This window comes from Roseovarius sp. MBR-154 (assembly GCF_053628595.1).
Window position 1 is genome coordinate 163,712 of the sequence record NZ_JBRJGR010000005.1, and the last position, 110,897, is coordinate 274,608.

Genomic DNA, 110,897 nt, shown 5'->3' on the forward strand with positions numbered 1-110,897 from the left:
GTGATCGCGGGCAATCGCGACCGGCTGGGCAAGGAGCTATGGACCGAGGCCGAGGCGGGCGAAAAAGTCCGCCTGATCGGCCATTGGGACGGCGAGGAAGAGGCGCGATGGATCGGCGAAGAGGTCGAATCGATGCAGCGCGGCACACGCGGCATGCGCGCCTTCGGCCTCGATGACATGGCGATCCTCGTGCGCGCCTCGCACCAGATGCGCGCCTTTGAGGACCGGTTTCTCACCATCGGCCTGCCCTACCGCGTGATCGGCGGCCCGCGCTTTTACGAGCGGATGGAGATCCGCGACGCGATGGCCTATTTCCGTCTCGTCACCTCGCCTTCTGATGATCTGGCGTTCGAGCGGATCGTCAACACCCCCAAGCGCGGCCTCGGCGACAAGGCGCAGCAGAAAATTCAGGTTATCGCACGGCAGAACGGCGTGCCGTTGGTCGAGGGTGCGCGTCTTCTGCTCGACCAGAAGGGGCTGACCGGCAAGGGGGCGGCAGAACTGGAGAAACTGCTAAAAAGCCTCCGGCGCTGGCAAGCACTAATGCAAGGTTCCGCACGAGCCGTTGAAGTTGAAAACGACGACGTGATCGAAGACGGTATTTCGTTGGTAAGCTACAGGATTGAATACGAAAAGCCAGAAATCACCCATATGGAACTCGCCGAGATCATCCTCGATGAGAGCGGCTACACCGCCATGTGGCAGAACGACAAGACGCCCGAGGCCCCGGGCCGCCTCGAAAACCTCAAGGAACTTGTGAAGGCGCTGGAAGGCTTCGAGAACCTGCAAGGTTTTCTCGAACATGTCAGCCTGATCATGGATAACGAGACCGAAGAGGCGGGCGAAAAGATCACCCTGATGACGCTGCACGCCGCCAAGGGGCTGGAATTTCCCGTCATCTTCCTGCCAGGATGGGAGGACGGGCTCTTCCCCTCGCAACGCTCGATGGACGAGTCGGGCACGCGGGGGCTGGAGGAGGAACGCCGCCTCGCCTATGTCGGCATCACCCGCGCCGAGGAAGTCTGCACCATTTCCTTTGCGGGCAACCGCCGCGTTTATGGCCAGTGGCAATCGCAGATGCCGTCGCGCTTCATTGATGAATTGCCCGAGGCGCATGTCGAGGTGCTCACGCCGCCGGGCCTCTACGGCGGCAATTACGGCGCGGCGGCGAGCGGGATCGAGACCCGCGCCGCCGAGGCCAATGTCTATAACTCCCCCGGCTGGCGCCGCCTGCAATCCCGCGGTGCCTCGCGCCCCATGAGCCAGCCGACCGAGGCGCGTTCACCGGTGATCGACGCGCAGGCGCTGAGCGCGCACACCGTGGGCGAGCGTGTCTTTCACCAGAAATTCGGCTACGGGGCCATCCTGGGCATCGAGGGCGACAAGCTGGAAATCGAATTCGAGAAGGCCGGCATCAAGAAGGTCGTCGCCCGCTTCATCACCGGGGCCGATGACGTGCCGTTCTGAGTGGGCCTGACCGGCGGCATTCGAGTATTTACGGCAAGATGAAGCCGGATAACCCCTTCATCTTGCCTAAAATATCTCCGCCGGAGGCGTCCTGTCAGCCCAACTCGGCGAGCCGGTCGAGGGCGGCGCGCAGCTTGGCCTCTTCCTCCTCGCGCAGGACAAGGTTCTCGCGGGTCTCCGCCACAACCGCCTCGGGCGCGCTTTCGACGAATTTCGGGTTCTTAAGCCGCCCGCGCAGCCCGCCGAGTTCCTTTTCCAGCTTTGCCAACGTCTTCTCCAGACGCGCCTTTTCCTCTTTGATATCAATGATATCGGCGAGGGGCAGGCCAAAGCTGCCACCCTCTACGGTGACGGTCACGCAGCCCTTGGGGAAGGTGTCTGCATCGGTCAGGCTCTCGATCCGCGCCAGTCTCTGGATCATCATTGCGTTGCGCGCCCAGGCCGCGCGGCCTGCCTCGCTCAACTCGGTCACCAGAAGCGGCACATGCAGCCCGGCGGGCACATGCATCTGCGCCCGGGCCGAACGAATCTGCTCGATCAGCGCAATCACCCAGTTCATCTCGCGGTCGGCATCTTTGTCAATGAGTTCAAAGCCATAGTCTGGCCAGTCGGCGTGCACGAGCATCTTCTGCCGTTGCCCGAGCGTGCCCCACAACTCCTCGGTGACAAAGGGCATGATCGGGTGCAGCAGGATCAGGCACTGGTCGATCACCCAGGCCATGACCGCCTGCGTCTCGGCCTTGGTCGCGGCGTCACCGTCCATCAGCAGCGGCTTGGAAAATTCCACATACCAGTCGCAGACCGTGCCCCAGACAAAGGCATAGAGCGTGTTGGCGGCATCGTTGAAGCGGAAGTTTTCCAGCGCCTCGTCCACTGCGACCCGGGTCTTGGCGGTCTCGCCGATGATCCATTTGTTGACGGTCTGTTTCGCGTCGGTCACACGTCGGTATTGCGTCGGTGCCAGGGCCCCGGCGGTGGCCTCGTTCATCTCGGCAAAGCGGGCGGCATTCCACAGCTTGGTGGTGAAGTTGCGATAGCCCGCGATACGCTCTTTAGACAGTTTCAGATCGCGCCCCATGGCGGCCATCGCCGTGAGGGTAAAGCGCACTGCATCCGCGCCATACTCGTCGATCAGGTCGAGCGGGTCGAGCACGTTGCCAAGCGACTTGGACATCTTCTTGCCGGTCTCGTCGCGCACGAGGGCGTGGACATAGACATGGGAAAATGGCTTCTGCCCCACCACCGCATATTGCATCATCATCATCCGGGCGACCCAGAAAAAGATGATGTCGAACCCGGTGATGAGGACGGAGGTGGGGAAGTATTTGCGGAGTTCCTCGGTATCCTCGGGCCAGCCCAGCGTGCCGATGGGCCAGAGACCGGAGGAGAACCAAGTGTCGAGCACGTCGGGGTCGCGCCAGACCGGGTAGACAAGGTGGGTGGGGTCCTGCGATCCGGTGTAATCGGCCAGCGATGAGGCCAGCCGATGCAAGCCTTCCTCGCGATTCGCGACCTCGACCACCTGCATCGCCGCGAGGGGTACGGGCAGCGCCGCCAGTGTGTCGTGCCAGGCGTCGGACACCGTCGCGAAATCCGCGCCGCATTCCATCAGATGCCCGGTATGGCCCTCGTTCAGCCCGCGCAGCATCTCAACAAGGTCAAGCGCTCCATCGCCCTCATCATCGCGGAAATCAGGCGAGCTGAGATCGAACCCGTACCACACCGGGATCTGATGACCCCACCACAACTGCCGCGAGATGCACCACGGCTCGATATTTTCCAGCCAGTGGAAATAGACCTTGCGATCCGCTTCGGGCAGGATCGTCACCTCGCCCGAGCGGACGGCGTCGAGCGCGGGCTGCACGATCCGGGCGGTATCGACGAACCACTGATCGGTCAGCATCGGCTCGATCACCACCTTGGAGCGGTCGCCGAAGGGCTGCATGATGGGTTTCGCCTCGACATAAGGCACCAAACCCCCGTCATCCTCGGGCTCGACCCGAGGATCTTCTGCCTCATGAGATCCTCGGGTCGAGCCCGAGGATGACGGTGAGGGAACCATCACCGCCAGCCCCTCAGCCGTGATCTCCTCGACCACCTTCTCCCGCGCCGCAAACCGGTCCAGCCCGCGCAGGTGGTCGGGGATAAGGTTGAGCGTGTCGATTTCCTCGGGCGTGAAGGCTGCCCCTTCCGCAATCTCCTGCGCGCGGGCGGCACATTCGGCATAAGGGGCTCCGTCGTCGCGCATCTGCGCGCGCGTATCCATCAGGCGATACATCGGGATGCCGCCGCGCTGCGCCACGCCGTAATCGTTGAAATCATGCGCGCCGGTGATCTTGACGGCACCGCTGCCGAAATTCGGGTCGGGATAGTCGTCGGTGATGATCGGAATGAGGCGTCGATGCTCTTTCGGCCCCACCGGGATCTCGCACAGCTTGCCGACGATGGGGGCATAGCGCGTGTCCGACGGATGCACCGCCACCGCGCCGTCACCGAGCATCGTCTCGGGCCGGGTCGTGGCGATCGAGATGTAATCACGCTCTTCCTCGAAAAGCACGGTCCCATCCTCGTCACGCTCCACATAGGTATAGGTCTCGCCGCCCGCCAGCGGGTATTTGAAGTGCCACATATGACCCGGCACCTCGGTATTCTCGACCTCGAGATCGGAAATCGCGGTCTCGAAATGCGGGTCCCAGTTCACCAGCCGCTTGCCGCGATAGATCAGGCCCTTGTCGTACATGTCGACAAAGACCTTGATCACCGCGTCATGGAAATTGCCGTCCTCGCCCTCGGGCGCGGCCGGCGCGCCGGACATGGTGAACGCGTTGCGCGACCAGTCGCAGGAGGCGCCAAGACGCTTCAACTGGTTGATGATCGTGCCGCCCGATTGCGTCTTCCAGTCCCAGACCTTGGCCAGAAACTCCTCGCGGGTGAAATCGGTGCGCCGCTTGCCCTCTTCGCCAAGCTGACGTTCGACCACCATCTGCGTCGCGATGCCCGCATGATCCTGCCCCGGCTGCCAGAGCGTGTCATGCCCGCGCATCCGGTGCCAGCGAATGAGGATATCCTGCAAGGTGTTGTTGAACGCGTGCCCCATATGCAGGCTGCCCGTCACGTTGGGCGGCGGGATCATGATCGAGAAGGTCTCGGCCCCTGCCCGCGCGTTGGCCCCGGCGGCAAAGGCCCCGGCCTTGTCCCAGGCCTCGTAAAGCCGCGCTTCGGCTTGGCTCGCGTTGAATGTCTTGTCCATCGCCATGACGTGTCGGTCCTGCCAGTTATGGGTTTTGCGATGCTCTAACGAATGCGCGCCACAAGGGAAAGGCGGGCGGCGCATTTTCTTCGGTCTGCGGCGGCGTGACAGGGGCCGCGATATGGCCCATGGTCGGGCTGGCGCAGCTGGCAGGAGACGGGCAGATGGACGGTGTGACGGTATGGCGGATCGCCCCGGACGGGGTCGGCACGGCCGTGCAGCCCGAAGGCGCGGCCCCTGCGGCCTGGTCGGAGGAGGGCGCGCTGACATGGGTGCATGTGGATTGCGCCCGGCCCGGCGCCCGCGACTGGCTCGAGGCATCGGCGCTCGATCCGTTGGTGCTGCGCGCGCTTCTGGCCCCCGAGACGCGCCCGCGCTGCACCACGCATGGCGACGGCGTTCTGATCAACCTGCGCGGCGTCAATCTCAACCCCGGCGATGAGGTCGAGGACATGGTCTCGCTGCGCATGTGGGTCACGGCGGGGCTGGTCGTCACCGTGCAACTGCGTCGCCTGATGGCGGTGCGCGACGTGATGGACGGTGTGGCGCGCGGGCAGGGGCCGGACGGGGCGGCGGAACTGGTGGCGCGGCTTGCCCTGCGGCTGGCGGATCGGGCTGAGCCGGTGATCGCGGGCCTCAACGAAAAGCTCGATACGCTTGAGGATCAGGTGATCGAGGGGCTGAGCGCGCTCGACCGGCGCGGGCTGGCCGATATCCGGCGGGTGGCGATCCTGCTCCGGCGGCACATGGCACCGCAGCGCGATGCGCTCAGCACCTTCGAGATCGAGGACATGGTGTGGATTCGCGGCCACGACCGGTCGCGCCTGCGCGAGGCGACCGAGCGGATGACCCGGCTGGCCGAGGAGTTGGACGCGATCCGCGACCGCGCGCAGGTGGTGCATGACCAGATCATGGATGCGCGTGCCGAACTGATGAACCGGCAGATGCTGATCCTGTCGGTGGTGGCGGCGATCTTCCTGCCGCTCGGGCTTCTGACCGGGCTTCTGGGGATCAACGTGGGCGGCATGCCGGGGGCGGAGGATCCGCGCGCCTTCTGGGTGGTGACCGGTGGTCTGGTGCTGATCGGGGCCGCGCTCGTACTGTGGTTCCGCCATGCCGGATTGCTCGGTCGTCGCTGACGTCCCCCGGTTTCTTCTTGGCGAAAATACCCGAATCGCATCAGCGTCCTCAGGACCCCCGGTCGAGCTTTGTCGAGAGGTGAATCAGGCTTTCCGAGCCCTTCACCCCCTTGGCCTCGCCGATCCTGTCGAGCGTGTCGTCAAGCGCCTCTGTGGTCTCGGCCTCGATCGTCACGATCAGGTCGAACCGGCCCGAGGTGGTATGCACGCCGCGCACCTGCGGCAGGGACTTGAGCCGCGCCAGCACCGTCGGGCCGGTGCGCGGCTCGATGCTCAGGAGCGCCGTGGCGCGCAGGGCAGGGCGCGCGGCCTGCCCGAGGCGCAGCGCGTAACCCGCGATCACGCCTGAATTTTCCAGCCGGTCCAGCCTTGCCTGTACGGTTGTGCGCGCCAGCCCGAGACGGCGCGCGAGCGTGGCCACCGGCAGGCGGGCATTGTCCTGCAGGAGGGTGATCAGTTTTCGGTCGATTTCGTCGATCTGTGGTGTCATGTGGTCTTTTCGTCTGATTTCTTCCGAAGATTAGACGGAATAACGCGATGAATCGATGCAGATTCGGGCGACACTGGAAAAAACTCGAGCCGGCCAGAGGTAAACGACCATGGAAAACACCCCCCCGATCTCCGATCCGCGCGCGCATCTGCTACGCCACGCCCCCGATGCGCCGGTGCTTTATTTCAACCCCGAACGGCTTCAGGCCACGGCGCGGGTCTTTCTTGAGGGGTTCCCCGGTCTTGTGACCTATGCGGTCAAGGCCAATCCGGGCGAGGAGGTGCTGGCCAATCTTGTCCGCGCAGGGATCACCGCTTTCGACGTGGCAAGCCCCGCCGAGATGCGCGCGGTGCGCGCCGTCGCCCCCGACGCGGCGCTGCATTACAACAACCCGGTGCGCTCTACGTCAGAGGTGGCGGTCGCGGCCGAGATGGGCGTGCGCTCTTTCTCGGTCGATTGCCTTCATGAGCTCGACAAGCTGACCGGCCATGTCGCGGCGGATGCCGAGATCAGCGTGCGCCTCGCCCTGCCCGTGGTGGGTGCGGCCTATGATTTCGGCGAAAAATTCGGCGTCGGCCCCGACCGCGCGGCGGAATTGCTGCGTGCGGTGGTGGCGCGCGGTTTCACCCCTTCGATGACCTTTCACCCTGGCACGCAATGCGCCGACCCGAACGCCTGGGGCAGCTATATCGCCGCCGCCGCCGATGTGGCGCGGGCCGCGGGCGTGCGGCTCTATCGGCTCAATGTCGGCGGCGGTTTCGCCTCGCACCGCACCGGGCCCGCGCCGGACCTCGCGGCGATCTTTGCCCATATCGGCAGCCGGGTGGCGCAGCACTTCGGCGCGGACGCCCCGACGCTTGTCTGTGAACCGGGCCGCGCCATGGTGGCCGAGGCGTTCAGCATGGCGGTGCGCGTAAAGGCGCTGCGCGACAGCGGCGCGATCTTCGTCAATGACGGGGTCTATGGCGGCCTCACCGAGATCCGCGACATCGGCGCGCCCGACCGGATCGAGGTGATCGCACCCGATGGCACGGCCCGGCGCGGTGCCCCGCAGCCGCGCGTGGTCTTCGGGCCCACCTGCGACAGCATCGACCGGCTGCCCGCGCCCTTGCCCTTGCCCGGCAATCTGGCCGAGGGCGATTACCTGCTGATCCACGGCATGGGGGCCTATACACGCAGCCTCAGTACCGAGTTCAACGGCTACGGGTTGCGCGATGTGGTCACGGTGGCGCGGCTTTGACGCATCGCTCACGCGAATTTTCATGAAATGTCAGGATTTTCGCGGCAGACTGGCCCTATATTGACCATGTAGGGGCCGCCGCCTGCGGCCTGTCAACACAGGTGTCGCATGTCATGGCGTGACTGGACCAAGAGCGTATACGACTGGCTGCGCCCCGGATCGCGGGCCGAACACACGGCCTTTGCCCACCGGCGCGGACCGGTCACGCATGTCCTCATTCTCGACGGCACGATGTCGAGTCTGGCCGAAGGGTATGAGACCAATGCCGGGCTCACCTTCAAGCTGTTGCGCGAGGTGGCCGGGCAGAACCTGTCGCTTTATTACGAGGCGGGGATTCAATGGCGCGACTGGCGCGCGACCGGTGACATCATCCTCGGGCGCGGCATCAACCGGCAGATCCGCCGCGCCTATGGCTATCTTGCCAGCCGCTACCGCCCCGGCGACCGGATTTTCCTGTTGGGCTATTCGCGCGGCGCCTATGCAGTGCGGTCACTGGCCGGGGTGATCGACCGGGTGGGCCTTTTGCGCGCGGAAGAGGCGACCGAGCGCAACGTGCATCTGGCCTACCGGCATTACCGGTGCGCGCCGCAGTCCGAGGCCGCAGGGGCCTTTGCCCGCGCCCATTGCCACGCCACCTGCCATGTCGAGATGATCGGCGTCTGGGATACGGTCAAGGCGCTGGGCCTGCGCATTCCGATCCTGTCGCGCTTTCGCGTCGATCAGCATGGGTTTCACAGTCATCACCTCGGGCGCACCACGCGGCACGGTTTTCACGCGCTTGCGCTCGACGAGACGCGCAATGCCTATTGGCCGGTGCTGTGGGAGACGATGCCGGAGTTCGACGGCCACCTGGAGCAGGTCTGGTTCCGGGGTTGTCATTCGGATGTGGGCGGGCAGCTTTGCGGTGTGCAGGCGGCGCGTCCGCTGGCAAATATCCCGCTGGTGTGGATGCTGGAGCGGGCCGAGGGCTGCGCGCTGCCCCTGCCCGAGGGCTGGCGCGCCCGGTTTCCGCAGGACGTGACCGCGCCGTCGGTCGGTACCTGGATCGGCTGGGGAAAGATTTTGCTGATGCGCCGCCCGCGCGTCGTGGGCCGTGATCCGTCCGAGCGGTTGCACCCGAGCGCCAACGGGTTCCTGCGCCGGGGGTGGGGTGGGCCGCGTCTGGCCGGGGCGCTCAAGGAAGAGGGCGGCAGCGGCGCGCCGCGTGCCGCCGGGGCTAGCGAATGATCAGCCGGGTCTCGTAGCGAATCGCGGCGGCGATTCGTGACAGATGCTCGGGGCGCAGCGCGACACAGCCGGCGGTGGGATAGCCCTGCCTGCGCCAGCGGTGGATGAAGATGCACGACCCGCGCCCGCGCGCGGCGCGCGGCCAGTTCCAGTCGGTCACGATCACCAGATCATAGAGCGGATCGGCGCGGCGCAGCACCTCGTGCCCATGCGGGTAGGGCGCGCGCACCATGAGATTGTAATCCTCATGGCCCGGATCGTCCGACCACAGATCGCCCGGGCGGATGGGCCGCGCCCAATCGGCGGGGCGGGCCATGCGGTCGGGGCAGAAGAGCATGCCGACGATGCGATGCGTGCCGCGCGGCGTGGCCCCGTCGCCCTCGCGCTTGTCGCTAGAAAGACCGCCACGACCGATCGTGCAGGGATAGCGCCGCCCCTGAAAGCGCAGGCCGGTGGGGGTGAGGACCATGTCATCGGGTGTCATGCCGTTCCTTTCGTCGGCCGGGTGATTCGCAACAGGCTCGGCCTGCCGGGTATCTGCATCCGGCCGCTTCAGGGCGTGCGGATTTTCGTATTGACGCAATCTGCCCAATCCCGCATCGCCCGTGCACCCTAAGGTGGCACGCCTGTCCCCTCTGCCCCGAAGCTTTGCGCAAACTGCCTAAAAAATCCAATATTCGCCTAACCTTACGTCACCTTTTTTATATGCATTTGCTGCATAGCAGCATTGCTTGCCTGAGGTATTGTGCAGGCGCAGAAACGCGTTATTTTAAACTCAACAAAGGCAAAACGAAGTGTGATGCCTGCTGAAACGAACATATCCGCAAGGATGCGAACGATGCCACACACGATCCTGATGCCCCGCTCGGCGGTTCAGACCCTCGGCGAAGACCTGAGCGCGGCGGTTTATGCCGCAGTGCAGCGGATGGCGGCCTACCGCACATATCGCCGCACGATCCGCGAACTGCAAGAGCTGAGCGCGCGTGAACTGACGGATCTGGGCCTGCATCGCAGCGAAATCAAGCGCGTCGCACAGGACGCGGTCTACGGCCATCGGTCGTAACAACGGAATCGGGTGCATCTCTCCTCCTCCCTGATGCATCCGCTACGGTCACGGGTTTCTCTCCTCCTCCCTGAAACCCGGGGCCGGAATATCGGGGTCGCTCTGATCCCGAGAGTTTGCGAAAGGCCCCCCTCCTCCTCCCTGGGGCTGGACGTACAGGAAACGGCGGCACCTCTCCTCCTCTCTGGTGTCGCCGTTTTTTGTTGTCTGACGCAGTCTCAAGAGGGCTCAGTGCACCAGGCGCGCGCGGCCACGTCGGGCGGGTGACCGCAGACCCGAGAGACACGCCACTTCGAGATATTCCACGAAAGCCCGCGCGGCGGCGCTTTGCGCCTCTTGCGCGGCCGGGTCTGCCAAGGCCTCGCGGACCATTTGCGCCGTCACCGGGCCCGGTGCGGCAAAGACCCATTCGAGAAAGCCCATCCGCGCCGCGGCCTGCGCCTGCGTGCCTGCGGTCGGGCTGTCTTCGAGGGCATCGAGAATTTGTATCAGCGACATGATTCATTCTCCGCGGCCACACCCCGGGCCGGATGGGGCGGGGGTACGGGCCGGGTCATGGCGCCGGGCGCACACGCCCGCATCGCCCCCCGCGATTCGACGTCTGTCCTGGCTGGTTTCCGGACTTGGGGGGTGGGCTTGCGGCCCGTGCGTCCCGGCACCTTCCCAGACCGAACCCGGCCCAGTGGCATATCGCCGTGACGCCCTCCCTTACCGTTGCGGGGGCAGTGCCGGTCTCTCACCGGCTTCCCAATTCTCCGCCCCGCGGGGCGGCACCATGACAGGCTGAGCGTAGCAGCGCCGGTGCGTGTCGCAAGGGAAAAAACGAAACGGGCGGGTCAAATGCGGCGTGATCCCGGTCGGTCAGGTCACGTCTGGGCGCAGGATGATGCAGGTGGTGGAGCCGGTGGCGTAAAGCTTGCCATCCTCGACGCCGCGCAATTCGCCGGTGGCCACACCGGTGGAGCGGCCGCGATGCTGCACCGTGCCGATGGCACGCACCGCGCGGCCCACGGGCAGGGCACGGGTGATGTTGGTCTTGAATTCAAGGGTGGTGTAGATCTCGCCGCGCGCCAGTTCGGTCATCACCGCGCAGCCCATGCAGCTGTCGAGGATGGCCCCGTACCAGCCGCCATGCACGCCGCCCATCGGGTTGAGCGCGGCAAAACTCGGCGTGCCCTCGAACACCACGCAGCCCGGCTCGGCCACCACCGGGTGAAAGCCCAGGGTCGCACCGATCGGCGGGCCGGGCAGGGTGCCCGCGATCATGTCGCGCATGAAGTCGAGCCCGGAGCGCGACAGGAGCGCTGTCATGTCGGGCAAGTCGTCGAGTGTTGTGGCGTGATCCGGCATGGTTTCCCCCGTGGCGCGTTGCGCGGCCACGCTAGGCCGCGCCGCGCCGGGGGGCAAGCCGTCAGGCCACGTCGCGCAGCGTGACGCGGGGTGTGACGCCAAGGGCGTGGCACACGTCGCGGGTCAGTTCGGGGCGGTTGAGCGTGTAGAAATGCAGGTCTTCCACCCCGCCCTCGATCAGGTCGCTGCACAGTTCCGTGGCGAGCGCCGTGGCGAGCAGATCATGGCGGTCGTCGCGGATCGCCTTGTCGAAGCAATCGTCGAGCCATGCGGGGATTTGCGTGCCGCAGGAGGTGGCGAATTTGCGCGCGCCGGTCCAGTTCTCGATCGGCAGGATGCCGGGGATGATCGGCGCGTCGATGCCCGCCGCGACGCAGGCATCGCGGAACCGAAAGAACGTGTCGGCCTCGAAGAAGAACTGCGTGATCGCCTCTGTGGCGCCCGCGTCGATCTTGCGCTTGAGCCAGTCGATATCGGCGCGGCTGTCGGCGGCCTCGGGGTGTTTCTCGGGGTAGGCGCCGACGCGGATGGTGAACTTGCCGGTGTCGGCGAGGGCCGAGATCAGCTCGCAGCTGTCTCCGAAGCCTTGCGGGTGCGGGGTGAAGCCGTTCGAGCCCTTGGGCGGATCGCCGCGCAGGGCGACGAGTTCCGTGACGCCAGCGGCGGCAAACTGATCGGCAATCTCGAGCGTTTCCTCGCGGCTGGCATCGACGCAGGTCAGGTGGGCGGCGACATTGAGACCGGTGGCCTTGTGCAACGTGCCTACAGCCTCGCGCGTCAACTCACGGGTGGTGCCGCCCGCGCCATAGGTGACCGAGACGAAGCGCGGATCGAGCGGCGAAAGGGTGTGAACGGTGTCCCAGAGGCGGAACGACGCCTCGAGCGTCTTGGGCGGGAAGAATTCGAAGGAAATGCGCGGTGGTGTCATCGGGGTCATCCTGTGAGGAAGCTGCAACTGTCCCCCTCTTGTTGCAGGCGCAGCATTGTGAGACAACTTCATTAAATTCATGGTTTGAATGAGGCGCGCTAATATATGCATATCGAGTTCCGGCATCTCAGGACAATCCGTGCCATTCATCAGGCGGGCGGATTGGCGCGGGCGGCGGACCTGCTGCACATCACGCAATCGGCGCTGAGCCACCAGATCAAGGGTCTGGAGGATCAGGCCGGGGTGGAGCTTTTCGTGAGGCGGTCCAAGCCCTTGCGCCTGTCGGCGGCGGGGCAGCGCCTGTTGCGGCTGGCCGAGAAGATCCTGCCCGAGATCGAGGCGCTGGAGCAGGAGTTCGAGGGGTTGCGCGAGGGCAGCGCGGGGCGGATGCATATCGCCATCGAGTGTCACGCCTGCTTTGAATGGCTGTTCCCGGTGCTGGAGCGGTTTCGCAAGACATGGGGCGAGGTGGATGTGGATATCCGGCCTGGCCTCGCCTTTGACGCGCTGCCTGCGTTGCAAAAGGAAGAGGTCGATCTGGTGGTGTCGTCCGATCCCGAGGATTTGCCGGGGATCAGCTTCAAGCCGCTTTTCGATTACGAGCCGGTCTTCGTGGCCTCAAGCCAGCATCCATTGGCGCAAAAACCCTATGTCGAGGCCGCGGATTTTCGCGACGAGGTGCTGATCACCTACCCGGTGGACCGCTCGCGGCTGGATGTGTTCACCGAATTGCTGACCCCGGCCAAGGTCGAGCCCAAGAGCATCCGGCAGGTGGAGTTGACGGCGGTGATCCTGCTGCTGGTCGCCTCCAATCGCGGGGTCGCCGTGCTGCCCGACTGGGTGGTGCGCGAGGTCAAGACGAGCACGGATTACGTGACGCGGCCGCTGACCGCAGAGGGCAAGACCAAGCGGCTATACGCGGCGATCCGCGACGAGGATGCGGACAAGCCCTATATGGCGCATCTGATTCGTCTGGCGCGGGAAATTCCGGTGCGGTTGCAGCGGGGGTAGCGGTCACTGCGACCGGTGGTGATCGCGGCGTTCGCGGTACTCATTGATTCGGGTTTCGAGCCGGTCGGCATAGGCCGCGCGGTCGGCGTCGCTCATTGCGGCGAGATGCCCGAGCAGCACCTCCTGTCCCATCGCGAACCGCGCGGCGAAGCCCTCGCGCTGTTGACGCATGCGCGCCGCCACGCGGTCCGGATCGAAGGGCACGGCGCGCAGATCGGCGACCAGCGCGTCGAAACTCGCCCCTATGTCCGTCCGGTCGGACCGCGTCTCGCGCCAGACCTGCCGCATGCGCTGCGCGATCTCGCGGCGGTCCGCGTCGCTGAGCGCACGGGTCAGCGGCCCGCCCGCCATGTCGAGCCGCGAGGGGTGATGCCCGTGATGGCCGCCATGGCGCAGCGCCCATCCGGCGACCACCCCCACGACCGCGAGATTGGCGGCGAGCGAGACCACCAGAAGGAGGCGCATCCAGCGGCCCGTACCGGGCTTGCCCTGTAGTTGCCTGTCGTCCATCAAAACTCTCCCCCGGCCAGATCGAATGCCATCTCCGGCGTGATATCCACGAGATAACCCGCCTCAGCCTGACCGATCAGACCCTCGGGCAGGGCCGTGCCGATCCAGAGACCGGTCAGCGCCGCCGTGGCCAGCCCGGCCATCGCGGGCCAGCCGCCAAGCAGGCGATAGAGACGTGCGGCGAGGCCCGCGTGCGGGGCCGGGGCAGGGGCCGGGCGGGCCGTGGCCGCTTGCAGCGCCTCGGCCTCGGCCAGAACCCGGGCCAGCAGATCCGGCGACGGCGCGGGGGGGTGGCGGCGCGCGGCTTCGAAAAAGACGTCGAGGCCCTGGCCCGCGCGATCCTTGTCAGTCATCGACATATCCCAACTCCTCTTGCCGTCCGGCGAGGGCCGCGCTCAGCGCGCGTTTGCCCCGCGATGTGAGGCTTTCCACCGCCTCGACCGATATTTCCATGATCCGTGCGATCTCGGGGTTTGCCAGCCCCTCGATATGGCGCAGCACCACCGCCTGACGCTGCCGCTCGGGCAGATCGTTCAGGGCGGTCTGCAACGCCTCGGCGCGGGCCCGTTCCTGCAATTCCTCGGCGGCGCTGGCGCGGCTATCCGCAGGCTCGGGGATGGCGTCGAGCGCGACTGACCCGCCGCGCGCGCGGCGTTGCCGGTCGATGCAGAGATTGGCCACGACACGGTAAAGCCAGGTGGTCACCTTGGCCTCGCCCTGCCGCCAGTCATGCGCCTGTTTCCACAGCCGCAGCATTGCTTCCTGTGCCACGTCCTCGGCCTCGGCCCGGTTGCCCAGAAGGCGCCAGGCATGCGCCATGACTCGCGGGGTGAGCCGCAGCGTGAGCATGCGGGCCGCCGCCCCGTCGCCATTGGCGAAGAGCACGAGCAGCGCCTCGTCGGGCACGTCCGCGAGATCATCGAGCGGCATCACCATTCACCGAAGCGTATGTCCATCGGCCCGGCCCGACAAGCGCGGAGCCCATGTGCCCCGCGCCGCCGACATCAATTGTTGTAATAGTGATAGTGGTAGTGGATTTCCTTGACCTGCCCGTGATGGCCATGCGCGTCAGACTTGCCGTCGCCCTTGCCGTGATGCATGCCCTTGTCGGCGTCCTGACCCTTCATGCCGTGCTGCCCCTGCATCATGCCGTGCATCTTCCTGTCGCCGCGACGCTCTTGCATGGCCGAGAATTCCTCCTCCGACACGCTGCCATCGCCATCCGTGTCGAGACGTTCAAGCATCTTTCCCTGCCGGTTCGCGCGCATCTCGTCCATGCTCAGCGCACCGTCGCCATCGGCATCGTTCTGCTCGATCATGTGATCGGCATAGCGGCCCATGCGTTCGACCCGACGCTCCATCATCCGCGCGAGCAATTCGTCCCGCGTGAGCGCGCCGTCGCCGTCTTTGTCGGCCCCCTCGAACCGCGCCTGCATGTGGCCTGTCATTTCCTCGGGCGTGATCTTGCCATCGCCATCTGCATCGAGATCCTCGAAGCTGTGCTGCATCTGCATGCCGCCGTGTTTCATGCCGCCCTTGTGGCTGCTTGCCTCGACGGCGCTCAGCCCGCCCAGTGACATCGTGGTGGCCAGACCAGCGATCAGAACCATATTTTTCATGATGACATATCCTATCTCGTGTGAGGTGTCAGAACTCCTGAAACGCACCGGCATCCGGTCCGTTTCTGCAAGGTGATACGGGGTCCGAGCGGTCTTCCGTCGCAGGGGCGCGATTTTTTTGCATCGCTCGGCGCGAGATTTGCGACATCGCGCCGCAAGGACAGGCTGTCACCTTCCATCCCGCCCGCACTTTCTCCATGTTTGCGCCAACGCTATGAAAGGCCGCCCGATGCGCGATACCACCGCCGAACAGACCGACCGCCAACTCTGGCCCGCGCTGCGCCGGGGCTTTTCCCGCAAATGCCCGAATTGCGGCAGCGGCCCGATCCTCAAGAGCTATCTCAAGCTGCGCGACACCTGCCCGGTGTGCCGCGAGGATCTGAGCCATGCGCGCGCCGATGACGGCCCTGCCTATCTGACGATCCTGATCGTCGGGCATCTGATGGCCCCGCTGCTGCATGTCGCCTTTGTGCAGTTCCGGCCCGAGCCGCTGGTGCTGTTCACGATATTCGCTATTGGCACGATCACGCTCTCGCTTTACCTTCTGCCACGTCTGAAAGGGGCCATCGTGGCCTTTCAATGGGCGCGGCTGATGCATGGATTCAGTGACGGTCGCTAGGCCCTGCACGCGAAAGGGCGACCATGAGTGACATCGACAAGAGTGCCGTGCGCGACGCGGCGACCGTGATCGTCCTGCGCGATGAAGAGCGTCCGCATGTCCTGATGGGGCAGCGCGGTGCGCAGGCGGCCTTCATGCCCAACAAGTTCGTCTTTCCCGGCGGGGCTGTGGATGCGGGCGATGCCGATATCCCGCTGGTGCGCCCCCTGCCCGCGCTCTGCGCCGAGCGTCTGTGCGAGGATTGCGATCGCGATCTCGCCCACGCCCTCGCCGCCGCGGCGGTGCGCGAGTTGTGGGAGGAAACCGGGCTTGCCCTCGGACAGCCCGGGGACTGGCCGGGCGCGGTGCCCGATGACTGGCAGGGTTTTGCCGGGCGTGGCCTCGTGCCGCGTGCCGACCCGCTGCAATTCGTGTTTCGCGCGATCACCCCGCCGGGTCGCCCGCGCCGGTTTGACGCGCGATTCTTCCTGGTCCATGCCGAGGCTCTGGCCGGCGATCCCGATGATTTCTCCGCCGCCTGCGAGGAGTTGAGCCATCTGCAATGGGTGCCGCTTGCGGATGCGCGGCGTTTTGATCTGCCCTTCATCACCGAGGTGGTGCTGGCCGAGGTCACCGCACGGGCGCATGACCGCACCCCGCCCGCTTCGGTGCCGTTCTTCCGCAATGACGATGAAGAGAGCCTGTTCCTGAGGTTGAACGGGATGGGGGCTAGCTGAGAGCGGTGGTGAATTTGGCCTGGAGGTGACCTTGGCCGTTTTCAAATGCTTGACACGTTGCAAAAGCGCCCGCCCGGGGGGCGGTCGGGCGCTGCGCGGCGGCGCGTGCCGCGCCTTGATTCCGCGCGTTGGTGCTAGAGGCGAAGGTCCACTTCAGGCCAACCATGCACCCCCACCTCACGATCCATCCAACACCCCGGTTGACACCCGCACGCACCGCTGTATAAGCGCGGCTTCATTGGTGTTGGTGGCCCCCGCAAGGGGATGCCTGTCGGGAGCAATCCAGAGGACAACGCCCTTCGACACATAAAGAAGGAGATCAGCCGTGACCAAACGCACGTCTGCCAAGTACAAGATCGACCGCCGCATGGGCGAAAACATCTGGGGTCGTCCGAAATCCCCGGTGAACCGCCGCGAATACGGCCCCGGCCAGCATGGCCAGCGCCGCAAGGCCAAGATTTCCGATTTCGGCCTGCAGCTGCGCGCCAAGCAGAAGCTCAAGGGCTATTACGGCGACCTGACCGAAAAGCAGTTCCGCCGCATCTTCGCCGAGGCCGAGCGGGTCCGCGGTGACACCGGCGAGCTTCTGATCGGCCTGCTCGAGCGTCGCCTCGACGCCGTGGTCTACCGTGCCAAGTTTGTCCCCACCGTATTTGCCGCGCGCCAGTTCGTGAATCACGGCCATGTCACGGTGAACGGCAAGCGCGTCAACATCCCCTCCTACCGCGTGAAAGAGGGCGACGTGATCGAGGTCCGCGACAAGTCCAAGCAGATGGCGGCGGTGCTCGAGGCCGTGCAACTTGCCGAGCGTGATGTGCCCGATTACATCGACGCCGATCATTCCAAGATGAAGGCCACCTTCGTGCGCCAGCCGGGCCTGTCGGATGTGCCCTATCCGGTGATGATGGAACCCAACCTCGTGATCGAATTCTACGCCCAGAACTAAGCGTTCTGACCAGATGCGAAGAGGCCGCGACGGGTAACCGCCGCGGCCTTTTTGTTTTGATGCTGGTCAAGGCGGGATGTCAAAGCTAGAACCACCTGCGAGACACGAGGGACGACATGACCAAGATCACGCCACAGCCGGGCATCATGGATATCGCGCTCTACCAGGGTGGCATTGGCCACTTGGCGGGCGTGGCCAATGTGGTCAAGCTCAGCTCCAACGAGAACCCCTTTGGCCCCTCCGAGGCCGCCAAGGAGGCGTTTCGCAAGGCCGCCTATGAGTTGCACCGCTATCCCTCGACCGATCACGGGCCGTTGCGCGCGGCCATCGGCGAGATCCACGGGCTCGATCCCGCGCGCATCGTCTGCGGAGTGGGCAGCGACGAGATCATTGCCTTTCTGTGTCAGGGCTATGCCGGGCCGGGCGATGAGGTGATCCATACCGAGCATGGCTTTGCCATGTACCGGATCAGTACTCTGGCCAACGGGGCCACGCCCGTCGAGGTGCCCGAGCGCGAGCGCGTGACCGATGTCGATGCGATCCTCGCGGCCTGCACCGAGGCCACACGGCTGGTCTTTGTCGCCAATCCCAACAACCCTACCGGCACGATGATTGGCGGGGCCGAGTTGCGCCGCCTCGCCGAGGGCCTGCCCGAGCGTGCGCTCTTGGTGATCGACGGGGCCTATGCGGAATATGTCGGCGGGTATGATGGCGGGGCGGCCCTGGTCGAGAGCCGCGACAACGTGGTGATGACCCGGACATTCTCCAAGCTTTACGGCCTGGGCGGGTTGCGCGTCGGCTGGGGCTATGGCCCGGCCCATGTCGTTGATGTTCTCAACCGCCTGCGCGGGCCGTTCAACCTGAGCCATGCCGCGCTGGTCACCGCCGAGGCCGCGATCCGCGACACCGCCTGGGCCGAAAAATGCCGCGAGGACAACACCCGCCTGCGCGCCTGGCTGGCCGAGGCGCTGGCCGAACACGGCGTGCCGTCGGACACCTCGACCGCGAATTTCATTCTCGCCCGCTTTGGCAGCCGCGACGAGGCCGAGGCCTGTGACGCCTATCTGCAATCGCAGGGCCTGATCGTGCGCCGTGTGGCGGGCTACAACCTGCCCAACTGCCTGCGCATCACCGTGGGCGATGAGGCTGCCTGCCGCCGGGTGGCGCATGCCGTGGGGCAGTTCAAGGGCGGCGCACGATGAGTGTGATCTATGACCGCGTGGCCCTGATCGGGCTGGGGCTCATTGCCTCGTCGATGTGGCATGCGATCAAGCGCGCCGGTGTGGCGCGCGAGGTGACGGGATATGCCCGCAGCCCCGAGACCCGCGCCATCGCGCGCGAGATCGGCCTGTGCGACAGGGTCTGCGACAGCGCCGCCGAGGCCGCGGAGGGGGCCGATCTGGTGGTGCTCTGCGTGCCGGTGGGGGCGATGGGCGACGTCGCGGCCGAAATCGGCCCGGTGCTGAAACCCGGTGCCACGGTCAGCGATGTGGGATCGGTCAAGAAGGCGGTGATCGAGGCGGTCGCGCCGCATCTGCCCGAGGGCGTGCATTTCGTGCCCGCTCATCCCTTGGCCGGGACCGAACATTCCGGGCCGCGCTCTGGCTTTGCCGAGCTTTTTGACAACCGCTGGTGCCTGATCGTGCCGCAGCCGGGCAGTGATCGCGCGGCGGTCGAGCGGCTGGAGGCGTTCTGGCAGGCGCTTGGCAGCCATACAGACGAGATGGATGCCGAGCATCACGATCTGGTGCTGGCCGTGACAAGCCATGCGCCGCATCTGATCGCCTACACGATGGTCGGCGTGGCCGACGATCTGCGCCGCGTCACCGACAGCGAAGTGATCAAGTATTCCGCCGCAGGCTTTCGCGATTTCACCCGCATCGCGGCGTCGGACCCGACCATGTGGCGCGACGTGTTCCTCAACAACAAGGAGGCGACCTTGGAAATTCTGGGCCGCTTTACCGAAGAGCTTTTCGCGCTGCAGCGCGCCATCCGCACCGGCGACGGCGATCATCTGCACGCCTATTTCACCCGCACGCGCGCGATCCGGCGCGGCATCATCGAGGCCGGGCAGGATACCGATGCGCCCGATTTCGGTCGGGTGAAGAAGGCATGAGGCGCGCCGCGATCCTTGCCGCATTGGGCCTCAGCCTGTTGGCGACCGGCTGCGGGCGCGGCGATGACGCGGTGACGCGCGGTGGCGGGCTCTGTGGCGATCCGGGGCTGGTGGGCACGGTCTCAGGCTATCTGCCCGACCCGGTCGAGGGCTGCGGGGTGGAGCGTGCGGTGCGGCTCGAATCGGTGCATCGCGTGCGCCTCAGCCAGCCCGCGACGCTGACCTGCCCGACGGCGCGCACACTCGGGCAATGGGTGGACCGCAGCGCCAAGCCAGAGGTGGGGCGCATGGGGGGCGGCCTGAGTGGGTTGCGCGTGGCCGCGCATTACACCTGCCGGACCCGGAACAGCCAGGCCGGGGCGCTGATTTCCGAGCATGGCAAGGGCAAGGCGATCGACATCGCCGCGCTGCAACTGCGCGACGGATCCGAGATTTCGGTGCTCGAGGATTGGGGGCGCGGGGCAAAGGGCCGTGTTCTGCGCCGCGTGCATGGTCAGGCCTGTGGACCGTTCGGCACGGTACTTGGTCCCGAATCGGATCGCCACCACCGCGATCACTTCCATTTCGACACGGCCGAACATCGCGGCGGGCCCTATTGCCGCTGAGCCGAGCGGCGGCGGCGGGATGTCGCGGGGCCATCACGATTATGACCGGACGCTTGTAATTCTTTGTTAAGGCATTACGCTCATAATCAAACAAACGGAGGTTCGCCATGCCCAAGCTCATCCGCCTCTACGTCACCCATGTCGCCATCGGCTTTGCCATCGCGGCGGCGTTCGTGGGAATGCTGCTGTGGTTCAATATCGCCAATCTCTGGCATCTGGTGACGCATTCCGATCAGGGGCTTCTGGCTGTGGTGATCCTGTGGTTCGCCAACGGCATCGTCTTTGCGGGGGTGCAATTCGCCATCGCGGTGATGCGGCTCAAGGATGACGATGACGACGGGCCGCGTGGTGGCCATCGGCAGCACGTGATGCACCGCGACTACGCGACCATCCCGGCGCGCGCAGATGAGGGGGACGCCCGCGCCTTCTGGCAGAACAAGCGGTAGACCGCGCGCCCGAACAGTCATCCAGCAAAGGCCCCTGCGGGGGCCTTCTTCATGTGTCACATTCGGGGCGTGAGTTCCATATCGCGAACGAGAGGCGGGGAAGGTGTGACGGGCCCGCACGCAACCGTTTGGTTCTCTCATTCCCGAGGACCTGTGTGTACAGGTGGGCGCCGGGTAACCGGACCAGGGCCCGGACAGAGCCAGCTCCCTCGGAATTGCTTAAGGCCACCGGAATGCAACCGTTCACGAGAAGGGCAGCACCCGTCACCCCCCTCAAGTAATGCTTTGTCAGGGGCGCGACAAGGGGTTGCGTAGGTTCGTGTTTTGTTCAAAATATTTGCATGGACCCGCTGAGCCCCCGCCCCCTGCTGCCCGGCCAGATTCTGGCGCGGGGAGTCTGTCGTCACCTGCTAAGCTATGACTTTGTTCCGGTCGAGGAATTTTCGCCAGAGCGGGGCAAGCGGGTGGATGTCATGGCACTCGGCCCAAAGGGCGAGATCTGGGTGATCGAGTGCAAGTCGAGCCGTGCCGATTTTCAGACGGATGCGAAATGGCAGGGCTATCTCGACTGGTGCGACCGGTATTTCTGGGCGGTGGACGCCGAATTCCCGACCGACCTTTTGCCGCTTGAGACCGGCCTCATCATCGCCGATGGCTACGGCGCCGAGATCCTCCGCATGGGCGATGAGGACAAACTGCCCGCCGCGCGCCGCGCCGCGCTTGTCCGCAAATTCGCCCGTGATGCCGCGCGCCGTCTGCACGGGTTGCGCGACCCGTTGTCATGATTTGCGCGCGGCGGCGGCCCGGGCGGCGGCCTGTATTTCCTGGGCGATCTCCTCGGCCTCTTCGGGGGTGAAATCCATGGGAATTTCAAGGCCCTGCGCCTCGACATAGAGGCGCACCATGCCCTGATCGGTCGGCCCGATCTGGAGATTGGCGGTGATGTCGCTTTCCGAGTTGATGCCCATTCCGGCCTCCTTGCGTTGCGCGATCTGCTACGCGTTTCCCTCTTGATTGGCAAGCCTCGTGGCGCTTTGCTGTGCGTCATGAAGGATGCCGTCATTCGCCCGTTCCGCCCCGAGGACACCGCCTGGCTGGTGGAGCGTCACGGCACGCTCTATGCCCGCGACGGCTGGCGGCTGGTCACGTCGCGGCCGGTGCGGTCCTATGGCTGCGATCTGGTCGAACAAAGCTGGGAAATCGCCTTTCATTAGGCTTGCATTCGGCAGGCGGTAAAGTTAAATCGCCACCCAGTGCCGCCTTAGCTCAGTTGGTTAGAGCGCTGGATTGTGGATCCAGAGGTCCCCTGTTCAAGCCAGGGAGGCGGTACCATCCCCTTCACATCATCATCGCCTGCACCAGTCATGCAGCCCACATCACATACTGAATATCCGCGTGGGACGGTGGGAACGCGAAAAGGGCCGCGTGTGCGGCCCTCTGCGTGTCCCGTTTTTCCTGAGGAAAATGGAGCGGGCGAAGAGATTCGAACTCTCGACCCTTACCTTGGCAAGGTAATGCTCTACCCCTGAGCTACGCCCGCATCCTTGGGTGAGGCGTGAGATATAAAGGATGGCCCGCGGCTGCAAGAGGAAAATGGAGGGAGAGCGGGAAATTTTTTGCCACGCCTTGCATGGGGGCTGGTGACGCAAACGTGTTTCCGGATTACAGCCCCGGCGGCTAGGCTGCGGCCCTGTCGGGGCAGGGGTCAATCCTGCCCCTCGAACCGGAGGAGACCCATAATGCCAGCCTATCTGATTGCTCAGGTCAAGATCACCGATGACGCCTGGGTGCCCGATTATGCGGCGCGGACCCATGACATCGCGGCCAAGCATGGCGGGCGGTATCTGTCGCGTAGCGCCAATATCGAGACGCTCGAGGGCGAGGCACCGGATACCACCCTGATCGCGCTGATCGAGTTTCCGTCGGCGGAGGCCGCGCGCGCCTTTGCCGGTGATCCCGACTATGCGCCGCTCGCGCAGGCGCGGCAGGCGGGCAGCGAGGGGCATTTCTGGGTGATCGACGACACCGACGTGGCCGGGTCGATCCCCTATCTGCCCAAGGGGTGATCCCGGGTTCGAAAGGCGTGGCCTCAGCCGGGGAGCAATCCGCGATAGAGATCCACGATCGGGTCGGGGCCAAGGGTGACGTCATCGAAGCTGAGCATCGTCCCGCGTGCCACATCGCGGGTCATGGCCACGCCATGCGCAAGCCCGATGGGCAGGGCGTGGCCTGCGCGGGCGATGGGCTGCGCCTTGCCCCAGACGGTATAACCGCCCTCGCCGTCGAGCACTTCTCCGGCCTTGAGGTCGCGCTTGGCCACGGCGGCCACGGTGCCGCGCATCTCGCGCGATTGGCCGGTGGGCTCGCCGCGCAGGGCGGCGCTCAGGACCGAGACTGACAGTTCCAGCCCGATCAGGTGAAAGGGCTTGTACATCGCCGCAAAGCGCCCGGTCGAATCGGTGGGCAACCCGTATTGTTTGAAGCAGGCGGCGGCGTAGTCGTTGGGCGCCTCGAGCACCACATAGACGCCCCATCGCAGATCGCGAAACACCGGGCGGCCGTCGCGTTCGAGCGAGGAAACGGTTTCGGCCATGCCGCGCCGGTCAAGCTGGCCGCCCACCTCGCGCGGGCGCAGCACATGCGCGAGGTCATCGACGCCGCAGGGCGGGAAGGCGAGGCCCGCCTCGGGCACGTCGAGGCCGCAGGCATTGGCGATGGCGACCATTTCGATGGCGCTCTTGGTGCCGTCGAGGAAGGAGTTGAACATCTGCGGGTTCATGCCCGCCGCCGCGGCCTCCTGCGCCGTCAGCCCGTAATGCGACCAGACGTCATCGGGGGTGACTTCGTGATAGGCGGGCAGGTATTTGGTGCCCTTGCCGGCCGCGGTGACGTGAAAGCCGGTGGCGCGCGCCCAGTCGACCATTTCCGACACGAGCGCCGGTTGATCACCATAGGCCATGGAGTAGACCACGCCCGCCGTGCGCGCCTCGGAGGCCAGCGCGGGCCCGGCGAGCACGTCGGCCTCGACATTGACCATGACCACGTGCTTTCCGGCCGCGATGGCGGCGCGGGCATGGGTGATGCCCGCACGCGGATTGCCGGTCGCCTCGATCACCACATCGACATCGTCGCGCGCGGCGAGCGCCGCGCCGTCCTCGAGATAGGCGGTTGCGGCGATGCGGTCCTCGTCCCAGCCCACGGCGGCGCAGGCGCTGCGGGCACGGTCGGGCGAGAGGTCGGCAATGGCGCTCACCTCCAGCCCGGCGATGGTCGGCACCTGGGCGAGGAACATCGAGCCGAATTTGCCCGCGCCGATCAGGCCTGCGCGCACCGGTGTGCCGCGCGTCTCTGCCTCTGCTGCCAGTCTTGCAAGATTCATCGTCGTCTCCTCCCGTTTCCGGGGGGATCACATCGCCTCACAGGGCAAAGTGCAAGCGGGATTTCAGGCGGTCACCGCCGTTGAAACGCGATCATCACCAGCGCCAGAAGGCTTGAGCCGACCATGAGCAGCAGCGACACCGCGTTGAGCAGCGGGGTGGAGCCCTCCTTGAGCCGGTCGAACATGGCGATGGTCAGCGGCGCGTCGGAGCCCACCAGCATCAGCGTGGTGTTGAAATTCTCGAAGCTCATCAGGAAGGCCACGACAAAGGCCCCGATCAGGGCGGGCATCAGGTAGGGGATGGTGATCGTGCGCACCGCCGTCAGATGGCCCGCGCCGAGGTTGAGCGCGGCCTCTTCCAGCGTCCGGTCGAATTTCCGCAACCGCGCGGCGATGACCAGCGTGGCGATGGTGGTGATGAAGGAAAACTGCCCCAGGATCACCAGCATGAGGCCGGGGCGCAGCGCCATGAGATCCCATTCCATCGCGTCCCATGCCGCATTGGCCACGGTCGAGGAAAAGACCAGGATCGAGATGCCGAGCACGATCCCCGGAATGACCAGCGGCGTCAGCATCAGCACGTAGAGCAATCCGCGGCCGCGGAACTCGTAGCGGTTGAAGAGAAAGGCGTTGGTGGTGCCCACGGCGACCGAGAGCAGCGAGACGCAGAAACCGACGAAGGCCGAGGTGCCGATGGCGCGCAGGATCGGGCGTTCGTGAAAGACGCCGATCTTGGGTTGTTCCTCGCCGAAGAACCAGTCCCAGGTGAAGCCCTCCCAGGGCAGCGAGGGGAACTGGCTGTCGTTGAAGGCAAAGACCGCGACGACGGTCAGCGGCAGTGCGAGATAGGTGAAGAAGAGGACCACATAGGCGGTGTAGGTCACCTTGATCAGACGGCTCTGGGGGATGGTGGGGATCATGGCGTGCCTCTCATCCCATGGTCTTTTCAAGGGTCTGGCCGGTCAGGCGCAGCGTGCCCCAGACGATCACCGAGGACAGGATCAGCAGCATGAAGCCGAAGGCCGCGCCCAGCTCCCAGTTGAAGCGGACGATGAATTGCGAATAGATCAGCTCGGTGAACCACAGGCTGTCCTTGCCGCCCAGCATGATCGGCGTGAGGTAATTGCCGAGCGACAGCATGAAGACGACGATGGAGCCCGAAACGATGCCCGGCATGGCATGTGGGATCACGATTTCACGCAGGATCGACGGGCCCGAGCCGCCCAGATCATAGCCCGCCTCGATCACCGCGTCGTCGAGGCTGTCGAGCGTGGTGATCAGCGGGACCACCATGAACAGCATCGAGGTATAGACCAGCCCGACCATGATCGCGGCGTCGTTATAGAGCATCTCGACCGGGCCTTCGACCAGCCCCGCCCATTGCAGAAAGCTGGAGAACACGCCGGTTTCGCGCAGCAGGATCATCCAGCCGAAGGTGCGCACCAGTTCCGACACCCAGAACGGCACGAGGCATAGCAGGAACAGCGCCGAGCGCACGCGCCCGCGCGCCATCTTGGCGATGTAATAGGCCACCGGAAAGCCGATCAGCAGGGTGAGCGCGGTGGCCATCACAGACATAACGGCGGTGCGCGCGAAGGTCATGAGGTACAGCGGCTGTTCGATGAAACTGCGGTAATTGGCGAAGCTGGTGGCATATTCGCCAACGCCCACCCGCTCGCGCAGCGAGACGAGGAACATGTCGATATGCGGGATGATGATCAGCAGGCCCAGCCACAGCAGGAGCGGTGTCACCAGCAGGAGAAAGCCGAGCCTTTGTGCCGCCTGCATCAGACCGCCCCCGCCGCGAAACAATTGCCCTGATCGCTGGACCAGCCGACATGCACTGCCGAGCCGCGCTCGAGATGGGCGAATTCGCCGGATTGGGGCAGGGCCACCTCGATCTCCTCGCCGCCCTCGTCAGGGCGTATCAGGATGCGGCTGGCCGCGCCGTTGAAGAGCAGGCTGGTCACGGTGCCCGAGAGGCGGTTGTCGAAATGCGCTACATCCTCGGGGCTGTGGCCAAGGCGGATCGCCTCGGGGCGGACATAGATATCTGCCGCTGCACCCTCGGACAGGGCGCGCCCGTGGCGGCTGCCCAAGAGCGCCAGCCCGCTGTCGCTGCGCAGGCGCAGGGCGTCGCCCTGCACGCTCTCGACCCGGCCACGCCAGCGGTTGCTGTCTCCGACAAAGCCCGCGACAAAGGCGGTTTCGGGCCGGTAATAGAGATCGCGCGCGGCGCCCATCTGCTCGAACCGTCCGGCATTCATCACCGCGACGGTGTCGGACATCACCAGCGCCTCGCTCTGGTCATGGGTGATATAGACAAAGGTGGTGTCAAAGGCCGCCTGCAATGCCTTCAACTCGATCTTCATGTGTTCGCGCAGCTTGAGGTCAAGCGCGCCGAGCGGCTCATCCAAAAGCAGCACATCGGGTTCCAGAACCATGCAGCGGGCGATGGCCACGCGCTGTTTCTGCCCGCCCGAGAGTTCATCCACCTTGCGCGTGCCGATATATGGCAGGCCGATGCGTTCCAGCACCTCGCCCACCTTGCGGGTGATCTCGGGCCTGGGCAGGCCCTTGCGGCGCAGCCCGTAGCCGATGTTGTCGGCGATATTCATCATCGGGAACAGCGCCAGATGCTGGAACACCATGTTCACCGGGCGCTTGTTGGGGGCCACGTCGAGCACCGAGCGACCCTTGATCCGGATATCGCCGCTGGTGGGGGCGAGGAACCCCGCGATCATCCGCATGATCGTCGTCTTGCCGCAGCCCGAGGGCCCGAGGATGGAAAAGAACGAGCCCGGCGGCACCTCGAAGCTGACATCGTCGACGGCGGTCGTGTCGCCGAACCGTTTGGTGAGATGGGTGCAGGCAAGATCAGGCTGCGTCATGTCGGGGTCCTTCAATGCAAGAAGCCCCCGCCAGTGCGGCGGGAGCCTCGGGGATATCGCGCAGCTTCAGTTCGCGGCCTTGACCCGGTCGAGCACGCCGCCCTCGATCACCTCGAGCCCGGCGGGCACCGGCGGATACCACTTGATATTGTCCACCGCTTCTGGCGGGAAGCTGGCCTGATACTTGGCCTTGAGCGCGTCGGAGACATGCGCATCGGCCCCCTTGGAGGCGGTGAAGTTGCCTGCAACTTCGGTGATCATCGCTGCGATTTCGGGCTGCATCACGAAGTTGATCCAGTCATAAGCGGCCTGATCGGCACGGCCCTTGGCGGGCAGAACGAAGGTGTCGATCCAGCCAAGCGCACCCGAGGCGGGGGCGACGAAGGTGATGTCGGCATTGTCCTCGTTCAGCTTCCAGCCGCCGGTATCCCAGGCCATCGCCGCGACGATCTCGCCTGAGCGCATCAGGTTCATCAGCTCGTCGCCGCCGCTCCAATAGGCTTTGACATTGGGCTTGCATTCGACAAGCTTGGCCTCGACCTTTTCCATGATCTCGGTATAGGCGGCCTCGTCGCCATAGGCGGCGAACGGGTCCATCCCCATGGCGAAGGCAAAACCGATCAGCGTCGGGCGCTTGAGGCGGTAGGAGACGTCACCGGCCACCTCGGGCGCACAGAGATCGGTGTAATCCTTCACCATGTCTGCCTTGGAGGTGTCGACCACGAGGCCCGAGGTGCCCCAGACATGCGGCACGCCGTAGACCTCGCCACCCACGGTGGTGTTGGCCTTGGTCGCCTTGAGCATCGACGGGATAAAGAGCGACTCGTCGATCTTGGAGATGTCCATCGGCTTGTAGATGCCGAACTCGGCCTGCGGTCCGGCGATGCGGTCCTGGCTGGGCTGGGCGAGGTCGAAGCCGCCGCCGCCGGTGGCGCGCAGCTTGGCGATCATTTCCTCGTTGTTGGAGAGCGTGACCTCGACGGTGTGGCCGGTCTCTTCCTCGAATTTGGCGATGACGTCCTCGGGGGCGTAGCCGCCCCATGTCAGCAGCCGCAGCGTATCCGCAGCGGCGGGATGTGCGAAGGCCAGCGTTCCGGTCAGAACGGCGGCCAGGGTCATATGCGTGGATGTGAGTTTCATGTGTTTTCCCTGTCTTGAACAACGTGATCGGAATTGTTCGTTTCTGAGTGTTAGCGCAGGTTCGGTGACGTTTCCATGAAAACCGTTCGTGCCTGCACCGGCTGTGATCCGCGCCCGTGATCTCCTTTCCCGGGGCCGCGCGGTGGCCCCGTTCAGGGTTTGCGAAAGAGCCGTGTCATCTCGAACAGGCTGTCGAGCCGCTCGAAACGGTCGCGCGCCTCGGGCCAGCGTTCCTCTTGCGTGGCGGCGATGAGGGCCTCGGTGAGCGAGAGCGTGGCGATGTTGGAATCCCAAGCCGATGGAATTTCCCCCCAGCAGTGAAACGTCGCCTCGGCCAGTCCTGCGACCGGGCTGGCCCATTGGTCGGTGATCAGGATCACCCGCGCCCCGCGCGCCGAGGCAATCTCGGCCAGGCGCAGCAGGTTTTCCTCGTAGCGGCGGATGTCGAAGATCAGCAGCGTGTCGCCCTCGACCATGTCGAGTACGTAATGCGGCCATGTGGCGGGCGAGGAGGTGAGATGCGTCACCCGCTCGCGGATCGCCTGAAAATGGGTGAAGGCATATTCGGCCAGCGACCGCGTGATGCGCCCGCCGACGATATAGAGCCCCGCATCGCTGGCCAGCAGGCGCGCGGCGGCGTCGAATTGCGCGGTGTCGATATTGGCGAAGGTCTGCGCAAGGTTTTGCGTCACCGCCCCGGCAAAGCGGTTGAGCATGTGCGATTCGGGGGCTTCGGCGGTCCAGACCGCGCGGCGTTCGGTCGGGCCCGAGACCTTGGCCTGCAATTCCTGCAACAGCGCCTGATGGAACTGCGGATAGCCCTTGAACCCCAGTTTCTGCACCATCCGTGCCACAACCGGGGCCGAGACGCCCGCCCCCTCGGCGGCGGTGGTGATCGAGGCGAGGCCCGCATTGGGGTAGTTTTCGACAAGTGCATTGGCGAACTTGCGCTCGGATTGCGTCAGATCCTGATATTGGCTGCGGATCAGTTGCCGCACCGTCGGCGTGGCCGATGTCATCGGCCGCGCGGAACTGGGGTGCGGATCGTCGATCACGGGCGCGCCTCTTGCGGCACGATTCTGAGCAGAAGGGCAGGTGCGCGGCAGGCCAACGGAAATCTTCTCCGAATGTTTCTGGAAAAATATTGACGAAAAACTTCTCTCATGGAAAGCTTTTTCCAGCGACAGGGGGAAACATGGCCGCAAAACGCGCCGAGGCTTATGAAATCATCAACGCGGACGGGGTCGGCCCGGCCGTGATCGTCTGTGAACATGCCTCGAATCACATCCCCGTCGACTATGACGGCCTCGGTCTGGACCCGTCGGCGCGCGACAGCCATGCGGCCTGGGACCCGGGGGCGGAGGATGTGGCGCGGCGTCTGTCTGAGGCGCTGGAGGCGCCGATGATCGCCGGGCGCATCTCGCGGCTGGTCTATGATTGCAACCGCCCGCCCGAAGCCCCGAGTGCGATGCCCGAGCGGACCGAGACGATCGCGGTGCCGGGCAATGTCGGGCTGGATGAGGCGGCGCGCGCGGCGCGGGTGGCGCGGGTCTATGCGCCCTTCACGCGCGCCACATCCGATCTGATCGCGCGGCGGGGCAGGGCGGGTACGCCCTTTGCGCTGATTACCATGCACAGTTTCACGCCCCGATGGATGGGACAGCCGCGCGCGGTGGAGATCGGCATCCTGCATGACAGCGATGCGCGGTTGGCCGATGCGATGCTGGCGCAGGAGGTGCCGGGCAGGCGGGTGGAGCGCAACGCACCCTACGGCCCCGCCGATGGCGTGACGCACAGTTTACGCCTGCACGGGATCGCCAACGATCTGCCGAACGTGATGCTGGAAATCCGCAACGACCTGATCGCGACGCCCGCGCAACAGGATCGCATCGCCGCCGAGGTGCTGGGCCTGCTGCATCCCGCGCTTGCGCGGCTCAGGCTGGGGGAGGCCCATGATGCGTAGCATGATGCGGGCCTATATCCGAGGCATCGACCGAATGAACCGCTTTATCGGGCGTATCGCCATGTATCTGGTCTTTGTGCTGATGGGCGTGCTGCTCTGGTCGTCACTCTCCAAGGCAACGTCGACCCCGTCGCTCTGGACGTTGGAGACCGCGCAATTCGTGATGGTCGCCTATTATGTCCTGGGCGGGCCCTATTCGATTCAGCTCGGCTCGAACGTGCGGATGGATCTGTTCTACGGCGACTGGTCGCCGCGCACCAAGGCGATGGTCGACGGGTTCACCGTGTTCTTTCTGCTGTTCTACCTCGTCGTTCTGTTCATGGGGGCGGTCAGTTCCACCGCCTATGCGCTTGGCTATTTCGGGATGGAGCCGTTTCACTTTTTCGGGGATTTGTTCCTGACCCTGATCACCGAGGGGCCGAGCGCCGCGCAGGAGAAACTCGGGTTTCTGGAACGCAGTTCGACCGCCTGGCGTCCGCCGCTCTGGCCGATCAAGATCGTGCTCTGCATCGGTATCTTCCTGATGATCCTCCAGGCGCTGGCGGACTTCTTCCGCGATATCGAATACCTGCGCGAGGGAGACACCGATGCCGCATGAGATGATTGCCCTCGTCATGTTCGCGGGCATGATGCTGATGCTGATGACCGGGCAGCGGGTGTTCGGGGCCATCGGCTTTGTCGGCGCATTGGCGGGCGTGCTGCTCTGGGGGACGGGTGGCGTTGAAATCCCGTTCTCGGCGGCGATGAAGCTGATGAAATGGTATCCGCTGCTGACCCTGCCGATGTTCATATTCATGGGTTACGTTCTCAGCGAGAGCCGCATCGCCGACGACCTTTACAAGATGTTCCATGTCTGGATGGGGCCGGTGCGGGGCGGGCTGGCGATCGGCACGATCGGGCTCATGGTGCTGATTTCGGCGATGAACGGGCTGAGCGTCGCGGGCATGGCGATCGGGGCCACCATCGCGCTGCCCGAGTTGCTGCGCCGGGGGTATGACAAGATCATGGTGACGGGGGTGATACAGGCGGGCTCGTCGCTTGGCATCCTCGTGCCGCCGTCGGTGGTGCTGGTGCTTTATGCGATGATCGCGCGGCAGCCGGTGGGGCAATTGTGGCTGGCGGGGGTGATCCCGGGGCTGTTGATGGCGACGCTGTTCATCCTCTACATCTACATCCGCTGCCGCATTCAGCCGCATCTTGGCCCGGTGCTGCCGCCCGAGGAGCGCAATGTGTCGCTGTCCGAAAAGCTGCGTCTGCTGCGCGCAGGGCTGTTGCCGCTGGTGATCTTCGCGGTGATGATGGTGCCCTTCGTCAAGGGCTGGACGAGCCTCGTGGAAAGCTCTGCCATCGGCGCGATTGCCGCGTTCCTCGCCGCCGTGCTCAAGGGGCGGATGACGCGGGCGGTGTTCGAGACGAGCGTGCGCAACACGCTGGCGATTTCGTGCATGTTCATGTGGATCATCCTCGCCGCCCTTGGTTTCGGCGCGATCTTTGACGGGTTGGGGGCGGTGAACGCCATCGAGGGGCTGTTTACCGAGACGCTGAACCTCAGCCCGTGGATGATCCTCATCCTGATGCAGCTCAGTTTCATCCTCATGGGCACGTTTCTGGATGATACCGCGATGCTGGTGATCGTCGCGCCGCTTTACGTGCCGCTGGTGGGCGCGCTCGGCTTCGATCTGATCTGGTATGGTGTGCTTTACACGATCACCACTCAGATTGCCTATATGACACCACCGTTTGGCTATAACCTCTTTCTCATGCGCGCTATGGCCCCGCCCGAGATCGGGCTGCGCGACATCTACCGCTCTATCGTGCCGTTCGTGGGGGTGATGGTGGTGGCGCTGGCGCTGGTGATGATCTTTCCGCAGATAGCCCTGTGGTTGCCGGAATACGTGTACGGAAAATAACCCCGACAAGAGCCCTGACGAAGGGGCCGTCATTGCAACAAGGAGAAGAACGATGACGACGACAAGACGCAAGTTCCTGAAAACCGCGGGTGCGGGTGCGGTCGCGGCCCCGCTCGCGGCCCCCGCGCTCGCGCAATCGACGATCACCTGGCGGATGCAGACCTATGCCGGCGCGGCTCTGGCCGAGCATGTGGTGAAACCGGCCATCGACACCTTCAACAAGATCGCAGGCGACCGCATGCAGATCGAGCTGTTCTATGCCGATCAGCTGGTGCCCACCGGCGAGCTTTTCCGCTCCATGCAGCAGGGCACCATCGACGCCGTGCAGTCCGACGATGACAGCATGGCAAGCCCGACCGAAGTGACGGTCTTTGGCGGCTATTTCCCGTTCGGATCGCGCTACAGCCTCGATGTGCCGGTGCTCTTCAACCAGTATGGTCTCAAGGAGATCTGGGAGGAGGAATATGCCAAGGTCGGCGTCAAGCATATCAGCGCGGGGGCGTGGGACCCCTGCCATTTCGCCACCAAGGACCCGATCCACAGTCTTGAGGATCTCAAGGGCAAGCGGGTCTTCACCTTCCCGACGGCGGGCCGGTTCCTGACGCAGTTCGGCGTCGTGCCGGTGACCCTGCCCTGGGAGGATATCGAGGTCGCGGTGCAGACCGGCGAGCTTGACGGTATCGCCTGGTCGGGCATCACCGAGGATTATACGGTGGGCTGGGCGGATGTGACCAACTACTTCCTGACCAACAACATTTCGGGTGCCTGGGTCGGCCATTTCTTTGCCAATATGGGCCGATGGGAGGAATTGCCGGAGGATCTGAAACTTCTGCTCGCCACCTGCATGGAGCAGTCGCATTACTATCGCCAGTGGTGGTATTGGGGCGGAGAGGCGCGCCTGCGGGTGAACGGTGACAAGATGAAGCTGACCACGATCCCGGATGCGGAATGGGCGACGGTGGAGACCGCCGCACGCGAGTTCTGGAACGAGATCGCGGCGCAATCCGAGACCAAGGCCAAGGTCGTGGAGATCTTCAAGCAATACAACGCCGATATGGAAAAGGCCGGACGCCCGTACCGCTATACCTGAGCGGGGTGTCAGTCGAACCCGGAAGGGGGCCTGTCCCGGGCCCCCTTTGCCAAATCTGAATGGAGCGAACGACCATGACTGCCCTGACACTGGATGCGCTGAAAACCAAGGCCGCGAGCGGCGAGATCGACACGGTGCTGCTCTGCGCCGTGGACATGCAGGGCCGCCTTGTGGGCAAGCGGTTCCACGTGTCGAACTTTCTCGAAGCGGGGTATGAGGAGACGCATTGCTGCAACTACCTGCTGGCCACCGATCTGGAGATGGAAACGCCCGACGGCTATGCCGCGACAAGCTGGGCCATGGGCTATGGCGATTACACGATGAAGCCGGATCTTTCCACGCTCTGCCCGGTGCCGTGGCTCGAGGGCACCGCGCTGGTGCTGTGCGATTTCCTCGATCATCACGGCCATGCGCCGGTGCCGCATTCCCCGCGCCAGATCCTGAAGGCACAGATCGAGCGCGCGACGGCCATGGGGCTCACCCCGATGATGGCGACGGAGTTGGAGTTTTTCCTCTTCCAGCGCTCCTATGACGAGATCCGCGCCAGCGGTTACCGTGACCTCGCGACACTGGTGAAATACAACCAGGATTACTCGATCCAGTTCACCACCCGCGATGAGCATGTCATGCGCCCGGTCCGCAACGCGCTATACGCCATGGGTATCCCGGTGGAAAACACCAAGGGCGAGGCCGAGATCGGGCAGGAAGAGCTCAACATCCGCTACGGTGATGCGCTCGAGGCGTGTGACCGGCACACGCTGGCCAAGCACGCGGTCAAGGAGATCGCCGCCCAGCATGGCCATGCCGCGACCTTCCTGCCGAAATGGCGCGCCGACAAGGTGGGCAGTGCCGCGCATATCCACCAGTCGCTGTTCAACGCCGAGGGCAACGTGTTCCATGATGCGGACGCGCCGCATTCGATGTCGAGGGTGATGCGCCATTACGTGGCCGGGCTGTTGAAATATGCGCCCGACTGCATGCTGCTGATGGCCCCCTATATCAACAGCTACAAGCGCTTTGTGCCGGGCACCTTTGCGCCCACCAAGACCGCCTGGTCGATCGACAACCGCACCGCCGGGTTCCGGCTGGTGGGCGAGGGCACCAAGGGCGTGCGCATCGAATGCCGCATTCCGGGGTCTGACATGAACCCCTATCTCGCCTGTGCCGGGCAACTGGCAGCAGGGCTTGCGGGGATCGAGGAGGAACTGGCCCTGCCCGATCCTGCGCAGGGCGATCTCTACAGCATGGCGGATGTGGCCGAGGTGCCGCACAAGCTGAGCATGGCGACCGAGACCTTCCGCAATTCGGCCATGCTGCGGCATGCCTTCGGCGATAAGGTGGTCGATCACTACACCCGCGCGGCGGAGGTCGAGCAGGAGGATTTCGACCGCGTGGTCACCGACTATGAGGTGCAGCGCGGATTCGAGCGGGCGTGAGGGCGGCACCGCCGGATTTGAGTATTTTCGGAACGATGAAAGGGCGGGACATGCGCCTGCCGGAAAGGGTGTGAACATGCCGGAACTGAGATGTATATCCCCGATCGACGGATCGGTCTTTGCCACGCGCGAGACGCTGAGCGCCGAGGCCGCGCACGCGGCCATTGCCGAGACCCGCGCGGCGCAGGCGGACTGGGCCGCGCGTCCCTTGCAGGAGCGGGTAGACCTGGTGATGGCGGGCGTCGCCGCCGTGGGCGCAATGAACGATGAGATCGTGCCGGAACTGGCCCGCATGATGGGCCGCCCGGTGCGCTATGGCGGCGAATTCGGCGGTTTCAAAGAGCGTGCCTCCTACATGGCCGAGATCGCCGCGCAGGGGCTGGCGGATATCGAGGTGTCGGATGATGGCGCGTTCCACCGCTATATTCGCCGCGTGCCGCATGGCGTGGTGTTCGTCGTGGCGCCGTGGAATTACCCCTACATGACGGCGATCAATACCGTGGCCCCGGCGCTGATCGCCGGGAACGCGGTGGTGCTGAAACACGCGACGCAGACCCTGCTGGTGGGCGAGCGCATGGCGCGGGCCTTTCACGCGGCGGGCGTGCCCGAGGCCGTGTTCCGCAACGTATTTCTGGATCACGACACCGCCTCGACGCTGATTTCCGAAGGGCAGTTCGATTTCGTCAACTTCACCGGATCGGTCGGCGGCGGGCAGGCGATGGAGCGTGCCGCCGCGGGCACATTTACCGGGCTGGGGCTGGAACTGGGCGGCAAGGATCCGGGCTATGTGATGGATGATGCCGACCCGGTCGCGGCAGCCGAGGGGCTGATTGACGCCGCAATGTTCAACTCGGGCCAGTGCTGTTGCGGGATCGAGCGGATTTATGTGCATGAAAGTCTGTTTGATGCGTTTGTCGCGAAGGCGGTCGAGATCGTGAACGGCTACCGGCTGGGCGATCCGCTGGACCCCGAGACCACGCTTGGCCCGATGGCGAACAAACGCTTCGCCGACGAGGTGCGAGCCCAGATCGACGAGGCGGTCGCGGCGGGTGCCGTGGCGCATATCGAGACCTTTGCCGAGGATGATGGCGGCTGTTACCTGACCCCGCAGATCCTGACCGATGTCACCCATGACATGCGCGTGATGCGCGACGAGAGCTTTGGGCCCGTGGTGGGGATCATGCCGGTGCGCGACGATGCCGAGGCGATCCGGCTGATGAATGACAGCCCCTTCGGTCTCACCGCCTCGCTCTGGACGCATGATGCCGTGCGCGCCGCAAAGCTGGGCGACGCCATCGAGACCGGCACCGTCTTCATGAACCGCGCCGATTACCTTGATCCGGCGCTGTGCTGGACCGGCTGCAAGAGCACCGGGCGCGGCGGCGCGCTGTCGGTCATCGGCTATCACAACCTGACCCGTCCGAAATCCTATCATCTCAAGAAGGCAACGACATGACACTTACCGCAAACTGGTCCTATCCCACCGCCATCCGTTTCGGGGCGGGCCGCATCGCGGAACTGGCCGAGGCTTGCGCACGGGCCGGGATCACCCGCCCGCTGCTCGTGACCGACAAGGGGCTGGCCCCGCTGCCGATCACCGCGCAGGCGATGGAGGTCCTGCGCAAGGCGGGGCTGGAGGCCGCCGTGTTCTCGGAGGTCGACCCGAACCCCAACGAGATCAACCTTGCCGCCGGGGTCGAGGCCTACAAGGCCGGGGGCCATGACGGGGTGATCGCCTTTGGTGGCGGCTCGGGGCTGGACCTTGGCAAATGCGTGGCTTTCATGGCAGGACAGACGCGCCCGATCTGGGATTTCGAGGATATCGGTGATTGGTGGACGCGCGCAGACGCCGATGCCATCGCCCCGATCATCGCCGTGCCCACCACCGCCGGGACCGGCTCGGAGGTTGGGCGCGCAGGTGTGCTGACCAATTCGGTAAGCCACGAGAAAAAGATCATCTTCCACCCCAGGATGCTGCCCGCCGTGGTGATCTGTGATCCCGAACTGACCGTCGGAATGCCGAAGGCGATCACCGCAGGCACCGGGCTTGATGCCTTCGCGCATTGCGTCGAGGCGTTCTCTTCGCCGCATTATCACCCGATGAGCCAGGGCATCGCGCTCGAAGGCATGCGGCTGGTGATCGAGAACCTGCCGCGCGCCTACGCCACCCCTGACGATATCGAGGCGCGCGCCCATATGATGAGTGCTGCGGCCATGGGTGCCACGGCGTTCCAGAAGGGGCTGGGCGCGATCCACGCCATGAGCCATCCGGTGGGCGCGCATTTCAACACCCATCATGGCACCACCAATGCGGTTTGCATGCCTGCCGTGCTGGACCTGAACGCGCCCGTGATTGCCGACCGCTTCGACCGTGCGGCGGGTTATCTGGGCATTGAGGGCGGCTATGACGGCTTTCGCGCCTTCGTGGACCGGTTCAACGACAGCTTCAGCGTGCCCAAGGGGCTGGCCGCGCTCGGCGTGACCGAGGACGCGATACCGGCGCTGGTCGAGGGTGCGATCAAGGACCCGTCCTGTGGCGGCAACCCGGTGGAGCTGACCGAGGACAATCTCACGGCGCTGTTCCGGGCGGCGATGTAAGTGGCGGGGCGCGGGTTATCCCGCGCCTGCGTTTTGCGGCAGGATATAGGGGCGGTCGTCGGGCGGCGGCACGCTGACCGTCAGGTCACAGCCATAGACCGCAGAGAGCGTTTCCGAGGTGATCACCGTCTCGGGCGTGCCCTCGGCCACCACGCGGCCCGATTGCATCATCACCACGTGGTCGGCGAACATCGAGGTGAGGTTGAGATCGTGCATCACCGCCACCACCCCGCCGCCGCGCGCGGCGAAATCGCGGGCGAGGCGCATGACGCTCAGTTGATGGCCGATATCGAGGCTGGAGACCGGCTCGTCGAGAAACAGCCAGTTTGGGCCGTCGGGACCGAAAGGCTCCCATATCTGGGCGAGCACGCGGGCGAGTTGCACGCGCTGCTGTTCGCCGCCCGAGAGGTCCTGGTAGGTGCGGCTGGCCAGGTGGCGCAGCCCGACATGATCCAATGCGCGCAGTGGCAGGTCGGGCCGGTGGGCGAAACGGCCCGCGCCATGGCCGATGCGCACCACCTCGATCACGGTGAAGGGAAAGGCCAGCCGGGCAGCCTGCGGCAGCACGCCCCGGCGCGGGGCGAGGGCCATGGCGTGGCGCGGGTGCACGGGCAGGCCGCCCATGGCGATCGTGCCCTGGGCGGCAACCTCGCCGGTCAGGGCGCGCAGGAGCGTGGTCTTACCCGAGCCGTTGGGGCCTGCGATGGCGGTCAGGTGCCCTGCGCGCGCCGAGAGGCTGACATCGTGCAGGATGGCGGTGCCGCCGAGGCGCAGCGAGACATGATCGGCGCACAGCATCACAGGTCCACCAGCCCGCGCCGCCGCAGCAATATCCACAGGAACACCGGCGCGCCGAGCACGGCAGTGACGATGCCGATGGGCAATTCGGCGGGTGCGATGAGCAGGCGGCTGAGGATATCGGCACCCAGAAGCAGGCTTGCGCCCAGAAGCGCGCTGTTGATCAGCAGGGGGCCGTGATCGGGCCCGGTGGCAAGCCGCAGGAGATGCGGCACCACGATGCCGACAAAGCCGATGCCGCCCGACACCGCGACGGCGGCACCGGTGGCCCCGGCGACGGTGAGGATGGCGAGGGTCTTGGTGCGCTGCACCGGGATACCCAGATGCAGCGCCGTCGCCTCGCCCAGGGCCAGCCCGTTGAGGCCGCGCCCGAGGGTGGTGGCGGCGAGGAGCGCCAGCGCGATGATCGGCGCGGCGGTGGCAAGCTTGGCCCATGTCGCCCCGGCGAGCGAGCCGAGGCCCCAGAAGGTGAGATCGCGCAATTGCTGATCGTCGGCGGCATAGACCAGCAGCCCCGAGACCGCGCCGGAGAGTGCCCCGAGCGCGATGCCGGCCAGCAGCATCGTCGCGACCGAAGTGCGCCCGCCGCGCGTGGCGACCCCGTAGAGCAACAGCACCGAGCCCCAGCCGCCGAGAAAGGCGGCGAGCGGCACGGTATAGAGGCCGATCAGGGACCGGAGCACCGGGGGCAGCAGCCCGCCCAGAACGATCGCGGTGATCGCGCCCAAGCCTGCGCCCGCGCTGACGCCGACGATGCCGGGATCGGCGAGCGGGTTGCGAAAGAGCCCCTGCATCACCGCGCCCGACACGGCGAGTGCGGCCCCGACGAGCGCGCCCATGGCGATGCGGGGCAGGCGCACCTCCCACAGGATGATGCGGCTGAGGGTGTCGTCCTCTGCGCTGCCGGTGACGAGGCCGAGGAGCGAGACGCCCGAGGCGCCGCTTTCAAGGCTGATCGCGCAGATGGCAATGAGCAGCAGCCCGAGCCAGAGATGCGCCTGCCGCGCGGTGCTGCGGCGGTCGCGGGGGACGGCGTGCATCGGGTCAGCTTGGGTCAGAGTCATCGTCGGCCTGCGTCGTTGCATAGATGGCGCTGTGCAGGTCGCGGGCGGCCTGCGCGGTGCGCGGACCAAAGCCCAGAAGATAGAGCCCCTGCATGCGGATCACCGCGCCGGACTCGGCGGCGGGGGTGGTGCGGATCGCGGGCATGGACAGGAGCACCTCGTCCTCAATGGCGTGATCGCCGCCGCGATCCATCATCAGGATCACGTCGGGGGCGGCACGGCTCACGGCCTCGTCGGTCAGTTGCTTGTAGCCCTCGAATGCGTCCACGGCGTTGACCGCGCCCGCCATCTCGATGATGCCTGCCGCCTGTGTGCCGGTGCCCCCGGCGAGGATGCGCCCGCCTTGCAGGCTGAGGATGAAGAGCACGCGCCGCGCCTCAGCGGGGGCGATTTGCGCGGTCATGCGGGCGGTCGCGTCGAGCGCGGCGCGGGTTTCGGCGATGAGCGTCGCGGCGCGGTCGGGCAGGCCGAGCGCCTGGCCCACCACGGCGATCTTTTCAAGGATGCCGGGGCCGTCACTGGCCTCGGGCACGGTGGTGAACGGCAGGCCGGAGGCCTTGAGCACGTTGATCGTCTCGGGCGGGCCCGCGCCCTCGATGGCGAGAATCCGGTCGGGGGCGACCGAGAGCACGCCTTCGGGGCTGAGGGCGCGGGCATAACCCACATCGGGCAGGTCGGTCACCTCGGGCGGGTAGGTCGAGGTGGTGTCACGCGCGACGAGCCGGTCGCCCGCGCCGAGCGCGTGGACGATCTCGGTCACCGAGCCACCGATGGAGAGCAGGCGCTGCCGGGGCTGGGCAGAGGCGGGCAGGGCGCAAAGCGCGGTGGCCTGCGCAATCAGGGTGCGGCGGGTGAGACGGGTCATGCGGGCACCTCTGCATCGGCGCGGTCGGGCAGGGCCGCGACATGCGCGCCGAAGGCCGGGCGGTGATCGAGATCCTCCTTGCGCAGACCGAAGATTTGCAGGATCAGGCCGCCCTCGGCATCGAACGCCTCGACCGAGATGGCGGGGCCGCGCTGGGTGGGTTTGTCGACCGCCCAGACCTCGGCGATATGGTCGCGGCGCAGGTGCAGGTTGAAGCCGGGATCGAGCACGTTCTGCCACGGACCCATCGCTTTGAGCGTTTGGACCGGGCCGGAATGGATCTGGATGCAGCCGCGATTGCCGACGAAGATCATCGCCTCGGTGGCGTCCTCGGCGAGGCGGGTGAGGAGTGTGTCCACGGCCCCGGCGTCTAGCGCACGCACGAAGGGGGCGCCCGCGATGCGGTAGGCACCGAGGCGGTTCATCCGGAGTTTCGACGTCAGGCGCAGGAACTGGTGGGTGTCGGTCAGGCGCTGCCATTCCTCGCGCAATATCTCGACCTTGTCGGTGTTGGACTTGGCGGGTTCGGTGAGTTGACGCGGGGCCAGGTCGAGGGTCTGGCCCTGATCGAGAAGGGCCTGCGACAGGCGCAGCGCGTCCCAAGCGGCGAGGGAGGAGCCGTCGCGCAGGAAGATCTTGTGCACCGCGTCGCCTGCGGCATCGAAGACCTGAAGGCTGCGGCGGGGGCCGGTCTCGGCCTCGGTCTCGACCATGAAGGCGTGGCACCAATGGCTGGGAAAGAGGCGCAGGTCGATCTCGGGCGTGAGGATCATCGCGGCGTGTTTGCCGCTGTGGTAGTTGTCGTAACGCCCGACCTTTTCATGCACGCAGGACGGGTTGCGGGTGAGCGCCATCACCTCGCCGAGTTTCTGGGCCGCCGCCATCACCTGATCGGGATGCGCCGCGATGCGCGTGGCACCCGCGCCAGTGGAGGCGGCGACAAGCTGGGCCTCGGGAATCCCGAGGCTGTCGGCCTGATCGCGGCTGCGCATCTTCGGGTTCTCGGCCTGAAAGGCGCGGATTGCGTCGGGGGTTATGGGGGCGGTCTGAGCCATGCCTACCTCTCGTGTGGTTCGATTGGATGGCTGCATCGCGTGCTGCGGATGTGGCTGCGGAGCGCGGGGCTGATCCCGCGCCGTGAATGTTGAGTCTTTTACTCGATAACTCCCCGTCGGCGCAAGAGAGCGGGCAAGATAAACTTGACTATAACACTCCACTATTCTAACAGACCCCATCGCCACCTAATCGCGCCGCATACCCGGCCAGGCAGCTACCGATCAAACGGTCATCTGCGGGAAGGGAAAGATATGGCGTTTTTCAATCATTGGCGAAACGGGTCCGGGTTGGGCCTTGGATGCGTGCTGGCGGTGCAGGCCGGATTTGCGGCGGCACAGGAGGGTGAGGCAGCGACGCAGGACACGTTCCGCCTGCCCGATATCGTGATCTTCGGGGCCGCGCGGGACGAGCGCGCGCTGCTCGACACGCCCAATGCCGCGAGCGTGGTGGGCGAAGAGGAGATCCGCCGCCGCCAGCCCTCGACCTATGCCGAGATGCTCGACGATGTGCCGGGGCTGAGCATCGAGGGCGGGCCCCGCGGGGTGAGCCAGGAGATCAACATTCGCGGCTTTCAGGACGAGCAGGTGGTGCTGCGTCTGGATGGCGGGCGGCAGAATTTCAACCTCGCGCATCGCGGGCGGTTCTTTACCGATCCGATGATCCTCAAGCAGGTTGAGGTGTTGCGCGGTGGGGCTTCGACGCTGTTTGGCTCGGGCGCGCTCGGCGGGGTGGTCTTTACCGACACCAAGGATGCGCGCGACGTGATCGATCCGGATAAATCCGTCGGCGGCGAGGTCAGCCTTGGCTACAACTCCAATGGCAATGAATGGAAATACGGCGCCACCGGCGCGGTACAGCACGGCGCGTTCGATGCGCTGATCTTTCTGTCGGGGCGCGACCGGGGCAGCGATATCGAGGATGGCAGTGGTGCCGATATCGTCGACAGCCAGATCGACAGCGAGAATTACCTGCTGAAATTCGGGGTCGAGCCCGCCGAGGGCCTGCGGTTTGAAACGAGCTATCAGCGCTACGAGGATGAGGGCGTCACCCCGCCCAACACCAACGCGCAGGGCACGGCCACGACCAGTGTGAACCGTGACCTGACCCATGAGGCGGTGCGCGCCGGGATCGAATGGAATCCCTCGGGCAATCCGCTGGTCAATCTCAATGCGCTGTTCTTCCACAACAATACCGAGGTGCGCGAGGACCGGATCTTTGACGGGCGGTTCGATACGACGGATTTCGAGACGGTGGGCTTCGAGATCACCAATGTGTCAGAGTTCGACATCGGCGTGCCGGTGTCGCTATCCTATGGGTTCGAGGTTTTCGAGGACCGGCAGACGGGCACCCGCAACGGCGCGGCGCGCGCACAGACGCCGGATGCGAAACAGGAATTCTACGCCGCATTCGCGCAGGCCGATTTCAAGGTCGCGCCGACCCTCACACTGACAGCGGGCTTGCGCTATGACGTGATCGACACCAAGCCCGAGGGCGGCTTTGCCAGCCGGTCGGACGAGGAGTTTTCGCCCAAGCTGGCGCTGTCCTGGCGGCCGAGCGAGCGCACGCAGGTCTTTGCGTCGGCGTCGCGGTCGTTCCGCGCCGCCTCATTGACCGAGTTGTTCCCGCAGGGGGTGCATTTCATCGCCGGGCCGGGCTTTCCGCTTGGCGGGCCGGGGTCGCCGTTCTTTACCGGGGTGAACGAATTCCTGCCGACGCCCAATCTCAGGCCCGAGACCGCCGATCAGATCGAGATCGGCATGCGGCACCGGATCGACGGGCTGTTCCGGCAAGGTGACCGGCTCGATCTGTCGGGTAACATCTACTATGCCGAGGTGGATGATTTCATCGACACGGTGGTGACCTTCATCGACCCCGCGACCACCGGGTTCAACCCCGTAACCGGGCGGCTGGAGGTCAATGGCTCCACCACCTCGCGCAATATCGACGCGCGGCTCTACGGGCTGGAACTGAGCGCCGATTACGACGCGCAGACCTGGTTTGGGCGTGCCTCGCTGAGTGTGCCGCGCGGCGACGGGCGGGGTGGCGCGGGCGAGTTGGGCTCGATCCCGCAGGACCGGCTGGTGCTGACGGGCGGGCTGCGGCCCGTGCCGGGCTGGGAGTTGGGCGCGCGCGCCACCTTCCTGCGCGAGCTTGATGCCGGTGATCTGCCCGCCGGAACGCAGCCGGTGGATGGGGCCGAGATCTTCGATGTCTTTGCCAATTGGCAACCACAGCGCGGCGTGCTGGAGGGCACCGTGATCAGCGCGGGCGTGGACAACGTGTTTGACGAGAATTACCGCGTGCATCCCAACGGGCTGAACAATCCCGGCGTGACGGCGAAATTGGCGATTTCCCGACGTTTCTGACAACGGACAGGGGCGCGCGATGCGGCGCGCGCCCTTTTCAGGCGAAGCCGGTGATAAGCTGGCGCAAGCCGATGGCCGCGCCCGCAAAGATCGCCGCGAAGGTCACCGGCGCGCTGAGCGACAGGACGGAAAAGGCCGAAATGCCCTGACCCACCGTGCAGCCAAAGGCCAGCACCGCGCCGAAGCCCATGCAGACCGCGCCGAGGATCTGGCGCTTGAGTTCGCGCGGGTCCTCGCAGGCTTCCCACCGGAAATGCCCCTTGATCAGGCTGCCGCAGAACGCGCCTGCCAGCACGCCGAAGACCGAGGCCACGCCAAAGCTGAGCCCGCCGCCGCTTGCGGTCATCAGAAACAGGATGGATTCGCCGAGTGGCGCCGAAAACGTGTGGCTCTGGACCGATTGCAGCATGAAGCCATGCGTCGCCACCCACGATGTGCCGACCCAGCCCGAGGTGATGGCAAGGCCCACCAGCGCGCCCCAGAGCACCGACCGGCGATCACGCAGAAACCCGCGCGAGCCGAGCGCCAGAACCGCGATCCCGGCTGATATGAGCAGCCCCGCCCCGATCATCGGCACCCCGGTCAGGCGCTCGACGATCTGGGCATAGTTTTGGGTGTCGAGGGCAGGGGTGGTGGCCTCGGTCGCCATGATCCGCAGCCGCGCCAACGGCCCCGACATCATCGCATAGGCGGCAATGCCCATCACCAGCACGATCACGAAAGACCGCAGGTCACCGCCGCCGAACCGCGCCAGCGCGCCAAAGCCGCAATTGCCCGCAAGTGACATGCCATAGCCGAACATCAGCCCGCCGAGGATCGAGGCAAAGGGCGACCAAGGCGTGATCCAGTAGGCGTTCATCGCGATATCGAACCCGCCGAGCGCCACGGCGGCAAAGGCCGACAACCCCGCCACGCCGATCGCCAGCCCCCACATGCGCAGGCGGGTGTCGCTGTGCTGATAGAGATAATCCTCGATCGCACCAAGGGTGCAGAACCGCCCCAAACGCGCGGCGAGGCCAAGGATCAGCCCGCCGCCGAACCCGATGAGCGCAATCAGCATAGGTTCCGGAATGCCGCCGGGCATGTGTCTCCTCCATTTGTCGGTGGCAAGGCCCCGGCTCCTCCGTCAAGGCTGCTTGCAAAAGAGATCGTAGACCACTGCGAGCATCGTGATCGCGCGTGTGTCTGTCAAACGGTAATAGATCGCCTTGCCTTCACGTCGTGGTGTCACGAGCCGCTCTGTCCGCAGCCGCGAGAGCTGTTGCGAGACCGCCGCCTGACGCGCCGAGAGCAGTTCTTCGAGCTCGGTAACGGTCTTTTCGCCGGTCGCGAGGTGGCACAGGATCATCAGCCGCCCCTCATGGCTGATCGCTTTCAGAAACTCGGCGGCGTCATGGGCGTGGCCCAGCATCGTGTCGAGGCTCTCGGGGGTGATGTCCATGTCTGTCGGAGGGGCCTTGCGCAGCATGGCGGGTTACCGCAGGGCCGTCGCGTCGGGATGCGCGTCGAGCAACTGGCCCAGCAGGAACCAGAAGAATTCGTCGCCGGCATAGCCCTCCATCCGGCCCAGTTCCTGCCCCTTGTGAACCAGCACGAAAGTGGGGGTAAAGACCGGGCGCGAGGTGAATGCCACATCCTCGGGCAGGTCGTTGATCAGCACCCGGCGCAGCGGTGCGCGCGCGCCTTCTTCGGTGTTGGGGTAGGCCGGGGCGATCTCGGCGTTCCACTGTTCGCACCAGTGACAGCCGTGTTGTTCGACCATGATCAACTCTGCCGCCCGAAGCGGGCCAGTGAGACCAAGCGTCAGCCCGAAGCTGACCAGAACGGCGGCGAGTATACGCATTTCTTGGTTCCGATTGACGGAGGCAATAAAACATATAATAGTTTGAATATGTTTCCGGATCAACCCATGTGAGGCCACTTGATGTTTGATGTCTCCCTGCTCAGCGCGTTTGTCGGCGGTCTGATCGTGTTTTTCTCGCCCTGCGTGCTGCCGATCGTTCCGTTTTACCTAAGCTACATGGCCGGGGCCTCGATGTCGGAAATCAGCGCCGAGGGGCGGTTGGCCCCCGGCGTGCGGCGCCGGGCCTTTGCCGCATCGGTGATGTTCTCGGCGGGAATCATCACGGTCTTCGTGTTGTTGGGCGCGGCGGCCTTTGGGCTCAGCCAGGCGTTTCGCGGTTTTCAGACCGAGTTTCGCCTTTTCGCGGCGCTGGTGGTGTTGATCCTCGGGCTGCATTTTCTGGGCGTGCTGCGGATCGGGTTTCTCAATCGCGTTTTCCAGATGGAGGCGGGGGACACCAAGAACATGTCCGTTCTGGGCGCTTACGTGGTGGGCTTTGCCTTTGCCGCCGGGTGGACGCCGTGTGTGGGCGGCGTGCTGACCGCTGTCGTCTTTACCGCGAGCACCGAGGCCACGGCAATGGAGGGGCTGGGGCTGCTGCTGGTCTTCGGCTTTGCGATGACCACACCGTTCATGGTGGCGTCGCTCTTTATCGGGCCGTTCCTGCGGTTCGCGTCGAAGTTCCGCCGCCACCTGCCCAAGGTGGAAAAGGCGATGGGGTTGCTGCTGATCGTGTTTGCCGCGCTGATCGCCACCGACAGTGTCAACCATATCGCGCAATGGATGCTGGAGACGTTCCCGGCGTTCCAGAACATATAGAGAGGAGGAGATCATGACACGTTTTCTGAGCCTGCTGGCGGCCTGTCTGCTGGCGCTGCCGGTTGCCGCCGCCGAGTTGGGCGATGACGGGCTGCACAAGACCGACTGGATGCGCGACACGTTCAAGGACCTGCGCGAGGATCTGGAGGAGGCGGGTGCCGAGGGCAAGCGGCTGATGATCATGGTCGAGCAGCGCGGCTGCATCTACTGCACGCGGATGCATGAACATGTGTTTCCACGCCCCGAGATCGCCGAGTACATCCGCGAGAATTTCTTTGTCGTGCAGCTCAACCTGCATGGCGATATCGAGGTGACCGATTTCGACGGGGAATCACTGAGCGAGAAACAGGCCACCCGCAAATGGGGGTTGCTGTTCACGCCGTCGATTCTGTTCCTGCCCGAAGAGGTGCCCGAGGGGCAGACGGCGGCGCAGGCGGCGGTGGCGCTGATGCCCGGCGCGTTCGAGGCGGGGACCACGCTCGATCTGCTGACATGGGTGAACGAGAAGCGATATGCGCTTGATACGGATGAAGATTTTCAGCGTTATCATGCGCGGCGCATTCAGGAACGCACAGCAGAATGATTCGGGATAAGGCGAGCGTCGGATTACGTTAAATTCAAAAATCAGAATTTATTGTTGTGTGATCTCGTCATTGTGCCCTATGATATACAAAATTGTGAATGTGTTAGGGAGGACGCATGAAACGAACACTTCTCACGATCGCGCTGGTCGGTGCCGCGACAGGCGCCGCCGCCGCGGACATCGCCCCCGGCGAGGTGCCCTTCGAGGATGGCGCGGTGACCGTGTCGCTGACCGGCGTGCCCGGTGATGCGGCCCGAGGCCGCGAGGTGGTAGGCAACAAGTCGCTCGGCAATTGCGTGGCCTGCCATGCCAATTCCGACATGAGCGACATTCCGTTTCACGGCGAGATCGGCCCGATGCTCGACGGTGTCGGCGAGCGCTGGAGCGAGGCGGAGTTGCGCGGAATCGTGGCCAATGCCAAGATGATGTTCCCGGGCTCGATGATGCCGTCATTTTACAGGGTGGATGGGTTCACCCGACCCGGCAACGCCTATACCGGCGAGGCGGCTGATGACAGCTTTGGCCCGCTTCTCACCGCACAGCAGATCGAGGACGTGGTGGCCTATCTCGCCACCCTCAAATACTGACCACCGCCCCTGCACAGGGCGGCTTTGACCAGGAGTTCAGCACAATGACAATGACGAGACGTAGCGTGATGGTGATGGGCGCGGGCGCGTTGGTGGCCTTTGGCCTGCCGATGCGGGCAAGTGCCGCCGCCGAGGACCGGATCGCCGAATTCAACGGCGGGGCCGAGATGGGCGGCGAGGGGCTGACCCTGACCGCACCCGAGATCGCCGAGAACGGCAATACCGTGCCGATCGAGGTCGACGCACCCGGCGCCGAGGCGATCCTCGTGCTGGCCATGGGCAACCCGACGCCCGGCGTGGCCGAGTTCAAGTTTGGTGCGCTGGCCGGTTCGCAGAGCGCCTCGACCCGTATCCGCCTTGCAGGCACGCAGGACGTGGTGGCGATCGCCAGGATGAAGGACGGCTCTTTCGTCAAGGCGTCGAGCAACGTCAAGGTCACCATCGGCGGCTGCGGCGGCTAAGGCATTTCAAGGAGATTACGACAATGGCAGACAATGTAAGACCCCGCGTCAAGGCCCCGCGCAAGGCAAGCGCCGGCGAGACGGTCACGATCAAGACCCTGATCAGCCACCCGATGGAATCCGGTCAGCGCAAGGACGCCGATGGCAACATCATCCCGCGGTCGATCATCAACCGCTTCACCTGTGAATTCAACGGCGAGATGGTTGTGGACGTGACCATGGAGCCCGCGATCTCGACCAACCCCTATTTCGAGTTCGAAGCCGTGGTGCCCGAGGCCGGTGACTTCAAGTTCACCTGGTACGACGACGATGGCTCTGTCTACGAAGACACCAATAGCGTCGCGCTGGCCTGATAGGGGCATCATCGTCAGGGAGGGACGAAAATGAAAAGAACAGCACTGATCACGGTGCTTTTCGGGGCGAGTGCGATCACGGCGGGGGCGGCCCTTGCCGAGCCCGTCGAGGATAATCTGACCGTCAATGGCGACATCGAGATGACCACCTGGACCGAGGCCCCGGCGTCGGTCGAGGGGGCGTTGCCCGAGGTGATCTCTGGCTGGCATTTCCGCGGCATCGAAACCCGCGCCATGCAGGCCGACGATTTCGACAATCCCGGCATGATCTTTGTCGAGGATGCGATGGCGTCCTGGGACACGGCCGAGGGCGAGGCGGGCAAGTCCTGCGCAAGCTGCCACGGCGATGTCGAGGAGAGCATGAAGGGCGTGCGCGCGGTCTATCCGAAATGGAACGAGGACGCGGGCGAGGTGCGCACCTTGGAAATGCAGGTCAACGCCTGCCGCACCGAGAACATGAAGGCCGAGCCGCTGAAATATACCGGCACCGAGATGACCAGCATGCTGGCTCTGATCTCGTCCGTGTCGCGTGGCATGCCGGTGAACGTGGCGACCGTTGGCCCGGTGGCCGAGACCTGGGAGGCGGGCAAGGAACTCTACTACACCCGCACCGGTCAGTTGGAGCTGAGCTGCGCCAATTGTCACGAGGACAATTACGGCCGCATGATCCGCGCCGACCACCTGAGCCAGGGCCAGATCAACGGCTTTCCGGTCTACCGGCTGAAGAACACCAAGCTGAACGCGGTGCATGCCCGCTTCGAGGGCTGCGTGCGCGACACCCGCGCCGAGACATTCAGCCCCGGCAGCCCCGAATTCGTGGCGCTTGAGCTTTATGTCGCAAGCCGCGGCAACGGCCTGTCGGTCGAAGGGCCGTCGGTCCGCAACTGAGTGAAAACCCCCGCTTGGCCATGGCCGGGCGGGGTTTTTCTTGACTAAAAACATTCAAAATTCCGCATGTGATCCCTGCGGTAGTGGAAAGGTCAGACATGATCTCGCGTCGCGATTTTCTTCAAACGAGCATGGCCGCCTCGGCTATCCTTGGGGCCTCGTCCTTCGGCAACTGGGCGAAACTCGCCGCGCAACAGGCGCTGACGCAGGATCAGCTCTTGCAGTTCGACACGTTCGGCAATGTGAGCCTGATCCACATCACCGACATTCACGCGCAGCTCAAACCGATCTATTTCCGAGAGCCGTCGATCAATATCGGCGTGGGTGACAACAAGGGGGCTGTCCCGCATGTCACCGGCGCGGATTTCCGCAAGCTTTACGGCATCGACGATGGCAGCCCGTCGCATTACGCGCTGTCCTCGGGCGATTTCAGCGCGCTGGCGCAGGCCTATGGCAAGGTCGGCGGGCTGGACCGGATGGCGACCGTGATCAATGCGATCCGCGCCGACCGCCCCGATGCGATCCTGCTCGATGGTGGCGACACCTGGCATGGCTCTTACACCTGCTACAAGACCGAAGGTCAGGACATGGTGAATGTTCTGAACGCGATGAAGCCCGACGCGATGACCTTTCACTGGGAGTTCACGCTCGGCTCTGAACGGGTGCGGGAAATCGTCGAGGGCCTGCCCTTTGCCGCCCTCGGCCAGAACATTTTCGACGCCGAATGGGACGAGCCCGCAGAGCTGTTCCCCCCCTACGCCTTCTTCGAGCGCGGCGGGGCCAAGATCGCCGTGATCGGTCAGGCCTTCCCCTATATGCCGATTGCCAATCCCGGCTGGATGTTCCCCGAATACTCCTTTGGTATCCGTGACGAGAACATGCAGGCGATGGTCGACGAGGTGCGGGGCCAAGGGGCCGACCTTGTGGTCGTGCTGAGCCATAACGGCTTTGACGTGGACAAGAAGATGGCGGGCATCGTCAGCGGCATCGACGTGATCCTGTCGGGCCATACCCATGACGCGCTGCCCGAGCCGGTGTTGGTGGGCGAGACCATAATTGTCGCCTCCGGCTCCAACGGCAAATTCGTCAGCCGCGTCGATCTGGATGTGCGCGATGGCCGTTTGATGGGCTTCCGTCACAAGCTGATCCCGATTTTCTCGGACGTGATCGAGCCGGACAGGCAAGTGGCCGCGCTCATTGATGAGCAACGTGCGCCGTTCAAATCCGAGTTGGAGGAGGTGATCGGCCAGACCGAAAGCCTGCTCTACCGGCGCGGCAATTTCAACGGCTCGTGGGATGACCTGATCTGTGACGCGCTGATCGAGGAGCGCGAGGCCGATATCGCCATGTCGCCCGGCGTGCGGTGGGGTCCGTCCCTCATCCCCGGGCAGGACATCACCCGCGAGGATATCTTCAACGTGACCTCGATGACCTATGGCAAGGCGTATCGGTCCGAGATGACCGGCGAGTTCATCAAGGTGATCCTCGAGGACGTGGCCGACAACATCTTCAACCCCGACCCCTATTACCAGCAGGGCGGCGACATGGTGCGGATCGGTGGCATGGGCTACCGGATCGACATCAACCAGCCGCAGGGCAGCCGGATCAGCGACATGACGCTGCTCAGGACCGGCGAGGCGCTTGATCCGTCAAAGAATTACGTGGTCGCCGGTTGGGCCAGTGTCAACGAGGACACCGAGGGCCCGCAGATCTGGGACGTGGTCGAGAGCCATATCGCCAAGCAGGGCACCGTGCGTGTCGCACCCAATGACAGCGTCAAGGTGATTGGCGCATGAGATCCAGTCGAAAGGAGGCATTCGAGATGTCTGAGCTTTTCAAGGGCAACCCCACCTCGCGCCGCGCCTTCCTGCGCGGCAGCGTGGCCGCTGCAGCCGGGGCCGTCACGGCGGGCGCGGCACAGGCGGGCACGCCCGACCCGCTGATCACGGATGTGCAGCCCTGGGCCACGGGCCTTGGCGACGGGGTCGATGCCTCACCCTACGGCCTGCCCATCGAATACGAGGCGGACGTGGTTCGGCGCAATGTCGAATGGCTGACCGCCGATACGATTTCCTCGATCAACTTCACCCCCATTCACGCGCTTGACGGCACGATCACGCCGCAGGGCTGCGCCTTCGAGCGGCACCATTCCGGCGCGATTGACCTCAAGAAGGAAGATTACCGCCTGATGATCAACGGGCTGGTGGACCGGCCGCTGATGTTTACCTATGCCGATCTCGAACGCTTTCCGCGTGAGAACCACGTGTATTTCTGCGAATGCGCCGCCAACACCGGCATGGAATGGGCGGGGGCGCAGCTCAACGGTGCGCAGTTCACCCATGGCATGATCCACAACATGGAATATACCGGCGTGCCGCTGCGCACCCTGCTGGAAGAGGCCGGGCTCGACGTGGCGGGTGATCTCAAGGACAAGTGGGTCTATGTCGAGGGGGCGGACGCGTCCTCGAACGGCCGCTCGATCCCGATGGGCAAGGCGCTGGGTGATTGTCTGGTGGCATTCAAGGCCAATGGCGAAGCGCTGCGCAAGGAACACGGATACCCAGTGCGTCTTGTCGTGCCGGGCTGGGAAGGCAACATGTGGGTCAAGTGGCTGCGCCGTATCGAGGTGACCGACGGCCCGGTCGAAAGCCGCGAGGAGACCAGCAAATACACCGATACGCTGGCCGATGGCACCAGTCGTAAATGGACCTGGGTGATGGATGCCAAATCGGTCATCACCTCGCCCAGCCCGCAAGCGCCCATCACTCACGGAAAAGGGCCGCTTGTGATCACCGGCCTCGCCTGGTCGGGTCACGGCGCGATCACCCGCGTCGATGTCTCCAAGGATGGCGGCAAGACCTGGGAAACCGCGCGTCTGGCCAAGCCAGGCGAGGCCAAGACGCTCACCCGGTTCTATCTCGACACGGACTGGGACGGCGAAGAGATGCTGCTGCAAAGCCGTGCGATGGATGACACCGGCTATATCCAGCCCACCAAGGCGCAGCTGCGCGAGGTGCGCGGCGAGAACTCGATCTATCACAACAACTGTATTCAGACATGGTGGGTGCGGCCCAACGGGGAGGCAGAGAATGTCGAAGTTTCTTAAATTCACGCTGGTCGCGGGCATCACTGTCAGCGCCACCGCCACCGCCGTCTGGCCGGGCGAATACGGGCTGGGGCGCGAGGCGCTACCCGAAGAGATCGCCGCCTGGGATGTCAAGATCATGCCCGACGGGCGCGGCCTGCCGGAGGGGTCGGGCGATGTCTGGACCGGCGAGGAGGTCTTTATCGCGAACTGTGCGTCCTGCCACGGCGATTTCGCCGAAGGGGTCGGCAACTGGCCCAAGCTGGCGGGCGGCGAGGGCACGCTGGCCAACAAGGACCCGCTCAAGACCGTGGGCTCCTACTGGCCCTATCTGTCGACAGTGTGGGATTACGTGAACCGCTCGATGCCGTTCGGCAATGCGCAATCGCTCAGCCCCGACGAGGTTTACGCGATCACCGCCTATATCCTCTATTCCAACTTCCTGGTGGAGGACGATTTCACCCTCTCGAACGAGAATTTCGCAGAGGTAGAGATGCCCAACGCGGGCGGCTTCATCGTCGATAACCGGGCCGAGACGGAATACGCGATCTGGCATGGCGAGCCTTGCATGGAGAACTGCAAGGAGAGTGTCGAGATCACCATGCGCGCCGCCGTGCTCGACGTGACCCCCGATGAGGTAGGTGGCGCGAACGAAGAGGCTGCCGCCCCTGCCGCCGAGGCAGAGCCGGTCGATGTGGCCGCGACCGAGACCGCATCGGAACCCGCCGCCGGTCCTGACCCGGACCTTGTCGCCGCCGGGGAAAAGGTGTTCCGTCAATGCAAGGCTTGCCATCAGGTGGGCGAGGGTGCCAAGAATCGCGTGGGGCCGCAACTCAACGGTGTGATGGGCCGCCCCGCCGGTGCCGTGGACGGGTTCAAGTATTCCCCGGCGCTTGACGGCATGGCCGCTGACGGGCTGGTCTGGGATGAGGACAACCTTGCCGCGTTTCTGGCAGATCCGCGCGGCTTCATGAAGGGAACGCGCATGGCCTTTGCCGGGCTCAGATCAGACGAGGATATCGCGGCGATCACCGCCTATCTCTCGACCTTCGGAAACTAGCCTGATGCGCCCGCTCCTGCCCGCGCTGACGTTTGCCGCGCTTTTGGCGGCGGGCGGCGCGCGGGCAGAGCTTATCGGCGATGCCGAGGCGGGCGCGCAGGCCTTCAACGCCTGCAAGGGCTGTCATCAGGTGGGTCCGGGGGCCGAGGACAGGATCGGCCCCCATCTCAACGGTATCTTCGGACGGCGCGCGGCGGCTCATGAGGGCTTTGCCTATTCCGCCTCGATGGAGGGGGCGGGCGTCGACGGGCTGACCTGGACGCTGGAGACGCTCGATGCCTATGTCGAGAACCCGCGCGCGCTCGTCTCCAAGACCCGAATGAGTTACCCTGGCATGAAGAACGAACAGGCGCGGGCTGACCTTTTGGCCTATCTGCGCACCTTCTCCGACAATCCCGCCAACATCCCCGGGGCCGAGCCCACGGCCATCGGCACCGATCATTCGGTCGCCCCGGAGATCCTCGCCATTCAGGGCGACCCGGAATATGGCGAATACCTCAGCAGCGAATGTGTAAGCTGTCATCAGGCCGATGGCTCGGCCCTCGGCATCCCCTCGATCACCCGCTGGCCGGAGGAGGATTTCGTCGTGGCCATGCATGCCTACAAGGACAAACTGCGTCCCCATCCGGTGATGCAGATGATGGCCGGGCGTCTGTCGAACGAGGAGATCGCAGCGCTGGCGGCCTATTTCAAGGACCTCGACTAAACGCGGTCCGATTAAGGGAGGAGACACCATGACTTTCGACCGGCGCAAATTCATTGCCGCGGGAACGACTGCGGCGGCCACGCTCTCGGCGCCTGTGGTCCTGGCGCAAGGTTCGGGCAAGCCGCGCGTTGTCGTGATCGGCGGCGGCTCGGGCGGGGCGACCGCGGCGCGATATCTCGCCAAGGACAGCACGGGTGCCATCGACGTCACGCTGGTCGAGCCGTCGCGCAGCTATTTCACCTGCTATTTCTCCAATCTCTATATCGGCGGGTTCACCGATCTGGAGGATATCAGCCACACCTACGGCACGCTGGCCGCGAAATACGGAATCAACGTGGTGCATGACTGGGCCGTGGACGTGGACCGCTCGGCCAAGACCGTCAGCCTCGCCGGCGGCGCGGTGCTGCCCTATGACAGGTTGATCCTCAGCCCCGGCATCGATTTCGTCGAGGATGCCGTGCCGGGCTGGTCCGTGGCCGCGCAGAACCGCATGCCGCACGCCTACAAGGCCGGATCGCAGAGCGAGCTTCTCAAGGCGCAGATCATGGCCATGCCGGAGGGCGGGCGCTTTGCCCTGGTGGCGCCGCCCGACCCCTATCGCTGTCCGCCGGGCCCCTATGAGCGGGTCTCGATGGTGGCGCATGTGCTCAAGCAGGTGAACCCGACCGCCAAGATCCTCATCGTCGATCCCAAGGAGAAATTCTCCAAGCAGGCCCTCTTCGAGGAGGGCTGGCAACGCCATTACACCGGCATGATCGAGCGCATCGGCCCCGATTTCGGCGGCAAGAACGTGAGCGTGGACCCCGAGGCGATGACCATCGACATCGACGGCATGGTGGAAAAGGTCGATGTCTGCAACGTCATCCCGGCACAGAAGGCGGGCCGCATCGCCGACATGGCGGGGGTGACGGAGGGCAATTGGGCCCCGGTCAATGCCGCCGACATGTCGTCGAAGACGGACCCGGACGTGCATGTCCTGGGCGATGCCGCCGCGCAGGGCGACATGCCCAAATCCGGCTTTGCCGCCAATTCCCAGGCCAAGGTCTGCGCCATGGCGGTGCGCGGCGCGCTGACCGGGTCGACGGTGTTCCCGGCGAAGTTCACCAATACCTGCTGGTCGCTCATCGCCGCTGATGATGGCGTCAAGGTCGGCGCGACCTATGAGGCCACCGAGGAAAAGATTGCCAAGGTCGACGGCTTCATCTCGCAGACCGGCGAGGATGCGGCGACCCGCAAGGCCACCTACGAGGAATCGGTCGGTTGGTATGCGGGCATCACCACGGACATGTTCGATTGATCGGCGCGCGAACGCCTGTCTGATTAAGGAGTATATGGAATGAACAAGACAAATCTGGCCGGGATTCTCGGCCTCATGGCGCTGCCGGTGGCGGCGCAGGAGGCGGTGACCTACCCGTTCGACGGCACCTTCGGTGATGCGACATTCGCGGTCGAAAGCGCCATCCTCGACCGCGGGCTGGTGATCGACCTCACCAGCCATGTGGGCGAGATGCTCAACCGCACCGGCGCGGATGTGGGCAGCGACGTCAAGATATTCGAGGCGGCGGATATCTTCCTCTTTTGCTCCGCCACGCTGTCGCGCGAGGTGATGGAGGCCGATCCGATGAATATCGCGCATTGTCCCTATGGCGTCTTTGTCGCCGAGCGCGAGGGCGAGGTGATGGTGGGCTATCGCACCTACCCGGAGGGCGAGATGCAGAAGGTGCAGGCGCTGCTCGACGAGATCGTAAAGGACGCGCTGGAGTAACGCGCGGCGACCGGGCCGCACGGACGGCCCGGTTGACCAACCTCAAGGCAGGCGGGCCGCCCGTCGGGTAGGCCCCCGAGAAACCATGTGAAAGTCCCGCGATGCTGGAAGCACTCATTGATACCTATGGGGATGGGGCCGTTCTCGCGATGGCCGGGGCGCTTGTTGGCGTGATCTTCGGGACGGCGGCGCAGCATTCGCGGTTCTGCCTGCGGGCGGCGACCATCGAGGTGGCCGAGCGTGGGCTGGGGCCGCGCCTGTCGATCTGGCTCATCGCGTTTTCCGCCGGGGTTCTGTCGGTGCAGGGGGCCATTGCGGCCGGGTTGCTCGATGTGAGCGAGGCGCGTCCGCTGGCGGCGACCGGCAGCCTGTCAGGTGCGATCATCGGCGGGCTGATGTTTGGTGCGGGCATGATCCTTGCGCGCGGCTGTGCGAGCCGCCTTCTGGTGCTGTCGGCCACTGGCAACCTGCGCGCGCTCATCACCGGGCTGGTGCTGACCGTGGTGGCGCAATCGGCGCTGCGCGGCGTGCTCTCGCCCGCGCGCGAGGGGCTGGCAACGCTCTGGCTGGTGCCTGGTGGCGAGGCGCGCAGCATCCTGTCGCAGCTTGGCATGAGCCCTTTGGTCGCAGCGGGCTGCGCCGCGCTGGTGCTGATCGCCGGGTTCATGCTGGCGATGGCGCGTCATGTGCGGCTGAGCCATGCGATTGCCGGAATGGGGGTCGGGCTTGCCGTGGGGCTTGGCTGGCTGGTGACGTTCATGATCGCGCAGGCCTCCTTCGGGGTGATCCCGATTTCCTCGGTCACCTTTACCGGCCCGTCGACCGACACGCTGATGGGGCTGGTCAACAGCACCTCGCTGCCGCTGAGTTTTGGCGTGGGTCTGGTTCCGGGGGTGTTCGTGGGGGCGGCGGCGATGGCGCTGGTCAACCGCGAGTGGAAGATCGAACGCTTCGGCCCCGACACGCCGATGGAGCGTTACCTCCTGGGCGCGGCGCTGATGGGCTTCGGCTCGATGCTGGCCGGGGGCTGCGCCGTGGGCGCGGGCATGTCGGGCGGTGCGATCTTTGCACTGACCGCATGGGTCGCCGTCACCGCGATGTGGATCGGCGCGATGGCGACGCATCTGTTGCTGAACCCGACGGTGATGCGGCCCGCGCTCGGCTAGGCGGTGGAGGGCTCGTCTCCCGGCGCGCTCAGCCGCCAGATCAGATCGAGATCCATATGCGTCTCCAGATGCCCGGCGAGCGCGTCGAGCGTCTGCTCGACCGTGGCGTCATAGGCCAGATCCGAGACCGCGCCCAACCCGGCCAGATACGCGGCGCGGAAGGTGTCATTGCCGAACAGCCCGTGCAGATAGGTGCCCCGGATGCGCCGGTTTTCTGACGTGGCCCCCTCCGGCCGCCCGTCCACCCGGAGCCAGGCGCGCGCGCAATCCGGCCCGGTGGTGGCGCCAAGGTGGATTTCATAGCCCGAGAGCGGCGCGCCGCTTGCGATATCCTGCGCATTGCGGAGCGCGAGGCGCTTTTGCGGCTGCATGACGGTGTGAACATTGAGCAGGCCAAGACCCTCGACCGTGCCGGGCGCGCCCTCGATCCCGTTCGGGTCGGCGATGCTGCGACCCAGCATCTGGTAGCCGCCGCAGATCCCCAGCACGTGCCCCCTGCGTCGGACATGGCCGGCCAGGTCGATATCCCAGCCATTCGCACGGAACGCCGCCAGATCGGCGATGGTCGATTTGCTGCCCGCGATCAGGATCAGGTCGGCATCGCCGGGCAGGGCGGTGCCCGCCTCGACAATCTGCACCGTGACGCCCGGCTCATTGGCCAGTGGGGTGAGGTCGTCGAAGTTGGCGATCCGCCCCAGATGCGGCACCGCGATCTTGCAGGCCCCACCCTTGGAGGAGGTCAGTTCCAGAACATCCTCGGGGGGCAGGCGCCAGGCGTCGTGGAACCACGGCACCACCCCGAGCGAGGGCCAGCCGGTGCGGCTGACGATCTCTTGCAGTCCGTCATCGAAGAGGCTGACATCGCCGCGAAATTTGTTGATGGCAAAGCCCTTGATGCGCGCCGCGTCCTGCGGCGCAAGCACCGCCTGCGTGCCGACGATCTGCGCAATGACGCCGCCCCGGTCGATATCGCCCAGCAGGATCACCGGTACGCCTGCGGCCTCGGCAAAGCCCATATTGGCGATATCGCCCTTGCGCAGGTTGATCTCTGCCGGGCTTCCTGCGCCCTCGACCAGCACCAGATCGGCGGTGGCGCTCAGGCGGGTGAAGCTTTCCATCACCGGGGCCAGAAGGCGCGGCTTTTCGCCGGTATAGTCGCGCGCCGCGAGGGTGCCCACGCGCCGCCCCTGCACGATCACTTGCGCGCCGGTCTCGCTCTCGGGTTTCAGGAGCACGGGGTTCATGTCGCGATGCGGCGCGCGGCCGGCCGCCATCGCCTGCAAGGCCTGCGCGCGACCGATTTCGCCGCCATCCTCGGTGACGGCGGCGTTGTTGGACATGTTCTGCGCCTTGAACGGGGCCACGTTCAGCCCGCGCCGGGTAAAGGCGCGCGCCAGCCCCGCCACCAGCATGGACTTGCCGACATTGGACCCGGCGCCCTGTATCATGATCGCGCGTGTCATGGCCTGCCCTTGCTGCGGTCTGCCCGGGTCGTGATATCGACGCCGCGCGCCAAAGCAAAGGCCCCGCCGCATGCGGCAGGGCCCTTGATCCTTGCGGGTCCGTGAGGTGTCAGGCGGCTTCGGCCTGTGCGGCGGCGTTGCGCCGCTCGCTCTCCTCGCGCGACAGCGCGACGGAGGTGCGAACGCCCTTGGACACGAAGTCCATCAGGCCGGAGACCACGCGCTCGTTCGGGTCGATGCCCGCGCAGCTGAGAACCTCGCGGCCATCGCGGGAGCGCGCCCAACGAGCGATCTGCTCGGGGCCGTTGCCATACTTCTTGTCGTCGGAGATGGCATCATCCAACGCAGCCAGTACAACGGCTGCGAAAAGTTTGCGTGCACGGTTGCCCTGTTCGGCATTGAAAGCCGTGCCGTCAACGAAATCCTTCATCATTCGTCCTGTTCTTATTGCTCTTGCGTTTTGGGCGTGCTGGTGGGTATGACGAAGTTTGAGCGATTCGGATAGAGCGGAAACGCATAACAAGCTTGCAAAATTTGCATAGCTTCCGTCGCCATCGCACGAGATCTGGTTGTCTTGTCACCCGTCATCACCCGATATATAGGTGCTGCCGAGCTCTCATCAACCTTTTGTCATGGTTTGAACACATGCCCAAGATCAACGGAAACGAGATACGCCCCGGTAACGTGCTGGAGCATAATGGCGGCCTGTGGGCCGCAGTCAAGGTCGATCACGTCAAGCCCGGCAAGGGTGGGGCCTTTGCCCAGGTCGAGATGCGCAACCTGCGCAACGGATCGAAACTCAATGAACGGTTCCGCAGCGCCGACAAGGTCGAGCGCGTGCGACTGGAGCAGAAAGACCAGCAGTTCCTCTATCAGGAGGGCGAAAACCTCGTGTTCATGGATACCGAGACCTATGAGCAGATCGAACTGCCCGCCGATATTCTTGGTGACCGCCGCCCGTTCCTGCAGGATGGCATGACGATCACCGTGGAATTCCACGACAGCGAGGCGCTGAACGCGACCCTGCCGCAGAAGGTGGTCTGCAAGATTGTCGAGACCGAGCCGGTGGTGAAGGGGCAGACCGCCGCCAACAGCTTCAAGCCGGCGATTCTCGACAATGGCGTCAAGGTCATGGTGCCGCCCTTTGTGGGGCAGGACGAGGATATCGTCGTGAACACCGAAACCATGGAATATTCCGAACGCGCCTGACGGTCGCGTGCGCTCCCGTGATCCCGTGGCCTGCGTGACCCTGCGGGGTGGCAAGCGATCGGCTTTGCGTTACCTTGCCCGGGAACGCGAACGGCATCGGGAGATATGTCATGACTCTGTCGAGACGGGATCTGCTGGGCGGTATGTCGGCGGCCATGGCGGGCCTTGTCATGGGGCCTGCCGCCGGGGCCGAGACTGCGTCGCCCGGGGAGTGGCGAACGATCCCCTCGACTGGCGCGCGGCTGCCTGTGATCGGCTTGGGCAGTTGGATCACCTTCAATGTCGGAGAGGATCCGGCCCTGCGCGCGCAATGTGCCGATGTGATCAAAGCCTTCGCCGACGAGGGCGGCGGCATGATCGACTGTTCGCCGATGTATGGCTCATCGCAGGATACCATCGGCCACGGTCTGGCACGGCTCCCCGACCGTTCGTCCATATTCTCGGCGGAAAAGGTCTGGACATCGGCCCCCGAAGAGGGACCGACGCAGATCGCGCAGGCGGCGGGCAACTGGGGCCTGTCGGAGTTCGATCTCATGCAGGTGCATAACCTGCGGGCCTGGCAGGCGCATCTCGAGCATCTCTTCGCGATGAAGGACGAAGGGCGGCTTGGTCATGTCGGCATCACCACCTCGCATGGTCGTCGGCATGATCTCATGGAGCGGATCATGCGCGAGCAGCCGCTCGACTTCGTGCAACTGACCTACAATGTGCTCGACCGCGAGGCCGAGGCGCGGTTGCTGCCTCTGGCGGCAGAGCGCGGGATTGCCGTGATCGTGAACCGGCCCTATCGACGCGGGGCGTTGGTGGATCGGTTCAAGGGCCAGCCGCTGCCCGGGTGGGCCGCCGAGATCGGCGCGCAAAGCTGGGCTCAGGTGCTGTTGAAATTCGTGATCTCGCACCCGGCGGTGACCGTTGCCATTCCCGCCACCCGGCAGGTCGCGCATCTGCGCGAGAACAAGGCGGTGGCGCGGGGCCCGGTGCCCGATGCGGCCCTGCGGCGGCGCATGGCGGCTGACCTCTCGAACCTCTGATGGAGACATGGCTGAGCTACGCGCCGGGCGATTTCCTGATGTTCGGGCCGGAGGTCTACTGGCGGCTGTTCGAATTGCAGAACCGCGCGCTCTGGCCCGCTCCAGTGATCGCGGCGCTGCTCGGTCTTCTGGCTCTGCCAGTTCTGATCAGCGGGCGGCCACTGCACATCCGGGCCGTTCTGATCCTATCTGCGTTGGCCTGTGTAGGAGCGGCGCAATTCCTAGCCGCTCGCTATGCGCCAATCAACTGGCCGGTTGTCCATGCTGCCTGGGGGTTCGGTGTGCAGGCTGTCCTGCTGGCCGCGATCGCCGTCTTTGGTCGCTGGACGTGGTCGGTGCGGCGTGGCGCGGGGGCCGTCCTTGGCTGGGGTCTGCTTGTTCATGCCACGATCCTGCACCCTCTGATAGGTCTCGTTTTCGGGCGCCCCCTGGTGCAGGCCGAGATCGTCGGGATTTCTCCCGATCCGACAGCGATTGCCTGTCTCGGCCTTCTGACGCTGGTTTGGCCGGGGCGTGCGAGCCTTGTCGTCGGGCTCGTCCCGGTCTTGTGGTGTGCGTTCAGCGCGGCGACGCTTCTTGCTTTGGGCGAGCCACAGGGCTGGGTCATCATCGGGGCCCTTTCTCTCTGGGCGCTCGGCCAATGCCCTCTGCCGCCCGCGCGCGGCTGATGCCGTGACCGGCCCGGTTGTTCCGATTGCAAATCCGGCTCAGGCCAGCCATATAACGCCACGGCAATCACGGAGACGGCGCAGCGATGACCCATTACCTCGACTTTGAAAAGCCTCTGGCGGAAATCGAAGGCAAGGCCGAAGAGTTGCGCGCGCTGGCGCGCACAAGCGAGGAAATGGATGTCGAGGACGAGGCGGGCGCGCTCGACCGCAAGGCCGCCGAAATGCTGCGCGATCTCTACAAGACCCTCACTCCATGGCGCAAATGCCAGGTGGCGCGCCATCCCGACCGACCGCATTGCCGCGATTATATCGACGCGCTGTTCAGCGAATACACGCCATTGGCGGGCGACCGCGCCTTTGGCGAGGACGAGGCGGTGATGGGCGGGCTTGCGCGGCTCGATGATCGCCCGGTGATGGTGATTGGCCACGAAAAAGGCAACGACACCAAGAGCCGCCTGACCCGCAATTTCGGCATGGCGCGCCCCGAGGGCTATCGCAAGGCGGTGCGCCTGATGGAGATGGCCGACCGCTTCGGCCTGCCGGTGATCACGCTGGTGGATACGCCCGGTGCCTATCCCGGCAAGGGCGCCGAGGAGCGCGGGCAAAGCGAGGCCATAGCACGCGCGACCGAGACTTGCCTCGGCATCGGCGTGCCGCTGGTGTCGGTGATCATCGGCGAGGGCGGATCGGGGGGGGCGGTGGCCTTTGCCAGCGCCAACCGCGTGGCGATGCTGGAACATTCGGTCTACTCGGTGATCTCGCCTGAGGGCTGCGCCTCGATCCTGTGGAAGGATGCCGAGAAGATGCGCGAGGCCGCCGAGGCGCTGCGCCTGACCGCGCAGGACCTGATCAAGCTGGGCGTCGCGGACCGGGTCATCGACGAGCCGTTGGGCGGCGCGCATCGCGACCCTGCGGCGACGATCAAGGCCGTGGGCAAGACGATCACGGCAATGCTGAGCGAATTGTCCAAAAAGGACCGCAAGGCGTTGATCAAGGACCGCCGCCAGAAGTTTCTCGATCTCGGCAAGAAGGGCCTCGCGGCCTGAGCGCGTTCAGCGCCGCGCCCCCTGCACCCGGCGAATGGCGATCAGGGTCATCACCGGGCCGATCAGTTCGAACACCACCGTGGAGCCGATGGTGAGGGTGAGGATCATTTCGCCATGCTGCGGAAACTCACGCGCCGCGATCAGCGCCATGCCCACGGCGACGCCCGCCTGCGGCAGCAATGCGGCCCCGCACCAGTTGCACTCCTGCGCCGGGAGCCCCGCAAGCCGCCCGCCGATCCATCCGCCCGCAACGCGCGCCACGCTGCGCAACAGGATGAAGAGCCCGCCAATGAGGCCGATCCTGGCCAGCAGCGACAGATCGAGCCGCGCGCCCGCCAGCAGGAAGAAGAGCACCATGAACGGCCATTGCAGGTGCTCGATCTCGTGAAAGGCGCGCTCGTGATGGCGGGCGAGATTGGCGATCAGCATGCCCGCAACCATGCCCGCGATGAGGAACGAGACATCGAGCCAGATCGCGAGCCCCGCGGTCAGGCAGACCAGGCCGATGGCCTCGGTCTCCAGCGGTTCGCCCCGGCTGATGCGACCAGTGAGATAGGCGGCGGGCCAGCCGATGAGGCCGCCAAGCGCCACCGCACCACCGATTTCCCAGAGTGCGCCGGTGAGCAGCCCCGCGCCCGCGCCCCCCGAGAGCATATGCGCGCCGACGGCGGCCAGTGAAAAGGCCAGCAGCCCCCAAGCGTCGTCGATGGCCACGATCCCGAGGATAAGATCCACAAACGGCCCTTCTGCCCCCGCCTGCCGGATCGCGTCCTGCGTCGCGGCGGGCGCGGTTGCCGTGGCGATGGCCCCCAGAAGCAGCGCCACCGGGGCAGGCAGACCGGCGAGCCACAGCCCGAGGCTGACGACCGCCAGGGTGACGAGAACGATGCAGAGCGAAATCAGCAGGATCGCCCGGCCATGCTGTGCCAGACGGTCAAGGGTCAGGGAACTGCCCAGAAGAAAGGCCACCATGGTCAGCGCCATGATCGACAGGAAATCGTAGAGCGAGCGCATTTCCGGCGGGATGAGATCAAGTCCGGAACCGCCCACCACGATTCCGCAGGCCAGCAGCAGCGTGACCCGGGGCAGGCGGGTGCGCCGTCCGACCGTATCGGCGGCAAGCCCGACGAGGAACAGCGCGCCAAGCGCGATCAGCAGCGGCGCGAGGTCCATTCCTCAGCCCACCAGCATGCGCAGGCCCTGCGTCACGTCCGAGCGTACCGCGAGGCGCAGACTTGGCTCGTCCCCGGCCTTGAGCGCGGCGATCATCAGACGGTGGTAATGCGGTGGATCCTTGCGCCGCAGCCGCCCGTAGAGCGCGCGCATGGTGGGCCCAAGCTGAAGCCAGACGGTTTCGGCCATCGCCAGCATCGCCGGGGCCTGCGCGCGCAGATAGAGCGTGCGGTGGAACTCGAGATTGCGGCGGATATAGGCGACGGCATCCTGCCGGGCGATATCCTCGGTGATCCGGGCGTTGATGGTCTGAAGCCGGTCGATCAGCGCGATATGCGCGCGCGGCAGGGCGCGGCTCGCCAGTTCCACCTCCAGCAATGAGCGCAGGGCGGCCAGTTCCTCGATCCGTTCATTGCTGAGTTCCGGGGTCGAGACGCGGCCCGAGTTCGACATAGTGAGCGCGCCTTCGGCGGAGAGGCGGCGCAGCGCCTCGCGGGCGGGGGTCATCGAGACCTCGAATTCGGCGGCAATGCCGCGCAGGGTCAGCGCCTGACCGGGGCCGATCTCGCCATGCATGATGCGCGAGCGCAATCCGCGATAGACGCGGTCATGGGCCGCCGGGGCCGGATCGGGGCGGGGCGAAATCAGCATGCGTCTATGTGATCACAAATTGCGCGTCGGTCAATCGCTGAAACGATAGCGGTGCAGTGCGGCCCCCTCGCGGCGCAGCCAGCGGCGCGGGGTCTCGTAATCGGGCGAGAGCCGCGCCACCACCGCCCAGAAGGCGGGGGAATGGTTCATCTCGGCGAGATGTGCCACCTCATGCGCGGCTACATAATCGAGCACCTCGGGCGGGGCCATGATCAGCCGCCACGAATAGCTGAGCGCGCCGCGCGACGAGCACGATCCCCAGCGCGAGCGGGTGTCGCGCAGGGTGATGCGGGAATAACCCCGGCCAAGCCGTGCGGCATAGGCGTCGGAGGCCGCGGCCAGCCGGTCGCGCGCACGTGCCTTGAGCCAGCCTTCGAGGCGGGCGGGCAACTGCGCCTCGGGTCCGGGCACTTCGATCGCATGGTCGCTCAGGCGCACGCCCCGGCCCGCACCGGGGCCGATTCGCAAAAAACGTCCCTCGACGGGCAGTTCGATGCCCGGAGACACGCGCAGGCACTCTGGTTGCCCGGCCAGTTGCGCGCGCAGCCAATCGCCCTTGGAGGTCGCGAATTTCAGCGCCTCGGCCTCGCTGACCCCGCGCGGCACCGTGAGGGTCACGCGCCCGTCAAGTCCCGAGACCCGCAGCGAAATCCGCCGCGCCCGGGGACTGCGTCGCAGGCTGACCGCAACAGGGGGGTTGCCTGACAGGAGATGTTGGCCCATATGCCCTCCGAACCGGGTGTCGCATGCCGCCGCAAAGCCTTTGACAGCACAAGGGCGTTATGGCAGGGGACGCGGATCACCTGCAAGAGATGTCAGTGAAAGAGGATCACCCATGGCCAAGGAAGAATGGGGCGTGAAGCGTCTGTGCCCGACCACAGGCAAGCGTTTTTACGACCTGAACAAGACCCCGATCGTCAGCCCCTATACCGGCGAGGTGGTGGAACTGGCCACCGGCAAGACCCGCTCCATGCGGCCCGATGCCGAGGACGCGGAAACCAAGAAGCTCAAGGGCGGCAGCAGCGAGCAGAGCAGCGACCTCGTCGATGATGATGACGATGTCGATGTGGAGATCGACGACGATCTTCTGGAGGATGACGAGGACGATGATGTCTCGCTCGACGATATCGCCGATGTCGCCTCTGACGACAACGAGTTGTAATGATCACCGGGCGGGATTTTCCTCTTGATCCCGCCCGCCGCTTTGCCTAGATAGCGGCGCACGGCCCGACGCGGGCCTGTTTTCGGGGCCTTAGCTCAGCTGGGAGAGCGCTTGCATGGCATGCAAGAGGTCAGGGGTTCGATCCCCCTAGGCTCCACCAAATCTCCTTTTCTATTTTTGGCGTCAGATAAGACTCTGAAAGGAAAGGAAAGTTTTGGTGTTTGAAGTCCCTCTTTGGAGCAGTAGGTGAGCTTTTCGCTGAAAGCTAATCTGAGCACCGTACGCTGCCAAACGTAGTCGCCATTTTTCCATATTTTACAAGGACTTGATAGAAACTCCATGGAGTGTTCGAACAAGTCCTCAAACGAGCCCTCTTCGACAGTCAAATTATCGAGTTTTTCCTTGGTTGCGACTTGCGCCATCTGAAGCCGCTCGAGCTTGTCCTCATAAGCCGCAACGACCCGGTCATTGTTGCTTTGAATGATACGGTCGACAAGCTGGTCGACTTCGCCCTCAAGCGTCCGCAGTTTCTTCGCCAGCTGTTTTTTCCGCGACTGCTCTACCGCAGACCGGTCGTTCCAGATGTCCTCCAGCATAGCACGGACCACGGAAAAAAGCTCTTCATGGGGTTCGAGTTCTGCCAGGAGGGCCTCAAAACTGCCTTCCAATTCGTCACGGCGAATTGACTTTTTGAATTTCGAGCATTTTCGGTAGCAGCAGAAATAGTAAGGGTACCACTTATTTTTCCCCTTCGACCAGTTAGATGTCAGATGGTGCCCGCACTCAGAGCACTGTACAAACCCTCGGAGTGGGAAATCTTCACTGCGGTCCTGTTTGATCGGAGCTACAGGTTTACCGTTCAGGCGATCGAGAATCTTTTGATGCGTCTCAAGAGATATCAGCGCCTGATGATGTGCCTTTCTAAGTGTAACATTCCACCGCGGGTAGAGAATATGACCAGAATAAAGGATCTGTTCAAGAACATCTCGAACGCGATCTATCTTGAAACGTCCTGATTTAGCGCAGTAACGGGCGAACTCTGGGCGAGATTCAATGTAGCGCTTTACTTCCGATTGCGTTTCAAACCTTCCGCATGCGAACCCTTCCAGAATTTCCGCAAGCGGCCCTTGGACATCCTCAATTGGCGCTATGAGTCTTCCGTGGCCTGGAACATCCCTGAATTCATACCCTAACGGAGCGCGTAAGCACCAGTATCCTGACAGAATACGGGCCCGCATTCTTTCCAAGACTGTCTCAAGGTTTTTTTCGCGAAAATACTGGGCACTTGCCGCATGTATATTCTCGCTATAACGTGAATTTGCGTCACTGCCAAATTTAAACCGGGGGCTGTATAGTTGACCCCCAGCCTTCTCAATATCTTCCCTTACCGACCAATGTCCTTTTACCTCCCGGGCCAGCCGGTCTATGTCGTCAATGAGAATGACTGGTTGTTTTGATTTGTTCTTTCTCAGAAACTGCAGCGCGCCATCCAATCCATCGCGCTTTGCGGTCTTACCAGTAATAGTGTCGGTAAACACTTCTTCAATCCGCAACCCAAGACGGTCACCATATTCTTCGCAGATCTTGATCTGCGAATCCAACCCATGACCTTCTTCGACCTGTCGGCGAGATGAGACACGAGCGTAAATGATAGCTTTCTTTCCTTTGATGTCAGACATTCCTCGTGCCACCTCCACTGTTCTCTTTTGCTTGGTAGTCAGTTGCTCTGCATGAATCTTGGCTACGCCATGGTAAGTATGCGCCGTCTCGCGCGAAAGCGTCCGCGATAACACTGAGCACCAACCATAAGCGGCCAACAATCAGTTCTGCATCCTTGGGCTTCGTAGCCATGTGCGACACGAGTTCGACATAGGAGGCGCGCCCCTGATGGTTCTCATCGACACCCATCTCCACCTCACAGTGGCACATCGAACGCGTCGACAGTGGCGCTCCTCTCTGATGAGCAGTGCGGGCTGCTAATTGCCCTTCTTTTGTAAAGCGCGCGTTGACCACGGGGGTGACTTCTTTACGGTTAGTCATTGATCGCCTCGGTCTCGATCATCGGGCTTGGGCCGATCGCCGTCCAAAGTAGCTTGAGGGAAGGTGCTCTTCGCGTCGAAGATGACGCACAAGATCTCCCGGAGTGCGCTCATAGCGTGCAGCCACTGTTGGTTTGTAAGATGATGGCCGTCGATGATGTTTCCATACTTCTGCAACGCAGCATCTCTATCTTTAAAGTTGCCTTGTTCCTCTGATCTGTTCGAAGGCAGAGTTTCGAGCCGAGTGACGTCCGCTTTAGGGGATTGCGTCCTTTTGGTCATGAGCCTCTTGAGAATGCTGGGCACGAGTGCCGAAACACGGGCGGATGCGTTGCATCCGGTCGCGGCCGTCATGACCGCTTCAAGAGGCGAGAGAGGCTGACATCCTGGGTACAGACCCGAAGTGACAGCATCGACGATCGTCGATCGAAAGATCGGTAGGCCAATAGAGGTGAAATGGCGCACGCAGAACTCCCTTTACCATCGCCATTGGTTGACCAGGTCATCGACCGGGCCGCGGCTGTCGCGCCGCTTCAAGGTGGCCACTCTCTTGGCGGCCGTTCTGCTGCAGGGGGAGATATAGCAACGCTGACAAGCTGGGTCAAGCGCGAAGTGAACTTTTTTCCTTTTCTATCAGGGGCTTAACGCGGATCAAGATTGGCCACTTCTCAGAAAGACGAAGGAAATTCTTCTCCCAACCATCGTTTTCTTCAATTTGATCGACAGATCAAAGGGATGAATTCAGCGGGCGAGCTACTGCTTCTCGCCCAGCTGATCGAGAATGCCTACTCCTGATTTTCGCTCGCTGTGCGGGTGGTCCGAGGTTTGAGCGCATTCTCGACCCTGGAATACGCCTGCAGCGCTTCGTGCCTCGAGTGCTTCCCGTCGCAGAACTGGTGTCCGTAGGTATCTGCGCCGGAGTCGTGGATCTCGTAGCCGAGCGCGAGGAACGCGCCATAGGCAGCATCCGAAAGGCGGTCAGGATGGTGTGGTGACGTCATGACGGTGACGCCGGCGATCTCACGACCGATTTGCGTGTAGTGCCTGTCGATCCAGACGTGGACCGATTTCGGACCATACTTTTCCATCAGCCAAAGTGTGACATCACAGATGTCCTGCTCCATGCCGACTTTGTCCGGGAAGACGCTCAGGCGGCGTTCCCGTGTCATTTGAAGAATGCACCGCACCATGATCTCACTCTCCGCATGAAAACAGGGTGAGAAGATCGCTGATGCGCGCCCCGTGCCAGCGAGTCATATCGGACGCCGGCAGCCGCCTTTCGTATCCTATGCGGTCGAGCGTGGAAGCCTTCTGGTTCCCCAGCACGTGGTGGATATGGCGCAGCGCTGCCTCTACGGCGCCGGCATCGGGCACCGAATGGCCGAGAGCGGCGTGCAGGTCGCAGAGTGCCGCGAAGCCACTTTCGTCCTCGAGGGCATCGAGCAGATCGCACAGGCTGGCCCCGTTGTAGCGCAGGTGCTTCTCCGCTGCGGCAGCCGCGTTGAAGCGTGCCTGGCTGATATCGAGGGTGGTGGAGTTATGCATGATGAATCTCCCCTACATGCAGAAAACGGTCTGTGGGTGCCTATTCTTCGGCTTCATGCTCCGAGTCTTGGGAGACGATCTGGAGGCGTGGCGGTTCTTGAGCATTGGCCTTGGCCGCCGGTCTTTTGCGCGGGTGAAAACAAGGTCCGTTGCTCACACGCGGTGCAGGTCCCACACCGCCGCGCAATGCTCGAGGCGGTGTGGTGACCGGGCTTCAGGCGGCGCGCTCGTCCGAGACCGGTGTGATACCGGCAACGCGTAGGGCGTCGTTCAGGCCGTCTGCCAGTAGGCAGATTTCTGGGACCACCGGGTCTTCGGGTTCCAGCATTTGAAGGCAACCGAAGTCAGCTTCGGGATCATCATATGCATGATCCAGGAACAGGATTCCGCGCAGTTCGAGCAGAAGTCGATGTAGGCGGCGTGTCATGCGCCCTGGCTGTTCGAGAGCCTCGCTGATCGCCGCGACGAGCCGCGCGCCCCGCCTGTCCGCCAGAAGAGCCGCCGCATGGGCCAACCCTTCTCTATGTTCCGACAGGAACTTGCGGAGTTCGAGTTCTTCTGGCGAGGTGACGCAGAGGTCCGCGCGTGTGATGAGATTGGTGTGAAACATGTGTCCTCCTTCAGTGATGTGCCGAACCGGGTTTCGTCCCGGGGGTCAGGAAAGTCGGAGGTCAGAAGCTCGGAGATCCCCTTGGCTCGCGCATCGAGCACGAAGGGCCGAAATCGGAGGTTTCTATATTTGCGTGGCTCCTTTCGTGTTGCCCGGCCGTGCTGTCCGCTCTGGACAAAAGCGATCTTGGCCAAAATCTGAAAGAGCGAAGGATTTATTTGCGAGGTTTCCTGAGAAAGATGGCATGCGTAAGCACGCGTTCTTTCCATGATTGCGCTATAGACGTTCGCGCGATTTTCTTAGGGGGTAGCTGGGGAGCAGCGATTTACGGCGGCAAAGGTATCAGGCAGGCGTTGATATGGTATTCAGCATTTTAAGGAAGATGTTCGGTGGAGGAAAAGCGGCGAGACGCGACAAGGGTCTCCCAGTGGCCCGCGAGGCGGCCGGCTCAAGCGACGATGGCGTTGGTGGTCAGCGCCGGAGCCGCTTCGAGGACCTTGAACGGGAAATGAAAGAGCGCCTTGAGGCACAGTCCCATGAGATGCCGGGGCAGGCCTACTTCAGCCAATTACAGGCATTACAGGATAGAATTTCGAATCGCAGGTACACGGATGCGGCCACAGCGGCTCGCGAGAGTCTTCCGCTCATTCGCAAGTGGCTCGAAGATCCCAGAGGAAACGGTAAGAGGCTCAGCCTTAGCATGCCCGCGCTCACCCAGGGCGGCACCATGCTGGCCATCACCGGTGACCGTAAAGGACTGGAGATGCTGCATGATCTGGTATCGGAGTTCGATCACCTCGAGGAATACCGCGCTGATGCCGAGAAGCATCTCGCCGCCATCGACCTCTTCGACGCTATACGTAGAGCCGTCGCGGAGAAGCCTGGCATCCTGCAGAACAAGATGAAGTCGGAAGTGGGCGCCGAGGACGGGCGCCTTGTCAGCAACCTGGTCTCGTGGCTGGAGAAGGCCGGTGAAATCAGCCGCGCCAAGAACGGAAAGACCTACGCCCTCTATTTAGAAGGCGTCGAGATGAGCGCCAAGGACGCTTTAGCAGTCTACACTGAACCGCCGCGCCCTGGGTCTCATCAGGCCAAAATCAAGCCGGGGAAACCCATCGAGCTTGACCTCGATAAGTTGACCTTGGTGCCGCTGCCACCGTCTCCCGAGGCCTGGGCCAGCCAGGTTGCGCTACCTGCGACCTCTGAAACATTCGAGGATGCCGAAGGCGCTTGGCGAGAACTCACTGTAGAGGCGATCGCGCCCGCGGATCGTCCGGACCCCGCCTTTCGCAAGCACTTCACCACACGTGGCGGCGTCCTTTCCTTCGATGACCTCGCAAAGTCCGAGGCAAGCCTCGGTGCACCAGGCGCGGTGATGTTCATCTCCGAGCAGGGCGGCAACCCCATGATCGAACAACTGGAGCGCCCGGTTTATGCGCTTGATGTCCATCCCGAAGGCCAAGGTTTCGCGACGCGATCAAAGATGAATATTCTGACCGTCTATGGCGCGGACCTAAAGGTCGATTTCGAGACAGACCTTTCCGCCACGCCCGAAGTCGCAGCTGGGCGCCTTCGTCTCGATCTTGACGAGGATGGAGGTATTTTCTGGGGGGAGCCCCACTTGGCGATAAACTGCATCGCGCTCAGCCCACGCCGAGACAGATACCTTTACACGCATGTGGACGAAGCATGGTGCATCGATCGGCACGGAAAACGACTGTGGGGCGTCCGTATGCCGGAGCGTCCCGTGGAAACTTACCATCATACCTTCGAAGTGGGCGGCATGGGCGGGCACACGGGAACCGCCAAGGAAATCGAGGAGGCACTCGAGGAACTTGAGCTTGCGTTGCCGGTAACGCCGGATGAGATCCGGCAGAAATACCGCGGCCTGGTGCGTCAGCTGCACCCGGACCTCAACCCAGGCAACGAGGCGCGGATGAAGGCCGTTAACGCGGCTTATGAGGCGCTCACCGGGGCCAGTCACGATGATCTGCAGGGCAAGAAAAGCGCCGAGGATTTGCTGAGGTTCTCCGCCACCGTGAGTTTTATGACCGGCGGCGGTCCTGACCGCCTTCAGTCCGCGGCTTTCTCTGGGAGTGGCGACACGGTGTTGCTGGGAACCTCCCAGGGTGTCTGACGTCAGCACTCGTGGGACAGAATTGAGGTTTAGCTAAGGGAGGATTTCTGGTTCATCGTAACCGTCAAGGAGTGAAGATGAACAAGAAATCCGAAACCAGCAAAGCTTCAGCCGACAAGCTGGTCAAAACCATCCGCCGCAAGACGCGACAAACCTATTCTTCCGAAGAGAAGATCCGCATTGTTCTGGCGGGCCTTCGCGGCGAAGAAACTATCTCGGTGCTATGCCGGCGCGAGGGTATCTCCGAAAGCCTGTATTACAGTTGGTCAAAGGAATTTCTTGAAGCCGGGAAACGCCGTCTGTCTGGCGATACGGCCCGGCAAGCGACATCGCCTGAAGTGAAGGAGCTGCGATCTGAGGCGACGGCACTGAAGGAATGCGTCGCCGATCTGACACTGGAAAACCGTCTGCTCAAAAAAAGCATGACAGGGGCTGGGGAGTTCGAGGAATGAGATACCCCGCATCCGAGAAGCTGGAGATCATCCGCACTGTTGAGGGGTCTCATCTGCCTGTAAAGCAGACCCTCGATATGCTGAGTATCCCGCGCACCACATTCTACCGCTGGTATGATCGTTATGTTGAAGGCGGCTTTGACGCCCTGGCAGACCGCTCACCCCGCCCAAAGTCGGTCTGGAACCGCATTCCGCAAGCGAGGCGGGATGATCTGATCGAGTTCGCGCTGGAACATGAGGCGCTGACGACCCGGGAACTGGCGGTCAAATACACTGATGAGAAGCGATACTTTATCTCTGAATCATCGGCTTATCGCTTTCTAAAGGAAGCTGATCTGATCACCGCGCCAGACTACGTCGTGATCAAAGCAGCCGACGAGTTCACGGATAAAACGACTGCCATCAACGAGATGTGGCAAACTGATTTCACCTACTTCAAGATCATTGGCTGGGGCTGGTTTTATCTCAGCACGATCCTGGATGATTACAGCCGCTACATTATTGGCTGGAAACTCTGCACGAACATGCGGGCCGAGGACGTGACGGCGACAATTGAGTTGGCACTGGCGGCGTCAGGCTGCGACCATGCCGTCGTTCGCCACATGCCACGCCTGCTGAGCGACAATGGGTCCTGTTACATCTCCGGTGATCTGGCCGAATGGCTGGAAGATCACAAAATGGATCACGTTCGCGGTGCACCGTTACACCCGCAAACCCAAGGCAAGATCGAGCGTTGGCATCAAACAATGAAGAACCGGGTTTTACTGGAAAACTACTATCTGCCCGGTGACCTCGAACGCCAAATCGGGGCCTTCATCGATTACTACAACAACGAACGCTACCACGAGAGCCTGAACAACGTCACACCAGCCGACGTCTACTTCGGACGCGACAAAGCCATCATCAGAGAAAGGAAGAAAATCAAGAAACGGACAATCCAACAACGCCGCTTGCAACATCAAAAACAAGCCGCATAATCAATCACACAAATGAACCAGAGCCTCCAAAGCTCAAGCCGCTCTGATGTTCCATTTTATATGACGACGGACAGTGCGGTCCAATTTCCCCAGACGCAGAGCTCACCGCCAGTATCGGTGAGACAGCTCGGCTCTATTTCATCGACCTGCGCCAACCATTCTTTCTCGGGGGTGCGGACGGTTAGTCGGCAGCCCAGCGGGACGTGCCGGCGGCGGTCCGCAGTCCAAATCTCTCCGCTTCCGGACGCCAGCCCGTGGTTCTCCAGGAAGTGTGCTGGGCTGAAGTAACGCTCCTCGTCTCCCCGGCCGGGAGAGTCGCCATCGAGCAAATGTCCACAGAGAACCATGACGGCATGCTTGGATAAATAAGCATTCCAGCCGTCCCGCCTCTGAGCAAGTCGATCTCGACGGCCATCCCATCGGAACATGCCTCGGGTGCCTCGCACGTCCTCCTTAACGACTACGCCCGTGCCGTCTGTCGCCAACGCGCGCATAATCGGCTCGAGGCGGGCCTCGGCGTCGTCCTCAGAAATCTGAAACGACGATGCGAGTGACCGTAGGAAGTGATCGCGACTATCGTAGTCGAAGAAAAACCTTTCCTCTCCCCCCTCTCTCCTTTTCCCAGGTGCGGGTGCATCTGGGTTTGATCGGTCTGCATTGATCATAGAGAGGCGTTCGACGTCTTCATGCGATCGGATTGCGACGCCGCTTCGATGGAGCGAGAGCGCGATACCCGCTGCCAGCCCCCGGATCTTCGCGTGTTTAGCTTTTGGACACGACCAGAAATCCAAGAGGGAAGAGGCTGCAGCGACGCGGGCCGGGGCGTCGACAGCGACACGCTGAATTGCGACCAAGAGCCATTCTGACGCGTGCAGGCGGTAGAATTGCAGCGCGCCGTCTTGGAATGCCGAAACCGCCCCGTTGACGGCGTTCATCATCAGCCTCTGCAGGACCGTTGACGGCCCCCATCGAACGAGCCCACGGACGGCATGGGCGCCTCGCCATCGCCGGCTGGCGTCTGGAGATCCGAGCATCGACCAGAGGTAGTCGGTCGCGGCTGCCTCTACAGGTCCCTCGGGCCGCAACGCCTCGTTCCACGGTCCGTCGCCATCGTCTTGATGGAGGACGTCCTCCATTTCGTCGAGCGCGAACTTCAGGGCGGCCCGTGCGCCTGAGGGTTCACATGCATAAGCAGCCAGACTGGCAGTGTGAAAGAGATCAGAGGCACTGCCCAAATGCTCTTCGGTTGCGATCGCAGCGAGGGCCTCGCCAGCCAGCAATGCCACGTCGACTCCCGCGCGTTCAGCGATGCCGCGCAATGTGCAACTCGGTGCCCACCAAGCTGAGAACGGGATCCGAAACGGATCATGCCGGAAGATGGAAATGACGAGAGAACGCAGTGCAGGGGGAACCGACAATCGCGAGTTCCAGCTTGCGGGGAGGCGCCCCAGAAGCTCGCTCAGGTCGTATAGATCGAAGCTTTCGATCTGAGAAAGTGCCTGTAGAAAAGAAGCCTCCTGGCCCACCGGGATGCGTGACGGCAATACACGCCATAGGTCGCGCAGCCAGATACCGTCCGCCTCCCTTGTCCGCTCGATCGCGTCCGTCAGTCCGCCAGCAGTTGCCAGGTTGATGCCCGCAAGCAACGCTGGCCAATCGGGTTGCTTCGCCGCAGCGTGTTCAAATTGCACGCCATCCCGTTCTTCCTCTCGCGCTGCTGTTTCCACCTCCTGGAGCCACGTCCATTCGATGTCATAACGTTCGGCGACCGCCCGGATATTCCGCCACTCGTTTTCCGATCTTGTCGTCACGCTAAGGTATCGGGTCGCGATGTCCTCGACTGCATCCCGTTCGGCCCCCGCCGCGAGCCCCGCTTCCAAGGCTTGAGCTGCCCCCTGATCATGCGCCGGAAACATCAGCATTGCGACTTCGCCTCTGAGGTGGCCGCACTCCACCAAGGTATGTAGGACCACGTGGAGATGGTCATCGGGGACACCGAACCCGCGATCTGCCCAACGCGAGAGAATTGCGAGGCCCGACGCAGGCGACAGGTGTGCCAGTGCCCGTACAGTTCGCTCCCATTCCAGATAGCTCGACTTGGCGAAGTGTTCGTAAGTTGGCTCAGCGAAGCGAGCGAGCCTGTAGGCGAGGTCGGCTTGATCATCGCTGGAACGGCTCGCGGCCTCGGCCAGCGCGAGAAGCCCCCGCCAGCGATCGTGGTTCTCTTCGCCAAGGCGCTCCGCGCTGGCAGCGGCAGCATCGAAGTGGGAGCGAGCCTCAGCCTCGCTGATCGCCAAAAGCGCTCGTGCCAGAACGAGATGCCCATCAGCGGTGCTCTCGGCGGTGTCACGCCATCGGCGGAGGCCCGCGTGCGCCCGGGTCGCGAGTTCGAGCGCAAGCCTGTGTCGTTCCTGATCGATCGCCATGAGCTTGACGAGCGAAGCGACCGTCACGACCGACGCACGCTGTCCCTTTTTTTCCGGTCCAGGGTACCAGCTATCGGCTTTTTCCCATTCTGACACGCCCGCGCCCGTCTCTTGAAGGCATTCGGCTCGAACTATCAGGCAGTCGTCGAGCGTAGGGTCATGTTCGCGGTAACTCAGGCTTCTTGCTCTCGATGCTTCGGCCTGTGCGTTCGCAACGGCCGTCGGGACGTCCGCCTTGTCCACTCGCCCCAAAGTGACATCTGCCCACAACACATACCAAGGCAGCGCTGGAGCAAGGAGACGACGGCGCTGCTCGTCGTCTCTCGGAGATGCTTTGCGTGCCCGACCACGCCGCGGACGGAGCCGCTCGATTGTCAGCCGCCGACCGTTGAGGGCTGCGCGCAGGGCGAAGCCTTTCAGAACTGCATCCCGACGTTTCGTGGGGTCATGCCAGTCCGTATCGAGCTCGTATCCTGGAGCTGCAGGCAGATACCGGTTCAAGAGCTTTGACACCGATCGTCTTGGGACGGCCCGTGTCCTGAGCGCTGCAACCGAGAGAGCGACTATGGCGACGCTATCCATGCTGGCGTAACTGAGGGTACCAAGCTCACCGATGTCGACGCGACGGTCAGATACCATCCGAAACAGGCGGCGGACGATCGAAGGAGAAGGCACGCGGCCAACCGCGCCCAGCTCGAGGATTCCTGCCAAACCCAAGAAGATATCGTTCCCAGCAGCCTCGACCAATGCGATGAGATCTTTGAATCGTCCCGCATCGCTTAGACGAGAACAGATTGCCCTGCCCACGGTGAACGAGATGTTGCGCGGTTGCCAACTTCGGAGGAAATCCGCGCAGCCATTGGAACCGTGTAGTTCGAGCTGTGCCCAAGCCAAGGCGATGATCTCATCATCGAGGTCTACCTCATGGTGTCTATCGTCGGCTTTGCGCCTCCGAAAGTGGTCGTGCAGCCATCGGAATGCTGTGCGCAGACGTCCGGCCGCATCTCCGTGGAAGCTTTCGTAGCCTGCGAAAAGGGCAGCTTGGTGCGCATTGTCGGAACCGCGCCATGCACCTCCACCAATCTTTCGTGTCGCGATGAGCTCGGCGGCCGCTGCAGGGGAAACGAAACGGGCGGCGAGGTCAGGATTCTGTGAGATCAGCCCCAATTGACGTGCTTCGGCCGCTTCGACGTTCGCCGTCCTAAATGCGAGCTTGGCGACGTCTGCGTGTCGCCCCGCCCGTAGCGCCGCCTGCGTCGCAGCGCGCAGTCGCATCGCACGGACGTCTCGACGGCCCAAATCGTCCGTCTTTGGCAAGCCTGCGTCGGACAGCACGAGCTCGATGAGCTCATCTACCCGTCCCATCTCCAGTAGGAGCTGCGGTAGAGTTGCGGCGGCATAGGCGCTATTTGCCGCCAACGGCTGCAAGCGATCGAGGATCGACCGCACTGCGTTCCTATCCGGGCGAAAATTCTGCCTGAACCAAGTCTCAGTGGGCTCGTCGGTGAACTGGACTGCACCGTCGTTGATGACAAGCGCTCTACCGAGTTCGCTGGCGAAGCTGACAACGAAAGAAGTCTCAACGTCTGCGACCTTTGCGACGACTTCGAGCGGTACGAACGGCCTTAGCACGGCAAGGGCTCGACAGACGTTCTGCACGGAAGCGCTGCCCAGCCTCCCTGCATCGTCGCGGGCTTTTTCCACCGCCCGCCGCAGCAGCGTCTCGATCGCGTCCTGAACAGTCAGCGGCTCGGGTCCAAGAGCATCAAACAGCGTGTCGAGGTCGTCGGAGCCATCGAGTGCGTTTCGCTGAAGCCGGGGGTTTGCGGATGTCAGGCGATGAAAGGCGAGCGCCATGGTATCGGATGCTGACGGATAGCGTGCGCGAAGGTGTGCAGTAGTCTCCGACTTATCAAACGGTGGGAGGTCGAGTTGCCGGACGTCCGGTGGCGGATCAAGTTGCTGAAGACGTTCCGGGCGGGTGGTAAGAACGATGCTAACATTCGCAGGCCAGGTCATTCTAAGAAGACCCCGTGCGAAGCTTGCTGCTTCTCTCCGTTCTGATGCGACGACCTCAGCGTTATCCGCCGCGTCGATTACGATGAGCAGAACTGCGTCAGGCGTCGTGCCCACGGATTGGGCAGCTTGTTCCACACGTGAAAAAAATGTCCTTGCATAGGCATCCTCCGATGCCCGGTTGGAAGGAATTAGCGGATCACACAGGCCCTGAAACGCCATCTCGTTAGCGATTTGGACGAGGGCCTGTCGTGGCTGGTGACGTGGATGGCGTGGATCTCGGTAGCTTCCGTTCCCAAAGCAGTCATAGACAACTGCAGCACTTCCCGACGGGAGTAGCCCGGGCAGTTGCATAGCCGCGACTGATTTGCCTGTGCCGCCCTCTGCCTTGAGTATGACAGGGCCATCAGAACACGCGATCTCTGACAGAAGATCTGCCAAAACCGGGCGTGATATGACACCCGTTGGTAACTCCAGCCGAGACGGTGCCGGCAAAAGAGCGCGCTCGTCGCAGTCCATTTGTCGGAGGACGTCGAGCCGGGTGATCTGCAGGTCGGAGGCATTCTGTTTCGCAGCCTTATCGGCGACCATCTCAACAAGACGGATAGGCACATCTCGATCGATTTCGGGTAGGTACTCGAAGGCATCTTCTCCCAGACCCGCACGCTCCCCGTCGAGTGATGGCGTCCGGGGAAGGAGTTTGAGGCGGCTCGCGAACGCGCGCAGAGCGTCATCTTGGAGTTTCAGAGAGCGCCGCAGGTAGTCGCTCGTACTTGATTTTCGCCCGATCTCAAGATCTCGGATGGCTTTCGCGACGGTGTCGGCGATGGGTCGGTTCGTCTCGAACTCAAACTCATGGATTATGGGTGTCGGCGACGCGCGCTCCACGTCCCGGACGCTTTGGAAGCGCGCTGCGAACCCGCGAAAGGTCCCAACGACATCGCTTGCAGTCATCTCTTCGTCTACACGAAGAAGCGAGTGCTTAAATTGCCGGTAGGAAACTCGACGGCTCCCATCCGGATTGTAGCGATAGAGAGCAAGATCTATGACGTCATCACCGCCATCAGCTTGATCTTCTTCGGCGGCACCTTCGACAACGACTTTCCTGAGATCAGCGTTCGGTGCCAGCATCGTCAAACAGAGCCGAGCTACCCGAACATAGTGGTATCGATCCCCTGCGCGGCTCGGCGCTTGGGCGTTGATGCTTTTTTGCACGGTCGCTGGGGTGCCTGCTTGTTTCTTATCAAGGTCTCCTCCGTCTGTGCGGTCGCCCTTGGCCTCTGAGGACCCCATCATCTTACCCACCCAAACGACCCAAATGACTTGGCGCAATTCAACCGTAAATTCCTGTCCACTTTGACTTCTGGTGCACCATGTGCCAGTGCGTCAGGGTCAGATCTGAGCTTCTCGTCGCAGATCTCTCGAAAGCGCGACCTTCGCAGGCTCCGCGTGGATGCGCTACGGCTGCCGATGTTACTCTGTCCTTGGATCAAAGTCTGATCAACACGCGAAGTTTCATCGAAATCGATAAGTCGCTCCCGCTTCGTGGATGTCCTACTCATTGCCGACATCAGTTGGCGCTGATCTGCACCTTGTGCGAAGGCGCGATGCTATGCAAGTCGATGACTTGGCATCCGCAACACGGCAACAGCCGACTATGGTCATTCGCAACTCGAAGACCAGAATTCCGAATGCACCCATAAAAGCAAAAATACAAATAGCGATAAACGGAAATAAGATTTACAGCGTAAATACAAATTACAGAGTGAAGCCATTTCGGAGGGAAATAAATTGGTTCACTTGGAATCGGCGAGGTCCAATTGCGATTTTCGTCTAATATCTCTTACTCTTCAGCATCCCGAAGCACTACCACGCCGGCGATGTTAGGTAGGTCATCTGGTATGGTGAAGTCGCTGCTATCAGCGCGCCTTGCTGCGAGTCCCAGCGCGAGTTCGATCGTTGGATGAAGACCCTGCAAGAAACCGGAAGCCTCGGCGTCTTTCTTTTCAGACGGTGTCATAGACCTAAGTCGAGCGAGGGCGTCTGCGACCATCTCTGGTGTTCCGCCATCGGGCCGCATCCCTTGGCCGCCGCTGCACAAGAGGCAGTGCAGCGGAATCGAGTGCTTTCGATGTGTATCGAATGTCTCGTCTGGCAGTGCGCCAGCGACAACAGATGCTTCCGCCACACTGACGCCGAAACCGAAAACTTGATCAGGATCGGCAGATCCGAGCGACTTGCATACCTTTGGCACTCGGCTTGCATCTTTAACATGGTTGTAGAAGGCATAGATGGCGGGGACACGTTGGCTTCGTGCCGTAATAAGTAGCTGATCTATCTGACGAACAGGGGGCGTCCGTTTGCCAATCTGACGAGCGATACCTCGATAGACTTGCTCGGTATCTTCCAGCCGCTTTGCCTGCACAAGCGTCGTCATAGAGTAAGTTCCGTCGGCACTCACGAAAGACCACAACCAGTCGGCTCCGGTTGTGGCTTCCTGCGTCTTGCTAAATGCAACGACTTGGACATAACCAGGATACATGGTTTTCAAGTCGAGCAGGATCGTTTCGGTAATAGTTTCCTCGTTGAATGGGAGGCCCGAGGTTTTGGCCGTGTAGCGCCTAACCCAAACCATTCTTGCTAATCCCAAAAGGAATACCTGCTCTCTTGTGAGACTACTCATGCAGCACCATCATTGAGTAAGTTCATCCTCTGATACGCGGATCAGCCTATTCGTTGTCCTGGTCGGCTGCGAAGAGGGCAGTCCATCTTTCCTGAATCTGTCCAACCCCAGCGTCAACTATTGGCCTGAGATAATTAGCAGAATTGTCCACGATCCCCTCTGCAACTTGGTCTGCCGCCTCGCCAATGACCTTTCTTCCGAGCGTCTTTAGTGCTCCCCTGATTACCGCTTTGACACCTGTGTCGGGCGCGCCAGCGTTGACCAAGGCTTGCTTGACTGCAAGGTGTTGATCGTCGGGGATGATTTCCAGGATTAGATCCGTGACCGTATCCAAGGGCGCGCGAACCAAGGCAGAATTGAATGACGTGTCGGAGAAATGCCCTATCTCTCGGATTCGCTGGCGCATATGCGCAAGGGTTAGCGGGTTCTCGATTTCCATGACGAAATAGTCGCCATCCTTAGCAAACTTAGTATGGATAAGCGCCTCTTTGACAAGTCCATCCAGTCTCTCACGGTCGCTTCCGTGCCGGCGTATCTCGAGATCGAATATTAGTTGAGAGGCTTTAGCCCGCGTAACCTTTAGGTCCGTCATGAGACTATAGATTGTCGCTTCAGACTTCAGGATGCCGAGGCTGCGCATCAAATCAAATACATGCAGCTCGATTTCACGCTTTGGAAGTGATCCAAAAGCTGGTGTCATGAAGTCTGACAGGAAGCTTGCAATTTCTTTCTTTAATTTTTCGTCCTCTACTGCCTCAAGAGCGTGTTCGATATCCATGCGGATCCCTCATGAAATTATGCATAGGTTGTTACATTCGTGGGTATTAGGGAGCTGACCGCATGATACAGCCTCCCGAACCACCTGGGTTTCAGCCCAAGACCGTTTCCGGACGGAGCCGCCGACAACTTGCGACACGTGTTCAGGACCACCAATGCCCATTGTCCAGAGTGCAGCAAGCGGCAACTCTCCGCCCTTCTCGCCACCGGCTTCCGCTAAAGCTGTAGAAGCCGAGCAAGTCGATGCACGGAAGGAAGGTCTTGCATAACGTCCAATCTTGCATGGGCACACCACCAACGAATTTCCTCAGAACCCTGACACGGAAATTTTTCGTTCTCAACTCACCGTACACTGAGATTTTTCCGACCTGTCAATTTGACGAAGCACTCTCTCCCACTCGAAGAGAACGGAAAAAATGGTGTTCGAAGTGACTCCTCCTGGCTCCACCAACACCCCAGAGATCAACAATATACAGGATATTCGACGTGCTGTGGCGCGCAGCGGCGCGATGCGGGTGTCCGAGCCACTCGCGACATGTCAAAGCCTCGTCTTGTGCCAATGGCCGACCTATGAACACCCGGTCGGGCATCGGCCCGGTCATGGGGATCGGTCCAACCCGCGTTGCGTGACGATCACCACGCTGGAGGCCCCCGCAGCGCGCAGGTCCCGCGCCAGATCGACGAGGCTCTGCGCGGGCAGCGCCCTGTCGGGTACGAGTCGCACCATCTCGCGTTCGTCCTCGGGACGGGCGGCATAAAAGGCCTGCGCCGAGGCTATGGCCTCGCCGCGATATGTCAGGCTGCCATCCGGATGCACGACAAGCGTGTCAGGCGGTGCGCGGCCGTCGAGATCGGAGGTGCGCACGAGGCTCAGGTCCCGGTCCATCGGTGGTGCGATGGTGCTGGCGACCATGAAGAACACCAGCATCAGGAACACTACATTGATCAGGGCGATTGTCGGCTCGATCCGGGCGCGATGTCTGTGTTTGCGCATCACGACCCCAACACGCTGATGCTGAGCCGGTCGATGCCGCGGAGAATCACGAGAAGGTCGGTCAATCTCTGTGCCGTCACATCGTCCGCCATGCTGACGATCACCTGCAGGCGGCCTGACTCGGGGGACATGTCGACCAATCGGTCCGGCAAGGCCGCCAGGCCGAGTTCCTGACCATTCAGGCGCAGGGTTGTCTCGCCGAGTTGCAAAAAGCTTGTCTCGACGTCACTGGTGCCGACAGCGCCTGCGCGCGCGGCGGAAAGCTCGACCTCGGAAAAGCGCGAGAAGGTCGAGGAGAGCATGAAGAACAGCAGCAAGAGAAAGATGACGTCGATCAGCGAGGTCATCGACAGGCGCCGCCGCCGGACATGCCTACGCATGGGCGGGCTCCGCCGCGACTTGCGGCATGGGGCCGCGTCCACCCCGGGGGCGCAGGACCAAGGCAATCGCCCGCCCGGCCGTCACGCGCTCGGCATCCATCCGCCCTTCGAACCAACTGAGCACCATCGCCGTGGGCATCGCAACGGCAAGACCCGCAGCCGTGGTCAGCAGCGCGACCCAGATGCCCCCCGCCAGCAGCGACGGATCGACCTGCGCGCCGGCCTCCTGCAGCGACTGGAAGGCGTCGATCATTCCCAGCACCGTGCCGAACAGGCCCAGAAGCGGGGCAAGCTGCGCGACGCTGTCAAGCAGGCGAAACCCGCCTTCCAGCCGGGCAAACCGCACCTCGGCTTCGGCCTCGAGCCGTGTGGCGTCTTCCGGTGCTGCCGCAAAAGCCATTTCGATCACCGGCGCAAGGTAGCTTCTGGACTGCTTCAGTGCGTGTACCGCCGCGCTGCGATCGCCCTTGTCCCAGGCGGCAACCGCCTCTCGCAAGGCGCGGTGCCGCCCAACTCCGACCGCGAAAAACTGCCAGAGCTTGTAGAGAATGGTCGCCAGCGTGATCACCGAGACCGTCAGCAGGATCATCACCACCGGCCCGCCGAGATCGGCGATCTGCCGCAGACCCTCAAGAACCTGTGTCATCCGATCACTCCGATCCTGGTGCGTGTTTGCAGGATCAGCCCGGCCTCGCAGGCGGTGTCGGCCAGATCCGGGGCATCGCAGGTGCGGGCCCCGTTGATCAGGACCTGGCTGAGGTCGTCGCAGGCAACGCCCGGGATGGAAAACTGACGCACCCGGGGGCGACCGGATGGCAGGGTGCCGAAGTCAAAGAGCGTCAGCCGCTCGACCTGTCCCGCGCTGTCGAAGAGGACCGTTTCATAGACCACCTTTTCGATTGCACTGGCATGCCCGTTGGTCACCAGAAATGTCAGGGTGCAGCTTGCCTCATTGGCATCGACCGCATTCAATTCGATCTGGACGGCCGCGCCCGGCGCCTTGTCCTGTGCCGAGGCTGCGGCGGCAAAGCCGAGGCTTGCGGTGATCGCCGTTGCCAGAAGTTGTATCATCTTCATCTGCATCTTCCTTTTGTGGGGGCACCGCACCTGCCAAGCCGGGTTACGGTGCGCCTTTCATGTCAAGTTCGCGCCAGCGGCGCGCCGGTCCCGCGGGGCATCGCCACAGGGGGCAGTGCCAGGTTCGTGCGGCACACCCACGGGCATGTCGATCAGTCCATGAGATCACCTTCTTTGATATGAAAACACCATTCTTTGACTGGCACCTTCCGGCGGAGGCGGGAAGGGAGCCGCGCGTCTGACCTGAGCGGTGGCGGCGCGCCTGATACCGGGATGACCGGTGCTTCTGAGGATATTGACCCAGGCGACGGTGCCGTCGGGGTTTATTCCGAAAGACACCTGCGCCGCGCCGCGCACCGAACGATCGACGGGAGGAAAGCGATTGAGCTGAACCAGAACCTGACCGGCGTAATTTGTCGTGCCCGCATTGCCGGGATTGCGCGCGCCGCTGAACCCCGTCGCGCCGGACCGTGCAGCGCCGCCGGCAGAGGCAAACGGATCGACACCGGTGCGTTTGTAGGCGGTCAGCGGCGATTCGATCGTGCCCGTCGCGCGCCCGGCCGGTGTTCCTTCGCGCAGGCCCGAAGTCGCCGGGGATGGCCGCTCCTTCGGGGGGCGCAGCGAGGTTGTGACGGCCGAGCTGGTTGCCTCCTCGCTGTCCTGCGCGGTCACCGTCTCGGGCTCGTCAGGCGCGGGGGCCACCGTTGTTTCCGGCAGCACGGGCTGGTGCGTTTCGGGGTCCGGGCTGAGTGCGGTGCTTGGCGAAGGGGCGGGCGTCGCGGTCTCGACGGGTGGCACCGGGGCCGCCTCGACGGTCTCGGAGTCGATCGGATCAGGGATTTCGGCCTGCGACCCCTCGGGGGGTTCGGCCTCCGCCTCGGGTTCGAGTGGCCTCAGGACCGCCATGTCCTCGACCCTGTCATCGTCGCCTCCGGGGTGCGCTGTGGTCTCAGGGGTGATAACGTCACTCGGGGATGGATCGACGGCGTCTGGCTCCAGCACATCGAGCGTTCCGGTATCGGGTGCGGTGACGTCCCGTGGAGTGTCGGATGCCACAAGGGCCTGCGTCATGGGGGTTTCTTCGGTCACCTGTTCGGGGGGTGTCTCGCTCGGCGGTTCGGGAACAGAGGCCGGTTCGGGTTCCGCGCTCTCGGCCATGGTATCGGCGAAATCCTCGAAGGTGCGCCCGACATCCGTCATCTCAGCGGCCCTGTCTTCGGTCGCTGGCGTCTCTTCCTGGCGCGCCGTAACGCCGAGTCCCAGAGCGTGCAGCAGCAAGGACAGCAGAATCGCCGCAACCGCAGCATAGATCGACCCCCTGAGCATTCAGGGGACCGGGCGGTGAACAGGGCGACGGACAAGCGCACGCGGCATCGGGTCGTGCGGGTGACGTCTTGAAAGGGTAAGGGGATGACATGACATGGTCGGGGTCCTTATCCGTCCAACACCGCGCGCCGAGCACCGTCCGCGCAGGTCAGATCTACCGGCCAATGCCTTTTGCTTCTATCGCAAAGGCTAGGCTCAAGGTAGGGCATCCGACATCATTGTGAATAGAGGTCATCCGCCAGCGATGTCCCGTCCCGGGCGCCGGATATTGGTTCCGGTGCAGCCCTGCCCGGCTGGTTGTTCCCGGCCAGGGCTGTCCGAGATGCAGTTGTGGGGCGTGTCAGCCGCCCATTTCGGCCATCACGCGCGCCACGAGGTCGTTCAATTGCACGCGGGCCGCGTTCACCGCCTCGACATATTGCGCGAGCGGGGCCTCGGCGGCGGGGATCATCTGGGCGAGGCTCGGGGCCGAGAGATAGACGATGGTGGCCAGCACGAAGGTGATCAGCGCCAGCCGGAAGCCTGACCGGAACCCGCCACGCCGCGCCGAGACCGGCATCTCCTCGGGAAGTGCTGCGGGCGCCGGTTCGTTGCGCTCGCCGACCGAACTCAGCGACGAGTTGATCTCTTCGATGTCGGGCAAGAGGTTGCGCCGCGACGAGGGGTCGATGTCGTCCTGTGCCGAGGTGCCTGTGTCCTGCGCGCTGGCGGCATCCGCGTCGGGCGGTTCTGCACCGCGCAGCCGTTCCATGCGCGCCCGCGCCTGTCGGCTGCGCTCGTCCTCGGTGGGTTCGGGGTTCGCAAGGCCGAGATCGGGTTGCGTCTCGAAGGCACCCGCCGTCTCGGCGGCGCGGGCGGCGCGCTCGCGCTCGGCTTCTTGGCGCAGGATGTCGGCGACGTTCGGATCGAGGCCGCGCTGCGCGGGTGGCTCTTGCGGTTGGGGGGGCTGCTCCGGAGCGGGGTCTTGCTCTGGCGGGGGGTGCTGCGCGACGGGGTCCGGCGAAACGCCCGGATCGTCGGCGGGCTCATCCGCTTCGGCGGGCGCGTGATCGGGGTGGTTCTGAAACCAGGTGTCGCCGCAATTGGAGCATTGCACGTCGCGCCCGGTGGTCGGGATCACCGCCTCCGGCACCTCGTATTGTGCCCCGCAATTCGGGCAAGTCAGCCTCATGGTGCCACCTGTCGCCTGTTTCCTGCCACCGTTATCCGGTCCTTTGTTGCAGGTGGCAGCATAAGCGGTTCCACGGCGTGGGAAAAGAGCAAAGCGAATCACGCGCTCGATCATTGCACATGTGTGGCCTCTGGGGCATTTAGGGAGAACATGCGCAACAAGGGGCGGCCCGTGATCGAGCTGGACAATGTGGCCTACAACTATGGCGGAGGCGAGTTGCTCAGCGAGGTGTCGCTGTCGCTCAGTCCGGGCTCGTTCCATTTCCTGACCGGGCCATCGGGGGCGGGCAAGACCACGCTCTTGAAACTGTGCTATGGTGCATTGGTGCCCACTTCGGGGCAGTTGCGCCTCTTTGGCCAGGACCGGCGCGAGATGGCGCGCGACGATATCGCCACGGTGCGGCGGCGTGTCGGCGTCGTGCATCAGGATTGCCAGTTTCTCGATCACCTCAGCGTGGAGGACAATATCGCCCTGCCGCTCAGCGTGTCTGGGCGCGATCTGCTGGCCGAGGCTGCCAATCTCAAGGAACTGATCGGCTGGGTCGGGCTGCGCGAGCGGGCCAAGGCTCGCCCGCCGGAACTGTCGGGCGGCGAGCGGCAGCGCGCGGCGCTGGCGCGTGCGGTGATCATGTCGCCCGATGTGATCCTCGCCGACGAGCCCACCGGCAATGTCGACTGGGACATGTCGCAGCGCCTGCTGCGCCTGCTGATCGAGCTTAATCTCATGGGCAAGACGATCCTGATTGCAACCCATGACCTGGCGCTCATCCGGGCCGCCAAGGCGCATGTGCAGGCGCGGGTGCTGCGCATCGCGGCGCGGCGGCTGCAACTGGCGGGGGCGGATCTGTGAGACTGGATATCCGGGCCCTTGCGGAACTGCTGATCGGGGATGTGCAGGCCGATCGCGTTGTGCCGCCCACTGGATTCACCGCTTGGCTGACGCTGTTCAGTGCGGGGGCGATGGCGTTTCTGGCGATCTTCGCGCTGGCGCTGTCGCTGGCGACGGGGCGTCTGGCCGAGCGTTGGGGCGACGAGCTTGCCCGTACCGCGACGGTCCGGATTTCCGCGCCCGAGGCACAGATGGCGGCGCAGACAGCCGCGGCGCTGCGCGTGCTTGAGACGACAACCGGCGTGGCGCGCGCCCGCGCGCTCGACGATGCCGAGCAGGCGGCGTTGCTGGAGCCGTGGTTCGGCCCGGACTTGCCGATCGACCAACTGCCCATCCCGCGCCTGATCGAGGTGATCGAGACCGGCGACGGTTTTGACGCCGAAGGGCTGCGCCTGCGCCTTCAGGCCGAGGTGCCGGGTGCAGTGCTTGATGATCACACGCGCTGGCGCGATCCATTGGTGCGCGCGGCCGACCGGCTGCGCCTCCTGGGTTGGCTGTCGCTGGTGCTGATCGGCGGGGCGACGGCGGCGATGATCACGCTGGCGGCCAATGCAGCCCTTGCCGCCAATGCGCAGGTCATTCAGGTGCTGCGTCTGGTGGGCGCGCGCGACACCTATATCGCGCGGGCCTTCGTGCGGCGCTTCACGCTGCGGGCGCTGGGTGGGGCCGCCCTGGGTGCCGGGCTGGGCTGTCTCGCCATTCTCGCCCTGCCCGGCACCGATGCGGTGACAGGCGGCTTTCTGACCGGGCTCGGGTTTCAGGGCTGGCACTGGCTCTGGCCGCCGGTGGTGCCGGTTCTGGCCGCCATGGTCGCGTTCTTCGCGACCCGTGCCGCGGCGCGCAAGACCTTGGAGGAGATGCCGTGATGCAGGCGGTTCAATGGCTGCGGTCGCTGGTTTTCGTGGTGTTCATCTACGCGATGATGCCGGTCCTGGGGTTGCTCTACCTGCCCTGGGCGCTGCTCAGCCGCAAGGGCGCGCTGGCGGCCTGTCATGCGTGGTGCCGCGTCGTGCGCTGGGCGGCGCGCTGGATGGTGGGGCTGCGCACCGAGGTGCGCGGCACGCCGCCCACCGACGAGGTGCTGATCGTCGCCAAGCACCAGAGTTTCCTCGACATCATCCTGATCTACGGTTCCGTGCCGGCGGGCAAGTTCATCATGAAGCGCGAATTGATGTATGCGCCGGTGATCGGGCAATACGCGCTGCGCATCGGCTGCGTGCCGGTGGACCGCGGCAAGCGCAGCGCGGCGATCAAGCAGATGGTTGCCGACGTGGGCAAGGGGCGGCTGGAGCCCGGTCAGCTGATCATCTACCCGCAGGGTACACGGATCGCGCCAGGGGTGCAGGCCCCCTACAAGGTGGGTTCTGGCGTGCTCTATCAGGAATTGGGGCAGGACTGCGTGCCGGTGGCCACCAATGTGGGGGTTTTCTGGCCACGCATGGGCATCCTGCGCAAGCCGGGCCTCGCGGTGGTGGAATTCCTGCCGCGCATCGAGGCGGGGCTGGACAAGGCGACCTTCATGGCCAGGCTGGAAGAAGAGGTCGAGTCCGCCTCGAACAGGCTCATGCGCGAAGCGGGGTTCACGTCGGAACGCGGGGCGTGACCGGTGACCGGGGTGCCGGGGCCGGGCAGGTCGTGCCCGGCGCAGGCTCGCGCGGTGTTTCAGATCGCTGAACTGTGCCCGTCGGCATTCATCTCGTAGACATCGAACTGCCGGGCGATCATACGCGTGAGCGGGCGTGCCTCTTGCGGGATGAAAAGCCCGGTGTCATCGAGTTTCAGGTGCCCCTCATAGGCGCGCGCGACCTTTGAGAGCATGTCGTGCAGCGCGGCGGGGGCAATGTTGAAGTCACGGATGATCTCTGTGGCGTCGATGCGGAATTCGCACATCAGCTGTTCGATCAACCGTCCGCGCAGCCGGTCGTCATCCGAGAACACGTGCCCCCGCGCCGTCGAGAAGCGTCCCTCGCGGATGGCCCCGGTATGGGCCCCTGTGGCGGGCGCGTTCTGCGCATAGCCTTGCGGAAAGCGCGAGATCGCCGAGGCCCCGAGGCCGATCAGGGCCGCTGCGGTGTCATCGGTATAGCCCTGGAAGTTGCGGCGCAGGCGTCCGGTCTTTTGTGCCACACTCAGGCTGTCCTCTCTGGTGGCGAAATGGTCGATGCCGATCTCGTCATAGCCGTCCCAGAGAAACAGTCGCCGGGCCGTGTCGAAGAGCGCAAGCCGTTCCTGCGGGGTGGGCAGGGCATCCGAAGGGATCATCTGCTGGCGCTTGGCCATCCACGGCACATGTGCATAGCCATAGAGCGCCACACGATCGGGGTTGAGCGACAGGAGTTTCTGTACGCTTTCAGTAATCCGCGCCTTGGTCTGGTGCGGCAGGCCGTAAAGGATATCGGCGTTGAGGCTGGCCACGCCGCGCGCGCGGATTTCCTCGGCCGCCCAACGGGTGATGTCATAGCCTTGCAGGCGACCGATGCTTTTCTGGATCTCCTCGTCGAAATCCTGCACCCCGATGGAGGCACGGTTCATGCCCGCCGCAGCGAGCGCGTCGAGGCGTGGCCCGTCGATCTCGTTGGGGTCAATCTCGACCGAGAATTCGGTCGCGTCGGTGAAGGGAGCAATGTCGCGGATGGCACCGGCCAGTTCGCTGATCATGCCGGGTGACAGCAGCGTGGGCGTGCCGCCCCCCCAATGCAGCCGCGACAGGCGCACGCCGTTGGGCAGATGCGTGCCAAGCATCGCGATCTCGGTTTTCAGGGTTTCTAGATAGGCTTGCACCGGCTTGTCGCTCTGGGTGCCTTGCGTGCGGCAGGCACAGAACCAGCAAAGCCGCCGACAGAACGGCACATGCACGTAGAGAGAGACCTCCGCTCCCTCTGGTATCGCTTTGATCCAACTGCAGAAATTGTCTGGTCCCACAATGCGGTTGAAGTGGGGCGCGGTCGGGTAGCTGGTGTAGCGTGGCACTTTGGCGTCAAAAAGACCCAGTTTGCCCAGTTGAGTTTGCGTATCCATGCGCCTAGGATTAGATACCAGCCGGGGCCAAAGCCTTGACCCAGATCAAAATGCGGAAAAAGTGACCCTTGATGTTGAAAGAATCTGCCCCCGCTGCGCCGCATGAATGTGCGGATTGCCCGATCCGCCATCGCGCGGTCTGCGCGCGGTGTGAAGCGGACGAATTGGAACTGCTGGATCGGATCAAGTATTACCGCAGCTTCGAGGCCGGGCAGACGCTGATCTGGTCCGGCGACCACATGGATTTCGTGGGGTCTGTGGTCACCGGCATCGCCACCTTGACCCAGACCATGGAGGACGGGCGCACGCAGATGGTGGGCCTGCTTTTGCCAAGCGATTTCGTGGGCCGCCCGGGGCGCGACAGCGCAGCCTACAACGTGGTGGCGACGACCAATATCGTGATGTGTTGTTTCCGCAAGAAGCCTTTTGAGGAGATGATGGCCCGTACGCCGCATATCGCGCAGCGCCTGCTGGAGATGACCCTTGACGAGTTGGACGCGGCCCGCGAATGGATGCTGGTTCTGGGCCGCAAGACCGCCCGCGAAAAGATCGCCTCGCTGATTGCGATCATCGCCCGGCGTCACGCCGCGATCAACATGCAGGGCATGCGCGGCCCGCTGGTGATCGACCTGCCGCTGACCCGCGAGGCGATGGCGGACTACCTCGGGCTGACGCTCGAGACGGTGAGCCGTCAGGTCTCGGCGCTCAAGAAGGACGGGGTGATCGCGCTCGAAGGCAAGCGCCGCGTGACGATCCCCGATTTCAACCGCCTGCTGGACGAAGCGGGTGATGACAGCGATGGCGGGATGCTTGTCTGATCCGCTGCCCTTCGCCACCTACGACGTTTTCACCGAGCGGCGCTTTTCCGGCAACCCGCTGGCCATCGTAGAGACCGCCGACGGTTTGAGCACGGCGCAGATGCAGACCATGGCACGCGAGTTCAACCTGTCGGAGACGATCTTTGTCCAAAGGCCCGACGATGCGGCGCATGACGCGAAGGTGCGCATCTTCTTTCCGACAGCCGAAATCCCGTTTGCCGGGCACCCGACCTTAGGCTGTGCGATTCACCTCGCGCTGAAATCGGCACCGGAGACGGATTTCGAGATCGCCATGACGCTAGAGGAGGTCGCCGGGCTCGTGCCGGTCCGCGTGTCGCGCAGCGGCGAGCGGTTGCAGGCAGAGTTTCGGGCCCCGGTTCTGCCGCACCCGCCCGAGCACGGGGCCGTTCCCGGTGTCGGGGAATTGGCGGCTGCGGTAGGGCTTGACCCGAAAACGATTGGAAGCGGCGCGCATGGGCCGGGCCTCTGGCAGGGCGGGCCAAGCTACCTCTACCTGCCCGTGCGCGACCTTGAGGCGTTGGCCATGGCACGTCCTGCCGAGCCCGCGTGGAGCCGCGCAATGGAGATTGCCGCCGCCGACAGTATCTATCTCTATGCGCCGCTGCCCCCGGGCGAGGGAGCAGATTTCCGCACGCGCATGTTTTCCCCGACGGCTGGGATCCCGGAGGATCCTGCCACCGGCTCTGCGGCCGCCATCATGGCGGCGCAACTGCATGCCGCCGGTGAGCTGAATGAGGGTGAAACGCGCCTGACGCTGCATCAAGGGGTCGAGATGGGGCGTGCATCGACAATTGGCCTTCGGATCGTTCTGCGGGACGGCATGCTGGCCGAAGTCCATGTTTCCGGAAGCGCAGTGCCGGTCAGTCATGGGTGGATCGGCTGTCCGGACTGATGTTCCCTTCCCTGCGAGGGTGCTTGGACTGTGGGCGATCCTTGTCGCGCCGTGCCGTGGCGCATTCCGGGTTCAGGACAGCCGTCCGCGCTGCTGCATCGGGGCCACGCCATAGGCCGCGCGATAGACGCGCGAGAAATGGCCGGAGCTCTCAAAACCGCAGGCCAGCGCGATCTCGATCACCGAGGCCTCGGTCTGGATCAGCAGGTGGCGCGCGCGTTCGAGGCGCAGGTCCATGAAATATTTCTTGGGCGAGGTGTTGAGGAACTTGCCGAAGAGCCGCTCCATCTGCCGTGTCGAGATGCCGATCTCGGCGGCGATCTGTGCAGGGCTGAGCGGCTCCTCGATGGTTTCGCGCATGCGCTGGATCGCACGGGTCAGGTGGATGTTGCGAATACCGTTGCGCGATTGCAGCGAGACGCGCTGTGCCGCCGTCGCCTCGCGCGCGGCGCTATAGACCATCTGGTCGGCCACCGCCATCGACAGGTCCGCGCCGTGATCACGCTCTATCAGGTGTAGCATCAGATCCGCCGTGGCCGTTCCGCCCGAGGCGGTGAGGTGGCGCTCGTCGGCGACAAAAACGTTGCGCACGAGGTTCACCTCGGGAAACCGCTCCATGAAGGCGTCGTGGAATTCCCAGTGGATCGCCGCCTTCATCCCGTTGAGGAAGCCGTCCTCGGCGAGGATCCACGCGCCTGAGCATAGCGCCCCGATGGGCGTGCCGTGCCGTGCCTCGCGGCGCAGCATGGTCAGGAGGGGTTTGGTCACATGCGTGCGCATGTTGATCCCCGACAGGATGAACAGCCGGTCGCATTTGGGCAAGGTGTCCAGCCCGTGATGCACCAGCGTGACCGATCCGTTGGAACAGGTGGCGCTCTGCCCGTCCTCGGACGCGAAGGACCAGCGATAGAGCGTCTCGCCGCTGAGCAGGTTGGCGATGCGCAATGGCTCGACCGCGCAGGAAAATGCGAGGTGCGAGAACTCCTCGACCAGAACGAAGGTGAAATGCTGAGGCTTGGTCATGGCAGGTCCATCGGAGGAGTATGATCTGTCTGACGCTGATTTCGTCAGAAGACAAGGATTATGCATTGCGTATACAGTTTGTATACTATAGAGGGCAAGGTGAAATTCACTCAAGGGGAGGCCCGCCATGGCCGCCAAAGACCGCAAGAGCACGCTCGCGACGCATCTCAAACACGCAATTCTCACCACGGCGCGCCAACCCGGTGCCGATCTCGACGAGGCGGCAATCTGCGCGGAGTTCGGGCTGTCGCGCACCCCGGTGCGCGAGGTGTTCCGCGAATTGGCGGGGCTCGGCTATATCGACCTGCGTGACAATCGCGGGCCGCGCGTCGCGGATCTCACGCATACCACGCTGCGCGATTTCTTTCTGGCCGCGCCGATGATCTATGGGGCGATCCTGCGCCTTGCCGCGCGCAACGCCACCGATGTGCAGATACAGTCCCTGCGCGGTGCGCAAGAGAGGTTCCGCGCCGCCCTGCGCGCGGGCTCCACTCCCGATCGCACGCTGGCCAACAACCGGTTTCACGAGATCACTGGCGAGATGGCGGGCAATATCTACCTTCTGCCCTCGTTCCACCGCCTGCTGATTGATCACGCGCGCATTTCCATGACCTTCTACCGCCCGGAAAACGCCACCATGGCCGATAACGTGGCCGAGGCCAGCCGTCAGCATGACGCCATCATCGAGGCCATCGCCGCGCGTGATGAGGCGCAGGCCGCGCAACTGGCCGAGGATCACTGGAACCTCTCGCGTCACGAGATCGAACGCTTCGTGATGCCCGCTGCCCTCGACGTGCCGATGGGCCAGATCACCCGCTCCAGCCCCGCATGAGGACCGCCATGACCCCAATCTTTCGCTTTGACGGGATCTATACCCCCGTCATCACCCCTTACCACCCTGACGGCACGGTGAACCGTGATGCCTTGGCCGAGGTGATCGAGCACCTGATCGCCAGCGGCGTGCAAGGGATCATCACCGGCGGTTCCACCGGCGAGAACTATGCCCAGACCGTGGCCGAGCGGGTGGACCTTGGACGCCTGACCCATGCGCTGATCAAGGGCCGCCTGCCGTTGGTGATGGGCACGGGCGCGATGCTGACCGACGATTCCATCGCATTGGCGCAAGCCGCGCGCGAGATCGGGGCGGATGTGATCCTGCTGGCCTCGCCGCCCTATGCCGTGCCCACGGACCGGGAAAACGCGCTCAACGCGCTCGCCATCAACCGCGCGGCGGGTCTGCCGGTGATGCTCTACAACTACCCCGGCCGCACCGGCACGATGATGGGCGCGGAGTTTCTCGACCGCGTAGGGCGCAGCCGCAATTTCTGCGGCATCAAGGAAAGCTCGGGCGATATCAATCGGGTGCACCTTCTGGCCCGCGATTACCCGCATATCCAGATGGGCTGCGGGATGGACGACCAGGCGCTGGAGTTTTTCGCATGGGGGTCGACGTTCTGGGTCTGCGGCGGCTCCAACTTTCTGCCTGCCGAGCATGTGGCGCTTTATGAGGCCTGCGTGGTGGAGGGCGATTTCACCAAGGGGCGGCGCATCATGTCGGCCATGCTGCCGCTGATGCATGTGCTCGAACAAGGCGGCAAGTTCATTCAGACGATCAAACATGGCGTGACCATGGCGGGCATCGACGCGGGCGAGGTGCGCCCGCCGCTCAAGGGCCTCAACAAGGATGACAAGCGCGCATTGGAACAGGTGGTGCGCGTGCTGAAAACCACCATCGCAACCATCACGGCGGAGGGCTGAGACATGAGCTTGCTGACACGCGACGAATATGCGGCCATTGCCGCGACGCTCGACCTGCCGACGGGGGCGTTCATCGACGGCGGCTATCGTCCGGCGATCTCGGGCAAGACCTTTGCCAGTTTGAACCCCGCTACTGGTGAAACGCTGGCAGAGGTCGCTGCCTGCGGAGCCGAGGACGTGGATGTCGCGGTGACCAAGGCGCGCGCGGCGTTCGACGATGGCCGCTGGTCGCGGTTGCCCCCCTCGGCGCGTAAAGACGTTCTGATCCGTCTGGCCAAGCTGATGACCCGCAACGCGCGAGAATTGGCGGTGCTGGAAAGCCTCGACGCAGGCAAGACGATCTACGATTGCGAGACGGTGGACGTGCCCGAGACCATCCATTGCCTGAAATGGCACGCCGAGGCGATCGACAAGATCTACGATCAGGTCGCCCCCGCCTCGGAAGATCACATCGCCATGATTGTGCGTGAACCGATCGGCGTGGTGGGCCTCGTCCTGCCGTGGAATTTCCCGTTGCTGATGCTGGCGTGGAAGATCGGCCCGGCGCTGGCGGCTGGCTGCTCGGTGATCGTGAAACCGGCGGAGGAGACCAGCCTCACCGCGCTGCGCGTGGCGGAACTCGCGCATGAGGCGGGGCTGCCGCGCGGGGTGCTGAACGTGCTGCCCGGCAGCGGGCCCGAGGTGGGCGAGCCTTTAGGCCGTCACATGGATGTGGACATGGTCAGCTTCACCGGCTCCACCGTCACAGGCAAGCGGTTCCTGGGCTATTCGGGCGAGTCGAACGCCAAGGAGGTGGTGCTCGAGATGGGTGGCAAGAACCCCGCCATCGTCATGGACGACGCCGAAAATCTCGACCGTGTCGCGTCGCATATCGTGCAGGGCGCGTTCTGGAACATGGGCGAGAATTGCTCGGCCACCTCGCGCCTCATCGTGCACCGCGACGTGAGGGAGGCGCTTCTGTCACGGATCGAGGCCCATGCCCGCGAATGGGTGGTGGGTGACCCGCTCGACCCCGAAACGCGCGTCGGCGCGCTGGTGAGCCAAGCGCATTTTGCCAAGGTCTGCGGCTATCTCGATCAGGCTGAGAGTGTCGTTTTCGGCGGCACGGCGGAAAAGGGCTTTGTCGAGCCAACCGTCGTCATGCTCCCGGGCAACGATCACCCGCTGGCGCGGGAGGAAATCTTCGGCCCGGTGCTGAGCGTAATCGAAATCGGCAGCTTCGACGAGGCTATCGCGGTGGCCAATGACACCGATTACGGCCTCTGCGCTGCGCTCTTCACCGCCAATGCCAAGCGCGCGCTGCGTGGCGCGCGGATGCTTCGGGCGGGCACGGTGACGGTCAACAGCTTTGGCGAGGGCGATATCTCGACGCCGTTTGGTGGCTACAAGCAATCGGGCGTCGGCGGGCGCGATAACGGGCTGCACGCGCATGATCAGTATACCCAAGTGAAAACCATCTGGCTTGATCTGGCAGATGACGCGGATGAGGCGGTGGATTGAGCGACTACCGCGCAAGAACCATCCCGCGCCACCTCGGACCCGCCGCCTGGAACGCGATCCTGCCCGCGCAAGGCCCGGCGACCGCGCTCGAAGGGGACGCCACCGCCGATTTCGCGGTGATCGGCGCGGGTTTTGCCGGGCTGTCGGCGGCGCGGCGGCTGACCCAGCTTGCCCCGGGCGCGCGCATCGCGCTGCTGGAGGCGGGCCGTGTCGCCGAGGGGGCTGCGGGGCGCAACTCGGGCTTCATGATCGACCTGCCGCATGACTTGACCAGCGAGGATTACGCCGGGGCGGGCGATGACCGGGCGACGATCGCCCTCAACCGCATGGCGCAGGATTTCGGGCGCGACGCGGTTGAGGACTACGGTATCGCGCCCGCCTTCTTCGTCCCTGCGGGCAAGGTCAACGGCGCGGCATGCGCCGCGGCGCATGCCCATAACGAGAGCTACGCAAACCACCTGGCCAGTCTCGGTGAGGCCTCGGAAATGCTCGATGGGCAAGCGATGCGGGAGTTGACCGGCAGCGCCCATTACCGCTCGGGTCTTTATACTCCCGGCACGGTGATGCTCCAGCCCGCGGGTTATGTGCGCGGGCTGGCCGAGGGGCTGCGGCGCGACGGCGTGGCGCTCCATGAGCAGAGCCCCGTCACTGGCCTTACCCGGCAGGGCGAGGCGTGGCAGGTGGAGACGCCAAAGGGGCGGCTGAGCGCGGGCCGCGTGATATTGACGGTGAATGGCCATCTGGAAAGCTTCGGGATCGCGCGCGGGCGGCTGATGCAGGTCTTTCTATTTGCCACGATGACGCCCGAGCTTGATGCCGGCACGCTCGCCCGCCTCGGCGGGCGGCCCCGCTGGGGCGTCACGCCCTCGGACCCGATGGGCACCACCATGCGCCGCATCGACCGCGCGCAGGGTGGCAACCGCATCGTGACCCGCACCTGCGCGGTGCTGCGCCCCGGCATGGTGGCGCGGCAGACCGACATGACCCGCGCCGCGCGTGTCATGCAGCGCAAGTTCGAGCAGCGTTTCCCGCAGGTTGCGGGGCTGCGCATGGAATTTGCCTGGGCGGGGCATCTGTGCCTGAGCCTCAACGGTGTGGCGGTGATGCGCGAGATCGAGCCGGGGCTCTACGCGGGCTGCGTGCAGAACGGCCTTGGCACCGCGCGCGGCACGCTGACGGGAATGGCTGCGGCGGAGCTTGCCTGCGGCAAGACCAGCGCCATCACCCGCCACTTCACCGCAGAGGCAGAGCCCAAGCGCCTGCCGCCGCAGCCGTTCGCCGAGATCGGTGCCAATGCGGTGCTGCGCTGGAAGGAATGGCGCGCGGGCGCGGAGTGAGCGGGGGCGCTGCCCCCGTCGCCCGTGCGGGCGACTCCCCCGGAGTATTTTTGCCAAAAAGAAACCCTGAGCCAAAAAAGGACCCGCCACGAAGGGCGGGCCAGTTCAGGGAGGGACTTCTCAATACTCCTGGTTAAGCGCTTCGGCTGCTGGTATGTCGCGTTCGCGCCGCGCAATATAGTCCAAGAGTGCCGCGTCAACGTCAGGATCGAGATTTGGTTCCACATAAGCGTCAAGCAAGCGGCGCGCATGGGCGAGAGCCCGCTCGGTGGTCTCCTTTGATCCATCCGCCACCCATTGCTCGATCGAGGTGTTGTCGAAGAGATCGGGCATGAAGAAGGCGGTCTGGAAATTCTCCTGCGTGTGCGGATGACCAAGGTAATGCCCCCCCGGCCCGACATCGGGGATCGCGGCGAGCGCCTCATTGAAATCGCCCCAGTGCGGGCCTGAGGCCATGCGGTAGGCCATGGCGCATTGCTCGGCATCGACCAGGAACTTGGCGACGGAGCAATGCATCCCGGCCTCGTTCCAGCCCGCCGAGTGCCAGATGTAGTTGGCCCCGGCATGGATCACCGCCGACAGCGTTGTCGCGCTCTCGTAACCCGCCTGAGCATCAAACATCTTGGCTCCGCCGAGCGTGCTCGAGGTGCGCCACGGCACGCCGTAGAATCGCGCCATCTGGCCGATCATGAAATTCATGAGGCTGATTTCCGGTGTTCCCGCCATCGGTGCGCCCGACCGCATCGATACGGTCGAGAGGTAATGGCCATAGATCGCCGGGCAGCCGCGACGGATCACCTGGGTATAGGCGAGGGCCGAGAGCGCCTCGGCGTTGAGCTGTGCCACGGTGGCGGGCACGGAGGCGGGGGTATTGGCTCCGCCGAGGACGAAGGGCGAACAGAGCACCGGCTGGTTGCGGCGGCAAAAGGCGCGCATCGCGCCCAGCATCGTCTCGTCCCAGACCAGCGGCGAGTTGCCGTTGCAATTGCCGGTGGTGACGGGGTGCTTCTCCATGAACCCCTCGCCGAAGAGGATGGCGCACATCTCCATCACGTCGTCGGCGTTCTTCGGGCTTGTCGTCATCCCCATGAAGGTCTTGTCCGAGTATTTCATCGAGGAATAGGTGATGCGGAGGTGCCGCTGGCTGATCGGGTGGTCATAGGGCTCGACGATATGATGCGCGGATGAATGCAGCGCGGGCATCATGTGGCTCAGCTTGTGGAACATCGCCAGATCGGCGAGCGTCGGGTTGCGGCGGACGTCGTCGAGGTCGCGCAGATAGGGCGCGCCGGTCATCGGCACGAAGATTGAGTGCGGCCCGCCGAGGCGGACGTTTTTCGCCGGATCGCGGGCATGATAGGTGAAATCCGACGGAATGGTGGCAATGAGGTCGCGCACGAGGCCACGGTCGAGATAGATGCGCTCGCCCGCGACCTTTGCCCCGGCGCGCCTCCAGTCCTCAAGCGCGATCTCGTCGCGAAATACCACACCGACGTTTTCGAGGATGTCCATCGACGCCGCGTCGATGCGTGCGATCTGGTCGGGGTCCATCACCTCGCAGGTAGGCAGCGCGCGGGTCAGGCCTGGCAGCATGTCGAATTTCGGCGCGCTGCGGACGGTGCGCCGGGCGGCGCGGCCCCCGGCGCGGGCGCGGGGTTTGATCAGGGCTGTCATGGCGGGTCTCCTTCTGCCTGCCATGATGCGGAGGCGGCGCGTCCTGCGCGTGCAGCTTTGCGAAACCCTTTTGCAGAAAGCGACATGCCGCGCGGCGGTAAATCAAGGGCACCCGTCCCCGAGTGCCCTTTTTCAGTGGAGCGCCGGACGCTTAATGCGCCATGAAGACCGGCAGGGTCGCTTGCTCCAGCATGTAGCGGGTCGCGCCGCCGAAGATCGCTTCGCGAAAGCGTGAGTGGCCGTAAGCCCCCATCACCACCATGTCGGCATCCATGTCGCCCGCGTGGCGCAGGAGCACGTCCGAGATGCGCGGCAGGGTTTTGGACAGCACGTCGATCTCGACCTTGACGCCGTGGCGGGCGAGGTATTGCGACAGCAGCCCGCCAGGGTCAGAGCGGTTCGGCCCGTGGCTTGGCGGGTCGATCACCACGACATGCACCACGTCCGCGCCCTTGAGCAGGGGCAGGGCGGCGCGGACGGCACCGAGCGCCTCGTTGCTTTCGTTCCAGCCCAGCAAGACCCGCTTGGGCCGGGTGACCACAGCCCGACCCTGCGGCACCACCATCACAGGCGTGCGCCCCTCGAAAAGCGCCGATTCGGTGACCGGCTCAAGCTCTGCGCCGCGCCCCTCGCCATATGGCTGCGGCAGGATGACCAGATCGGAGAATCGCGCGCGGGCCGCGACATGGCGGCCAAGATCGGCCAACTGGCTGACGCCGGCCTCGACGCTCCACCGCACGGCGGATCCGTCCAGGAACTTTCGCGCCTTGGCCTCGATCGTCTCTGCCTCTTCCTGGGCGCGGGCGATGGTTTCCTGAAGGACGATGGCGCTGGCCCCGGCATAGTAATAGCCGGACTGGCTGCGGTCCACGCCGAGGCACAGCACGTCTAGATGGGCCTCATGCGTGGTGGCGGCGGCCACGGCATGGTCGAGGGTTTCTTCAACAAGCGACTCGTCGGTCAATACCGTGAACAGGCTGTTATAAGTCATGTCGCATTCCTTTGGCCGTGTTGCATTCGGACTCACCATATGACCTTAACATGGGGCGGCGCCTTGACGCGGATCAAGAGATTGGCGTTCAGGTTTTGACACAGATCAAGGATAGTTGACTCCGATCCTATCATTACGGGGCACAGTCTAAACGCGCCCGTGCGGGTCAGCGACTCGTGCGGAAAGAGACGAAGGGACGCAACATGACGAACTATATCAAGCTGATCGTGCTTGGTCTGATCACGCTTTTCGCGTTGATCGCGGCCAATTACGCGCGCGATCTGGCCTATCTGGTCAATGCGCTGACGGTGGCGCTGGTGGCCGGCGGGCTGTTTTTATGGGTGCTGCGGCACACCGATGAGCCGACGGGCAATATGGACCTGTCCGGAGAATACATGGACGGTGTCGTGCGCGCCGGTGTGGTCGCGACCTGCCTTTGGGGCGTCGTGGGCTTTCTCGCGGGCACGTTCATCGCCTTTCAGCTTGCCTTTCCGCAGCTCAATTTCGACTGGGCGCAGGGATATGCCAATTTCGGCCGGTTGCGTCCGCTACACACATCGGCGGTGATTTTCGCGTTTGGCGGCAACGCGCTGATCGCCACATCGTTCTACGTGGTGCAGCGCACGAGCGCCGCGCGGCTCTGGGGCGGGAACCTCGCGTGGTTCGTGTTCTGGGGCTATCAGTTGGTGATCGTGCTGGCTGCCACCGGCTATCTGCTGGGGGCCACGCAGTCCAAGGAATACGCAGAGCCCGAGTGGTATGTGGATCTGTGGCTGACGGTGGTCTGGCTGGCCTATCTGGCCGTGTTCCTGGGCACCATCGTCAAGCGTAAAGAGCCGCATATCTACGTGGCGAACTGGTTTTACCTCTCGTTCATCATCACGGTGGCGATGCTGCATGTGGTCAACAACCTGAGCATTCCTGTCTCGATCTTTGGGTCCAAGTCGGTGCAGGTCTTCTCGGGCGTGCAGGACGCGATGACACAGTGGTGGTATGGCCATAACGCTGTGGGCTTCTTCCTGACCGCAGGGTTCCTGGGCATGATGTATTACTTTGTGCCGAAACAGGCCGAACGCCCGGTCTATTCCTACAAGCTGTCGATCATCCACTTCTGGGCGCTGATCTTCATCTACATCTGGGCCGGTCCGCACCACCTGCATTACACGGCGCTGCCCGACTGGGCCTCGACGTTGGGCATGGTGTTCTCGATCGTTCTGTGGATGCCGTCTTGGGGTGGGATGATCAACGGTCTGATGACGCTCTCGGGCGCGTGGGACAAGCTGCGCACGGATCCGGTGATCCGGATGATGGTGATCTCGATCGGGTTCTACGGCATGTCCACGTTTGAGGGGCCGATGATGTCCATTCGCGCGGTCAACTCGCTGTCGCATTACACCGACTGGACCATCGGGCACGTGCATTCGGGTGCACTTGGCTGGAACGGGATGATCACCTTCGGCGCGCTCTACTTCCTGGTGCCGCGCCTGTGGAACCGCGAGCGGCTTTATAGCCTGAGCCTGGTGAGCTGGCATTTCTGGCTGGCGACCATCGGGATCATTCTCTACGCCGCCGCCATGTGGGTGACGGGGATCATGGAGGGCCTGATGTGGCGCGAAGTGGATGCCAACGGTTTCCTCGTGAACTCCTTCGCCGATACCGTGGCTGCGAAACTGCCGATGTATATCGTGCGTGGCCTGGGCGGGGTGCTGTTCCTCAGCGGGGCGCTCATCATGTGCTACAACCTCTGGATGACTGTGAAGCGTTCGCCGGCTGTCGAAGCCACGAACAGCGCAGTCCCGGCTGAATAAGGAGGGACGGAACAATGTCCGACCAAAACAACGAAAAACCTCCGATGCCGGCGTCTGCCAGCGGTGTGGGTCCGCGACCTAAGAAAAAGACGATTCTGGACAAGCACGCAATCCTGGAAAAGAACGTCACGCTTCTGGCGATCTTTGCCTTCCTCGTGGTCACCATCGGGGGGATCGTACAGATCGCCCCTCTGTTCTGGCTCGAAAACACCATCGAGGATGTCGAGGGCATGCGCCCCTATTCCCCGCTGGAGCTGACCGGGCGCGATATCTACGTGCGTGAGGGCTGTTACGTCTGCCATAGCCAGATGATCCGCCCGATGCGTGACGAGGTGGAGCGGTATGGGCATTACAGCCTCGCGGCGGAGTCGAAGTACGACCATCCGTTCCAGTGGGGCTCCAAGCGGACCGGGCCGGATCTGGCCCGGGTCGGAGGGCGGTATTCGGACGAGTGGCATGTCGATCACCTGCGCAGTCCGCAATCGGTGGTGCCTGAGTCGGTGATGCCAAAATATGGTTTCCTCGAGGATCGGCTGATCGAGCCCGAGCATATCGAGGATCTGCTGGGCACGCATCGCCTGGTGGGGGTGCCTTACACCGAGGAGATGATCGAGAATGCCAAGGCGGATTTCAAGGTACAGGTCGATCCCAATGGCGACACCGACGGTCTGCTCGCGCGCTACCCCAAGGCGCAGGTGCGCAATTTCGACGGCCAGCCGGGGATCTCCGAGGCTGACGCGCTGATCGCCTATCTGCAGATGCTGGGCACGCTGGTGGATTTCTCGACCTTCACGCCCGTGGCAAGCCGGTAAGGAGGACAGAACATGGAAACCTATTCCCTGCTGCGCCAATTCGCCGATAGCTGGATGTTGTTGGTACTCTTCGCGTTCTTCATCGGGGTGGTGATCTGGGTGTTCCGCCCCGGTGCCACCAAGACCTACGAGAACCCGTCCAACATCCCCTTCCGGCACGAAGACAAACCGGCGCCCTCGCGGGATGCCGACGCCAAGGAGGCGTAAGACATGGCCAAGAAACCAACCAAGAAACAGGAACCGGATACCACTGGCCACGAGTGGGACGGTATCGAGGAATACAACAACCCCCTGCCGCGCTGGTGGCTGTGGACCTTCTACGCCACCATCGTCTGGGCGCTATGGTACGTGATCGCCTATCCGGCCTGGCCGCTGATCAACGAGGCGACGGCGGGCTACAAGGGCTGGTCGACGCGCGCCAATGTGGCCGCAGAACTGGCCGAGGCCGAGGCCGCCAATGCCGAGATCAACGCGCGGCTGGCCTCTGCCGAGCTGACCGCGATCGCCGATGACGCCGAATTGCAGGGCTACGCGACCTCTGCCGGCGCGGCGGTCTACAAGACCTGGTGCGCGCAGTGCCACGGATCGGGTGCCGCCGGGGCCAAGGGCTATCCCAACCTGCAGGATGACGCGTGGCTCTGGGGCGGGACGATCGAGGACATCCACTACACCGTGGCCCACGGCATCCGGAACGAGGAAGACGCCGATGCGCGCTATTCGCAGATGCCGGCCTTTGGCGATCTTCTGGAGTCTGCGCAGATCGAAGAGGTCGTCAACTATGTGATGTCGCTCTCGGGCGAGCCGCAGGATGCCAGCCTCGTAGCAGCAGGCGAGACGGTGTTCATGGATAACTGCGCTGCCTGTCACGGCGAGCAGGCGCAGGGCGATATCTATCAGGGGGCACCCAATCTCTCGGACGCGATCTGGCTCTATGGCGGGGATTACGAGACGGTGAAATACACGGTCGTCAATGCTCGCTTTGGTGTCATGCCGCCGATGGGCGGGGCTGACCTGAGCGAGGCCGAGATTCGCGCCGTGTCGCTCTATGTCCACCAGTTGGGCGGGGGCGAATAATCCCCGACAAGCATGCCCCGGGCCGCAAGGCCCGGGGGATGGCACCGGTCTTTCCGTCCTGTTCGCGCGTTTCCTGGAAGGGCCGGTGCCGATTTCGTCAGCGGATTGTTGGAGTTGTCAACCTCGGGCCCCGGAGCGGGGCCTTTGGGCTGCCTCGCTCAATACCGGCGCCGTGCCACAAGATGGGCCTCGAGATCCGCGCCGCTGCGGGCATCAAAGCGTTCTGCCGGGGGCCAGTGAGCGCGGCCTCGACGGTGGTGGCGGGTTTCGTGCGGCATGTCGATGCGGGTGGCGGTTCTGAAAGTATTCGCGAGGATTCCGAGCATGTCCTGATCCTTTCCTGTGCTGTTGTCCTGCGTCCAATATGGAACAAGACGTCGTCTCACGCGACTCTGGAAAATTTCTGATATGTAAGCTAGGCTGACATCATGGATTGGCAGGCCCTTCCCCCTTTAACCGCGCTGCGCGCCTTCGCGGCGCTGGCCGAGACCGGTGGCACGGCGGCGGCGGGTGCGCGGCTGAATGTCAGTCACGCCGCCGTGAGCCAACAGGTCAAGCAGCTTGAGGCACATCTGGGCGTGGCGCTGGTGGACCGCACGGGGCGGCAATTGCGCCTGACCGCCGAGGGGCGCGATCTGGCGGGTGCGCTGTCGTTGGGATTTGGGGCTATCGCGCGGGCGGTCGAGACGCTGACCGGTGCCGATGCCGACCGCCCGCTGCAAATCTCGACGACGCCGAGTTTCGCCGCGCATTGGCTGATGCCCTGCCTGAGCGCGTTCCGGCAGGCGCATCCGCAGATCGACCTGATGATCGACCCGACACCGCGGATCGTTCAGATGGGGCCGGGCGGGATCGACATCGCCCTGCGCTATGGCACCGGGCACTGGCCGGGGCTGGAGGCCGAATTGCTGTTTCGCTCGCCCATCGTGGCGGTCGCTGCGCCCTCGCTGGTCGAGGACAAGCGAATCGACAGCCCCGCGGATCTGGCGGAACTGCCCTGGTTGCAGGAATTCGGCACCAACGAGGCGAGCGACTGGCTGCGCCGTCGCGGTGTGGTCAAGGAGCGCGCGGCGGGCCTCGTGCAGGTGCCGGGCAACCTGCTGCTCGACGGCTTGCGCAACGGGCAGGGGGTCGCGGTGACAGTGCGCGAATGGGTGCGTCAGGATATCACGGCCGGGCGATTGCGGCTGTTATTCGAGGAAAGTGAGGATACAGGTTATTATGTGGTGACCCGTCCAGGCGTGCTCCGCCCGCCTGCCAAGGCCTTTGTCACATGGCTGCGACGGCAAGCGCGGCAGACGGTCTCATGTGAATAGATCGATTCAGGAGTCAGAATTTGATGCAGGTCAAAGCTCTTGACCCCGCGCCCTGCCAAAAGACGATCAACAGACGCAAGATATCGGAGTACCTCCGTGGCCGATTCCCAGCCAGACGCCCCTCAAGCCCTCTATGCCGCGCGCGAGCCGGTCTTTCCCAAGAAGGTCTACGGCAAGTTCCGCAACCTGAAATGGGTGATCATGATCGTCACCCTTGGCATCTACTATGTCACCCCGTGGATTCGCTGGGACCGGGGGCCAAGCCTGCCGGATCAGGCGGTGTTGCTCGATCTGGCCGAGCGGCGGTTCTTCTTCTTCTGGATCGAGATCTGGCCGCATGAATTCTATTTCGTGGCCGGGCTGCTGGTGATGGCCGGGCTGGGGCTTTTTCTGTTCACCTCGGCCCTGGGCCGGGTGTGGTGCGGCTATGCCTGTCCGCAGACGGTGTGGACAGATCTGTTCATTCTGGTGGAACGCTGGATCGAGGGGGATCGCAACGCCCGGCTGCGCCTGCACAGGCAAAAGAAGCTGGATATGCGCAAGGTGCGGCTGCGGCTGACCAAGTGGATCACGTGGCTCCTGATCGCGGTGGCCACGGGCGGGGCGTGGGTGTTCTACTTTACCGATGCGCCGACGCTGCTGGTCGATCTCTTCACGCTGAACGCCCATCCCATCGCCTATACGACAATTGCGGTCCTGACCGGCACCACGTTTTTCTTCGGCGGGTTCGCGCGCGAGCAGATCTGTATCTATGCCTGCCCCTGGCCGCGCATTCAGGCCGCGATGATGGATGAGGACACGCTGACCGTCGGCTACCGCGAATGGCGCGGCGAGCCGCGCAAGAACTCCGAAGAGGTCAGGGCCGGGGCCGGGCAGGGCGATTGCATAGACTGCATGGCCTGTGTCAATGTCTGCCCGGTGGGGATCGACATCCGTGATGGTCAGCAGCTGGAATGCATCACCTGCGCGCTCTGTATCGATGCCTGCGACGACATCATGGAAAAGATCGGCAAGCCGCGCGGGCTGATCGATTACATGGCCTTTACCGATGAGCAATCCGAGCGCGCGGGCGGTGCTCCGAAACCGATCTGGAAGCACGTGTTCCGCCCCCGCACGATACTTTATACCGCGCTGTGGTCGCTGGTGGGGATCGGTCTTGTCGTGGCGCTGTTCATCCGGTCGGATATCGACATGACCGTGGCCCCCGTGCGCAACCCGACCTTTGTGACAATGTCGGACGGCTCCATCCGCAACACCTATGAGGTGCGGCTGCGCAACAAGCACCATGAGGAGCGGCGCTTCAACCTCGCGGTGACGGGTGATCCGGCGGTGCGGCTGCAACTCGAAGGCACGCCCTATAGTTCCATCACCGTGCCCGCCGACGAGATGCGCCTGCAACGGGTCTACCTGATCGCGCCTCCGGGGGCTGAGGCGGCGCAGGAAGAGCGCACCGATGTGCGGCTCTGGATCGAGGACACGCTGAACGGCGAGCGCGCCTACAAGGACACGATCTTCAACGGGAAGGACAACTGATGGCCGAGCGTCAGATCACCGGCAAACATGTGTTCATCGGCTTTGCCGCCGCCTTTTCGGTCATCATCGGGGTCAATCTGGTGCTGGCCTTTTCGGCGGTGCGCACCTTTCCGGGGCTGGAGGTCAAGAATTCCTATGTCGCGAGCCAGGAATTCAACGACCGAAAGGCCGCGCAGGAAGGGCTGGGATGGACCATCGCTGCGGATCATCAGGGTGGCATGCTTACCCTCGGGATCAGCGATGAGGCGGGGCAGCCTGTCGAGGTCGCAAGGCTGGAGGCGACGGTTGGGCGCGCCACGCATGTGCAGGACGACCAGACGCCCGAGTTTCGCTTTGATGGCAGCGCCTATGTCGCCCCCGTGGCGCTTGGCGATGGCAACTGGAACATCCGCATGAAGGCGTGGGACGAGGCTGGCACGCTCTTTCAGCAGCGGGTCGTTCTGCACAAGGACTAGGGTATGACCGTCCCCATGCGCCCCACGCCGTCGGCCTGTCCGGCCTGTTCCGCCGCCCCGGCGGCAGAGGCATTGGCGGCGCGCGATTTGCCCAATGCGCAGATCGCCCTGTCGCTGCCGACGATCCATTGCTCGGCCTGCATTTCCAAGATCGAGCGGGCGCTGAACGATCATCCGCAGGTCAATTCCGCGCGTGTCAACCTGACGCTCAAGCGCGCCAGCATCGACGCCGCCCCCGAGGTGACGGCAGAGGAGATGCGCGCCCTTGTAGAGGGGCTGGGATACGAGGCGCATGAGCTCGATGCGGGCACGCTCAATGCCACGGCGACGGACCGCGCGGGCCGCGATCTGCTGATGCGGCTGGCGGTGGCGGGCTTTGCCAGCATGAATGTCATGCTCCTGTCGGTCTCGGTCTGGTCCGGGGCCGAGGACGCGACGCGCGACATGTTCCACTGGATATCGGCGGCGATCACGTTGCCCGCGATTGCCTTTTCCGGCGTGCCGTTCTTTCGCAATGCCTGGGCCGCGCTGCGCAACGGACGGCTCAACATGGATGTGCCGATCGTTCTGGCTATCGTTCTGGCCATCGTCACCTCGCTGTGGGAGACGATGCTGTCGGGCGAGCATGCCTATTTCGACGCAGCGCTTGCGCTGACGTTCTTCCTGCTGGCCGGGCGCTATCTCGATCACCGGACGCGGGCAATTGCCCGTTCGGCGGCGGAGGAACTGACCGCGCTCGAAGTGCCGCGCGCGACGCGGGTGAGGGACGGCGTCGAAGAAGTGGTGAATGTGGCCGAACTGGCCGTGGGCGATCTGATCCTCGTGCGGCCCGGTGGGCGGATGCCGGTGGATGGCGAGATCGTCAGCGGCACCTCGGAGATCGACCGCTCGCTGCTGACCGGCGAGACGCTCCCGGTCTTTGCAGGCGAAGGGCAGGCGGTCAGTGCGGGCGAGGTCAATCTGACCGGCCCGCTGACCATCCGTGCGAGTGCTGTGGGGGCGGAGACATCCTTGCACCGGATGGCCGATCTGGTGGCGATCGCGGAATCGGGGCGTTCGCGCTACACCTCGCTCGCCGACCGCGCGGCCAAGCTTTATGCGCCGGGGGTGCATATCCTGTCGGCGCTCGCCTTCGCCGGCTGGTATCTCTATACATGGGACATGCGCACGGCACTCAACATCGCCGCCGCCGTCCTGATCATCACCTGCCCCTGCGCGCTTGGCCTTGCGGTGCCAGCGGTCACCACGGCGGCCTCGGGGCGGCTATTTCGGCGGGGGATGCTGATCAAGCATGAGACCGCGCTGGAGCGACTGGCGCAGGTGGATACGGTGGTGTTCGACAAGACCGGCACGCTCACCACCGGCACGCCGCATCTGACCAATCTCGATGCCCTGCCGCGCGCGGCGGTGGAGACGGCGCTTGCGCTGGCGCAGGGCTCCTCGCATCCGCTGGCGCAGGCGATCACCAAATCGGCGCGCGCGGCGGGCTATGCGGCGGCGGCGGTGGCAGAGGTGACCGAGGTGCCGGGCTATGGCACCAAGGGGATGACGGCAGGCAAGGAGGTGCGGCTGGGCCGCGCAAGCTGGACCGGGGCCGAGGGGTTGGCACAGACCGCGACCTATCTGAAAATCGGCGCGGCGGCCCCGCTGGCGCTGACCTTCACCGACGCCCTACGCCCCGGCGCAGAAGAGGCGGTGCAGGCGCTGGTCGCACAGGGCAAGCGCGTGATCCTGATGTCGGGCGACACCACCCCGGCGGTCGAGGCGCTGGCGCAACGTCTGGGTATCCCGCAGTGGATGGCCGAGGCGCTTCCTGCCGACAAGGCGGCCCGCATCGAGGCGCTGCGCGGTGAGGGCGCGCATGTGCTCATGGTGGGCGACGGGCTCAACGATACCGCCGCCTTGGCCGCCGCCCATGTGTCGATCTCGCCTGCCACGGCGCTCGATGCCGCACGGGTGGCCTCGGATATCGTGCTTCTGGGCAATGACCTCTCGCCCATCGGGGCCGCCTGCGAGACGGCCAAATCTGCCACCCGACGCATCCGTGAGAATTTCCGCATCGCCACAGTCTACAACATCATCGCCGTGCCGCTGGCGGTGGCGGGGCTGGCGACGCCGCTGATCGCGGCCTTGGCCATGTCGCTCAGTTCGATTACGGTGTCTTTGAATGCCCTGAGATTGAGGTAAGCGATGAATATCCTCACCTACCTGATCCCGATATCGCTCGTCCTTGGCGGACTCGGCCTCGTGGCCTTTGTCTACACGGTGCGCAGCAACCAGTATGACGACCCCGAGGGCGACGCGCGGCGTATCCTGAGCGACGATTACGACGACAAGCCAAAGACCTGACGGGTAGCGGCGGGGGAGGCCCCCGCCGTGCCGGATCAGCTGTGGATCGGGCCGTCGCCGCAGGCGAGCGCGGCCTCGCGCACCGCTTCGGAGTACGTGGGGTGCGCGTGGCAGGTGAGGGCCAGATCCTCGGCCGCCGCGCCGAATTCCATCGCGACGCAGATCTCGTGGATCAGATCGCCCGCCATCGGCCCGATGATATGCGCGCCGAGGATGCGGTCGGTCTCCTTGTCGGCAAGGATCTTGACGAAACCGTCGCCTGCGAAATTCGCCTTGGCGCGTCCGTTGCCCATGAAGGAGAACTTGCCGACCTTGTAGGCACGTCCTTGATCTTTCAGGGTTTCTTCGGTCTCACCGACATTGGCGACCTCGGGGTGGGTGTAGATCACGCCGGGGATGACGCCATAGTTCACATGGCCATGCTGGCCCGCCAGCACGCAGGCGACGGCCATGCCCTCATCCTCGGCCTTGTGTGCGAGCATGGGACCTTCGATGGCGTCGCCGATGGCGTAGACACCCTTGACCGAGGTCTGCCAGTGGTCGTCGGTCTTGATCTGGCCGCGCTCTGTTCTCTCGACACCCAAGCTGTCGAGGCCGAGGCCATCGACATAGGGTTTGCGGCCGGTGGCGACGAGCACCACATCGGCGTCAAGCTGGTGTTCGCTGTCATCCTTGCGCAGTTTGTAGTTGACCTTGGCCTTGGTCTTGAGCGCGTCGACGGATTGCACGGCGGCGCCCATGATGAATTTAATACCCTGTTTTTTCAGGATTTTCTGGAAGCTCTTTTGAACCTCGCCATCCATGCCGGGGGTGATCGCGTCGAGATATTCGACCACTGTCACGTCCGCACCCAGACGGGCATAGACCGAGCCCATCTCGAGCCCGATGACGCCTGCGCCGATCACCACCATGGTCTTGGGCACCTTGGGCAATTCCAGCGCGCCGGTGGAGGTGACGACCACCTTTTCGTCGATCTCGACGCCCGGCAGGCTGGAGGGTTCGGAGCCCGAGGCGATGATGATATTCTTGGCATCAAAGGTCTCGTCACCGACCTTGACGCGGCCCGCCTCGGGGATCGAGCCCCAGCCCTTGAGCCAGTCTATCTTGTTCTTCTTGAACAGAAATTCGATGCCGTTGGTGTTCTGGCCGATGACGTCATCCTTGTAGGCGAGCATCTGTTTCCAGTCGACCGAAGGCGACTTGCCCTTGAGGCCCATCTTGGCGAAATTGTGCTCGGCCTCGTGCAGCATGTGGCTGGCGTGCAAGAGCGCCTTGGAGGGGATGCAGCCGACGTTGAGGCAGGTGCCGCCCAAGGTATCGCGGCCCTCGACCACGGCGGTTTTCAGGCCCAGCTGGGCGCAGCGGATGGCGCAGACATAGCCGCCGGGGCCGGAGCCGATGATGATCACGTCATAGGATGCCATGGGTCAGAGTCCTTTCGTTTTTGCGCGTCGGTATCGCGTCGGTATTCTGTCGGTATTGCGTCGGTGGGGTTTGGGGGCGCTGCCCCCTTGGCCTGCGGCCAATTCCCCCGGAATATTTTTGGCAAGATGAAGCATCAGACGAGCGCCGCCAAGAGCATGAGCAGGGTGGCGAGAAAGCCAACCGCCCAGATCAGCGAGCGCCACGGGCGCAGGCCGAGGTAATAGGCCGGGATATAGACCACGCGGGCGGCGAGGTAGGTATACGCGCAAGCGGCGGTGACGGGGGTTGACTGATCAGAGAGCGTGATGGTGACGCAGGCGATGGTGAAGAGGATCAGCCCCTCGAAATGGTTGTTCAGCGCCCGGCCCAGTCGGGCGGTGCCGTCGGACATCTGTTTCGACGGCTCGCGGTCGCGGGCGGACATGGTGTAGCCGGGGCCAAGTTCGAGATTGGCCGGGACCGCGTAGAGCAGGTATTGGACGACCTGCAGGAGCGCGGCGAGGGTGAGGGCGGTGAGTTCGGGGGTCATGTGATCCATATCGACTAAAACGAACATAAGTCTTTCCGCATGGCGG

At 63.9% G+C, this 110,897-nt stretch carries 112 protein-coding genes, 3 tRNA genes, 1 pseudogene and 1 riboswitch (1 of these 117 cut by a window edge); of the genes and pseudogenes, 66 read left to right on the forward strand and 50 right to left on the reverse strand.

From position 1 onward, the window contains the following. Positions 1-1,467, forward strand: the 3' portion of a protein-coding gene (locus tag ACSSV4_RS08925; protein ID WP_454274796.1) for an ATP-dependent helicase. The gene continues 954 nt to the left of window position 1, outside the view; only the last 1,467 of its 2,421 coding nucleotides appear in the window; the start codon falls outside the window, past its left edge; it ends in the stop codon at positions 1,465-1,467. A gap of 94 nt (positions 1,468-1,561) precedes the next feature. On the opposite strand, the gene ACSSV4_RS08930 is transcribed toward ACSSV4_RS08925, so the two are convergent. Next, entirely contained in the window at positions 1,562-4,723 is a 3,162-nt protein-coding gene (locus ACSSV4_RS08930; RefSeq protein ID WP_454274797.1) for a valine--tRNA ligase, read from the reverse strand. Positions 4,724-4,881: 158 nt separating this feature from the next. Between ACSSV4_RS08930 and ACSSV4_RS08935 the strand changes: the two genes are divergently transcribed. Then, entirely contained in the window at positions 4,882-5,856 is a 975-nt protein-coding gene (locus tag ACSSV4_RS08935; protein ID WP_454274798.1) for a zinc transporter ZntB, read from the forward strand. A gap of 49 nt (positions 5,857-5,905) precedes the next feature. Here the strand turns inward: ACSSV4_RS08935 and ACSSV4_RS08940 are convergent, their stop codons facing one another. Beyond that, entirely contained in the window at positions 5,906-6,346 is a 441-nt protein-coding gene (locus ACSSV4_RS08940) for an Lrp/AsnC family transcriptional regulator (RefSeq protein ID WP_454274799.1), read from the reverse strand. A gap of 109 nt (positions 6,347-6,455) precedes the next feature. Here ACSSV4_RS08940 and ACSSV4_RS08945 point away from each other — a divergent pair, with 109 nt between their 5' ends. Then, positions 6,456-7,586, forward strand: coding sequence for a type III PLP-dependent enzyme (locus ACSSV4_RS08945; RefSeq protein WP_454274800.1), 1,131 nt, complete (start codon positions 6,456-6,458; stop codon positions 7,584-7,586). 108 nt (positions 7,587-7,694) lie between these two features. Further along, positions 7,695-8,813, forward strand: a complete 1,119-nt coding sequence (locus ACSSV4_RS08950) for a DUF2235 domain-containing protein (protein ID WP_454274801.1) — start codon at positions 7,695-7,697, stop codon at positions 8,811-8,813. Here ACSSV4_RS08950 and ACSSV4_RS08955 read toward each other — a convergent pair. Further along, positions 8,803-9,297 (reverse strand): L,D-transpeptidase family protein, encoded by a 495-nt coding sequence (locus ACSSV4_RS08955; RefSeq protein ID WP_454274802.1) that lies wholly within the window; start codon positions 9,295-9,297, stop codon positions 8,803-8,805. The genes ACSSV4_RS08950 and ACSSV4_RS08955 overlap by 11 nt on opposite strands. A gap of 354 nt (positions 9,298-9,651) precedes the next feature. Between ACSSV4_RS08955 and ACSSV4_RS08960 the strand changes: the two genes are divergently transcribed. Continuing rightward, a complete protein-coding gene (locus ACSSV4_RS08960; RefSeq protein WP_454274803.1) occupies positions 9,652-9,876 on the forward strand; it encodes a DUF1127 domain-containing protein in 225 nt (74 codons plus the stop codon). A gap of 228 nt (positions 9,877-10,104) precedes the next feature. On the opposite strand, the gene ACSSV4_RS08965 is transcribed toward ACSSV4_RS08960, so the two are convergent. From ACSSV4_RS08965 to metF, 3 genes are all read right to left on the reverse strand, one after another. After that, positions 10,105-10,374 (reverse strand): hypothetical protein, encoded by a 270-nt coding sequence (locus tag ACSSV4_RS08965; protein WP_454274804.1) that lies wholly within the window; start codon positions 10,372-10,374, stop codon positions 10,105-10,107. A gap of 93 nt (positions 10,375-10,467) precedes the next feature. Then, a riboswitch (cobalamin riboswitch) is annotated at positions 10,468-10,669 on the reverse strand. A gap of 68 nt (positions 10,670-10,737) precedes the next feature. Then, positions 10,738-11,226: a PaaI family thioesterase gene (locus tag ACSSV4_RS08970; RefSeq protein ID WP_454274905.1), complete on the reverse strand. Its 489-nt coding sequence runs from the start codon at positions 11,224-11,226 to the stop codon at positions 10,738-10,740. A gap of 61 nt (positions 11,227-11,287) precedes the next feature. Beyond that, complete coding sequence (gene metF / locus ACSSV4_RS08975) at positions 11,288-12,154, reverse strand: methylenetetrahydrofolate reductase [NAD(P)H] (RefSeq protein WP_454274805.1); 867 nt, start codon at positions 12,152-12,154, stop codon at positions 11,288-11,290. Positions 12,155-12,259: 105 nt separating this feature from the next. On the opposite strand from metF, the gene ACSSV4_RS08980 reads away from it, so the two are divergent. Next, the gene (locus ACSSV4_RS08980; protein ID WP_454274806.1) at positions 12,260-13,165 is read left to right on the forward strand and encodes a LysR family transcriptional regulator; all 906 of its coding nucleotides are present in this window, start codon (positions 12,260-12,262) and stop codon (positions 13,163-13,165) included. Between the two features lie 3 nt (positions 13,166-13,168). On the opposite strand, the gene ACSSV4_RS08985 is transcribed toward ACSSV4_RS08980, so the two are convergent. The 4 genes from ACSSV4_RS08985 to ACSSV4_RS09000 form a co-directional block, all read right to left on the reverse strand. Next, positions 13,169-13,675 carry a periplasmic heavy metal sensor gene (locus ACSSV4_RS08985; protein ID WP_454274807.1) on the reverse strand — a complete coding sequence of 169 codons (507 nt, stop codon included), beginning with the start codon at positions 13,673-13,675 and terminating at the stop codon, positions 13,169-13,171. Next, complete coding sequence (locus tag ACSSV4_RS08990; protein ID WP_454274808.1) at positions 13,675-14,034, reverse strand: hypothetical protein; 360 nt, start codon at positions 14,032-14,034, stop codon at positions 13,675-13,677. Before ACSSV4_RS08990 ends, ACSSV4_RS08985 begins: the two co-directional genes overlap by 1 nt. Beyond that, entirely contained in the window at positions 14,021-14,611 is a 591-nt protein-coding gene (locus ACSSV4_RS08995; RefSeq protein WP_454274809.1) for an RNA polymerase sigma factor, read from the reverse strand. Before ACSSV4_RS08995 ends, ACSSV4_RS08990 begins: the two co-directional genes overlap by 14 nt. 68 nt (positions 14,612-14,679) lie before the next feature. Then, positions 14,680-15,294: an EF-hand domain-containing protein gene (locus ACSSV4_RS09000; protein WP_454274810.1), complete on the reverse strand. Its 615-nt coding sequence runs from the start codon at positions 15,292-15,294 to the stop codon at positions 14,680-14,682. Positions 15,295-15,523: 229 nt separating this feature from the next. Here ACSSV4_RS09000 and ACSSV4_RS09005 point away from each other — a divergent pair, with 229 nt between their 5' ends. The 8 genes from ACSSV4_RS09005 (at position 15,524) to ACSSV4_RS09040 (ending at position 21,527) form a co-directional block, all read left to right on the forward strand. Then, the gene (locus ACSSV4_RS09005) at positions 15,524-15,913 is read left to right on the forward strand and encodes a DUF983 domain-containing protein (RefSeq protein WP_454274811.1); all 390 of its coding nucleotides are present in this window, start codon (positions 15,524-15,526) and stop codon (positions 15,911-15,913) included. 23 nt (positions 15,914-15,936) lie between these two features. Beyond that, on the forward strand, positions 15,937-16,629 hold the full coding sequence (locus tag ACSSV4_RS09010) for an NUDIX hydrolase (RefSeq protein WP_454274812.1): 693 nt from the start codon (positions 15,937-15,939) through the stop codon (positions 16,627-16,629). A gap of 325 nt (positions 16,630-16,954) precedes the next feature. Further along, a complete protein-coding gene (rpsD, locus tag ACSSV4_RS09015; RefSeq protein ID WP_454274813.1) occupies positions 16,955-17,575 on the forward strand; it encodes a 30S ribosomal protein S4 in 621 nt (206 codons plus the stop codon). A gap of 116 nt (positions 17,576-17,691) precedes the next feature. Beyond that, entirely contained in the window at positions 17,692-18,777 is a 1,086-nt protein-coding gene (gene hisC / locus ACSSV4_RS09020; protein WP_454274814.1) for a histidinol-phosphate transaminase, read from the forward strand. Further along, positions 18,774-19,691 carry a prephenate/arogenate dehydrogenase family protein gene (locus ACSSV4_RS09025; protein ID WP_454274815.1) on the forward strand — a complete coding sequence of 306 codons (918 nt, stop codon included), beginning with the start codon at positions 18,774-18,776 and terminating at the stop codon, positions 19,689-19,691. The genes hisC and ACSSV4_RS09025 overlap by 4 nt, the downstream gene beginning before the upstream one ends. Then, positions 19,688-20,296, forward strand: coding sequence for an extensin-like domain-containing protein (locus ACSSV4_RS09030; protein ID WP_454274816.1), 609 nt, complete (start codon positions 19,688-19,690; stop codon positions 20,294-20,296). Before ACSSV4_RS09025 ends, ACSSV4_RS09030 begins: the two co-directional genes overlap by 4 nt. A gap of 107 nt (positions 20,297-20,403) precedes the next feature. Further along, positions 20,404-20,742, forward strand: a complete 339-nt coding sequence (locus ACSSV4_RS09035; protein ID WP_454274817.1) for a hypothetical protein — start codon at positions 20,404-20,406, stop codon at positions 20,740-20,742. Between the two features lie 341 nt (positions 20,743-21,083). Continuing rightward, positions 21,084-21,527: an MmcB family DNA repair protein gene (locus ACSSV4_RS09040; RefSeq protein ID WP_454274818.1), complete on the forward strand. Its 444-nt coding sequence runs from the start codon at positions 21,084-21,086 to the stop codon at positions 21,525-21,527. On the opposite strand, the gene ACSSV4_RS09045 is transcribed toward ACSSV4_RS09040, so the two are convergent. Further along, positions 21,522-21,710 carry a DUF6324 family protein gene (locus tag ACSSV4_RS09045; RefSeq protein WP_454274819.1) on the reverse strand — a complete coding sequence of 63 codons (189 nt, stop codon included), beginning with the start codon at positions 21,708-21,710 and terminating at the stop codon, positions 21,522-21,524. The genes ACSSV4_RS09040 and ACSSV4_RS09045 overlap by 6 nt on opposite strands. 78 nt (positions 21,711-21,788) lie before the next feature. Between ACSSV4_RS09045 and ACSSV4_RS09050 the strand changes: the two genes are divergently transcribed. Together ACSSV4_RS09050 and ACSSV4_RS09055 are read left to right on the forward strand one after the other, a co-directional pair. Next, complete coding sequence (locus tag ACSSV4_RS09050; RefSeq protein ID WP_454274820.1) at positions 21,789-21,956, forward strand: hypothetical protein; 168 nt, start codon at positions 21,789-21,791, stop codon at positions 21,954-21,956. 41 nt (positions 21,957-21,997) lie between these two features. Then, positions 21,998-22,074 (forward strand) — tRNA-His (locus ACSSV4_RS09055). 133 nt (positions 22,075-22,207) lie between these two features. On the opposite strand, the gene ACSSV4_RS09060 is transcribed toward ACSSV4_RS09055, so the two are convergent. Further along, a tRNA-Gly gene (locus ACSSV4_RS09060) sits at positions 22,208-22,282 on the reverse strand. A 199-nt stretch (positions 22,283-22,481) separates the two neighbouring features. Between ACSSV4_RS09060 and ACSSV4_RS09065 the strand changes: the two genes are divergently transcribed. Beyond that, a complete protein-coding gene (locus tag ACSSV4_RS09065; protein WP_454274821.1) occupies positions 22,482-22,808 on the forward strand; it encodes a DUF1330 domain-containing protein in 327 nt (108 codons plus the stop codon). 23 nt (positions 22,809-22,831) lie between these two features. Here ACSSV4_RS09065 and ACSSV4_RS09070 read toward each other — a convergent pair whose 3' ends face one another. The 6 genes from ACSSV4_RS09070 to ACSSV4_RS09095 form a co-directional block, all read right to left on the reverse strand. Continuing rightward, the gene (locus tag ACSSV4_RS09070; protein WP_454274822.1) at positions 22,832-24,121 is read right to left on the reverse strand and encodes an NAD(P)H-dependent oxidoreductase; all 1,290 of its coding nucleotides are present in this window, start codon (positions 24,119-24,121) and stop codon (positions 22,832-22,834) included. 71 nt (positions 24,122-24,192) lie between these two features. Continuing rightward, the gene (locus ACSSV4_RS09075; RefSeq protein ID WP_454274823.1) at positions 24,193-25,041 is read right to left on the reverse strand and encodes an ABC transporter permease; all 849 of its coding nucleotides are present in this window, start codon (positions 25,039-25,041) and stop codon (positions 24,193-24,195) included. Between the two features lie 10 nt (positions 25,042-25,051). Next, on the reverse strand, positions 25,052-25,909 hold the full coding sequence (locus ACSSV4_RS09080; protein WP_454274824.1) for an ABC transporter permease: 858 nt from the start codon (positions 25,907-25,909) through the stop codon (positions 25,052-25,054). Further along, positions 25,909-27,012 (reverse strand): ABC transporter ATP-binding protein, encoded by a 1,104-nt coding sequence (locus tag ACSSV4_RS09085; protein WP_454274825.1) that lies wholly within the window; start codon positions 27,010-27,012, stop codon positions 25,909-25,911. Before ACSSV4_RS09085 ends, ACSSV4_RS09080 begins: the two co-directional genes overlap by 1 nt. Positions 27,013-27,078: 66 nt before the next feature. Next, positions 27,079-28,131 carry an extracellular solute-binding protein gene (locus tag ACSSV4_RS09090; protein ID WP_454274906.1) on the reverse strand — a complete coding sequence of 351 codons (1,053 nt, stop codon included), beginning with the start codon at positions 28,129-28,131 and terminating at the stop codon, positions 27,079-27,081. Between the two features lie 173 nt (positions 28,132-28,304). Then, a complete protein-coding gene (locus ACSSV4_RS09095; protein WP_454274907.1) occupies positions 28,305-29,171 on the reverse strand; it encodes a MurR/RpiR family transcriptional regulator in 867 nt (288 codons plus the stop codon). A gap of 176 nt (positions 29,172-29,347) precedes the next feature. On the opposite strand from ACSSV4_RS09095, the gene ACSSV4_RS09100 reads away from it, so the two are divergent. The 7 genes from ACSSV4_RS09100 (at position 29,348) to ACSSV4_RS09130 (ending at position 37,149) form a co-directional block, all read left to right on the forward strand. Beyond that, positions 29,348-30,115 (forward strand): N-formylglutamate amidohydrolase, encoded by a 768-nt coding sequence (locus tag ACSSV4_RS09100; protein WP_454274826.1) that lies wholly within the window; start codon positions 29,348-29,350, stop codon positions 30,113-30,115. Further along, positions 30,108-30,713, forward strand: a complete 606-nt coding sequence (locus tag ACSSV4_RS09105) for a TRAP transporter small permease subunit (RefSeq protein ID WP_454274827.1) — start codon at positions 30,108-30,110, stop codon at positions 30,711-30,713. Before ACSSV4_RS09100 ends, ACSSV4_RS09105 begins: the two co-directional genes overlap by 8 nt. Beyond that, positions 30,703-32,025: a TRAP transporter large permease gene (locus ACSSV4_RS09110; RefSeq protein WP_454274828.1), complete on the forward strand. Its 1,323-nt coding sequence runs from the start codon at positions 30,703-30,705 to the stop codon at positions 32,023-32,025. Before ACSSV4_RS09105 ends, ACSSV4_RS09110 begins: the two co-directional genes overlap by 11 nt. A gap of 52 nt (positions 32,026-32,077) precedes the next feature. Continuing rightward, positions 32,078-33,115, forward strand: coding sequence for a TRAP transporter substrate-binding protein (locus tag ACSSV4_RS09115; RefSeq protein WP_454274829.1), 1,038 nt, complete (start codon positions 32,078-32,080; stop codon positions 33,113-33,115). A gap of 74 nt (positions 33,116-33,189) precedes the next feature. Then, positions 33,190-34,551: a glutamine synthetase family protein gene (locus ACSSV4_RS09120; protein WP_454274830.1), complete on the forward strand. Its 1,362-nt coding sequence runs from the start codon at positions 33,190-33,192 to the stop codon at positions 34,549-34,551. A 76-nt stretch (positions 34,552-34,627) separates the two neighbouring features. Further along, positions 34,628-36,007, forward strand: a complete 1,380-nt coding sequence (locus tag ACSSV4_RS09125; RefSeq protein ID WP_454274831.1) for an aldehyde dehydrogenase family protein — start codon at positions 34,628-34,630, stop codon at positions 36,005-36,007. Continuing rightward, positions 36,004-37,149, forward strand: coding sequence for an iron-containing alcohol dehydrogenase (locus tag ACSSV4_RS09130; protein WP_454274832.1), 1,146 nt, complete (start codon positions 36,004-36,006; stop codon positions 37,147-37,149). The genes ACSSV4_RS09125 and ACSSV4_RS09130 overlap by 4 nt, the downstream gene beginning before the upstream one ends. A 15-nt stretch (positions 37,150-37,164) precedes the next feature. On the opposite strand, the gene ACSSV4_RS09135 is transcribed toward ACSSV4_RS09130, so the two are convergent. Genes ACSSV4_RS09135 through ACSSV4_RS09150 form a run of 4 tightly spaced genes read right to left on the reverse strand, consistent with a single transcriptional unit; the run spans position 37,165 to position 40,931 of the window. Continuing rightward, entirely contained in the window at positions 37,165-37,947 is a 783-nt protein-coding gene (locus tag ACSSV4_RS09135) for a heme ABC transporter ATP-binding protein (RefSeq protein ID WP_454274833.1), read from the reverse strand. Continuing rightward, positions 37,947-39,011, reverse strand: coding sequence for a FecCD family ABC transporter permease (locus ACSSV4_RS09140; protein ID WP_454274834.1), 1,065 nt, complete (start codon positions 39,009-39,011; stop codon positions 37,947-37,949). The genes ACSSV4_RS09135 and ACSSV4_RS09140 overlap by 1 nt, the downstream gene beginning before the upstream one ends. Beyond that, entirely contained in the window at positions 38,992-39,876 is an 885-nt protein-coding gene (locus ACSSV4_RS09145) for a heme/hemin ABC transporter substrate-binding protein (RefSeq protein WP_454274835.1), read from the reverse strand. Before ACSSV4_RS09145 ends, ACSSV4_RS09140 begins: the two co-directional genes overlap by 20 nt. Then, positions 39,873-40,931 (reverse strand): hemin-degrading factor, encoded by a 1,059-nt coding sequence (locus ACSSV4_RS09150; RefSeq protein ID WP_454274836.1) that lies wholly within the window; start codon positions 40,929-40,931, stop codon positions 39,873-39,875. Before ACSSV4_RS09150 ends, ACSSV4_RS09145 begins: the two co-directional genes overlap by 4 nt. 252 nt (positions 40,932-41,183) lie before the next feature. Between ACSSV4_RS09150 and ACSSV4_RS09155 the strand changes: the two genes are divergently transcribed. Beyond that, positions 41,184-43,298 carry a TonB-dependent receptor domain-containing protein gene (locus tag ACSSV4_RS09155; protein ID WP_454274837.1) on the forward strand — a complete coding sequence of 705 codons (2,115 nt, stop codon included), beginning with the start codon at positions 41,184-41,186 and terminating at the stop codon, positions 43,296-43,298. A gap of 37 nt (positions 43,299-43,335) precedes the next feature. On the opposite strand, the gene ACSSV4_RS09160 is transcribed toward ACSSV4_RS09155, so the two are convergent. The 3 genes from ACSSV4_RS09160 to ACSSV4_RS09170 are packed head-to-tail and all read right to left on the reverse strand — an operon-like array spanning position 43,336 to position 45,141. Beyond that, positions 43,336-44,382: a YeeE/YedE family protein gene (locus tag ACSSV4_RS09160; RefSeq protein WP_454274838.1), complete on the reverse strand. Its 1,047-nt coding sequence runs from the start codon at positions 44,380-44,382 to the stop codon at positions 43,336-43,338. 42 nt (positions 44,383-44,424) lie between these two features. Further along, positions 44,425-44,739 (reverse strand): ArsR/SmtB family transcription factor, encoded by a 315-nt coding sequence (locus tag ACSSV4_RS09165; RefSeq protein ID WP_454274839.1) that lies wholly within the window; start codon positions 44,737-44,739, stop codon positions 44,425-44,427. A gap of 33 nt (positions 44,740-44,772) precedes the next feature. Next, positions 44,773-45,141, reverse strand: coding sequence for a hypothetical protein (locus ACSSV4_RS09170; protein WP_454274840.1), 369 nt, complete (start codon positions 45,139-45,141; stop codon positions 44,773-44,775). Positions 45,142-45,222: 81 nt separating this feature from the next. On the opposite strand from ACSSV4_RS09170, the gene ACSSV4_RS09175 reads away from it, so the two are divergent. From ACSSV4_RS09175 to ACSSV4_RS09235, 13 genes are all read left to right on the forward strand, one after another. Continuing rightward, entirely contained in the window at positions 45,223-45,960 is a 738-nt protein-coding gene (locus ACSSV4_RS09175) for a cytochrome c biogenesis CcdA family protein (RefSeq protein WP_454274841.1), read from the forward strand. A gap of 13 nt (positions 45,961-45,973) precedes the next feature. Further along, a complete protein-coding gene (locus tag ACSSV4_RS09180) occupies positions 45,974-46,543 on the forward strand; it encodes a thioredoxin family protein (RefSeq protein ID WP_454274842.1) in 570 nt (189 codons plus the stop codon). A gap of 116 nt (positions 46,544-46,659) precedes the next feature. After that, positions 46,660-47,130 (forward strand): sulfur oxidation c-type cytochrome SoxX, encoded by a 471-nt coding sequence (soxX, locus tag ACSSV4_RS09185; protein ID WP_454274843.1) that lies wholly within the window; start codon positions 46,660-46,662, stop codon positions 47,128-47,130. Positions 47,131-47,174: 44 nt separating this feature from the next. Further along, entirely contained in the window at positions 47,175-47,591 is a 417-nt protein-coding gene (gene soxY / locus ACSSV4_RS09190; protein ID WP_454274844.1) for a thiosulfate oxidation carrier protein SoxY, read from the forward strand. 23 nt (positions 47,592-47,614) lie between these two features. Beyond that, positions 47,615-47,944, forward strand: coding sequence for a thiosulfate oxidation carrier complex protein SoxZ (gene soxZ, locus ACSSV4_RS09195; protein WP_454274845.1), 330 nt, complete (start codon positions 47,615-47,617; stop codon positions 47,942-47,944). A gap of 30 nt (positions 47,945-47,974) precedes the next feature. Then, positions 47,975-48,832: a sulfur oxidation c-type cytochrome SoxA gene (gene soxA, locus ACSSV4_RS09200; RefSeq protein WP_454274846.1), complete on the forward strand. Its 858-nt coding sequence runs from the start codon at positions 47,975-47,977 to the stop codon at positions 48,830-48,832. Positions 48,833-48,930: 98 nt separating this feature from the next. Beyond that, on the forward strand, positions 48,931-50,628 hold the full coding sequence (gene soxB, locus ACSSV4_RS09205) for a thiosulfohydrolase SoxB (RefSeq protein ID WP_454274847.1): 1,698 nt from the start codon (positions 48,931-48,933) through the stop codon (positions 50,626-50,628). A gap of 26 nt (positions 50,629-50,654) precedes the next feature. Next, complete coding sequence (gene soxC, locus ACSSV4_RS09210) at positions 50,655-51,938, forward strand: sulfite dehydrogenase (protein WP_454274848.1); 1,284 nt, start codon at positions 50,655-50,657, stop codon at positions 51,936-51,938. Beyond that, a complete protein-coding gene (locus ACSSV4_RS09215; RefSeq protein ID WP_454274849.1) occupies positions 51,922-52,977 on the forward strand; it encodes a c-type cytochrome in 1,056 nt (351 codons plus the stop codon). The genes soxC and ACSSV4_RS09215 overlap by 17 nt, the downstream gene beginning before the upstream one ends. Before the next feature lie 4 nt (positions 52,978-52,981). Continuing rightward, positions 52,982-53,683, forward strand: coding sequence for a c-type cytochrome (locus ACSSV4_RS09220; protein ID WP_454274850.1), 702 nt, complete (start codon positions 52,982-52,984; stop codon positions 53,681-53,683). Between the two features lie 28 nt (positions 53,684-53,711). Next, positions 53,712-54,980, forward strand: a complete 1,269-nt coding sequence (locus ACSSV4_RS09225; protein ID WP_454274851.1) for an FCSD flavin-binding domain-containing protein — start codon at positions 53,712-53,714, stop codon at positions 54,978-54,980. 39 nt (positions 54,981-55,019) lie between these two features. Further along, a complete protein-coding gene (locus tag ACSSV4_RS09230) occupies positions 55,020-55,448 on the forward strand; it encodes a DUF302 domain-containing protein (RefSeq protein WP_454274852.1) in 429 nt (142 codons plus the stop codon). A gap of 101 nt (positions 55,449-55,549) precedes the next feature. Next, on the forward strand, positions 55,550-56,614 hold the full coding sequence (locus ACSSV4_RS09235) for a YeeE/YedE family protein (protein WP_454274853.1): 1,065 nt from the start codon (positions 55,550-55,552) through the stop codon (positions 56,612-56,614). Here the strand turns inward: ACSSV4_RS09235 and ACSSV4_RS09240 are convergent. Both ACSSV4_RS09240 and ACSSV4_RS09245 read right to left on the reverse strand, forming a co-directional pair. After that, positions 56,611-58,077: a cobyric acid synthase gene (locus tag ACSSV4_RS09240; RefSeq protein ID WP_454274854.1), complete on the reverse strand. Its 1,467-nt coding sequence runs from the start codon at positions 58,075-58,077 to the stop codon at positions 56,611-56,613. The two genes, ACSSV4_RS09235 and ACSSV4_RS09240, sit on opposite strands and share 4 nt — an antisense overlap. 109 nt (positions 58,078-58,186) lie before the next feature. Beyond that, the gene (locus tag ACSSV4_RS09245) at positions 58,187-58,507 is read right to left on the reverse strand and encodes a DUF6280 family protein (protein WP_037248548.1); all 321 of its coding nucleotides are present in this window, start codon (positions 58,505-58,507) and stop codon (positions 58,187-58,189) included. Between the two features lie 215 nt (positions 58,508-58,722). Here ACSSV4_RS09245 and efp point away from each other — a divergent pair, with 215 nt between their 5' ends. The 4 genes from efp to ACSSV4_RS09265 all read left to right on the forward strand — a co-directional run bounded on the left by efp (position 58,723) and on the right by ACSSV4_RS09265 (position 62,034). Continuing rightward, complete coding sequence (gene efp, locus ACSSV4_RS09250; protein WP_454274855.1) at positions 58,723-59,286, forward strand: elongation factor P; 564 nt, start codon at positions 58,723-58,725, stop codon at positions 59,284-59,286. Between the two features lie 110 nt (positions 59,287-59,396). Further along, positions 59,397-60,317 carry an aldo/keto reductase gene (locus tag ACSSV4_RS09255; RefSeq protein ID WP_454274856.1) on the forward strand — a complete coding sequence of 307 codons (921 nt, stop codon included), beginning with the start codon at positions 59,397-59,399 and terminating at the stop codon, positions 60,315-60,317. Next, positions 60,317-60,985: a DUF6064 family protein gene (locus ACSSV4_RS09260; RefSeq protein WP_454274857.1), complete on the forward strand. Its 669-nt coding sequence runs from the start codon at positions 60,317-60,319 to the stop codon at positions 60,983-60,985. The genes ACSSV4_RS09255 and ACSSV4_RS09260 overlap by 1 nt, the downstream gene beginning before the upstream one ends. 86 nt (positions 60,986-61,071) lie before the next feature. Beyond that, the gene (locus ACSSV4_RS09265; protein WP_454274858.1) at positions 61,072-62,034 is read left to right on the forward strand and encodes an acetyl-CoA carboxylase carboxyltransferase subunit alpha; all 963 of its coding nucleotides are present in this window, start codon (positions 61,072-61,074) and stop codon (positions 62,032-62,034) included. A gap of 6 nt (positions 62,035-62,040) precedes the next feature. Here ACSSV4_RS09265 and ACSSV4_RS09270 read toward each other — a convergent pair whose 3' ends face one another. Genes ACSSV4_RS09270 through ACSSV4_RS09280 form a run of 3 tightly spaced genes read right to left on the reverse strand, consistent with a single transcriptional unit; the run spans position 62,041 to position 64,581 of the window. After that, positions 62,041-63,207 (reverse strand): cation:proton antiporter, encoded by a 1,167-nt coding sequence (locus ACSSV4_RS09270; RefSeq protein ID WP_454274859.1) that lies wholly within the window; start codon positions 63,205-63,207, stop codon positions 62,041-62,043. Positions 63,208-63,210: 3 nt separating this feature from the next. After that, positions 63,211-63,858, reverse strand: a complete 648-nt coding sequence (locus ACSSV4_RS09275; RefSeq protein WP_454274860.1) for a GntR family transcriptional regulator — start codon at positions 63,856-63,858, stop codon at positions 63,211-63,213. A 30-nt stretch (positions 63,859-63,888) separates the two neighbouring features. Then, complete coding sequence (locus ACSSV4_RS09280) at positions 63,889-64,581, reverse strand: M48 family metallopeptidase (protein WP_454274861.1); 693 nt, start codon at positions 64,579-64,581, stop codon at positions 63,889-63,891. A gap of 112 nt (positions 64,582-64,693) precedes the next feature. Here ACSSV4_RS09280 and ACSSV4_RS09285 point away from each other — a divergent pair, with 112 nt between their 5' ends. The 3 genes from ACSSV4_RS09285 (at position 64,694) to ACSSV4_RS09295 (ending at position 65,706) form a co-directional block, all read left to right on the forward strand. After that, positions 64,694-65,020: a TIGR02300 family protein gene (locus tag ACSSV4_RS09285; protein ID WP_454274862.1), complete on the forward strand. Its 327-nt coding sequence runs from the start codon at positions 64,694-64,696 to the stop codon at positions 65,018-65,020. Between the two features lie 84 nt (positions 65,021-65,104). Continuing rightward, a tRNA-Ala gene (locus ACSSV4_RS09290) sits at positions 65,105-65,180 on the forward strand. A gap of 184 nt (positions 65,181-65,364) precedes the next feature. After that, on the forward strand, positions 65,365-65,706 hold the full coding sequence (locus ACSSV4_RS09295) for a hypothetical protein (RefSeq protein WP_454274863.1): 342 nt from the start codon (positions 65,365-65,367) through the stop codon (positions 65,704-65,706). A gap of 21 nt (positions 65,707-65,727) precedes the next feature. On the opposite strand, the pseudogene ACSSV4_RS09300 reads toward ACSSV4_RS09295, so the two are convergent. The 5 genes and pseudogenes from ACSSV4_RS09300 to ACSSV4_RS09320 all read right to left on the reverse strand — a co-directional run. Then, positions 65,728-66,699, reverse strand: a pseudogene (locus tag ACSSV4_RS09300) (recombinase family protein); the annotation flags it as partial. A 357-nt stretch (positions 66,700-67,056) separates the two neighbouring features. Further along, positions 67,057-67,524 (reverse strand): hypothetical protein, encoded by a 468-nt coding sequence (locus tag ACSSV4_RS09305; RefSeq protein WP_454274864.1) that lies wholly within the window; start codon positions 67,522-67,524, stop codon positions 67,057-67,059. Positions 67,525-67,844: 320 nt separating this feature from the next. Further along, positions 67,845-68,228 (reverse strand): hypothetical protein, encoded by a 384-nt coding sequence (locus ACSSV4_RS09310; RefSeq protein WP_454274865.1) that lies wholly within the window; start codon positions 68,226-68,228, stop codon positions 67,845-67,847. Between the two features lie 25 nt (positions 68,229-68,253). Next, a complete protein-coding gene (locus ACSSV4_RS09315; protein WP_454274866.1) occupies positions 68,254-68,604 on the reverse strand; it encodes a hypothetical protein in 351 nt (116 codons plus the stop codon). A gap of 214 nt (positions 68,605-68,818) precedes the next feature. After that, positions 68,819-69,214 (reverse strand): hypothetical protein, encoded by a 396-nt coding sequence (locus ACSSV4_RS09320; protein WP_454274867.1) that lies wholly within the window; start codon positions 69,212-69,214, stop codon positions 68,819-68,821. Between the two features lie 358 nt (positions 69,215-69,572). Here ACSSV4_RS09320 and ACSSV4_RS09325 point away from each other — a divergent pair, with 358 nt between their 5' ends. Both ACSSV4_RS09325 and ACSSV4_RS09330 read left to right on the forward strand, forming a co-directional pair. Then, positions 69,573-71,351, forward strand: coding sequence for a J domain-containing protein (locus tag ACSSV4_RS09325; protein ID WP_454274868.1), 1,779 nt, complete (start codon positions 69,573-69,575; stop codon positions 71,349-71,351). Positions 71,352-71,428: 77 nt separating this feature from the next. Further along, positions 71,429-72,780 (forward strand): IS3 family transposase gene (locus ACSSV4_RS09330; RefSeq protein WP_454274869.1). Its coding sequence is split into 2 segments (ribosomal slippage): positions 71,429-71,765 and positions 71,765-72,780, totalling 1,353 coding nucleotides; the frame shifts between segments, so codons are not numbered across the junction. A gap of 56 nt (positions 72,781-72,836) precedes the next feature. Here ACSSV4_RS09330 and ACSSV4_RS09335 read toward each other — a convergent pair. The 9 genes from ACSSV4_RS09335 to ACSSV4_RS09375 all read right to left on the reverse strand — a co-directional run bounded on the left by ACSSV4_RS09335 (position 72,837) and on the right by ACSSV4_RS09375 (position 85,630). Next, the gene (locus tag ACSSV4_RS09335; protein WP_454274870.1) at positions 72,837-78,353 is read right to left on the reverse strand and encodes a hypothetical protein; all 5,517 of its coding nucleotides are present in this window, start codon (positions 78,351-78,353) and stop codon (positions 72,837-72,839) included. A gap of 712 nt (positions 78,354-79,065) precedes the next feature. Further along, positions 79,066-79,905 (reverse strand): DUF6615 family protein, encoded by an 840-nt coding sequence (locus ACSSV4_RS09340; protein WP_454274871.1) that lies wholly within the window; start codon positions 79,903-79,905, stop codon positions 79,066-79,068. A gap of 46 nt (positions 79,906-79,951) precedes the next feature. After that, entirely contained in the window at positions 79,952-80,683 is a 732-nt protein-coding gene (locus ACSSV4_RS09345) for a hypothetical protein (protein ID WP_454274872.1), read from the reverse strand. Between the two features lie 597 nt (positions 80,684-81,280). After that, entirely contained in the window at positions 81,281-81,676 is a 396-nt protein-coding gene (locus ACSSV4_RS09350) for an ExbD/TolR family protein (RefSeq protein ID WP_454274873.1), read from the reverse strand. Beyond that, positions 81,676-82,023 carry a biopolymer transporter ExbD gene (locus ACSSV4_RS09355; RefSeq protein WP_454274874.1) on the reverse strand — a complete coding sequence of 116 codons (348 nt, stop codon included), beginning with the start codon at positions 82,021-82,023 and terminating at the stop codon, positions 81,676-81,678. The genes ACSSV4_RS09350 and ACSSV4_RS09355 overlap by 1 nt, the downstream gene beginning before the upstream one ends. A 25-nt stretch (positions 82,024-82,048) precedes the next feature. Beyond that, on the reverse strand, positions 82,049-82,702 hold the full coding sequence (locus ACSSV4_RS09360) for a MotA/TolQ/ExbB proton channel family protein (protein WP_454274875.1): 654 nt from the start codon (positions 82,700-82,702) through the stop codon (positions 82,049-82,051). Next, on the reverse strand, positions 82,699-83,133 hold the full coding sequence (locus ACSSV4_RS09365; RefSeq protein WP_454274876.1) for a hypothetical protein: 435 nt from the start codon (positions 83,131-83,133) through the stop codon (positions 82,699-82,701). The genes ACSSV4_RS09360 and ACSSV4_RS09365 overlap by 4 nt, the downstream gene beginning before the upstream one ends. A gap of 165 nt (positions 83,134-83,298) precedes the next feature. Further along, positions 83,299-84,459, reverse strand: a complete 1,161-nt coding sequence (locus ACSSV4_RS09370; RefSeq protein ID WP_454274877.1) for a TonB family protein — start codon at positions 84,457-84,459, stop codon at positions 83,299-83,301. 340 nt (positions 84,460-84,799) lie between these two features. Next, complete coding sequence (locus ACSSV4_RS09375) at positions 84,800-85,630, reverse strand: zinc-ribbon domain-containing protein (protein ID WP_454274878.1); 831 nt, start codon at positions 85,628-85,630, stop codon at positions 84,800-84,802. A 171-nt stretch (positions 85,631-85,801) separates the two neighbouring features. On the opposite strand from ACSSV4_RS09375, the gene ACSSV4_RS09380 reads away from it, so the two are divergent. From ACSSV4_RS09380 to ACSSV4_RS09390, 3 genes are read left to right on the forward strand one after another with little or no spacing between them, the layout of a single operon-like run. Continuing rightward, on the forward strand, positions 85,802-86,479 hold the full coding sequence (locus ACSSV4_RS09380) for a cell division ATP-binding protein FtsE (RefSeq protein ID WP_454274879.1): 678 nt from the start codon (positions 85,802-85,804) through the stop codon (positions 86,477-86,479). Next, positions 86,476-87,384 carry a cell division protein FtsX gene (locus tag ACSSV4_RS09385; protein WP_454274880.1) on the forward strand — a complete coding sequence of 303 codons (909 nt, stop codon included), beginning with the start codon at positions 86,476-86,478 and terminating at the stop codon, positions 87,382-87,384. Before ACSSV4_RS09380 ends, ACSSV4_RS09385 begins: the two co-directional genes overlap by 4 nt. Further along, positions 87,381-88,121, forward strand: coding sequence for a lysophospholipid acyltransferase family protein (locus ACSSV4_RS09390; protein WP_454274881.1), 741 nt, complete (start codon positions 87,381-87,383; stop codon positions 88,119-88,121). Before ACSSV4_RS09385 ends, ACSSV4_RS09390 begins: the two co-directional genes overlap by 4 nt. A gap of 59 nt (positions 88,122-88,180) precedes the next feature. Here the strand turns inward: ACSSV4_RS09390 and hemN are convergent, their stop codons facing one another. Then, complete coding sequence (gene hemN, locus ACSSV4_RS09395) at positions 88,181-89,536, reverse strand: oxygen-independent coproporphyrinogen III oxidase (protein WP_454274882.1); 1,356 nt, start codon at positions 89,534-89,536, stop codon at positions 88,181-88,183. Between the two features lie 71 nt (positions 89,537-89,607). Between hemN and fnrL the strand changes: the two genes are divergently transcribed. After that, entirely contained in the window at positions 89,608-90,354 is a 747-nt protein-coding gene (gene fnrL / locus ACSSV4_RS09400; RefSeq protein WP_454274883.1) for a transcriptional regulator FnrL, read from the forward strand. After that, positions 90,347-91,267 (forward strand): PhzF family phenazine biosynthesis protein, encoded by a 921-nt coding sequence (locus ACSSV4_RS09405; RefSeq protein ID WP_454274884.1) that lies wholly within the window; start codon positions 90,347-90,349, stop codon positions 91,265-91,267. The genes fnrL and ACSSV4_RS09405 overlap by 8 nt, the downstream gene beginning before the upstream one ends. 72 nt (positions 91,268-91,339) lie before the next feature. Here ACSSV4_RS09405 and ACSSV4_RS09410 read toward each other — a convergent pair whose 3' ends face one another. Further along, positions 91,340-92,290: a GlxA family transcriptional regulator gene (locus tag ACSSV4_RS09410; RefSeq protein WP_454274885.1), complete on the reverse strand. Its 951-nt coding sequence runs from the start codon at positions 92,288-92,290 to the stop codon at positions 91,340-91,342. A 127-nt stretch (positions 92,291-92,417) separates the two neighbouring features. Here ACSSV4_RS09410 and ACSSV4_RS09415 point away from each other — a divergent pair, with 127 nt between their 5' ends. The 4 genes from ACSSV4_RS09415 to ACSSV4_RS09430 are packed head-to-tail and all read left to right on the forward strand — an operon-like array spanning position 92,418 to position 96,885. Next, positions 92,418-93,122, forward strand: coding sequence for a GntR family transcriptional regulator (locus ACSSV4_RS09415; protein ID WP_454274886.1), 705 nt, complete (start codon positions 92,418-92,420; stop codon positions 93,120-93,122). An 8-nt stretch (positions 93,123-93,130) separates the two neighbouring features. Further along, positions 93,131-94,048, forward strand: a complete 918-nt coding sequence (locus ACSSV4_RS09420; protein ID WP_454274887.1) for a dihydrodipicolinate synthase family protein — start codon at positions 93,131-93,133, stop codon at positions 94,046-94,048. Between the two features lie 3 nt (positions 94,049-94,051). Beyond that, positions 94,052-95,548 carry an aldehyde dehydrogenase gene (locus ACSSV4_RS09425; protein ID WP_454274888.1) on the forward strand — a complete coding sequence of 499 codons (1,497 nt, stop codon included), beginning with the start codon at positions 94,052-94,054 and terminating at the stop codon, positions 95,546-95,548. Further along, a complete protein-coding gene (locus ACSSV4_RS09430; protein ID WP_454274889.1) occupies positions 95,545-96,885 on the forward strand; it encodes an NAD(P)/FAD-dependent oxidoreductase in 1,341 nt (446 codons plus the stop codon). The genes ACSSV4_RS09425 and ACSSV4_RS09430 overlap by 4 nt, the downstream gene beginning before the upstream one ends. Positions 96,886-97,005: 120 nt before the next feature. Here the strand turns inward: ACSSV4_RS09430 and ACSSV4_RS09435 are convergent, their stop codons facing one another. Both ACSSV4_RS09435 and ACSSV4_RS09440 read right to left on the reverse strand, forming a co-directional pair. Next, on the reverse strand, positions 97,006-98,559 hold the full coding sequence (locus tag ACSSV4_RS09435; RefSeq protein ID WP_454274890.1) for a trimethylamine methyltransferase family protein: 1,554 nt from the start codon (positions 98,557-98,559) through the stop codon (positions 97,006-97,008). A 151-nt stretch (positions 98,560-98,710) separates the two neighbouring features. Beyond that, positions 98,711-99,550 (reverse strand): universal stress protein, encoded by an 840-nt coding sequence (locus ACSSV4_RS09440; protein ID WP_454274891.1) that lies wholly within the window; start codon positions 99,548-99,550, stop codon positions 98,711-98,713. A gap of 203 nt (positions 99,551-99,753) precedes the next feature. On the opposite strand from ACSSV4_RS09440, the gene ccoN reads away from it, so the two are divergent. From ccoN to ccoS, 10 genes are all read left to right on the forward strand, one after another. Further along, complete coding sequence (gene ccoN / locus ACSSV4_RS09445) at positions 99,754-101,358, forward strand: cytochrome-c oxidase, cbb3-type subunit I (RefSeq protein ID WP_454274892.1); 1,605 nt, start codon at positions 99,754-99,756, stop codon at positions 101,356-101,358. A 44-nt stretch (positions 101,359-101,402) separates the two neighbouring features. Further along, positions 101,403-102,170: a cytochrome-c oxidase, cbb3-type subunit II gene (gene ccoO, locus ACSSV4_RS09450; protein WP_454274908.1), complete on the forward strand. Its 768-nt coding sequence runs from the start codon at positions 101,403-101,405 to the stop codon at positions 102,168-102,170. A gap of 12 nt (positions 102,171-102,182) precedes the next feature. Further along, positions 102,183-102,377: a cbb3-type cytochrome c oxidase subunit 3 gene (locus ACSSV4_RS09455; RefSeq protein ID WP_454274893.1), complete on the forward strand. Its 195-nt coding sequence runs from the start codon at positions 102,183-102,185 to the stop codon at positions 102,375-102,377. Between the two features lie 3 nt (positions 102,378-102,380). Then, entirely contained in the window at positions 102,381-103,244 is an 864-nt protein-coding gene (gene ccoP / locus ACSSV4_RS09460) for a cytochrome-c oxidase, cbb3-type subunit III (RefSeq protein ID WP_454274894.1), read from the forward strand. A 182-nt stretch (positions 103,245-103,426) separates the two neighbouring features. Continuing rightward, a complete protein-coding gene (locus ACSSV4_RS09465; protein ID WP_454274895.1) occupies positions 103,427-103,651 on the forward strand; it encodes a hypothetical protein in 225 nt (74 codons plus the stop codon). 21 nt (positions 103,652-103,672) lie between these two features. Then, complete coding sequence (locus ACSSV4_RS09470; protein ID WP_454274896.1) at positions 103,673-104,560, forward strand: LysR family transcriptional regulator; 888 nt, start codon at positions 103,673-103,675, stop codon at positions 104,558-104,560. 96 nt (positions 104,561-104,656) lie between these two features. Beyond that, the gene (gene ccoG / locus ACSSV4_RS09475; protein ID WP_454274897.1) at positions 104,657-106,093 is read left to right on the forward strand and encodes a cytochrome c oxidase accessory protein CcoG; all 1,437 of its coding nucleotides are present in this window, start codon (positions 104,657-104,659) and stop codon (positions 106,091-106,093) included. Then, positions 106,093-106,548 carry a FixH family protein gene (locus ACSSV4_RS09480; protein WP_454274898.1) on the forward strand — a complete coding sequence of 152 codons (456 nt, stop codon included), beginning with the start codon at positions 106,093-106,095 and terminating at the stop codon, positions 106,546-106,548. Before ccoG ends, ACSSV4_RS09480 begins: the two co-directional genes overlap by 1 nt. Before the next feature lie 3 nt (positions 106,549-106,551). Continuing rightward, entirely contained in the window at positions 106,552-108,735 is a 2,184-nt protein-coding gene (locus ACSSV4_RS09485; RefSeq protein ID WP_454274899.1) for a heavy metal translocating P-type ATPase, read from the forward strand. Positions 108,736-108,738: 3 nt separating this feature from the next. Beyond that, positions 108,739-108,897 (forward strand): cbb3-type cytochrome oxidase assembly protein CcoS, encoded by a 159-nt coding sequence (gene ccoS / locus ACSSV4_RS09490; protein WP_454274900.1) that lies wholly within the window; start codon positions 108,739-108,741, stop codon positions 108,895-108,897. 35 nt (positions 108,898-108,932) lie between these two features. Here the strand turns inward: ccoS and lpdA are convergent, their stop codons facing one another. Continuing rightward, positions 108,933-110,321, reverse strand: a complete 1,389-nt coding sequence (gene lpdA, locus ACSSV4_RS09495) for a dihydrolipoyl dehydrogenase (RefSeq protein ID WP_454274901.1) — start codon at positions 110,319-110,321, stop codon at positions 108,933-108,935. Positions 110,322-110,455: 134 nt separating this feature from the next. Beyond that, entirely contained in the window at positions 110,456-110,851 is a 396-nt protein-coding gene (locus ACSSV4_RS09500; RefSeq protein WP_454274909.1) for an MAPEG family protein, read from the reverse strand. Between the last annotated feature and the right edge of the window lie 46 nt (positions 110,852-110,897).

Excerpts from the sequence above, each read along its gene's own strand:
- ACSSV4_RS08930 (WP_454274797.1), bottom strand. The coding sequence starts at position 4,723 with ATGGCGATGGACAAGACATTCAACGCGAGCCAAGCCGAAGCGCGGCTT.
- ACSSV4_RS08935 (WP_454274798.1), top strand. The coding sequence starts at position 4,882 with ATGGACGGTGTGACGGTATGGCGGATCGCCCCGGACGGGGTCGGCACG.
- ACSSV4_RS08940 (WP_454274799.1), bottom strand. The coding sequence starts at position 6,346 with ATGACACCACAGATCGACGAAATCGACCGAAAACTGATCACCCTCCTG.
- ACSSV4_RS08945 (WP_454274800.1), top strand. The coding sequence starts at position 6,456 with ATGGAAAACACCCCCCCGATCTCCGATCCGCGCGCGCATCTGCTACGC.
- ACSSV4_RS08950 (WP_454274801.1), top strand. The coding sequence starts at position 7,695 with ATGTCATGGCGTGACTGGACCAAGAGCGTATACGACTGGCTGCGCCCC.
- ACSSV4_RS08955 (WP_454274802.1), bottom strand. The coding sequence starts at position 9,297 with ATGACACCCGATGACATGGTCCTCACCCCCACCGGCCTGCGCTTTCAG.
- ACSSV4_RS08960 (WP_454274803.1), top strand. The coding sequence starts at position 9,652 with ATGCCACACACGATCCTGATGCCCCGCTCGGCGGTTCAGACCCTCGGC.
- ACSSV4_RS08965 (WP_454274804.1), bottom strand. The coding sequence starts at position 10,374 with ATGTCGCTGATACAAATTCTCGATGCCCTCGAAGACAGCCCGACCGCA.
- ACSSV4_RS08970 (WP_454274905.1), bottom strand. The coding sequence starts at position 11,226 with ATGCCGGATCACGCCACAACACTCGACGACTTGCCCGACATGACAGCG.
- metF (WP_454274805.1), bottom strand. The coding sequence starts at position 12,154 with ATGACACCACCGCGCATTTCCTTCGAATTCTTCCCGCCCAAGACGCTC.
- ACSSV4_RS08980 (WP_454274806.1), top strand. The coding sequence starts at position 12,260 with ATGCATATCGAGTTCCGGCATCTCAGGACAATCCGTGCCATTCATCAG.
- ACSSV4_RS08985 (WP_454274807.1), bottom strand. The coding sequence starts at position 13,675 with ATGGACGACAGGCAACTACAGGGCAAGCCCGGTACGGGCCGCTGGATG.
- ACSSV4_RS08990 (WP_454274808.1), bottom strand. The coding sequence starts at position 14,034 with ATGTCGATGACTGACAAGGATCGCGCGGGCCAGGGCCTCGACGTCTTT.
- ACSSV4_RS08995 (WP_454274809.1), bottom strand. The coding sequence starts at position 14,611 with ATGGTGATGCCGCTCGATGATCTCGCGGACGTGCCCGACGAGGCGCTG.
- ACSSV4_RS09000 (WP_454274810.1), bottom strand. The coding sequence starts at position 15,294 with ATGAAAAATATGGTTCTGATCGCTGGTCTGGCCACCACGATGTCACTG.
- ACSSV4_RS09005 (WP_454274811.1), top strand. The coding sequence starts at position 15,524 with ATGCGCGATACCACCGCCGAACAGACCGACCGCCAACTCTGGCCCGCG.
- ACSSV4_RS09010 (WP_454274812.1), top strand. The coding sequence starts at position 15,937 with ATGAGTGACATCGACAAGAGTGCCGTGCGCGACGCGGCGACCGTGATC.
- hisC (WP_454274814.1), top strand. The coding sequence starts at position 17,692 with ATGACCAAGATCACGCCACAGCCGGGCATCATGGATATCGCGCTCTAC.
- ACSSV4_RS09025 (WP_454274815.1), top strand. The coding sequence starts at position 18,774 with ATGAGTGTGATCTATGACCGCGTGGCCCTGATCGGGCTGGGGCTCATT.
- ACSSV4_RS09030 (WP_454274816.1), top strand. The coding sequence starts at position 19,688 with ATGAGGCGCGCCGCGATCCTTGCCGCATTGGGCCTCAGCCTGTTGGCG.
- ACSSV4_RS09035 (WP_454274817.1), top strand. The coding sequence starts at position 20,404 with ATGCCCAAGCTCATCCGCCTCTACGTCACCCATGTCGCCATCGGCTTT.
- ACSSV4_RS09040 (WP_454274818.1), top strand. The coding sequence starts at position 21,084 with ATGGACCCGCTGAGCCCCCGCCCCCTGCTGCCCGGCCAGATTCTGGCG.
- ACSSV4_RS09045 (WP_454274819.1), bottom strand. The coding sequence starts at position 21,710 with ATGGGCATCAACTCGGAAAGCGACATCACCGCCAATCTCCAGATCGGG.
- ACSSV4_RS09050 (WP_454274820.1), top strand. The coding sequence starts at position 21,789 with ATGAAGGATGCCGTCATTCGCCCGTTCCGCCCCGAGGACACCGCCTGG.
- ACSSV4_RS09065 (WP_454274821.1), top strand. The coding sequence starts at position 22,482 with ATGCCAGCCTATCTGATTGCTCAGGTCAAGATCACCGATGACGCCTGG.
- ACSSV4_RS09070 (WP_454274822.1), bottom strand. The coding sequence starts at position 24,121 with ATGAATCTTGCAAGACTGGCAGCAGAGGCAGAGACGCGCGGCACACCG.
- ACSSV4_RS09075 (WP_454274823.1), bottom strand. The coding sequence starts at position 25,041 with ATGATCCCCACCATCCCCCAGAGCCGTCTGATCAAGGTGACCTACACC.
- ACSSV4_RS09080 (WP_454274824.1), bottom strand. The coding sequence starts at position 25,909 with ATGCAGGCGGCACAAAGGCTCGGCTTTCTCCTGCTGGTGACACCGCTC.
- ACSSV4_RS09085 (WP_454274825.1), bottom strand. The coding sequence starts at position 27,012 with ATGACGCAGCCTGATCTTGCCTGCACCCATCTCACCAAACGGTTCGGC.
- ACSSV4_RS09090 (WP_454274906.1), bottom strand. The coding sequence starts at position 28,131 with ATGACCCTGGCCGCCGTTCTGACCGGAACGCTGGCCTTCGCACATCCC.
- ACSSV4_RS09095 (WP_454274907.1), bottom strand. The coding sequence starts at position 29,171 with ATGACATCGGCCACGCCGACGGTGCGGCAACTGATCCGCAGCCAATAT.
- ACSSV4_RS09100 (WP_454274826.1), top strand. The coding sequence starts at position 29,348 with ATGGCCGCAAAACGCGCCGAGGCTTATGAAATCATCAACGCGGACGGG.
- ACSSV4_RS09105 (WP_454274827.1), top strand. The coding sequence starts at position 30,108 with ATGCGTAGCATGATGCGGGCCTATATCCGAGGCATCGACCGAATGAAC.
- ACSSV4_RS09110 (WP_454274828.1), top strand. The coding sequence starts at position 30,703 with ATGCCGCATGAGATGATTGCCCTCGTCATGTTCGCGGGCATGATGCTG.
- ACSSV4_RS09115 (WP_454274829.1), top strand. The coding sequence starts at position 32,078 with ATGACGACGACAAGACGCAAGTTCCTGAAAACCGCGGGTGCGGGTGCG.
- ACSSV4_RS09120 (WP_454274830.1), top strand. The coding sequence starts at position 33,190 with ATGACTGCCCTGACACTGGATGCGCTGAAAACCAAGGCCGCGAGCGGC.
- ACSSV4_RS09125 (WP_454274831.1), top strand. The coding sequence starts at position 34,628 with ATGCCGGAACTGAGATGTATATCCCCGATCGACGGATCGGTCTTTGCC.
- ACSSV4_RS09130 (WP_454274832.1), top strand. The coding sequence starts at position 36,004 with ATGACACTTACCGCAAACTGGTCCTATCCCACCGCCATCCGTTTCGGG.
- ACSSV4_RS09135 (WP_454274833.1), bottom strand. The coding sequence starts at position 37,947 with ATGCTGTGCGCCGATCATGTCTCGCTGCGCCTCGGCGGCACCGCCATC.
- ACSSV4_RS09140 (WP_454274834.1), bottom strand. The coding sequence starts at position 39,011 with ATGACTCTGACCCAAGCTGACCCGATGCACGCCGTCCCCCGCGACCGC.
- ACSSV4_RS09145 (WP_454274835.1), bottom strand. The coding sequence starts at position 39,876 with ATGACCCGTCTCACCCGCCGCACCCTGATTGCGCAGGCCACCGCGCTT.
- ACSSV4_RS09150 (WP_454274836.1), bottom strand. The coding sequence starts at position 40,931 with ATGGCTCAGACCGCCCCCATAACCCCCGACGCAATCCGCGCCTTTCAG.
- ACSSV4_RS09155 (WP_454274837.1), top strand. The coding sequence starts at position 41,184 with ATGGCGTTTTTCAATCATTGGCGAAACGGGTCCGGGTTGGGCCTTGGA.
- ACSSV4_RS09160 (WP_454274838.1), bottom strand. The coding sequence starts at position 44,382 with ATGCCCGGCGGCATTCCGGAACCTATGCTGATTGCGCTCATCGGGTTC.
- ACSSV4_RS09165 (WP_454274839.1), bottom strand. The coding sequence starts at position 44,739 with ATGGACATCACCCCCGAGAGCCTCGACACGATGCTGGGCCACGCCCAT.
- ACSSV4_RS09170 (WP_454274840.1), bottom strand. The coding sequence starts at position 45,141 with ATGCGTATACTCGCCGCCGTTCTGGTCAGCTTCGGGCTGACGCTTGGT.
- ACSSV4_RS09175 (WP_454274841.1), top strand. The coding sequence starts at position 45,223 with ATGTTTGATGTCTCCCTGCTCAGCGCGTTTGTCGGCGGTCTGATCGTG.
- ACSSV4_RS09180 (WP_454274842.1), top strand. The coding sequence starts at position 45,974 with ATGACACGTTTTCTGAGCCTGCTGGCGGCCTGTCTGCTGGCGCTGCCG.
- soxX (WP_454274843.1), top strand. The coding sequence starts at position 46,660 with ATGAAACGAACACTTCTCACGATCGCGCTGGTCGGTGCCGCGACAGGC.
- soxY (WP_454274844.1), top strand. The coding sequence starts at position 47,175 with ATGACAATGACGAGACGTAGCGTGATGGTGATGGGCGCGGGCGCGTTG.
- soxZ (WP_454274845.1), top strand. The coding sequence starts at position 47,615 with ATGGCAGACAATGTAAGACCCCGCGTCAAGGCCCCGCGCAAGGCAAGC.
- soxA (WP_454274846.1), top strand. The coding sequence starts at position 47,975 with ATGAAAAGAACAGCACTGATCACGGTGCTTTTCGGGGCGAGTGCGATC.
- soxB (WP_454274847.1), top strand. The coding sequence starts at position 48,931 with ATGATCTCGCGTCGCGATTTTCTTCAAACGAGCATGGCCGCCTCGGCT.
- soxC (WP_454274848.1), top strand. The coding sequence starts at position 50,655 with ATGTCTGAGCTTTTCAAGGGCAACCCCACCTCGCGCCGCGCCTTCCTG.
- ACSSV4_RS09215 (WP_454274849.1), top strand. The coding sequence starts at position 51,922 with ATGTCGAAGTTTCTTAAATTCACGCTGGTCGCGGGCATCACTGTCAGC.
- ACSSV4_RS09220 (WP_454274850.1), top strand. The coding sequence starts at position 52,982 with ATGCGCCCGCTCCTGCCCGCGCTGACGTTTGCCGCGCTTTTGGCGGCG.
- ACSSV4_RS09225 (WP_454274851.1), top strand. The coding sequence starts at position 53,712 with ATGACTTTCGACCGGCGCAAATTCATTGCCGCGGGAACGACTGCGGCG.
- ACSSV4_RS09230 (WP_454274852.1), top strand. The coding sequence starts at position 55,020 with ATGAACAAGACAAATCTGGCCGGGATTCTCGGCCTCATGGCGCTGCCG.
- ACSSV4_RS09235 (WP_454274853.1), top strand. The coding sequence starts at position 55,550 with ATGCTGGAAGCACTCATTGATACCTATGGGGATGGGGCCGTTCTCGCG.
- ACSSV4_RS09240 (WP_454274854.1), bottom strand. The coding sequence starts at position 58,077 with ATGACACGCGCGATCATGATACAGGGCGCCGGGTCCAATGTCGGCAAG.
- ACSSV4_RS09245 (WP_037248548.1), bottom strand. The coding sequence starts at position 58,507 with ATGAAGGATTTCGTTGACGGCACGGCTTTCAATGCCGAACAGGGCAAC.
- efp (WP_454274855.1), top strand. The coding sequence starts at position 58,723 with ATGCCCAAGATCAACGGAAACGAGATACGCCCCGGTAACGTGCTGGAG.
- ACSSV4_RS09255 (WP_454274856.1), top strand. The coding sequence starts at position 59,397 with ATGACTCTGTCGAGACGGGATCTGCTGGGCGGTATGTCGGCGGCCATG.
- ACSSV4_RS09260 (WP_454274857.1), top strand. The coding sequence starts at position 60,317 with ATGGAGACATGGCTGAGCTACGCGCCGGGCGATTTCCTGATGTTCGGG.
- ACSSV4_RS09265 (WP_454274858.1), top strand. The coding sequence starts at position 61,072 with ATGACCCATTACCTCGACTTTGAAAAGCCTCTGGCGGAAATCGAAGGC.
- ACSSV4_RS09270 (WP_454274859.1), bottom strand. The coding sequence starts at position 63,207 with ATGGACCTCGCGCCGCTGCTGATCGCGCTTGGCGCGCTGTTCCTCGTC.
- ACSSV4_RS09275 (WP_454274860.1), bottom strand. The coding sequence starts at position 63,858 with ATGCTGATTTCGCCCCGCCCCGATCCGGCCCCGGCGGCCCATGACCGC.
- ACSSV4_RS09280 (WP_454274861.1), bottom strand. The coding sequence starts at position 64,581 with ATGGGCCAACATCTCCTGTCAGGCAACCCCCCTGTTGCGGTCAGCCTG.
- ACSSV4_RS09285 (WP_454274862.1), top strand. The coding sequence starts at position 64,694 with ATGGCCAAGGAAGAATGGGGCGTGAAGCGTCTGTGCCCGACCACAGGC.
- ACSSV4_RS09310 (WP_454274865.1), bottom strand. The coding sequence starts at position 68,228 with ATGACACGGGAACGCCGCCTGAGCGTCTTCCCGGACAAAGTCGGCATG.
- ACSSV4_RS09315 (WP_454274866.1), bottom strand. The coding sequence starts at position 68,604 with ATGCATAACTCCACCACCCTCGATATCAGCCAGGCACGCTTCAACGCG.
- ACSSV4_RS09320 (WP_454274867.1), bottom strand. The coding sequence starts at position 69,214 with ATGTTTCACACCAATCTCATCACACGCGCGGACCTCTGCGTCACCTCG.
- ACSSV4_RS09325 (WP_454274868.1), top strand. The coding sequence starts at position 69,573 with ATGGTATTCAGCATTTTAAGGAAGATGTTCGGTGGAGGAAAAGCGGCG.
- ACSSV4_RS09335 (WP_454274870.1), bottom strand. The coding sequence starts at position 78,353 with ATGCTGGCACCGAACGCTGATCTCAGGAAAGTCGTTGTCGAAGGTGCC.
- ACSSV4_RS09340 (WP_454274871.1), bottom strand. The coding sequence starts at position 79,905 with ATGAGTAGTCTCACAAGAGAGCAGGTATTCCTTTTGGGATTAGCAAGA.
- ACSSV4_RS09345 (WP_454274872.1), bottom strand. The coding sequence starts at position 80,683 with ATGGATATCGAACACGCTCTTGAGGCAGTAGAGGACGAAAAATTAAAG.
- ACSSV4_RS09350 (WP_454274873.1), bottom strand. The coding sequence starts at position 81,676 with ATGCGCAAACACAGACATCGCGCCCGGATCGAGCCGACAATCGCCCTG.
- ACSSV4_RS09355 (WP_454274874.1), bottom strand. The coding sequence starts at position 82,023 with ATGACCTCGCTGATCGACGTCATCTTTCTCTTGCTGCTGTTCTTCATG.
- ACSSV4_RS09360 (WP_454274875.1), bottom strand. The coding sequence starts at position 82,702 with ATGACACAGGTTCTTGAGGGTCTGCGGCAGATCGCCGATCTCGGCGGG.
- ACSSV4_RS09365 (WP_454274876.1), bottom strand. The coding sequence starts at position 83,133 with ATGAAGATGATACAACTTCTGGCAACGGCGATCACCGCAAGCCTCGGC.
- ACSSV4_RS09370 (WP_454274877.1), bottom strand. The coding sequence starts at position 84,459 with ATGCTCAGGGGGTCGATCTATGCTGCGGTTGCGGCGATTCTGCTGTCC.
- ACSSV4_RS09375 (WP_454274878.1), bottom strand. The coding sequence starts at position 85,630 with ATGAGGCTGACTTGCCCGAATTGCGGGGCACAATACGAGGTGCCGGAG.
- hemN (WP_454274882.1), bottom strand. The coding sequence starts at position 89,536 with ATGGATACGCAAACTCAACTGGGCAAACTGGGTCTTTTTGACGCCAAA.
- fnrL (WP_454274883.1), top strand. The coding sequence starts at position 89,608 with ATGTTGAAAGAATCTGCCCCCGCTGCGCCGCATGAATGTGCGGATTGC.
- ACSSV4_RS09410 (WP_454274885.1), bottom strand. The coding sequence starts at position 92,290 with ATGACCAAGCCTCAGCATTTCACCTTCGTTCTGGTCGAGGAGTTCTCG.
- ACSSV4_RS09415 (WP_454274886.1), top strand. The coding sequence starts at position 92,418 with ATGGCCGCCAAAGACCGCAAGAGCACGCTCGCGACGCATCTCAAACAC.
- ACSSV4_RS09420 (WP_454274887.1), top strand. The coding sequence starts at position 93,131 with ATGACCCCAATCTTTCGCTTTGACGGGATCTATACCCCCGTCATCACC.
- ACSSV4_RS09425 (WP_454274888.1), top strand. The coding sequence starts at position 94,052 with ATGAGCTTGCTGACACGCGACGAATATGCGGCCATTGCCGCGACGCTC.
- ACSSV4_RS09435 (WP_454274890.1), bottom strand. The coding sequence starts at position 98,559 with ATGACAGCCCTGATCAAACCCCGCGCCCGCGCCGGGGGCCGCGCCGCC.
- ACSSV4_RS09440 (WP_454274891.1), bottom strand. The coding sequence starts at position 99,550 with ATGACTTATAACAGCCTGTTCACGGTATTGACCGACGAGTCGCTTGTT.
- ccoN (WP_454274892.1), top strand. The coding sequence starts at position 99,754 with ATGACGAACTATATCAAGCTGATCGTGCTTGGTCTGATCACGCTTTTC.
- ccoO (WP_454274908.1), top strand. The coding sequence starts at position 101,403 with ATGCCGGCGTCTGCCAGCGGTGTGGGTCCGCGACCTAAGAAAAAGACG.
- ACSSV4_RS09455 (WP_454274893.1), top strand. The coding sequence starts at position 102,183 with ATGGAAACCTATTCCCTGCTGCGCCAATTCGCCGATAGCTGGATGTTG.
- ccoP (WP_454274894.1), top strand. The coding sequence starts at position 102,381 with ATGGCCAAGAAACCAACCAAGAAACAGGAACCGGATACCACTGGCCAC.
- ACSSV4_RS09465 (WP_454274895.1), top strand. The coding sequence starts at position 103,427 with ATGGGCCTCGAGATCCGCGCCGCTGCGGGCATCAAAGCGTTCTGCCGG.
- ACSSV4_RS09470 (WP_454274896.1), top strand. The coding sequence starts at position 103,673 with ATGGATTGGCAGGCCCTTCCCCCTTTAACCGCGCTGCGCGCCTTCGCG.
- ACSSV4_RS09480 (WP_454274898.1), top strand. The coding sequence starts at position 106,093 with ATGGCCGAGCGTCAGATCACCGGCAAACATGTGTTCATCGGCTTTGCC.
- ACSSV4_RS09485 (WP_454274899.1), top strand. The coding sequence starts at position 106,552 with ATGACCGTCCCCATGCGCCCCACGCCGTCGGCCTGTCCGGCCTGTTCC.
- ccoS (WP_454274900.1), top strand. The coding sequence starts at position 108,739 with ATGAATATCCTCACCTACCTGATCCCGATATCGCTCGTCCTTGGCGGA.
- lpdA (WP_454274901.1), bottom strand. The coding sequence starts at position 110,321 with ATGGCATCCTATGACGTGATCATCATCGGCTCCGGCCCCGGCGGCTAT.
- ACSSV4_RS09500 (WP_454274909.1), bottom strand. The coding sequence starts at position 110,851 with ATGACCCCCGAACTCACCGCCCTCACCCTCGCCGCGCTCCTGCAGGTC.